The 115,343-nt window shown below is 44.2% G+C and carries 96 protein-coding genes and 1 riboswitch (1 of these 97 running past the window's edge); of the genes, 49 read left to right on the plus strand and 47 right to left on the minus strand.

Features of this window, described 5'->3' with window-relative positions:
• Positions 1–206 precede the first annotated feature (206 nt).
• The 3 genes from ACVBIK_RS05145 to ACVBIK_RS05155 form a co-directional block, all read right to left on the minus strand.
• A complete protein-coding gene (locus ACVBIK_RS05145; RefSeq protein ID WP_447161537.1) occupies positions 207–620 on the minus strand; it encodes a hypothetical protein in 414 nt (137 codons plus the stop codon).
• A gap of 73 nt (positions 621–693) precedes the next feature.
• Positions 694–1,266: a DUF4136 domain-containing protein gene (locus tag ACVBIK_RS05150; RefSeq protein ID WP_447161536.1), complete on the minus strand. Its 573-nt coding sequence runs from the start codon at positions 1,264–1,266 to the stop codon at positions 694–696.
• Positions 1,267–1,472: 206 nt separating this feature from the next.
• Complete coding sequence (locus ACVBIK_RS05155; RefSeq protein WP_447162353.1) at positions 1,473–4,325, minus strand: collagenase; 2,853 nt, start codon at positions 4,323–4,325, stop codon at positions 1,473–1,475.
• 786 nt (positions 4,326–5,111) lie between these two features.
• On the opposite strand from ACVBIK_RS05155, the gene ACVBIK_RS05160 reads away from it, so the two are divergent.
• The 7 genes from ACVBIK_RS05160 to ACVBIK_RS05190 all read left to right on the plus strand — a co-directional run bounded on the left by ACVBIK_RS05160 (position 5,112) and on the right by ACVBIK_RS05190 (position 11,384).
• Positions 5,112–5,705: a LysE family translocator gene (locus ACVBIK_RS05160; protein ID WP_447162351.1), complete on the plus strand. Its 594-nt coding sequence runs from the start codon at positions 5,112–5,114 to the stop codon at positions 5,703–5,705.
• A 20-nt stretch (positions 5,706–5,725) separates the two neighbouring features.
• The gene (locus tag ACVBIK_RS05165) at positions 5,726–6,292 is read left to right on the plus strand and encodes a DUF1415 domain-containing protein (protein WP_447162350.1); all 567 of its coding nucleotides are present in this window, start codon (positions 5,726–5,728) and stop codon (positions 6,290–6,292) included.
• 71 nt (positions 6,293–6,363) lie between these two features.
• Positions 6,364–7,128: a ribonuclease H family protein gene (locus ACVBIK_RS05170; protein WP_447162349.1), complete on the plus strand. Its 765-nt coding sequence runs from the start codon at positions 6,364–6,366 to the stop codon at positions 7,126–7,128.
• 101 nt (positions 7,129–7,229) lie between these two features.
• Positions 7,230–7,649 (plus strand): hypothetical protein, encoded by a 420-nt coding sequence (locus ACVBIK_RS05175; protein ID WP_447162348.1) that lies wholly within the window; start codon positions 7,230–7,232, stop codon positions 7,647–7,649.
• Positions 7,650–7,766: 117 nt separating this feature from the next.
• Positions 7,767–9,128 (plus strand): leucyl aminopeptidase family protein, encoded by a 1,362-nt coding sequence (locus ACVBIK_RS05180; RefSeq protein ID WP_447162347.1) that lies wholly within the window; start codon positions 7,767–7,769, stop codon positions 9,126–9,128.
• Positions 9,129–9,343: 215 nt separating this feature from the next.
• Positions 9,344–10,558, plus strand: a complete 1,215-nt coding sequence (locus tag ACVBIK_RS05185; protein ID WP_447162346.1) for a hypothetical protein — start codon at positions 9,344–9,346, stop codon at positions 10,556–10,558.
• A gap of 394 nt (positions 10,559–10,952) precedes the next feature.
• Positions 10,953–11,384: a DUF2059 domain-containing protein gene (locus tag ACVBIK_RS05190; protein ID WP_447162345.1), complete on the plus strand. Its 432-nt coding sequence runs from the start codon at positions 10,953–10,955 to the stop codon at positions 11,382–11,384.
• 260 nt (positions 11,385–11,644) lie between these two features.
• On the opposite strand, the gene ACVBIK_RS05195 is transcribed toward ACVBIK_RS05190, so the two are convergent.
• Positions 11,645–12,601, minus strand: coding sequence for a universal stress protein (locus tag ACVBIK_RS05195; protein WP_447169229.1), 957 nt, complete (start codon positions 12,599–12,601; stop codon positions 11,645–11,647).
• Positions 12,602–13,710: 1,109 nt separating this feature from the next.
• Positions 13,711–15,303 carry an ABC-F family ATPase gene (locus tag ACVBIK_RS05200; RefSeq protein ID WP_447169230.1) on the minus strand — a complete coding sequence of 531 codons (1,593 nt, stop codon included), beginning with the start codon at positions 15,301–15,303 and terminating at the stop codon, positions 13,711–13,713.
• Between the two features lie 282 nt (positions 15,304–15,585).
• On the opposite strand from ACVBIK_RS05200, the gene ACVBIK_RS05205 reads away from it, so the two are divergent.
• Positions 15,586–16,611, plus strand: coding sequence for a hypothetical protein (locus ACVBIK_RS05205; protein ID WP_447169231.1), 1,026 nt, complete (start codon positions 15,586–15,588; stop codon positions 16,609–16,611).
• Between the two features lie 414 nt (positions 16,612–17,025).
• On the opposite strand, the gene ACVBIK_RS05210 is transcribed toward ACVBIK_RS05205, so the two are convergent.
• Positions 17,026–19,281, minus strand: coding sequence for a heavy metal translocating P-type ATPase (locus ACVBIK_RS05210; protein WP_447169232.1), 2,256 nt, complete (start codon positions 19,279–19,281; stop codon positions 17,026–17,028).
• Between the two features lie 102 nt (positions 19,282–19,383).
• Here ACVBIK_RS05210 and cueR point away from each other — a divergent pair, with 102 nt between their 5' ends.
• Positions 19,384–19,764, plus strand: a complete 381-nt coding sequence (cueR, locus tag ACVBIK_RS05215; protein ID WP_447162341.1) for a Cu(I)-responsive transcriptional regulator — start codon at positions 19,384–19,386, stop codon at positions 19,762–19,764.
• A gap of 48 nt (positions 19,765–19,812) precedes the next feature.
• Here the strand turns inward: cueR and ACVBIK_RS05220 are convergent, their stop codons facing one another.
• The 10 genes from ACVBIK_RS05220 to ACVBIK_RS05265 all read right to left on the minus strand — a co-directional run bounded on the left by ACVBIK_RS05220 (position 19,813) and on the right by ACVBIK_RS05265 (position 30,750).
• Positions 19,813–21,846: a prolyl oligopeptidase family serine peptidase gene (locus ACVBIK_RS05220; RefSeq protein WP_447169233.1), complete on the minus strand. Its 2,034-nt coding sequence runs from the start codon at positions 21,844–21,846 to the stop codon at positions 19,813–19,815.
• A 92-nt stretch (positions 21,847–21,938) separates the two neighbouring features.
• A complete protein-coding gene (locus ACVBIK_RS05225) occupies positions 21,939–22,166 on the minus strand; it encodes a hypothetical protein (RefSeq protein ID WP_447162339.1) in 228 nt (75 codons plus the stop codon).
• 121 nt (positions 22,167–22,287) lie between these two features.
• On the minus strand, positions 22,288–22,401 hold the full coding sequence (locus ACVBIK_RS05230; RefSeq protein WP_447162338.1) for a short-chain dehydrogenase: 114 nt from the start codon (positions 22,399–22,401) through the stop codon (positions 22,288–22,290).
• A gap of 38 nt (positions 22,402–22,439) precedes the next feature.
• A complete protein-coding gene (locus ACVBIK_RS05235) occupies positions 22,440–23,198 on the minus strand; it encodes an SDR family oxidoreductase (RefSeq protein ID WP_447162337.1) in 759 nt (252 codons plus the stop codon).
• 4 nt (positions 23,199–23,202) lie between these two features.
• Positions 23,203–24,144 carry a 3-hydroxyisobutyrate dehydrogenase gene (gene mmsB / locus ACVBIK_RS05240; RefSeq protein ID WP_447163562.1) on the minus strand — a complete coding sequence of 314 codons (942 nt, stop codon included), beginning with the start codon at positions 24,142–24,144 and terminating at the stop codon, positions 23,203–23,205.
• A 146-nt stretch (positions 24,145–24,290) separates the two neighbouring features.
• The gene (locus tag ACVBIK_RS05245; RefSeq protein ID WP_447169234.1) at positions 24,291–25,502 is read right to left on the minus strand and encodes an enoyl-CoA hydratase/isomerase family protein; all 1,212 of its coding nucleotides are present in this window, start codon (positions 25,500–25,502) and stop codon (positions 24,291–24,293) included.
• Positions 25,502–26,305 carry an enoyl-CoA hydratase gene (locus ACVBIK_RS05250; protein WP_447162334.1) on the minus strand — a complete coding sequence of 268 codons (804 nt, stop codon included), beginning with the start codon at positions 26,303–26,305 and terminating at the stop codon, positions 25,502–25,504. Before ACVBIK_RS05250 ends, ACVBIK_RS05245 begins: the two co-directional genes overlap by 1 nt.
• Positions 26,306–26,391: 86 nt before the next feature.
• Positions 26,392–27,549 (minus strand): acyl-CoA dehydrogenase family protein, encoded by a 1,158-nt coding sequence (locus ACVBIK_RS05255; protein ID WP_447162333.1) that lies wholly within the window; start codon positions 27,547–27,549, stop codon positions 26,392–26,394.
• Positions 27,550–27,860: 311 nt separating this feature from the next.
• Positions 27,861–29,360 carry a CoA-acylating methylmalonate-semialdehyde dehydrogenase gene (locus tag ACVBIK_RS05260; RefSeq protein WP_447169235.1) on the minus strand — a complete coding sequence of 500 codons (1,500 nt, stop codon included), beginning with the start codon at positions 29,358–29,360 and terminating at the stop codon, positions 27,861–27,863.
• A 199-nt stretch (positions 29,361–29,559) separates the two neighbouring features.
• Positions 29,560–30,750: an acetyl-CoA C-acyltransferase gene (locus tag ACVBIK_RS05265; RefSeq protein ID WP_447162331.1), complete on the minus strand. Its 1,191-nt coding sequence runs from the start codon at positions 30,748–30,750 to the stop codon at positions 29,560–29,562.
• 412 nt (positions 30,751–31,162) lie between these two features.
• Between ACVBIK_RS05265 and ACVBIK_RS05270 the strand changes: the two genes are divergently transcribed.
• Complete coding sequence (locus ACVBIK_RS05270) at positions 31,163–31,579, plus strand: DUF3568 domain-containing protein (protein ID WP_447162330.1); 417 nt, start codon at positions 31,163–31,165, stop codon at positions 31,577–31,579.
• A 93-nt stretch (positions 31,580–31,672) separates the two neighbouring features.
• On the opposite strand, the gene metA is transcribed toward ACVBIK_RS05270, so the two are convergent.
• A complete protein-coding gene (gene metA / locus ACVBIK_RS05275) occupies positions 31,673–32,611 on the minus strand; it encodes a homoserine O-succinyltransferase MetA (protein ID WP_447163567.1) in 939 nt (312 codons plus the stop codon).
• Between the two features lie 75 nt (positions 32,612–32,686).
• Positions 32,687–33,088, minus strand: a complete 402-nt coding sequence (locus ACVBIK_RS05280; protein ID WP_447162328.1) for a YbaY family lipoprotein — start codon at positions 33,086–33,088, stop codon at positions 32,687–32,689.
• A 217-nt stretch (positions 33,089–33,305) separates the two neighbouring features.
• Here ACVBIK_RS05280 and ACVBIK_RS05285 point away from each other — a divergent pair, with 217 nt between their 5' ends.
• A complete protein-coding gene (locus ACVBIK_RS05285) occupies positions 33,306–34,079 on the plus strand; it encodes an SDR family NAD(P)-dependent oxidoreductase (protein WP_447162327.1) in 774 nt (257 codons plus the stop codon).
• A 174-nt stretch (positions 34,080–34,253) separates the two neighbouring features.
• Here ACVBIK_RS05285 and ompW read toward each other — a convergent pair whose 3' ends face one another.
• Complete coding sequence (gene ompW, locus ACVBIK_RS05290) at positions 34,254–34,904, minus strand: outer membrane protein OmpW (protein ID WP_447162326.1); 651 nt, start codon at positions 34,902–34,904, stop codon at positions 34,254–34,256.
• A gap of 682 nt (positions 34,905–35,586) precedes the next feature.
• Between ompW and ACVBIK_RS05295 the strand changes: the two genes are divergently transcribed.
• Positions 35,587–36,690 carry an efflux RND transporter periplasmic adaptor subunit gene (locus ACVBIK_RS05295; protein WP_447162325.1) on the plus strand — a complete coding sequence of 368 codons (1,104 nt, stop codon included), beginning with the start codon at positions 35,587–35,589 and terminating at the stop codon, positions 36,688–36,690.
• 9 nt (positions 36,691–36,699) lie between these two features.
• Positions 36,700–39,804: an efflux RND transporter permease subunit gene (locus ACVBIK_RS05300; RefSeq protein ID WP_447169236.1), complete on the plus strand. Its 3,105-nt coding sequence runs from the start codon at positions 36,700–36,702 to the stop codon at positions 39,802–39,804.
• Positions 39,805–40,140: 336 nt separating this feature from the next.
• On the opposite strand, the gene ACVBIK_RS05305 is transcribed toward ACVBIK_RS05300, so the two are convergent.
• The gene (locus ACVBIK_RS05305; RefSeq protein ID WP_447169237.1) at positions 40,141–41,085 is read right to left on the minus strand and encodes a LysR family transcriptional regulator; all 945 of its coding nucleotides are present in this window, start codon (positions 41,083–41,085) and stop codon (positions 40,141–40,143) included.
• A 134-nt stretch (positions 41,086–41,219) separates the two neighbouring features.
• Here ACVBIK_RS05305 and ACVBIK_RS05310 point away from each other — a divergent pair, with 134 nt between their 5' ends.
• Positions 41,220–42,032, plus strand: coding sequence for an enoyl-CoA hydratase/isomerase family protein (locus tag ACVBIK_RS05310; protein ID WP_447169238.1), 813 nt, complete (start codon positions 41,220–41,222; stop codon positions 42,030–42,032).
• 133 nt (positions 42,033–42,165) lie between these two features.
• Complete coding sequence (locus tag ACVBIK_RS05315; RefSeq protein WP_447162321.1) at positions 42,166–43,056, plus strand: radical SAM protein; 891 nt, start codon at positions 42,166–42,168, stop codon at positions 43,054–43,056.
• A 115-nt stretch (positions 43,057–43,171) separates the two neighbouring features.
• On the opposite strand, the gene ACVBIK_RS05320 is transcribed toward ACVBIK_RS05315, so the two are convergent.
• The 5 genes from ACVBIK_RS05320 to ACVBIK_RS05340 form a co-directional block, all read right to left on the minus strand.
• A complete protein-coding gene (locus ACVBIK_RS05320; RefSeq protein ID WP_447163571.1) occupies positions 43,172–43,894 on the minus strand; it encodes a hypothetical protein in 723 nt (240 codons plus the stop codon).
• Positions 43,895–44,050: 156 nt separating this feature from the next.
• Entirely contained in the window at positions 44,051–44,680 is a 630-nt protein-coding gene (locus ACVBIK_RS05325) for a nucleotidyltransferase family protein (protein ID WP_447169239.1), read from the minus strand.
• Between the two features lie 137 nt (positions 44,681–44,817).
• Positions 44,818–45,216, minus strand: a complete 399-nt coding sequence (locus ACVBIK_RS05330) for a YbaY family lipoprotein (protein WP_447160520.1) — start codon at positions 45,214–45,216, stop codon at positions 44,818–44,820.
• A gap of 30 nt (positions 45,217–45,246) precedes the next feature.
• Positions 45,247–46,113, minus strand: coding sequence for an acyl-CoA thioesterase II (gene tesB / locus ACVBIK_RS05335; protein WP_447160521.1), 867 nt, complete (start codon positions 46,111–46,113; stop codon positions 45,247–45,249).
• 212 nt (positions 46,114–46,325) lie between these two features.
• The gene (locus ACVBIK_RS05340; protein WP_447169240.1) at positions 46,326–47,261 is read right to left on the minus strand and encodes an SDR family NAD(P)-dependent oxidoreductase; all 936 of its coding nucleotides are present in this window, start codon (positions 47,259–47,261) and stop codon (positions 46,326–46,328) included.
• Between the two features lie 337 nt (positions 47,262–47,598).
• On the opposite strand from ACVBIK_RS05340, the gene ACVBIK_RS05345 reads away from it, so the two are divergent.
• On the plus strand, positions 47,599–48,483 hold the full coding sequence (locus ACVBIK_RS05345) for a 1,4-dihydroxy-2-naphthoate polyprenyltransferase (protein WP_447160523.1): 885 nt from the start codon (positions 47,599–47,601) through the stop codon (positions 48,481–48,483).
• A gap of 80 nt (positions 48,484–48,563) precedes the next feature.
• On the opposite strand, the gene gndA is transcribed toward ACVBIK_RS05345, so the two are convergent.
• Together gndA and ACVBIK_RS05355 are read right to left on the minus strand one after the other, a co-directional pair.
• Entirely contained in the window at positions 48,564–50,111 is a 1,548-nt protein-coding gene (gndA, locus tag ACVBIK_RS05350) for an NADP-dependent phosphogluconate dehydrogenase (RefSeq protein ID WP_447160524.1), read from the minus strand.
• Positions 50,112–50,499: 388 nt separating this feature from the next.
• Positions 50,500–52,404 (minus strand): propionyl-CoA synthetase, encoded by a 1,905-nt coding sequence (locus ACVBIK_RS05355; RefSeq protein ID WP_447160525.1) that lies wholly within the window; start codon positions 52,402–52,404, stop codon positions 50,500–50,502.
• A 362-nt stretch (positions 52,405–52,766) separates the two neighbouring features.
• Here ACVBIK_RS05355 and ACVBIK_RS05360 point away from each other — a divergent pair, with 362 nt between their 5' ends.
• The 10 genes from ACVBIK_RS05360 to ACVBIK_RS05405 all read left to right on the plus strand — a co-directional run bounded on the left by ACVBIK_RS05360 (position 52,767) and on the right by ACVBIK_RS05405 (position 62,246).
• Entirely contained in the window at positions 52,767–53,165 is a 399-nt protein-coding gene (locus ACVBIK_RS05360; protein WP_447160526.1) for a MerR family transcriptional regulator, read from the plus strand.
• Between the two features lie 134 nt (positions 53,166–53,299).
• Positions 53,300–54,469: an isovaleryl-CoA dehydrogenase gene (locus ACVBIK_RS05365; protein WP_447160527.1), complete on the plus strand. Its 1,170-nt coding sequence runs from the start codon at positions 53,300–53,302 to the stop codon at positions 54,467–54,469.
• A gap of 85 nt (positions 54,470–54,554) precedes the next feature.
• Positions 54,555–56,162, plus strand: coding sequence for a carboxyl transferase domain-containing protein (locus ACVBIK_RS05370; protein WP_447160528.1), 1,608 nt, complete (start codon positions 54,555–54,557; stop codon positions 56,160–56,162).
• Between the two features lie 60 nt (positions 56,163–56,222).
• Complete coding sequence (locus ACVBIK_RS05375) at positions 56,223–57,101, plus strand: enoyl-CoA hydratase-related protein (RefSeq protein ID WP_447169241.1); 879 nt, start codon at positions 56,223–56,225, stop codon at positions 57,099–57,101.
• A gap of 1 nt (position 57,102) precedes the next feature.
• Positions 57,103–59,208 (plus strand): ATP-binding protein, encoded by a 2,106-nt coding sequence (locus ACVBIK_RS05380; protein ID WP_447169242.1) that lies wholly within the window; start codon positions 57,103–57,105, stop codon positions 59,206–59,208.
• Positions 59,205–59,363: a 3-methylcrotonyl-CoA carboxylase gene (locus tag ACVBIK_RS05385; protein ID WP_447169243.1), complete on the plus strand. Its 159-nt coding sequence runs from the start codon at positions 59,205–59,207 to the stop codon at positions 59,361–59,363. Before ACVBIK_RS05380 ends, ACVBIK_RS05385 begins: the two co-directional genes overlap by 4 nt.
• The gene (locus ACVBIK_RS05390) at positions 59,364–60,260 is read left to right on the plus strand and encodes a hydroxymethylglutaryl-CoA lyase (RefSeq protein WP_447169244.1); all 897 of its coding nucleotides are present in this window, start codon (positions 59,364–59,366) and stop codon (positions 60,258–60,260) included.
• 98 nt (positions 60,261–60,358) lie between these two features.
• The gene (locus ACVBIK_RS05395) at positions 60,359–61,129 is read left to right on the plus strand and encodes a CoA transferase subunit A (RefSeq protein WP_447160533.1); all 771 of its coding nucleotides are present in this window, start codon (positions 60,359–60,361) and stop codon (positions 61,127–61,129) included.
• 12 nt (positions 61,130–61,141) lie between these two features.
• Positions 61,142–61,798 (plus strand): 3-oxoacid CoA-transferase subunit B, encoded by a 657-nt coding sequence (locus ACVBIK_RS05400; RefSeq protein WP_447160534.1) that lies wholly within the window; start codon positions 61,142–61,144, stop codon positions 61,796–61,798.
• 172 nt (positions 61,799–61,970) lie between these two features.
• On the plus strand, positions 61,971–62,246 hold the full coding sequence (locus tag ACVBIK_RS05405) for a putative quinol monooxygenase (RefSeq protein WP_447160535.1): 276 nt from the start codon (positions 61,971–61,973) through the stop codon (positions 62,244–62,246).
• A gap of 132 nt (positions 62,247–62,378) precedes the next feature.
• On the opposite strand, the gene ACVBIK_RS05410 is transcribed toward ACVBIK_RS05405, so the two are convergent.
• Complete coding sequence (locus ACVBIK_RS05410) at positions 62,379–62,810, minus strand: DUF4156 domain-containing protein (protein WP_447160536.1); 432 nt, start codon at positions 62,808–62,810, stop codon at positions 62,379–62,381.
• A 121-nt stretch (positions 62,811–62,931) separates the two neighbouring features.
• Positions 62,932–63,966 (minus strand): alpha/beta hydrolase, encoded by a 1,035-nt coding sequence (locus ACVBIK_RS05415; RefSeq protein WP_447169273.1) that lies wholly within the window; start codon positions 63,964–63,966, stop codon positions 62,932–62,934.
• 212 nt (positions 63,967–64,178) lie between these two features.
• On the opposite strand from ACVBIK_RS05415, the gene ACVBIK_RS05420 reads away from it, so the two are divergent.
• Positions 64,179–64,676, plus strand: a complete 498-nt coding sequence (locus ACVBIK_RS05420) for a type II secretion system protein (protein WP_447169245.1) — start codon at positions 64,179–64,181, stop codon at positions 64,674–64,676.
• 230 nt (positions 64,677–64,906) lie between these two features.
• Here the strand turns inward: ACVBIK_RS05420 and nrfA are convergent, their stop codons facing one another.
• Positions 64,907–66,292 (minus strand): ammonia-forming cytochrome c nitrite reductase, encoded by a 1,386-nt coding sequence (nrfA, locus tag ACVBIK_RS05425; protein WP_447160538.1) that lies wholly within the window; start codon positions 66,290–66,292, stop codon positions 64,907–64,909.
• A gap of 367 nt (positions 66,293–66,659) precedes the next feature.
• Here nrfA and ACVBIK_RS05430 point away from each other — a divergent pair, with 367 nt between their 5' ends.
• Positions 66,660–67,097, plus strand: coding sequence for a hypothetical protein (locus ACVBIK_RS05430; protein ID WP_447160539.1), 438 nt, complete (start codon positions 66,660–66,662; stop codon positions 67,095–67,097).
• An 89-nt stretch (positions 67,098–67,186) separates the two neighbouring features.
• Here the strand turns inward: ACVBIK_RS05430 and ACVBIK_RS05435 are convergent, their stop codons facing one another.
• Positions 67,187–67,534 (minus strand): RidA family protein, encoded by a 348-nt coding sequence (locus tag ACVBIK_RS05435; protein ID WP_447160540.1) that lies wholly within the window; start codon positions 67,532–67,534, stop codon positions 67,187–67,189.
• Between the two features lie 192 nt (positions 67,535–67,726).
• Here ACVBIK_RS05435 and ACVBIK_RS05440 point away from each other — a divergent pair, with 192 nt between their 5' ends.
• A complete protein-coding gene (locus tag ACVBIK_RS05440) occupies positions 67,727–68,224 on the plus strand; it encodes a hypothetical protein (protein WP_447160541.1) in 498 nt (165 codons plus the stop codon).
• 100 nt (positions 68,225–68,324) lie between these two features.
• On the opposite strand, the gene ACVBIK_RS05445 is transcribed toward ACVBIK_RS05440, so the two are convergent.
• The 5 genes from ACVBIK_RS05445 to ACVBIK_RS05465 all read right to left on the minus strand — a co-directional run bounded on the left by ACVBIK_RS05445 (position 68,325) and on the right by ACVBIK_RS05465 (position 75,381).
• Positions 68,325–69,065, minus strand: coding sequence for a TorD/DmsD family molecular chaperone (locus ACVBIK_RS05445; RefSeq protein WP_447169246.1), 741 nt, complete (start codon positions 69,063–69,065; stop codon positions 68,325–68,327).
• 87 nt (positions 69,066–69,152) lie between these two features.
• A complete protein-coding gene (locus tag ACVBIK_RS05450) occupies positions 69,153–69,818 on the minus strand; it encodes a DMSO/selenate family reductase complex B subunit (protein ID WP_447160543.1) in 666 nt (221 codons plus the stop codon).
• A gap of 14 nt (positions 69,819–69,832) precedes the next feature.
• On the minus strand, positions 69,833–72,361 hold the full coding sequence (locus tag ACVBIK_RS05455) for a DMSO/selenate family reductase complex A subunit (RefSeq protein ID WP_447169247.1): 2,529 nt from the start codon (positions 72,359–72,361) through the stop codon (positions 69,833–69,835).
• 39 nt (positions 72,362–72,400) lie between these two features.
• The gene (locus tag ACVBIK_RS05460) at positions 72,401–74,437 is read right to left on the minus strand and encodes an MtrB/PioB family decaheme-associated outer membrane protein (RefSeq protein WP_447169248.1); all 2,037 of its coding nucleotides are present in this window, start codon (positions 74,435–74,437) and stop codon (positions 72,401–72,403) included.
• Between the two features lie 17 nt (positions 74,438–74,454).
• Positions 74,455–75,381, minus strand: a complete 927-nt coding sequence (locus tag ACVBIK_RS05465) for a DmsE family decaheme c-type cytochrome (protein ID WP_447160546.1) — start codon at positions 75,379–75,381, stop codon at positions 74,455–74,457.
• Between the two features lie 738 nt (positions 75,382–76,119).
• On the opposite strand from ACVBIK_RS05465, the gene ACVBIK_RS05470 reads away from it, so the two are divergent.
• Entirely contained in the window at positions 76,120–76,533 is a 414-nt protein-coding gene (locus tag ACVBIK_RS05470) for a methyltransferase family protein (protein WP_447169274.1), read from the plus strand.
• Between the two features lie 230 nt (positions 76,534–76,763).
• Here ACVBIK_RS05470 and ACVBIK_RS05475 read toward each other — a convergent pair whose 3' ends face one another.
• Positions 76,764–78,188, minus strand: coding sequence for a DUF1176 domain-containing protein (locus tag ACVBIK_RS05475; protein ID WP_447169249.1), 1,425 nt, complete (start codon positions 78,186–78,188; stop codon positions 76,764–76,766).
• Between the two features lie 255 nt (positions 78,189–78,443).
• On the opposite strand from ACVBIK_RS05475, the gene ACVBIK_RS05480 reads away from it, so the two are divergent.
• The 9 genes from ACVBIK_RS05480 to ACVBIK_RS05520 all read left to right on the plus strand — a co-directional run bounded on the left by ACVBIK_RS05480 (position 78,444) and on the right by ACVBIK_RS05520 (position 88,749).
• The gene (locus tag ACVBIK_RS05480; RefSeq protein WP_447169250.1) at positions 78,444–78,839 is read left to right on the plus strand and encodes a ribosomal maturation YjgA family protein; all 396 of its coding nucleotides are present in this window, start codon (positions 78,444–78,446) and stop codon (positions 78,837–78,839) included.
• A gap of 561 nt (positions 78,840–79,400) precedes the next feature.
• Positions 79,401–80,084: a hypothetical protein gene (locus tag ACVBIK_RS05485; RefSeq protein WP_447169251.1), complete on the plus strand. Its 684-nt coding sequence runs from the start codon at positions 79,401–79,403 to the stop codon at positions 80,082–80,084.
• 55 nt (positions 80,085–80,139) lie between these two features.
• The gene (locus ACVBIK_RS05490; RefSeq protein ID WP_447169252.1) at positions 80,140–82,242 is read left to right on the plus strand and encodes a BRCT domain-containing protein; all 2,103 of its coding nucleotides are present in this window, start codon (positions 80,140–80,142) and stop codon (positions 82,240–82,242) included.
• A gap of 114 nt (positions 82,243–82,356) precedes the next feature.
• A complete protein-coding gene (locus ACVBIK_RS05495) occupies positions 82,357–82,680 on the plus strand; it encodes a YceK/YidQ family lipoprotein (RefSeq protein WP_447164943.1) in 324 nt (107 codons plus the stop codon).
• Between the two features lie 45 nt (positions 82,681–82,725).
• Positions 82,726–83,604: a hypothetical protein gene (locus ACVBIK_RS05500; RefSeq protein ID WP_447169253.1), complete on the plus strand. Its 879-nt coding sequence runs from the start codon at positions 82,726–82,728 to the stop codon at positions 83,602–83,604.
• Between the two features lie 30 nt (positions 83,605–83,634).
• Positions 83,635–84,663: a PA3715 family protein gene (locus ACVBIK_RS05505; RefSeq protein ID WP_447169254.1), complete on the plus strand. Its 1,029-nt coding sequence runs from the start codon at positions 83,635–83,637 to the stop codon at positions 84,661–84,663.
• 73 nt (positions 84,664–84,736) lie between these two features.
• On the plus strand, positions 84,737–85,582 hold the full coding sequence (locus ACVBIK_RS05510; protein ID WP_447169255.1) for a PA3715 family protein: 846 nt from the start codon (positions 84,737–84,739) through the stop codon (positions 85,580–85,582).
• A gap of 403 nt (positions 85,583–85,985) precedes the next feature.
• The gene (locus tag ACVBIK_RS05515; protein ID WP_447169256.1) at positions 85,986–87,128 is read left to right on the plus strand and encodes a tetratricopeptide repeat protein; all 1,143 of its coding nucleotides are present in this window, start codon (positions 85,986–85,988) and stop codon (positions 87,126–87,128) included.
• Between the two features lie 463 nt (positions 87,129–87,591).
• The gene (locus tag ACVBIK_RS05520; protein ID WP_447169257.1) at positions 87,592–88,749 is read left to right on the plus strand and encodes a S41 family peptidase; all 1,158 of its coding nucleotides are present in this window, start codon (positions 87,592–87,594) and stop codon (positions 88,747–88,749) included.
• An 859-nt stretch (positions 88,750–89,608) separates the two neighbouring features.
• On the opposite strand, the gene ACVBIK_RS05525 is transcribed toward ACVBIK_RS05520, so the two are convergent.
• The 4 genes from ACVBIK_RS05525 to ACVBIK_RS05540 all read right to left on the minus strand — a co-directional run bounded on the left by ACVBIK_RS05525 (position 89,609) and on the right by ACVBIK_RS05540 (position 93,778).
• Positions 89,609–90,175 carry a LemA family protein gene (locus tag ACVBIK_RS05525; protein ID WP_447169258.1) on the minus strand — a complete coding sequence of 189 codons (567 nt, stop codon included), beginning with the start codon at positions 90,173–90,175 and terminating at the stop codon, positions 89,609–89,611.
• Between the two features lie 147 nt (positions 90,176–90,322).
• On the minus strand, positions 90,323–91,585 hold the full coding sequence (locus ACVBIK_RS05530) for a DUF3137 domain-containing protein (protein ID WP_447169259.1): 1,263 nt from the start codon (positions 91,583–91,585) through the stop codon (positions 90,323–90,325).
• Complete coding sequence (locus ACVBIK_RS05535) at positions 91,572–92,951, minus strand: DUF3137 domain-containing protein (protein ID WP_447169260.1); 1,380 nt, start codon at positions 92,949–92,951, stop codon at positions 91,572–91,574. The genes ACVBIK_RS05530 and ACVBIK_RS05535 overlap by 14 nt, the downstream gene beginning before the upstream one ends.
• 248 nt (positions 92,952–93,199) lie before the next feature.
• Positions 93,200–93,778 (minus strand): thymidine kinase, encoded by a 579-nt coding sequence (locus tag ACVBIK_RS05540; protein WP_447160561.1) that lies wholly within the window; start codon positions 93,776–93,778, stop codon positions 93,200–93,202.
• A gap of 379 nt (positions 93,779–94,157) precedes the next feature.
• Here ACVBIK_RS05540 and ACVBIK_RS05545 point away from each other — a divergent pair, with 379 nt between their 5' ends.
• Positions 94,158–96,290, plus strand: coding sequence for a M3 family metallopeptidase (locus ACVBIK_RS05545; RefSeq protein ID WP_447169261.1), 2,133 nt, complete (start codon positions 94,158–94,160; stop codon positions 96,288–96,290).
• A gap of 144 nt (positions 96,291–96,434) precedes the next feature.
• Here the strand turns inward: ACVBIK_RS05545 and ACVBIK_RS05550 are convergent, their stop codons facing one another.
• The 3 genes from ACVBIK_RS05550 to ACVBIK_RS05560 form a co-directional block, all read right to left on the minus strand.
• The gene (locus ACVBIK_RS05550; RefSeq protein ID WP_447160563.1) at positions 96,435–98,015 is read right to left on the minus strand and encodes a Na+/H+ antiporter NhaC family protein; all 1,581 of its coding nucleotides are present in this window, start codon (positions 98,013–98,015) and stop codon (positions 96,435–96,437) included.
• A gap of 78 nt (positions 98,016–98,093) precedes the next feature.
• Positions 98,094–98,315: riboswitch (Lysine riboswitch) on the minus strand.
• A gap of 196 nt (positions 98,316–98,511) precedes the next feature.
• On the minus strand, positions 98,512–99,435 hold the full coding sequence (locus tag ACVBIK_RS05555; RefSeq protein ID WP_447163604.1) for an electron transfer flavoprotein subunit alpha/FixB family protein: 924 nt from the start codon (positions 99,433–99,435) through the stop codon (positions 98,512–98,514).
• Positions 99,435–100,184 carry an electron transfer flavoprotein subunit beta/FixA family protein gene (locus tag ACVBIK_RS05560; protein ID WP_447160565.1) on the minus strand — a complete coding sequence of 250 codons (750 nt, stop codon included), beginning with the start codon at positions 100,182–100,184 and terminating at the stop codon, positions 99,435–99,437. Before ACVBIK_RS05560 ends, ACVBIK_RS05555 begins: the two co-directional genes overlap by 1 nt.
• A 343-nt stretch (positions 100,185–100,527) precedes the next feature.
• Between ACVBIK_RS05560 and ACVBIK_RS05565 the strand changes: the two genes are divergently transcribed.
• The 8 genes from ACVBIK_RS05565 (at position 100,528) to ACVBIK_RS05600 (ending at position 110,291) form a co-directional block, all read left to right on the plus strand.
• The gene (locus ACVBIK_RS05565) at positions 100,528–100,920 is read left to right on the plus strand and encodes an H-NS histone family protein (protein ID WP_447160566.1); all 393 of its coding nucleotides are present in this window, start codon (positions 100,528–100,530) and stop codon (positions 100,918–100,920) included.
• A 157-nt stretch (positions 100,921–101,077) separates the two neighbouring features.
• Positions 101,078–104,119: an amidohydrolase family protein gene (locus ACVBIK_RS05570; protein WP_447169262.1), complete on the plus strand. Its 3,042-nt coding sequence runs from the start codon at positions 101,078–101,080 to the stop codon at positions 104,117–104,119.
• Between the two features lie 35 nt (positions 104,120–104,154).
• The gene (locus ACVBIK_RS05575; RefSeq protein WP_447163645.1) at positions 104,155–105,519 is read left to right on the plus strand and encodes an amidohydrolase; all 1,365 of its coding nucleotides are present in this window, start codon (positions 104,155–104,157) and stop codon (positions 105,517–105,519) included.
• Between the two features lie 124 nt (positions 105,520–105,643).
• Positions 105,644–106,027, plus strand: a complete 384-nt coding sequence (gene rcsF, locus ACVBIK_RS05580; RefSeq protein ID WP_447160568.1) for an Rcs stress response system protein RcsF — start codon at positions 105,644–105,646, stop codon at positions 106,025–106,027.
• Between the two features lie 30 nt (positions 106,028–106,057).
• Positions 106,058–106,819, plus strand: a complete 762-nt coding sequence (gene tsaA / locus ACVBIK_RS05585) for a tRNA (N6-threonylcarbamoyladenosine(37)-N6)-methyltransferase TrmO (protein WP_447169263.1) — start codon at positions 106,058–106,060, stop codon at positions 106,817–106,819.
• A gap of 8 nt (positions 106,820–106,827) precedes the next feature.
• A complete protein-coding gene (locus ACVBIK_RS05590) occupies positions 106,828–107,463 on the plus strand; it encodes an acyltransferase (protein WP_447169264.1) in 636 nt (211 codons plus the stop codon).
• Positions 107,464–107,676: 213 nt separating this feature from the next.
• Entirely contained in the window at positions 107,677–108,120 is a 444-nt protein-coding gene (locus ACVBIK_RS05595; RefSeq protein ID WP_447160571.1) for a universal stress protein, read from the plus strand.
• A 701-nt stretch (positions 108,121–108,821) separates the two neighbouring features.
• A complete protein-coding gene (locus ACVBIK_RS05600) occupies positions 108,822–110,291 on the plus strand; it encodes an amino acid permease (protein ID WP_447160572.1) in 1,470 nt (489 codons plus the stop codon).
• A 156-nt stretch (positions 110,292–110,447) separates the two neighbouring features.
• Here ACVBIK_RS05600 and ACVBIK_RS05605 read toward each other — a convergent pair whose 3' ends face one another.
• The 3 genes from ACVBIK_RS05605 to ACVBIK_RS05615 all read right to left on the minus strand — a co-directional run bounded on the left by ACVBIK_RS05605 (position 110,448) and on the right by ACVBIK_RS05615 (position 113,421).
• Positions 110,448–112,331, minus strand: coding sequence for a serine hydrolase domain-containing protein (locus tag ACVBIK_RS05605; protein WP_447169265.1), 1,884 nt, complete (start codon positions 112,329–112,331; stop codon positions 110,448–110,450).
• Positions 112,332–112,595: 264 nt separating this feature from the next.
• Positions 112,596–112,886, minus strand: a complete 291-nt coding sequence (locus ACVBIK_RS05610; protein WP_447160574.1) for a hypothetical protein — start codon at positions 112,884–112,886, stop codon at positions 112,596–112,598.
• A gap of 16 nt (positions 112,887–112,902) precedes the next feature.
• On the minus strand, positions 112,903–113,421 hold the full coding sequence (locus tag ACVBIK_RS05615) for a GNAT family N-acetyltransferase (protein WP_447169266.1): 519 nt from the start codon (positions 113,419–113,421) through the stop codon (positions 112,903–112,905).
• A 347-nt stretch (positions 113,422–113,768) separates the two neighbouring features.
• On the opposite strand from ACVBIK_RS05615, the gene ACVBIK_RS05620 reads away from it, so the two are divergent.
• Positions 113,769–115,343 carry the 5' portion of a proline--tRNA ligase gene (locus ACVBIK_RS05620; protein WP_447160576.1) on the plus strand. Its footprint extends 138 nt past the window's final position, so the window shows 1,575 of its 1,713 coding nt (coding positions 1–1,575); it begins with the start codon at positions 113,769–113,771; its stop codon lies off the right edge, out of view.

Consider the following 115,343-nt stretch of genomic DNA (forward strand, 5'->3'; position numbering starts at 1 on the left):
GTTTAAAAACACTCGGATTTTGCCATCTTATAAAGATCGGTCAACCGATCAATAAACTGCTAAATGATCGGCATTACTCTAAGCAGGGCATTTTTATTGCTGAGGTGAAGTTATATTCATTGCGCGTTGATTATCGTCTAAACGGCTAAATCTAAGCCACTAAATCCAAACTGCCGTTCTAAGTGGCTGGATCTAAGTGGCTGGGTTTAAGTGGCATCAGGAAACTGCCCTAAGATTTGCAGCTTACCTTTTTTGCTTACGCCAACCACACCTAGAGTTTGGCTACCGACGCTATCATAAGTAAGCTCAATTGATTTAAGCTCTCCCTTAGGGACACTGATACTCCGGCTCGACAACCCTTTTGTAAGGATCCCGAGGTTATCAACCTCCTTCTTACTGCCATCAGCCATTATCAATACGATTTTATGTAAGTTAACCGTCCCCTGAATGCACTTCATCTTTATGTGACTAACCTGCTTTTCAGTTTTTTTCGGTGTGACGGTATCGGTTTCCGTTTTGTAGCTGACCGTTTTTTCACTGATCTGGCTCCACTGTCCAGCGTAGGCGTTTACGCTACACACAAACCCAAAAATCAAGGCTGGAACAATTAAAAACTTCATCGTAATCTCCCTTTACTCTTACTATTCAAATTGTCAGTCACGGTGCAAAAGCCTGGGCTTACCAAGCAGACTTTTAAACAACCGGCACAGGTTTTAGCATAGTCGAAAGCAACTGTTCAAAACGTTGCTCTCTTTGTTCAGGGGTTTTATCTAGCTCAGTAAAACCTTGTGCGAGCACTCGCCAAACCGGCATTGGATTATTAGGCGTAAATAGCGCTACTAACACTGAGCCTTTTTCATATTTATCATCGACCCCTTGCGTAGATAAACCGGCAACTAAACCTGCCCGTTTTAATATTTCTTTATCACTCATTTCTGACTCTAACGCCAAGCCAAATCCAACCAATACACCTGGAGTTTCATTGGCTCTTGCTAAATGATACCCCTTGGCCTCCATAGACTCCGTAATAGCATGCTGCATATGATTGATAACGACTTGATTATCGATTTCGTCACTAGCATGTACAGCAAACATAGTTGGGTGCCAGGCAAAGGCTGTAGAAGATTTGTTTAATAGAGCAAGGTTCCCTGTCGTCACCATCGTTGTGCGTGTCGCAGCCATTTCAGCTTCGACATTGTCAGAGCTTGTACAGCCAGCTAAAAAAGACAGCCCGAACACTATCAAAAAGATATATTTTTTAATCATAAGTTGAAAATCCCTCTATTTATCTTGCACCAGCGTAACAGGTTAAACATTAACCTAACCTGACTTGCAGTGCACTGTCGACCATTAACGGTTGATTTACGAGCGCCTTTAGACTGATTTTATTCACAAATAAAAAAACCGACTCCTTTGAGTCGGTTTTTACTAAGCAAATGTTTTGCTTCTGAGCGAAAGAAACTTGTCCCGTCTTACTTAATATTAACCACTAAGCTTGCACCGCTGCTTGATGGTGCACCATCAGCGCTGATGTAGTACCAACCTTCTGCTGGAGCACTAATCGTCAAGCTTTCGCCATTACCTTGGTTTTCAGACTTAACTTCATACGAGCTTGGGTTTGCCCATGTTTGGCTATTGCCATAAAGATTAACATCGCCGCTACCGTGGCCACTTGCAACACTCACTTCTTCTGTTCCTGCTGGCACATAGAAGTAGTAGCTAGAGTGACCATCTTCGATACAAATCGCTTCACCAAACTCGACACCGCCATAACCGTATGGAGATTGTGTTGCACAAGCATCAGCAACAGCTACCGGAGTGGTTCCTGTATCGCCGCCTTCTGTAAGGCTAACTTTAAGGCTTACACCATTAAAATCTTGGTACGCTAGTAAGCTGATATATACCCAACCACGGTTAGCTATCACGCTTAGCGACTCTTCGTTACCATCATTTTCTGATCTCGCATCAAAGTCTAATGGCTTAGCCCAAATATCTTGGTTAAAGAACAAATCAACATCACCTTCACCACCCGATGTTGTGATATAAAGCGGCGTATTATCTTCTTCAACATAGGTGTAGAAGTAATTAATATCGCTGCCTTCAACACACTCAACATTTTCTTGAGTTAGCTTGCCATCTCTAATAGTGGCTGCGCCGCAATGCTCAACTGGGTCAACTGGGTCAACTGGCCCATCAGTATCAGCGTTATCACCAATTCCATCACCGTCAGAATCAGCCCACTCAGTAGGATCTGTTGGGAAGACATCAGCGTTATCACCTACGCCGTCACCATCGGTGTCTGACGTTTCAGTTGGATCGTTCGGGAACGCATCTTGACTATCAGGTACGCCATCGCCATCAGAGTCAACTGGCGGAGTAATACCGGTGTCAATTGAATCATCATTACTGGTCACTGATCCCAACCAAGTATTCCATTCACTATTATAATTTTGGCCAATCGTATTATCGATATAAGTTAACCAGCCATCGGCATCACCGCCACGCGCTAGCACCAATAAGGCATCGACATCACTTCTGTGGTTTTCGAATAGGAAACGAACCGCTAAGTAACCCCAGCCGTAAACACGGTCCGAACCACTGTTATAAGTATTCGCCAAAATCTCACTTAGGCTGTAAGCCTGTGAGCGCCCCATATCAACAGCCCCATCGTTACGATTTTGCTTAGAAATATACTCGGCTAAACCTTCAGTCCACCAAACTGACTTACCCGTATCAATATCAAAGTAGTTAAATGCGCCATAAAGGTTAAAACGACCATCTAGATAATGAACATACTCATGCTTGAGGTTCCACACCAAGATCTCATCAGTCCAAGTTGCTTCATGAGCAATAAATCGTGCCTGGTTGCCCTCTTGCGACGGCGTACCTTCTAAGTACATGCCACCATTGTTAGTGTTAATTCCAAAGATGACGCTGGCATACTGCGCATAATCATCATAACTATCGAAAATATTGACCTCAAGACTCTCATTTAAGTCATCAGCAACAGGCTGGTAGCCAGTAGCGAGTACATTATGGAATAGTGTTTCTTCACCGCCCATCAAATCACATGATGCTTGAAGCTCATCATTGGTTAACTGTTGCGCACGAATATAGATAGTGTCACTACAGTTGTAGTTTATAGGTAGAGCCGTTTGCTCAAGCTCCTCTTCCCAACCACAAATACCAAACTGCTCACAGTCACCTGGATTGTAATAATCAAGGTAACCCGCGGCGTCAGCCCACTGTGCAGACATGCGCTCAAATTTACTCATGTAAAGCTGCACACCGTCATTAAGACGTGTTTTTAAGCTTTGAGGTAGATCCCAATAGGCTTGATACTCATAGAAACGACCAAATTCATGAAAGGCGTCCGTTGATTCATATTGGTAATTAGAGTTTATAATGTAATCGGCTGTCGCGATATTCAGCAACGCATCAATCAGCTCACCATGTTCCATGGCTTTACTGTTGTAGTCTTCTTCCCAGCTACCGTAATAAAGCGTAGTTAGGGCACTGGTCATTGCTGCACGGTGGCGATTGCTTGCCAAAAAGTCTGCATTAAACCTTTGTAAGTAATCGGTGATCACTGGCACGCTTTCTAAAACACGATCAGCACTCGCCCATGAAGTGAAAAACTCCATCAAGGTGTCACCAGCAGTCGAGCTTAAATCAAACAATTTTGGGTTTTTCGAATACTCAACTAACGCTCCATAAACTGCATCAGCCGCCTGTGTATCACCGTAGGTTAAATCGTCATTATAAAACTCAATATAAAAGGCGCCGCGTAAAAAATAGAACAGGTTACGCATTTCATTGCCATTGCTGCTGTCATAGGTAGCGGCAATATTTTTTACCTGGTTCGCAACAGAAACTACATTTGCAGTTTGGTAAGCCGCAACCGATACCGCATCATTTCTAGAATAAAGCTCTGAGATACAAGAGATGTCGGCTTGTCGAACAAAATCAAATAATGCTTGACCACTTAAATCGGCAAGCTCACTACTACACATGTTCTCTTCTGCTTCAGCTGCAGGGCCTACAGCCCCCATTGGGCCTTCAACTTTCTTTTGTTTATTTTTATCTATGTTCTGACGCTGGGTCTTTTCAGCATTTTGTTGCTTACCAGGCACATTCGCGCCCTTTTCAAAACGACTTTTTAAGTCATTACCGTGTGCCGCTTTGGTGGTTTCTTTCGCTGTTGGCGCGACTTCCCCAGATGCTAATGCAGCACTAGGAAAGAGTATAGCGGTGCAAGCTAATGCTAAAGCATGTACTTTAAAAGTACCTTTGTTAGCTTGTACTTTAGATGATTCTATTGACATATTTGACTCCAATTATTATCGCGACTTTGTCGTAAAATCACCTAAAGCTTCAAAGTGATCTATTAACCTGTATTCGGTAAGGTCTTGCACGATTGAGATTGTATTATTCTTATATTGTTAATCCTTTGTTAAAAAAGATTGGTTAATTTATAATTTATACAATATCCATAATCAAGTGATAAATATGGGTGAGCATGCATATAGAGCGCTATTTGATGAATGAACATTCAAGAGTCAAAGAAGTGACTCCCCCATTAACAATGACATTGCCTGTAGGTGAGTCTAGAAGGTACGTGGATTGGTATAAAAAACAGCCAACAGCAAAGACTAAACCGTAAGTATTAAGCCAATCGAATAAGCGTAAAAAAGCTAATCTTAAAACGATAAAGTCTTCATTCAATAACAAATTAGAAGCAGCAGACAAAATACACAACAGCGATATTAGACGCTCCTTTGTTATCGAACACTCCCCCTTTCAATCTGAGATAAAGAGCGCTTAACTTCCAATTCATGTTGCAGATATTAGCCATATAAAAATGAGTCAAATAAAAAAAACGCCTAAAGATTAAGCCTAACAATCTGCTTTTAACGACTAAATATGCAAGTATTAAACTTTGATTACACCGATATAATAAAAAAAGATAACTTATAACCCTTTCGTGACAACATCCTGATTACAACTCCGCTAGATAATATTTTCCTCCAGGCTGACTATCACGCTAGAATGCATTTTCCTTTAGTTTGTTCTCTGTTACTCGTTTACGGGGCCCTTTCAGGTTTAATATTATGGAACTCATTTTTACCATTGCACTATTTGCCTTTTCATCGGGGATCACCCCAGGCCCAAACAACATCATGCTAATGTCTTCAGGTGTTAACTTTGGGGTTAAGCGCAGCCTGCCTCACTTATCTGGTATTTGTATTGGCTTTCCGGCAATGGTGTTGGCCATTGGTTTAGGGCTCAGTGCAGTGTTCCAAAACTACCCTGTTTTACATAGCATTATTAAGTATATCGGTATCGCTTATATGCTCTATCTAGCCTGGTTGATTGCTAATAGCAGCGCCAAGATGAATGGCAAAGATACGACCGCCCCACTGTCTTTTATGCAGGCCGCCGCTTTTCAGTGGGTCAACCCTAAGGCATGGATAATGGGAATAGGCGCTGTTGCAACTTTTACCACCATGAGCCAGGCACTTGCACCGCAAGTCGTCACGATCGCGTTAGTCTTCTTTTTTATTGCAGTACCAAGTGCATTTGTCTGGTTAGGTTTTGGTGTCGCATTGAAACGATTATTAAAGAACCAAAGACAGCAAAAAATATTTAATGTCACTATGGCACTCTTGCTTGTGCTATCGATCCTGCCTATGATCGCGCCATAACTCCTTCAAGGCTGCATCTGATGACTCAGATAATCGATAACGAATTACAAGCATACGCAACAGAAACTGAAAACTGGGTAAAGCAAGTGATTATGAAATATAACATTTGCCCATTTGCCCGGCGTGAAGTCGAGCGCGCGAGTATTCGCTATGCCGTCATTGATGAGTCTCGCATGCAAGATGTGCTGCAAGCGCTTATTACAGAGTGTGCTTATCTTGATGAACACACTGATATTGAAACCACACTGTTTATCATCCCACGTGGTTTTGAAGGCTTTTACCTTTATTTGGATTTAGTCGATATTGCCAATGACCTGTTAATCGAACAAGGTTATGAAGGTGAATATCAGCTAGCGAGTTTTCATCCCGATTATTGCTTTGAAGATGAACCGCAAGACTCTGCAGCAAACTATACCAATCGCGCGCCTTATCCGACGTTGCACATTATTCGCGAAGCCAGTATGGAATTAGCGCTAGCGACTTATGATGAGCCAGAAACCATTCCTGAGCGCAACATTGCCTTTGCCGAGCGTAAAGGTACTCAGTTCTTTGTAGACTTATTAGCCCACTGTAAAAAAAGCCAATAAGCATACTCAATGGCAACGCCATGTTGGTTGTAGCCAAATCATTAATTATCAAGATTTAGGACATAAGCTTTATGGCTAAAAAGTATTACGTGGTATGGGCTGGTCGTGAAACCGGCATTTTCACTAGCTGGGATTACACTAAAAAGCTGGTCGATAAATTCCCACAAGCCAAATATAAGTCCTTCCCTAGTGAAGCCGAAGCGAAAGCTGCCTTTGCAACAGCGCCGAGTTATGGCAATGGCGTGAAAAAAACCACATCAGGCGCAGCGAAGACCAAAACGGCCGCTAAAGCGAGTCTTGATATCGACTTAAGTCGCTGCGATGTGTCTATTTTTACCGACGGTGGCTGTGAGCCTAATCCCGGCAAAGCGGGTTCTGGTGTCGCGGTTTATCATAAAGCCCAACTCACAGAGCTGTATTACGGACTTTATAATGCCAACGGTACTAATAATTCGGCTGAATTAAATGCCCTGCATCAGGCGCTATTGATTGCCGAAAAGGCACTAAAGCAGGGGCTAACGGTGCAAATTTTGAGTGACTCTCAGTACTCGATAAACTGTATCACCAACTGGGCTTACGGCTGGAAAACCAAAGGCTGGAAGCGCAAAACGGCGGGTGACATTAAAAACTTAGATATTATTCAGCAGTCCCACGCACTTTTCGATTCATTAAAGGACACGTTGGCGATTCAACATGTGGCCGCTCACGTGGGTATTGAAGGTAATGAACTGGCTGACCGCATGTCGATTTATGCCATTGATAAAAAAGATCCCGCATTCTGCCGTTACCCCGATCCGATAGTCCTCAGTGAAATCCTCAGCTTAAGAGCAGGCTAAGGCTAACGCCACGATTACATTACCGCCCAGTTGACACTTTATTACCGTTTATTCTCCTTTCGAGTTAGGTTTAAAGTGCCGGCTGTGGCACAATCGCCAGCATGAAAATCTACGCCCACATACATAGAGCCCCTATTCGCGTCATCCGTATCGGAAGACGTCGTGTTTGGCTGCGCCTAAAACGCGATATGTTAGTGTTGCAAGACGCGCTTGCTCAAGAAAAACAGGAGACTAAAGATATGTTAGTCACCTATAAGCGCCATACACGTAGACAAGCATCAAAAGAAGAACTGCTAGAAGCCAATAAGCAATTTGGCGATTTATTAAAAGGCCTTGGGCTAGGCGTGTTTGCCGTTTTACCCTTTGCACCTATCACGATCCCAATCGTGGTCAAACTGGGTAAGATTGTCGGCGTAGACGTATTGCCTAGCTCTTTTAATAATATGTCAGAGCGTAAGGCCAGTATCAAACGCGTCGCTAATGAAGCAAGATTACAATCAAGTTCTGAGCAAATTAAATAACTCTGCAATTAAGTTCTGAGCCAGTAAATCCTTTCGCCCCACCTTTCTCCCAAGTGTATAGCCTGATACTCTTAGCCTTAAGTCATTCTCATCATTAATAACAAGAAGAGTCCTTACATGAGCAACCTTATTATCTCTGGTGCTTCAGGCATCCCCTTATCTATTTTTAATAGCGACACATTTGTCGCTTGGCGCCAAGCGCAACCGCAGCGCATCCAAAACTGGCTCAACAGCACTCAATTTAACGGCAAAGGCGTAAGTTTACTTCCCAGCACTGAAGGCGAGCTAGAGCAGGTTATTTTTGTCAGCGATAGCGATGATTCGTACTGGCTATGCGGCGAGCTTGTAAACCAGCTTCCCGCAGGGCAATACCAGCTAAATGCCAATGAGCCACAGATAAAAACCGCCGCATTTAGCTGGGGACTTGGCGCATATCAATTTGATCGTTATAAGAAAAATACAAAAGAGCTACCAGTACTTATCGTACCAACGCAAGCACAAGCTGATGAAGCCAACAAATTTATCCGCTCAGTGTCACTGGTACGCGATCTGGTCAACACTCCAGCTGCTGATATGATGCCACAACACCTTGCCGAAACAATGATAGTGATGGCACAAGAGTTTGGCGCTGAAATCACCCAGATTGTGGGTGATGAACTGCTTGAGCAAAACTACCCAACCATTCATATGGTTGGCCGCGCCAGTGAAAACCTACCGCGCTTAATCGATCTGACCTGGGGTGATGAATCAGCACCTAAATTAACCCTTGTTGGTAAAGGGGTCTGTTTTGACTCTGGTGGGCTGGATCTTAAACCGGGATCAGGTATGCGTCTTATGAAAAAAGACATGGGCGGCGCAGCGCACGTAATTGGTCTCGCGCAGCTGATTATGGCGCATAACTTACCCGTTCGATTGCGTGTATTAGTACCCGCTGTTGAAAACGCGGTATCGGCTAACGCCTTTAGACCAGGAGATGTCATCACCACACGTAAAGGCATCACTGTTGAAATCGACAACACCGACGCCGAAGGCCGCTTAGTCCTGTGTGATGCACTCGCCGAAGCGAATAACGATAAGCCTGAACTGGTGATTGATTTTGCCACGCTGACAGGGGCAATGCGCATTGCATTAGGCACCGAACTCCCAGGCTTTTTCAGTAATGATGACGACGTGGCAGCAGGCTTTACCGCATCTGGCCTTAAAGTGGACGACCCTGTATGGCGCATGCCGCTACATAGACCTTATTTAGAGTTAACCGGTAGTGATATTGCCGACTTGGCTAACTGCGCCAAAACGCCATTTGGCGGTGCAATTACTGCCGCGTTATATCTAGAAGAGTTTGTAGATAAAGGGATTAGTTGGAGCCACTTTGACGTAATGGCATACAACGTACGTAAGTTACCGGGTCGCCCTGTTGGCGGTGAAGCCTTTGGTATTCGCGCGGTATTTGATTACCTGCAAAATCGCTTTAAAGCCTAATTAGCCTTAGCAAACATACCTATTAAAGGCCCGCATGTCGGGCCACATCTAAAACCTTACACCTCATACTCGATCGCATAGAGGATTTCGTTCACGATACGACATTAACAAGGTTAAAAAGTTCCCCTCAAAAATCCTATCAACATCACATTATTAATCAATCAAACTCTGTAGGTGCTGTGATTGCGTATTCAGTCACAATCTAAAGTCAAATTATGGATATGATTCATGCTCCTAGTCCAATGTCGGATTATGAACATGAGAATAAAAAAGTGAAAAAGCTAAAGTTATCTATTTTAATTGGTGCGTTACTTGGCGCACCTACGGTTGTAATGGCAGATGAATTCAAACCTTCTGTTGATTTAGGTGGTGCAGTTAAGGTTAAGTACTTCGTTGATGATGGCAATGAAGCCTCTAAATCAAATGGCGGCACATTCGCATTTGATGCATTAGAACTTGATATCGATAGTCAGATTAGTGAAAACTGGACAGCAAGTGCTAAGTACGTTTTCAAAAACTCTTCAAGCAACCATTTCATTAAATACGCTTATGCTGCGTACAATGGTGTTGAAGATTGGCAGTTCCAGGGCGGTGTTATCAGCAAGCCATTTGGTAATAAGAGCTTCATCTCACACAACTGGTGGGAAAGTATCAACTACTACATGGGCTTTGAAGATGACTACGATTTAGGTGCTAAAGCTATCTATAACACAGGTAACTGGACATCTGAAGTTGCCTTCTTCAAGAACAGTGAATACTCGTCATCAGATACCCGTGGTTACGCTGCTGATGGGTTTACAGGTTCTGTAGGTGACAACACCTATAACAACGAAGAAACCAACACATTCAACATTCGTCAGTCCTACGTTTTAGACTTTGATAAGTTAACTGTACAACTTGGTGCGTCTTTAGAATATGGTCAGTTATATGATGACGGTATGCGCAATAACGTTAATACAGGTAAAGACGGACACGGTACATCGACAGCTTATGCTATCCACTTAGATGCTCAGTACAGCGGTTACCAGCTACAGCTACAGATGGTCGATTATGACTATGACCAATTCGATAACGAAGACAAGAATGGTCTATACGCAATGAAGATGGGTGGCGGCGCTTATGAAGTTGCAGCTAAAGGCCAAATCTTTGCTGCGAACGTTGCCAAGACTATCGGTTATGACTGGGGCACTGTGACGCTTTATAACGATTACAGCCACTTGACACCAAACACTGATGTTAACGCTAGCCTAAATGACTCAGTGATCAATACCACTGGTATGAGCATTGCAGTATCTGACTTCTACATTTTTGTCGATCATATCTACGGTAAGAATGCAGTATGGATTGGCGGTCAACAAGGTCTTGGTATCGAAAATCAAGATGATGATTTCTACTCACTATTTAACGTCAGTGTTAGCTACTACTTCTAATATTGATGGTTAGGCGACGTATTTTATAAGTTGCTATCACGCAAGGCGGACAAGCGTTTTATTACCTTTCAGCCTTGCTTGATCTTTACAGCCATTATTATATTCAAACTACTCCACCGCACTTTGCTTGATTCAGTGCTATGTATGAGTGCTATGTATAAGTGCTGTGCTTAAGTTCTCGCTTTAGAACATGCCGCGCTTCACACAGCCCCTACCCCACAAATTTAGCTTTCACAGCAAAGCGCTCTGCTCTATGCTGTCATCTTACATAAAACAGCAATAAATCTGATAACTTATGGCTGCATTCTAGGGCTTACCTTGGTCAGTTTTAATCAATGTAGCTAACTGAAATAATGACTCAGCTTTACACTCAATTGACAGCAGGATGCTCAATATGAAACTCGCAATACTTCCTCTTCTCGCCTTCATCACCTTTTCTAGTCAGGCTTATGCAGAACCCGCTTCTGCAGAAAGTGTTAAGCAGCTAATGCATAAAACCGGAGCAGGAGAGCTAGGCATACAAGCCATGAACCAGATGCTACCTGCACTAAAAAACTTAGTTCCCGATGCGCCTGAAGCATTTTGGAGCGACTACATGGCAGAGTTTAATCCAGACGATTTGATTAAAATGACGGTGCCGATTTACCAAAAGTATCTTACTGAAGAGGAAGTTCAAGCCCTTAACGCTTTCTATGACACACCAGCAGGAAAGAAACTTATAAAAGTACAACCTCAGATCATGCAAGAGTCGATGATGGCAGGTCAACAATGGGGTCAAGCTGTTGCACAAGATGTGATGACCAAATACCAAATGCTAAAGCAATAGTCACTACTTAGCTCGCTGTAGTCCTTATAGCAGTCTGTATAAGAGAATGTTCTACTTCAGCGTATTTTGGGCAAACAACGTCAAAGAACCTAAATGGTGGAGTGGTTATGCCCTTAGGAAAGCATTCAACGCAGAAGTCAGCTACAAATCACGCCTAAAAAGCTGAGCTATAAAGTTTGCACTAGAACTAGAACTAGCATTACCGGATGCGAAAACATCCGGTAATTGCTTGAACACCCGTAATTGTTAAATATTAACGATTAACTGATAGGAGACTCAAAACCTTCAGGCTTTAATGCCACTAACGAGCACGTAATCGATTGCAAAATATTTTCCGCAGTATTACCGATAACAAAGCCTGGAATACCAGTCCTTGCCAAAGTTCCCATCACTAAGATATCCACATCCTTTTGGTTTACAAACTCGGGAATTTGAACATCAGCAGCACCTTGCAGATGGTGAATGATAATGTCACCGCCAATACCAGATTGCTCAATGAGGCTATCTAATGCTTCACGATGACGCACCTTTGAGGCTTCAAGCTCTGCGTTAAGTTCGTCCTGATCAATTTTAATCCACAGACTGTTTCTCAGGTAACTTTCGAGTTGATACTCCCAACAAGACAAAACATGTAATCGATAATCACATCGGTTAGCAATATCTCGTGCTAACTGCAACATTCTGAGTGAAAGTGCGTTTTCTTCAAGACTTGTACTAATCGGATCTATCGCAACGGCAACTTGTCGTTTATCCAGCGGTTGATGGACTGAACGATTAAGCCAAACAGGGCATGGGCATTTTCGCAATAATGTCATATCGATAGCCTTGAATCCTTCACCAGTTTCAGACAAAGGTTCGGCATCTTTAATCAACAGATCATACTTATGCTTCAGGATATGTTTAATAATGTTTACCGCAGGTTTTTCGCCACTAAATACCTCTAAAGGTAAGGGAGTATCAGGCTCTGCAATGTGATTTAGCAGTCTGCTTTTATCTATTTGTTGATTGACGGTTTGCCGCAGGGCATTTTCATAAGTCTCTTGATATTGATTAATATTGTGATTGGTATTGAGTGAGTTAGATGAGAGTGGCGGGCAAACAATCAAGCCTTTCAACTGTGCATTATTGGCTTGAGATAATCGTAGAGCTTGCCCTATTGAGTCACTGTCACTCGGTAATCCTTGACTAACAAATAATATATTCTTGAAGCTTTTCATCTCTACCTCCGTGATGTAGTGCACGCTGAGGGCTGTCATTAAGTTTTACCAGGAAATTGGCTTCAATAAATTGGGCGTCCGACGCTAAACTTAACATCGGTGTTATCAGCCCAAACATCTCGAATCCTTTATTCCATAGCGACAACAACACAGCTAAACGTAACAGGTTCTTTCAAGTATTGTTCTACGCAGGAAAATTATCCAATATGAAGTGTGAATAGATGCTCGGTAGGAAAACAAGATGAAAACTCATAACATCGCTACGGCAAGACCGAGTTATTGAGCTGCTATTTACAAATAAAGGTCAATTGTATGAATCATACGCTGAGGAGTATGAGGAGAGGATGATACTGCGCATGGCCATTCCTCATTCGTATCGTTAGCAGCTGGTCGATGAAGGCTAATTTAGTAATGGGAACGACAAGAAATTATAGTAATGGCTTGATCAACCTTAATAACCCCTGAATAGTAATTAAAACGATTAAACGATTAAACGGTTATGTATAAAAATAGATCCGTCATTTTGCCTTGGTAATTAGCAAACCGACAAAATCAGTTGGTAGTTAAAGTACGACATAATCGCTTGGTGATCACACACAGCCTCAGTTGTTACAAACTCATTTTTGGACCAAAGCTATCCAGCACGGCGAATATGGCAAAGCCATGTGCTAATAAGCGAGAGTTAGGGTAGCGAACGGGCCGTTAAACACGGATGCTATTGGGACACGGTGATCACAAAGAAGAGCTACAGTCGAGGTCAGTTAAGCTCTTCATCGTTAACTTTATCTTTAGCTATATCTTCGTGTTCTTCGTGAAAGCACAGCGCTCCGTGGTGAGATGAGTGCTTTAAAATAGAGTTATGTCGACGCTACATTGTAAGTGTTAGCGAAACCATTTTGGTAAATGTCTAAATTAGGCATCTAAGTTAGGCATCTAAGTTAGACATCTAAATTAGACATCTAGTCACAGTGACAAAACGTAGGCTAAGCACATGTTTCAGACACAAAAAAGCCCGATTGCTCGGGCTTTTTTATAACGCGATTAACAAGCGCTATCGATAAGGTGCTCAATTGGCCTCTCTATTGAATAAAGAGACAAGGTCTATAAATTTAACCTTCGATACCTTTGCTCGCTAGGAACTCATCATAAGTACCTTTGAAATCATTCACGCCATTTGGTGTAATTTCAATAATACGGTTCGCTAGTGACGATACAAACGCGCGGTCATGGCTGACGAACATTAGTGTACCTTCGTACATTTCTAGTGCGTTGTTCAATGACTCGATTGATTCCATATCCATGTGGTTAGTTGGTTCATCAAGTAGCAAGATGTTTGGCTTTTGCATAATGAGCTTACCAAACAACATACGGCCCTTCTCACCACCAGACAGCACTTTTACAGACTTCTTGATGTCGTCTGAACCAAACAGCATACGGCCTAGGTAGCCACGTACTGACTGGTCGTCATCTTCTGGTTTGCGCCATTGGCTCATCCAGTCAAACAAGGTCATGTCGTTAGCAAAATCTGACTCGTGATCCTGTGCGTAGTAACCAATCGCCGAGTTTTCAGACCATTGGATAGTACCTGAATCTTGTGGGATATCGTGTACAAGAGTACGTAACAGTGTTGTTTTACCCACACCGTTGTCGCCCAAGATCGCAATACGCTCGCCCACTTCTGCAATGATATTAAGATCTTTAAATAGCGGGTGATCGAAGCCTTTCGTTAAGTCTTCAACAATTAGAGCGTTACGGAACAACTTCTTCTCTTGTTCGAAACGAATAAATGGGTTTACACGGCTAGATGCCTTAATTTCATCAAGCTTGATCTTATCGATAAGCTTGGCACGTGATGTAGCTTGCTTTGCTTTAGATGCGTTAGCAGAGAAACGTGCAACGAAGCCTTGAAGCTCAGCGATTTGCGCTTTCTTCTTAGCATTATCAGACATCAAACGCTCGCGAGACTGCTGCGCTGCCATCATGTATTCATCGTAGTTGCCTGGGAATACGCGTATATCACCGTAATCTAAGTCAGCCATGTGAGTACAAACAGAGTTCAAGAAATATCTATCGTGCGAGATGATAATCATGGTGCTGTTACGTTGGTTTAGCATCTCTTGCAACCAGCGAATGGTGTCGATGTCCAAGTTGTTGGTTGGTTCGTCAAGTAGCAGTACATCTGGATCTGAGAACAATGCCTGAGCCAAAAGTACACGTAGCTTAAAGCCTGGTGCGATTTCGCTCATTAGTCCGAAATGCTGTTCAACACCAATACCCACGCCCATAAGTAGTTCGCCAGCACGAGATTCAGCGGTATAACCGTCCATCTCAGCGAACTCCATTTCTAAATCAGCGACTTTAATGCCGTCTTCTTCAGTCATTTCTGGTAGTGAGTAAATACGGTCACGTTCTTGCTTCACTTTCCAAAGCTCTGCGTGGCCCATGATTACGGTATCAACTACGTTGAACTCTTCGTAACCAAATTGGTTCTGGCTTAGCTTACCTAAACGTTCGTTCACGTCTAATGAAACGTTACCACCTGTTGGCTCTAAATCGCCAGCAAGGATCTTCATAAAGGTTGATTTACCACAACCGTTAGCGCCGATCAGACCGTATCTGTTTCCGCCGCCAAACTTAATTGAGATGTTTTCAAACAGCGGCTTAGCGCCGAACTGCATGGTGATGTTAGCTGTTTGTATCAAAGGTTTATTCCCGTAAAAAGCACTTACTTAAAAATATTGCGCATATGATACCACGAATACGCTTGCCAGAAACCAACGCTCTAAGATATCGAGGAAGATAAAAAGTAATATAGTCACATGGGAAGTATCACTATCAGCAACTCTTACACACTTATCTCCCATTGCACACAAGCAACAGACACAGCATGAAAGCACCTGTAGCAACTGGTTGTTTATCACAGAAGTTTAGTTGTTTTTTTGGTATCTTGACTCCCAATGATAAAACTTTAATGAGAGTTCCAAATGAAAGGTTGCGTTGTTTATGACATTTTTTATCCAAAACAAATTAGAGTGAAACCCGGCGAAAGTTTTTTTGTTCTAAATGGAAAAACCTTTTGCATAGGAATCTCATCACACCAAAAAAGCGTGAATACATCATCACTACCTAACACAATTATTAAGGGTGATTCAGCTTATTTTTTTGAAAAGCCAATATCTACATTAAAAAATCAAATTTGTAAGTATAAGTACCTAAAAGATGGCTCTATAGATGTAAGTCTATTAATGACTACTGAAAATGGTGCTACTAACTTTAGCTATAGTAATTCATTGACAACAGTCAGGATTGCATTCGAAGCCGACAGTTTAAATGGAGCCGATACGTTAGCAATAGAAGCCTTAAACCATTTTATTCAAGTCTATAGATACGTAAGCAAAGATACTGAGGTAAAAGAGACTGACTTTATAAGTGGATTAAAGCCTTACATTGTAGGTTCTTATAAAACATATACGCCAAAAGAGATTTTAAAAGACTCCGAAAAAGTCAGAGTTATCGGTATTTTTGATGATGGTTGGCGGCAACAGCCAACTCAGTATATTTCTTTACAAGCACACAATCTTCAAGATGATGAGATAGAGAACTTCGACAGAGAACAAGTCACTGGTGAAATCGCACATTACTTGATAAATGATTGTTTCTATCCATGGATGCAAACGATGAATCGAGCATACGAACTTTCGTTTGTTCAAAAGCATCATAATGCGGCCATTATAGAAGCGTTTTTATCCGTTGAAGTGAGACTTTTCGATTATGTTCGAGATAAAAGTTTGAGAGTCACCTATAACAAAAGAAAGCAAGACGCCCCCACGGTATTTGACGTAATTAAATCTTTAAAAACGCAACTGGGTAACGAACTTCAATCCGAGCTTCATAAATTCCGAATTGCGAGAAATGGAATAGTACATAAAGGAGAGCAGCATACAAATGAGAGTTGTATAACATATCTTAATATTGCAACGAAATTACATGGCCTAATAGACAAAAGTTAATCATAGCTGCATTCAATCTCTAAAGCGCACTTATGCCAAAAATGAGCAAACTATAGAGAGAAACATCCGTTAGCGAGTAGCCAATATTGTGATATTAGCTGTAGTAATCAAAGTGACAATTCCGCTTTTGGTTATATGATTAACGTCATCATAGATAAAACAAAAGCCAGTAATGCCAGATCATGGCAATTCCAAGATCCAACCTACTGGCCGAAGGCCGACGCAAGTGCGCATCGAACCCGTAAAATTAAGCGCGATACTATAGCATTTTAGCCTAATTTATCAACTACCAATACTCTGTTGCAGCGACTTTTAAACGCATCTGCTTATTATCTTTACACATAGAGCAAACCTCAGTCGCGAAAGCCAACAACACATTAATCATTAGTGCTTAGCAACACTTTATCAACGGCATCATTTTAATCTCTGTTTGCGTAAGCGATTAGCGTTAGTTACCACCGTCAGTGACGATAATGCCATCGCAGCTCCAGCAACCACAGGGCTGAGTAAAATCCCGGTGAATGGGAACAGCACACCTGCCGCAATGGGGATCCCTAAGCTGTTATAAATAAACGCGCCAAACAAATTCTGCTTAATATTCGTCATGCTTGCTCGTGCCAGTGCCAAAGTGTCACTAATCACCATGAGTCGTGTTGATAACAACGTAAAGTCAGCACTCTCGATGGCAACTTCTGTACCACTGCCCATTGCAATACCGACATCGGCGCTCATTAGCGCTGGCGCATCATTAATGCCATCACCAACCATAGCAACTACTTCACCTGCTTGCTGTAATTCGAGCACCTTTTGCTGTTTCTGCTCGGGAAGCACCTGAGCAAATACGCTATCAATACCCACTTTGTCAGCAACTGCTTGAGCTGTTAGCGGGTTATCCCCAGTCAATAGCACGACCTTTAACCCCAGCCTTTTCATTGCCGTCACCGCTTGCGCCGCATCGGCTTTTATCGGGTCGCTGATTGAAACTATGGCTACCAGCACACTATCCATTGCTACAAATACGGGGGTTTGCCCCTGACTCGCAAGCTCTGACACCTGTTTTTGATAGCCCGATAAGTCAGCTGGATCTAACCCTGCTTGTTGCATTAGGCTCATATTACCCACGGCATATTGACGTCCAGCAACAACCCCAATAATCCCTTTTCCTTGCACATTGCTAAAGCTGTCTGGCTCATTGAGCGTAATCGATTGCCGCTTTGCCTCGGTAATTATCGCGCTGGCAAGTGGGTGCTCAGAATGTTGCTCTAAGCTGGCCACATGTTCGAGTAAGCTCAATTCATTGACGCTGTTATCCAATAGCAACATCTCTGTCACCTCAGGTGAGCCCTGAGTCACTGTGCCTGTTTTATCTAACACCACTGTTGTGATCTTACTGGCGGTTTGCAACGCTTCACCATTTCTGACTAAGACGCCCATCTGCGCGGCGCGCCCTACCGAGACCATAATCGACATCGGTGTGGCTAAGCCTAATGCACAGGGGCAAGCAATAATCAATACACTGGTTAACACAACTAACGCATGAGATAACGCGGGCTCAGGGCCCACTAGGTACCAGATAACCGAGCTAGCTATCGCAATGACGACAACCACTGGCACAAAGTATGCTGATATTTTATCGGTTAAGCGCCCAATGGGCATCTTAGATACTTGCGCTTGCTGCACTAATTCAATAATTTTTGAGAGCTTAGTATCTTCAGCAACAGCTGTGACCTGATAGATAAGGCTACCGTTACCGTTAACCGTCCCAGCACTAATGGTATCAGCCTGCGCCTTGTGCACAGGGACTGGCTCACCCGTTAACATCGACTCATTAATAAATGTCTCACCGCTTATCACTACACCATCGAGTGCGACTCGGTCTCCCGGACGCAGTCTTAAACGATCACCTATGTTTAGCTGATTAATTTCAACCTCTTCATCACCCGAGTCACTGACTCGTATTGCGGTTGTGGCCTGTAGCCCTAATAAACGCTGCACCGCTTCGCTGGTTTTACCGCGAGCGCGTAGCTCTAATGCGTGACCGAGATTAATTAACCCTAAGATCATGACACTGGCTTCAAAATAAACGTGCCTGGTATCGGTAGGAAACCACTGCGGCGCAGTTACCACCATCATCGAATAGATCCAAGCAGCGCTCGTACCTAAAGCGATAAGCGTATCCATATTCGCGCTTTTAGCCTTAATGGCACGCCACATACCTTGATAAAAATGCCTGCCTGTTAGCGCCATCACCAACAAGGTGATAATACCCACTATGCCCCAAGCTAACTGTTGATTAACGCTGTTGACCATCATCTCGCCGCCGAGTAAGCCCCACAACATTAATGGCACACCAAGCCCTAAACCTACGGCGGCCTGCAACATTCTTAAGCGATACTCTTTACGCTCATCTTCACCTTTTTGCGCAGCGCCGCTTTGGGCGTCGATGACAAGCTCACTGTCATAACCCACACTGCTTACGATTGCTATCGCTTGTTTCGCTGAGATCTCACCTGACACTAATACTAATTTATCGGCTAAATTCACCCTTGCCGATAAGCTATGGTTATTGCCGTCGCTCTGGTCTTGATTAACGTTGTCGAATGCGGACTCAATCTTTGCGACACAACTAGCGCAGTTCATTTTAGGCACGTACAGATTGATATTAGCCATGAGAATATTCCCCGATTTGTTTCTTGATTAAACTAAGCGTAATGTCTCCTATAAGGGGAGAGTCAAACCGAATTTTTATTTTCTTATAGGAGCTGAGTATTAATGAAGATTGGTGAAGTAGCAAAACTCACAGGTTTATCGGTAAAGAGCATCCGTTACTACCATGATATCGGTTTAGTCATGGGTCAAAGGGGAGATAATGGCTACCGAGAATACAGCGACAGTGCCGTTAACGCGCTGCAATTTATCCAGCACTGCCGAGCATTAGGCTTTGCACTGGAAGATTGCAAAGCGTTACTTGAGCTGCAAAATAACACCAGTCGTAATGCGGCTGATGTAAAAGAGCTTGCCTCACATCACTTGCAAGATATTGAGTTACGGATTAGCCAACTCAACATCTTACGAGAGCAACTCTCGCAGCTGATCCATGATTGCCAAGGTGGAGAACAGCCCAACTGCGCCATATTAAAGGGTCTTAGATAAAGCGCAAAAGTGGCTCATTCATTAGGTTTCCCCCTTCAAAGCCGCCCGTTATCTTCGTCGCAGATTGTCGATATTATCAATGGCCAAAGGCGGGATGCTACCCGCTGGGGTAAAACCAAATATCTGCCCATAAAATGATAACTCAGCCTCTAACGCTTGCTTCTTGCTTTGAGGCGAGACTCTATTGGCCGCATCATCATTAAATTCAAGATAAGCAACTGGGATCCCTTTCTTTTCCACTGCTTGGTAAATAATCTGTGACTGCTCTGCAGGAATAAGCGAGTCATTCACCCCCTGAATAAGCAGTAACGGCTCATTGACCCCTTTAAGGTTATACATCGCTGAGCGCTGTTTAACGTTATCCATATTGCCCAGCAAACGAGTTAGGTAACGAGACTCAAACTTATGCGCATGACGTTTAAACTCTTCCATATCGCTGATCCCAGAGTAACTTACGCCAGCACCAAAGGTGCTGTAATACGCCACAGCTGACAACGCAGTAAAGCCACCAGCACGGTTACCTCTAATGGCCAGTTTCCGGCCATCAACTGAGCCACGATTAACTAAAAACCCTGCCGCTCTCACGGCATCATTAACATCAGATTTACCCCAATTGCCATATAGGCTATTACGGTAATCTCGGCCAAAGCCCGTGCTGCCTCGGTAGTTGACATCAAACACCGCAAAGCCACGGCTGGTCCAATATTGGATATCTCGCCTAAATGCACGGCTCGCTTTAGCTGTAGGACCAGGGTGAAGCATCATGACCAATGGCGGTTCATGATCTTTGGGGCCTTGAAAGTTGGGGTTTTTAGGCAGATACAGATAGCCATGGGCGGTCTGATTATCACCGGTTGTAAAGCTCAAGCTCTGTGCTCTTGAAATATAGTTAGGATCCATAACGGTTAGCCTCGGTGTATACACTAGCTCAGCCGCGCGGCCCTGGATCTTGTAAATCCCCTTTTCAGGGGTTTCTTTTTCCCCTACAAATAGCACTTGGTTTTCATGCTGAGTAACGTAGGATATTTCTGCAAAATCAACCGCGATGGGCTCAACAATACCGTTTAAGGTATCGATACGAATGAGCTGAGCCAAGCCTTCGTGGCTAAAGCTGGCAATTAAGCTGTGCTCGTTTTCAAACGCATAACTACTTTGCCCTATTTGCCAGTCAGCAACCGCAAACTCAGCTTGTTTTTCTAGCACGATTTCAGGCTCAAGTTGCGCATCTAAGCGATAGATATTCCACCAGTTATTAAAGTCTGCAACAAAGTAAAGCTGGCCCGTCGGGCTAAACAAAGGTTGAGAGATAGAGCCTTTTTTTGGCATCTCAATTTGCCTTGAATTAACAATAACGCCCTTTGAGTCAAGATCCGCGAGCCACAACTCGGTGTTATCCCATGGCATATTAGGGTGGTTCCATGACACCCAAGCCAGCTGGGTTTGATCCGGTGAAAGAACTGGCTTTGAATAAAAGTCGGCGCCAGAGCTCAAGATCATACCTTCATCGGCATAGGACAAGTTGATCCCCACAAGACTGTTAACCGGCCCATTTTGACCACGGTGGTCTTCACGAACACAAATTAATCGAGAGGCTTTGGGGTTAGAGATGCAACCAGCGTGACGAGTACCATTAGGTGTTAATGCAAATGGCGCTTGATTCGGCGCTATTCGATACAAGATTTGATCTGAAAATTTAGTCGCAAATAGGCTATTACCAATAGCCACAAAAGGCGCGCCGCCATATTCATGCACTCGGCTGCGAATATTGAAATTTGACGACACCACTTTATTGATAGAGCCATCAAGGTCGAGTCGATAAACGCCCTTCTTGCCAGCATTATCGGCATTAGACTGCACAAAATAAATGCCTTGAGACGTGGCACGAACATCACTAATGTCATCGGCTAAATCATAGACATCTTCCGGTGTAACCGGAGACTCCCAACTCCCAAAGTCGGCAAGGGTAATACCCTCAACTTGTCTTGGCACTTCTGCAATATCAGCCTGCTTGGGCGCTTCATTACACCCCATTAGTAGCAGAAAACTGACTAAGGTGAGTATCGCTAATTTAAACGCTATCATTGTGCCTCTTAGCAGCCAATTATTAACACATAGCCAAATGATGAGAGGTAAATTCATGTTTAGAGGTCATTTACAGTCTCATTCGGTGTACGTTACTTTCGAGTCCATTTTTTGGTAAACCAGCGGATCGCAGCCAGTTGCTTGGATTTACTTAATCCAAAATAGATGCACACCCATGGCGAAAGCAGAATATACCAAGGGGTTGCCGCTGTGCTTCTGCCGGTAAATAACAGATAAAAAAAGCCAAAATAGATCACCAGCAGACCGACGCAGCCTACAACAAACATCATTAATTTCGTCGCCCTTTCAAGCTTATCCATTTTGTTCCCATATTGCTTTTATTCTGGCGCTATTATGACCTATAGCTAAACCATTATTCAAACTCTGTTAATGGCGCATAAAAAAACGGGCTAATGCCCGTTTTTATCGATGAATTAAAACTTACAGACGAATACCGCCAGCGATTTCAAATACGCGGCCGTTTACTTGGCCATGTACATAGACATTTTCAATGATAAAACGCACTGTTAAGTCTTGCTCTAAACGCCCGGGCAATTGCCACCATTGATTGGACCTCTGTGCCAGTCACAAACTTATAAGCGAATGCCACCATCGATTTCAAATACGCGGCCGTTAACATAATCATTTTCAATGATAAAGCGTACCGTCGATGCGATCTCTTCTGCTTGACCTAAACGACCTACTGGTACCATCTTCTCTAAACGCTCAAGCGCTTCAGGCTTCATTGCCGCAGTCATTTCAGTTTCAATTACGCCCGGTGCAACCGCTGCGCTACGAATATTGTAGCGAGCCAGCTCTTTGGCCCAACCTACGCTCATTGCCGCAACGCCTGCTTTTGACGCCGCGTAATTTGACTGACCTACGTTACCCGCTTTAGCAAGACTTGAGATATTAATAATCACGCCTTCTTGCTTAGTTTCTATCATGGCTGCTGCCGCTTCACGGCCACATAAAAATGAACCTGTTAGATTGACGTTGATGACAGACTGAAATTGATCGAATGACATACGATCAATCACTTGGCCTTCTTTGGCTTTGAGTAAAAGGCCATCACGCAAAATACCTGCGTTGTTAATGAGCACGTTTACCTGACCAAAGTCTTCCTTAATAAACTGGAAAGTGGCAAATACGTCTTCTTCATCGGTGATATCTACGGCATAACCTTGAACTTCAGTCGTTGCACCTATGTTGGCACAGGCTTTTTCCAACTTTTCTTGGTCAACGTCGATAAGTGCTAGCTTGGCACCTGCAGCCGCTAAATTCTCCGCCATGGCGTAACCTAGTCCACCTGCACCACCAGTAATAACAACAACCTTATCTTTTAAATCCATTGGATCACCCTTTGTTTTTTATCTGCTCAGACTGAGCAAACAGCTCAAAAATACTCGAAAAATCTCGTTTACCATTACCTTGTTTCGCATGGTTTACATAGAGGCTTCGCGCTAATGCGCCCATTGGCGTGCTTGAATTGGATAACAGCGCCGCCTCTTGCGACAGCCCTAAATCTTTCACCATCAAGTCAACCATAAAGCCGCCTTGATAACCGTTAGATGACGGCACCGACTCCATCACATCTGGACACGGATTATATTTATCTAACGTCCAATTGCCGCCACTACTGACTTTCATAATATCGGAAAGTACTTTGGGGTCTAAACCATGGTCCACTCCCATCTGTAATGACTCCGATGTGGCAACCATTAAGACAGAAAGCAGCATATTATTACATATTTTAGCCACTTGCCCAGCACCCGGACCTCCTGCGTGGAAGATATTAGCGCCCATCGCGTTTAATACGCCTTGTGCCTGTTCAAAAGCCTTATCGCTGCCGCCACAAATAAAGGTTAATGTTCCCGCCGCTGCGCCCGCTGTGCCTCCCGATACAGGCGCATCGATAAAGGCTAAGCCTTTGCTTGCAGCATGCTTAGCCACAAAGCGGGCACTGTCTGCATCAATGGTTGAGCAATCGATAAGTAAGGTTCCTGGAGCAACCACATCAATTAAACCTTTTTTGGTATCATCGTTTGCATCCTGGCTTGACTCATTCGTCACATACAGACTACGCACATGCTTACCCGCAGGTAGCATAGTCACAACAATATCCGCGCCAGCCGCAGCGCCGCAGGCACTCGTTGCCATCAGTGCGCCTTGATTGCATAATGCCTGCATTGCCGCTGGTACCAAATCAAATACTTTAACGGTAAAACCCGCTTTTATTAGGTTGACCGCCATTGGCCCGCCCATGTTTCCTAAACCAATAAATGCAACTGTACTCATTATTCACTCCGGTTCACGTTTGTGAGTGTTGGGATCTTAATCCCTGTCGCGGCCAATACCACTCACCGCTCATTTATCTTGCGTGAAAGCGCACTCATGTGCGCTATCGTGCAACGCTTAGCTAATGTTAATCTTTAAGCGAATGGCTAATGTAAATCTTTAAGCGGATGGTTTTCATCATCCCAAGGCGATTGCAGCAGAGCTTGTGCATAGCCTTGTGGGAGCGCCGCAACATCAGCAAAGCGCCACTGCGGATTGCGGTCTTTGTCGATAAGCAAAGCACGCACACCCTCAGCAAAATCCGCCTTAGCACAGCAATTAACGCTTAAGCCAAGCTCAAACTTAAAACACTCTGCTAAGCTCAACTCTTTACCCAGTACTTCAGTCAGCTTTGATTGCAGATGCACAAGACTTAAACTTATTGGGCTACCCGCTAACATGGTTTTTAGCGCTTTTGCTAGCCAGGGCTTTGCCTCTAATACGTTTATCTCTAACACATTTCCCTCTAACGTATTGCCCTCAAGCATGTTCGACTCAAGTTGGCAGACTCTGCTTACTATTTCACCAAGACTTCCCGACATTAACTCATCAATTAATGACTGGTTTTGCTCAAGCACGCTCTTTGCTAGCGGCGTTTTACAGCCAGTACCCATAATATTAAGCACTGCGGTTAATGCTTGATGATTCGCATCATTGTTATCGCCCCAAGGTAAAACCGTTAATTGGTCAAACAGAGCGCTTTTATCATCGCTATTGAGATAGTGATTACCAATGCCTACATAATAAGCGTCTGCGCCGCTCATGTTGTAAGCGGTCATCCCTAAAAACAGGCCGCTTTTACCCGGCATACGGTTTAAGAAGTAACTGCCACCCACATCAGGATATAGACCAATAGTGACTTCTGGCATGGCAATGCGCGAACGCTCAGTGACAATGCGATGACTCGCGCCAATCATTAGCCCCAAACCGCCGCCCATCACAATGCCGTCGCCCCAAACCAATACTGGCTTACCAAAGCTATGCAGCAGATAATCAAGCTCATACTCTTGTTTAAAAAACTCCGTCGCCGCCTCAGTCACTTCGCCCGGTGTTGTTATTGATGCCTGGTAAATAGCGCGCACATCGCCGCCAGCACAAAAGGCTTTTTCACCTGCACCGTCTAGTACAACTGCAGCTATATTCGGGTCACTTTGCCATGTGATGAGCTGCGCAGTTAATGCCTGCACCATGTTTAGGTTCAGTGCATTAAGCGCTTTTTCGATGTTGAGCGTTGCCACACCAACTTGCTTACCCGTATCGGTATTTAAGGTACTAAACAGCACTTGTTCATGACTTGCCTGCATATTGAGCTCGCTCATTAGCCGTTCTTCCAATTCGCTTTACGCTTATTTAAAAAGGCATTTACCCCTTCCCCCTGATCTGCCGTATCAAACAGTTCAACAAATAGGTCGCGCTCTAACGGTAGCGCATCAATTCTTGGCATGCTGCGGCCAGCCTGTATTAATGTTTTACACGCCTTAATACTGCTCGGGCTTTGATTTGCCACTTTATCTGCAAGTGCCATTGCGGCATTAAAGGCATTACCTTGCTCAACCACTTCTTCAACTAAGCCTATCTGCTCAGCTTTGGCGGCAGTAATACGCTCACCACATAAAATCATGCGCTTGGCCCACCCCTCACCCACTAGCGCGGTTAAATTTTGGGTACCACCTGCACAAGGAAGTAAACCGACTGTCGCTTCAGGTAGCGCGAGCTGGGCTTGCTGTTCACAAATACGTAGATCGCAGGCAAGCGCCACTTCTAAACCGCCGCCCATGGCATAACCGTTAATGGCCGCAATTGATACACCTCGAAACGCACTTAAGGTTTCAAAGGCTTCACCAAAGTAACGTGCCATATCGGCTGCATTTTGCTTATCGCCGTCTGCAAACAGCTTTAAGTCTGCGCCTGCCGAGAAGAACTTTTGCCCTTCGCCCGTGATCACCAAAGCATAAACATCTTTGTTTTCGTTAAGCGCTAATACTTTGTATTTTAGCTCTTGTAAGCTCGCTGCCGTCCAGGTATTGGCTGGCGGATTGTTCATGCTGATCACCGCTGTGTGACCGACGATACGCTCGATTAATAAAGACTGTTGCTCTAAATCCTGATGTTCCTGAGACATGGTAACTCCCTATACAAAACTGAAATCAAGTTAGGCGGCTAGCTCGTTTAAACGATGCCGCTAATACTGTGCGCTTATAAGATGGCTTATAGAATGGCGCCTGCGTTTTCATCTAACAAACGGCGCGAAATAATTAAGCGCATGATTTCGTTAGTTCCCTCTAAAATTTGATGCACTCGCACATCTCGCACATAGCGCTCTAATGGGTATTCTCGAATGTAACCATAGCCACCATGAATTTGCAGCGCAGCGTCACACACCTGAAAACCGATATCGGTGGCAAAGCGTTTTGCCATGGCGCAATACGCTGTGGCTTCTGGATCTTGCTCATCTAACTTAAATGCAGCTAAGCGCACAAGTTGGCGCGCAGCTACCAGCTCAGTCGCCATATCGGCGAGCTTAAATTGCAATGCCTGAAACGCCGCTAACGGCTTACCAAACTGCTTACGCTCATTCATATATTGAGTCGCACGTTCAAGTGCGGCTTGGGCGGTACCAATTGAGCAGGTGGCAATATTGATGCGGCCCCCATCAAGTCCCTTCATGGCAAAGGTAAAGCCTTGACCTTCTTCACCGAGTAAATAAGCAACTGGCACCCGTACGTTTTCAAAGGTGATTTCACGGGTTGGCTGGGCGTTCCAGCCCATCTTATCTTCCGCTTTACCGTAAATAACTCCGGCAGCATCGGCTGGAACCGCAATCGCTGAAATGCCTTTAGGGCCCGCCTCTCCGGTGCGGCACATCACCACTAATAGCTCAGTGGCTCCCGCGCCAGAGATAAACACTTTAGAGCCTGAAATGACGTACTCATCGCCCTCACGTACCGCTTTAGTTTGCAATGCAGCAGCATCACTGCCCGCCCCTGGCTCAGTTAAGCAATATGATGCTAGCTTTTCACCTGTAGTGAGTGACTCAGACCACTCTTGACGTAATACTGCTGTACCAAAGCTGGTGACCATCCAAGTGGCCATATTGTGGATGGTTAGCATGGCTGTAGTTGCGGTGCAGCCCATGGATAGTTGCTCAAAAATAATCGATGAATCTAAGCGTGATAGTCCCATTCCGCCTTCAGATTCTGGCGAATACAGTGAGCAAAAGCCTAGCTCGCCCGCTTTTTGAATCACATCTTTGGGAAAGTGATGCTCTTCATCCCATTTGGCGGCAAAGGGAGCAAGCTCCTCTTTAGCAAACTGCTGGGCTAAATCGGCAAATTGGCGTTGGTCTTCATTGAGATTAAAATCCATCGGGGTACTCCTGTTGTCCTGTCGATTGCCCTGCTCTAGGTTCTAGGTTCTAGGTTCTAGGTTCTAGGTTCTAGGTTCTAGGTTCTAGGTCTGCACCATCAAGCAAAGGCTTTGGATCTTTACTAACGGCGCTCCTTTCGAGTCGCTACCGCTGCAGACCTCTATTCGTTATTTGTTGTGATAGCTCTTGTATTAGCTTTTTTACTCGCTACAGCCTGCGCTTATCCGTTAACCGCTGACTCAAAAAAGTAGCCGTTAACGAACATTGCCCCCGCCATAAGTCAAAAGCTCATGGGTGGCAATAACGCGTGTTACTTAAGCTCAATCGTCATGTTTGGCGCCGATGCCACCGCAATATCTGATTCAAACCAACGCGCAGTGATGGTCTTGGTCTCAGTATAGAAACGTACCGCTTGCTTACCGTATGCGTGCTGATCGCCATAGAAACTGCCTTTCCAACCAGTGAACGAGAAAAAAGGCAATGGCACTGGAATGGGGACGTTAATACCCACCTGACCCACTTCAATCTCGTGCTGGTATTTACGTGCAGCTGCGCCACTGGCGGTAAAGATGGAGGTACCATTGCCGTATGGGCTGTCGTTCACTATCGCTATCGCTTCTTCTAAGGTTTGGGCATTCATGCAGCACAGCACTGGGCCAAAGATCTCTTCTTTATAGATGCTCATATCAGTCGTGACTTTATCGAATAGGGTTGGGCCAACCCAGTTACCCGACTCATAACCTTCAACGGTAAAATCGCTACCATCGAGTAAGCAATCGGCGCCCTCCTCAATACCTTGTGCAATCAGGCTCACTACGCGCTGCTTCGCGGCAGGGCTAATTACCGGACCATAAGCGGCATCTTTATCATCCCAAAGACCTGGTTTGACTTTAGCTATCGCCTCTTTTAACTCAGGGATCCACTCTTTTGCTGCGCCAACAAACACAGCAACTGAAAGCGCCATACAACGTTGACCGGCCGCGCCAACAGATGCGCCCACTAAGTTATTAATCACTTGTTGTTTATTGGCATCAGGCATAATCACGCAGTGATTTTTAGCCCCGGCAAAGGCTTGGACACGCTTTAAGTTATCAGTACCGGTTTTGTAAATGTATTGACCCACATTCACCGAACCCACAAATGAGATGGCTTTAATATCTGGGTGAGAAAGTAAAATATCCACAGCCGTTTTATCGCCGTGAACCAGCTGCACTACGCCTTTTGGTGCACCCGCCTCTTCAAATAGCTCGATAAGACGCTGCGGCGTCATTGGATCTTGCTCTGATGGCTTTAAGATAAACGTGTTACCGCAAGCGATGGCTAACGGGAACATCCACAGTGGGATCATCGCTGGGAAGTTAAATGGGGTAATACCCGCGCAAACACCCAGTGGCTGGGTATAGCTGTAAGTGTCGATTGAACGTGCCACGTTTTCAACGGTTTCGCCCATCATCATAGAGGCAATATTGCAGGCATGCTCAGCCACTTCGATGCCACGCCATACATCACCTTTGGCATCATCAAATGTTTTTCCGGTTTCTTGGGCTAAGATAGTGGCAATTTCGTCGTGATGTTGTTTTAAAAGGTGCTGATACTTGAGCATCACACGAGCACGCTCTGAAACAGGCACCTCTTTCCAGCTTTGAAAAGCGGCTTTAGCACTGGCTACCGCACTTAACACTTCGGTATGGTTCGCTGCATTTACCACTGCGATGGTTTCATTATTGGCAGGATTGGTCACGGCTATCTGCTTATCACCTTGGCCTAATACCCATTCGCCGTTGATGTAATGTTTCACTTGAGTTGTCATATCGCTTCCTACTTTGGCAATGTCATTTGCTGACATTTGCAAAATGATGAACCCGCTCGGCCAATTTATTATTCTGGTATTGCGAGTAAACACATCGGTTCACTTGCTATTAGTACCTTGCTTATTAGCATTTTGGCTTTAAACGGGTTCGGTCTTGTTGAATACTGTCGTTTATCTTTTATTTGCTACAACCGAGCCTTTAAAGCTCAATTGCCATCGCTGTTGCCTCGCCGCCACCAATACACAGTGATGCTACTCCGCGTTTTAAGCCTCGCGCTTTAAGGGCATAAATCAAAGTCACCAGTACACGCGCACCCGAGCAACCAATAGGGTGGCCTAGCGCACAAGCGCCGCCATTAACATTGACTTTATTGCCGTCGAGCCCAAGCTCAGAAATGGCTAACATGGTGACCATGGCAAAGGCTTCGTTGATCTCATACAGATCCACGTCCTCTTGAGCCCAGCTCACTTTATCGAGCAGCTTGTTCATCGCGCCAACAGGAGCGGTAGTAAACATTGATGGTTGTTGTGCGTGAGTGGTGTGCCCCTTAATAGTTGCCATCACATCAAGACCTAACTCATTAGCTTGTGCGCGGGTCATCAACATCAATGCGGCTGCGCCATCTGAAATGGAGCTAGAGTTCGCGGCGGTAATAGTGCCGTCTTTGGCAAAAGCTGGGCGCAGTGTTGGGATTTTGTCTGGGCGAGCGTTACCCGGCTGCTCATCGGTATCTACCACGATATCGCCGCGGCGGTTTGCTACGGTTACCGGCGTGATTTCATCGATAAAGGCACCTGAATTAATAGCGCTATTGGCTTTTTCCAGTGAGCTCAGTGCAAAGCTGTCCATCTGTTCACGGGTTAGCTTAAAATCGTCTGCGGTGTTTTGCGCAAATGTGCCCATTGCCCCACCGGTATATGCATCTTCAAGACCGTCAAGGAACATATGATCCAGCACCTTACCATGTCCCATACGCATGCCACCGCGCGCGTTATCTAACAGGTATGGCGCTTGGCTCATGCTTTCCATACCGCCAGCAATAACCACATTTGCGCTGCCAGCTTTAATTAAATCATGGGCTAACATGACGGTTTTCATGCCGGATCCACACACCTTGTTGACTGTCGTTGCGCCAACCGATAGTGGTAGCTCAGCGCCTAAGGTTGCTTGGCGTGCTGGCGCTTGACCTAAACCCGCAGGTAGTACGCAGCCCATCAATACTTCATCAACCAGTCCACCAGCTAGACCGCTTTGTTGCATCAAGCCCTTGATAGCTGTTGCGGCGAGCTTTGGTGATGTAACACTGGATAGTGCACCTTGGAATCCGCCCATTGGGGTACGCTTTGCTGCAACGATAACGATATCTTGATCTAACTTAACTGAACTCATAATTACTCCGGTAATACGCTAGTTAACCTTTAATAGAAGCGGTCCAAAACCGTGCAAAATGTAGGTTGCTGCAAAGTTTCGTGTTGACCGCCGCGAGGTTATTGCCTAGTTAATATAAAGTGCACTTCTGCTCAATATTTAACACTGTGACGTTTACGCGAACGTAAAGCAAGGGTTGTTTGGTCAAACATCTACCAAAGTATAGGACTGAGTTGTCACATAGAATTTACACTAGCGGGGGAATACAGACTCTGCGTTTTGTTACTTGTGATCAGCTTGAGGTGCACTAGCCTTTTATTATTAATACAGCAAATAGTTATACCAATCAGTTACACGTTTCACTGCACATAGCATGTTGATGCTCTATCGATTGCAATGCGAAACATGATGAACAAATAACCAAAGGATGCTTATGAAAAATATATCGATATTGTTAGTGCTATTGACCAATATAATGCTGAGCGGCTGTGTTGCTGTTGGGGCGGTAACCATAGGAGCGGTAACTTATTATAAAAGTTCGAAGCATGAAGTGGCCACTGTGAATATAAAAGCGACACCAGAGCAAATCTATCAAGTCGCACTAAAAACCATTCAAGCTAACCCCTTGCTGGCCATAGCATCGAGCTCTATAAAAAATCACGCTATCGAAATTACCAAGGGAGATTTAAACGCAAGTTTAAAGGTCTCAAGCATAGCGCCTGACTTATCTCAACTTCTGATCACCTCTGATGTGGATCCGCAACCAAGCACACAATTAGTCTTAGATGGCGTTTTTACCGTTTGTCGCTCACTTGATGCACACTGCGTTTTGGTTGCTGATGACAATTAAACTTACACGCTAAGTAAAACCGCCTTATACCAAAATGCCGATATTCAATAAAGAACATCGGCATTTTGCATTAGCGAGTTAACCCCCTAACAATTAAGACTCCCAGGGGGTAATTTCGGTCATATCATCGAGGTTATAAGGGGTAAGCTGATACACATAATAGTTGAGCCAATTACTCACCAACAGACTACCGTGACTGTGCCAGCGTGCGATAGGTTCTTGCTCAGGATCATTATTTTTAAAGTAGTTTTGCGGTAAGTCAGGCATTAACCCCTGAGCGAGATCGCGCTGGTACTCATCTTTTAAGGTCGACTTTTGATACTCAGGATGGCCCATTACAAATAGGTTGCGATTATTCTTACTGAGTACCATATAGGCACCAGCCTCATCAGATTCAGTCAATACCTCAAGTTCTGGATGCGCACGTAGCTTGTTAATGTCCATCTCAGCAAAACGAGAATGTGGTGCAAAGAACTCATCATCAAAACCACGTAGTAAAGGGTAATGCTCTGTAGTGCGGCGATGGTTATAGACACCTGAGCGCTTTGTTTTAAGCAATGATCGGTTTAAGTCAAATAGATGAAACAGTGCAGCATGCGCTGCCCAACATAAGAAAAGAACCGAGGTAACATGCTGCTGCGACCAGTCAATAATCTCACGAATATGATCCCAGTATGACACGTCTTCAAACTCAACCTGCCCAAGTGGCGCACCAGTAATGATTAAACCATCGTAGTTTTTCTGGCGCACATGCTCAAAGTCTCGATAAAAATTATTCATGTGATCGATTGAGGTATGTTTGGACTCTTTATCGTGAATTCTGAGTAGATCCACATCAACTTGTAGCGGAGTATTCCCTAAAAGACGTAACAGCTGCGTTTCGGTCTCGATTTTATTCGGCATTAAATTCAAAATTAACACCTTCATTGGACGAATATCTTGATTCGCTGCCCGAGTTTCAGACATAACGAAGATATTCTCAGATTCCAAGATCTCTGCCGCGGGCAGATCATCGGGGATTTTAACCGGCATAGCGCGCCTCTTTTCTAATTCGAATGACCTATCAGAATGAGACGCGCCGTTTAAATTAACTCGTGGTCAATTAATTTAACGTGCCACCTTCTGCACTAAAACTGACATTGGCTCACTTGAGTCCAAATCAATTCGATAAGCTTGTGTATTGATAAACATCAACTTGTCATCAAGACTAATGCGCGCCCCAATCGTATAGGTATGGCCGTCTTCAAATTGATCTCTATTAATTAAAAACTGAAAAGGTGTTGGTGTGCTGACATCATTACGCTCAAACTCTGCAATTACTACAGCAGGCGCATCCATTAAAGACACATCCTGAACTTGTACAGTGATGACGGCATCTTCAGGGAGTATCATGCGCTCCTTGTACCAAACTTCACCTTGGATCTCCACCACTGCATTAGATGTTGCACAACCGGTCAACATACTTGCAGCTACCACTAAAGGTAATAAAGGCTTAAACCACCGTTCCATATTTATACTCCTCATAATACATTAAGACTTCTAGAAGTCTATATGTCCGTACTTGAAATTATATCAGTTAAATAGAAAAGTCTATTAGCTACCTATCGATAACAGCTGTTAAAGAATAGGTATTCTCACAATCCTTGTCACAGCAACTGACAATTAATCTTGTTCTAATACACTTATCTTTCTATGATAAGTTACCTATTCGAAGTCGAATACCCATATGACACAAGCAACTGCAATAATTGTGGGCGCTAGCTCATTACTCAGCCGTGAAATTGCAAAACAACTTGCAGATGAAGGCGTTGAACTGGCCCTGTTAGCACAAGATCCACAATCTCTTACCGAGTTTAGCCAATCCTTGCCCACTAAGGCGCAGGTTTTTCCATTGAAAATTGATGATCCAGAAGCCGTGATCAGTACCATTAATGCTGTTTGGCATTCTCTAGGCGGCGCTCATCTTGTTCTGGTTAATACAGGGTTAACCCATTACGATCCTGAGCTACCATGGCAACCAGAGCAAGATATCATCACAGTTAATGTGCAAGGCTTTTCAGCCATTTGCAATACTGCCTTTAGGCTATTTCGCGATCAAGGCTATGGTCAACTTGCGGCAATTAACTCGATAGCGGGTCTAAGAGGGGGTCCGAGTGTCGCCTATCACGCATCGAAAGCTTATGCACAAAACTACTTTGAAGGCCTAAGCATGCATGCCCAGCGTTTAAAGCTGCCTATCACGATTACCGATATCCAATTAGGCATGTTAGATAAAGCGGCCATGCAGCAAAATCGTCTGTGGTTGTCGCCACTGCCAGTTGTAGCTAATCAAGTGATTAAAGCGATGAAAGCAGGCAAGCGCAAAGCCTACGTCACCAAACGCTGGCGCCTAGTGGCATGGTTGACTAAAGGTTTACCTGAGTTTGTCTACAATACTCGCCACTGGAAAACCAAAGAGCAGAAAAAAGCTGAGCGCGCAGCTAAGAAAGAATCTAAGTAATACGCTTATGTGACTGCACTGATGTTAATGCACTGATGTTAATGCACTGATGTTAATGCACTTAGGCGATTTTACTTAAGAGCAGTATAAAAAATACAAAGTATAAAAAAGGAGCCTACTGGCTCCTTTTTTATCGGTTGGATTTGTCACTTATGACAATTCTAGACACTAATATTAGAAAGTGTAACCGACGCTAACCATGTAAACCCATGGGTCGATATCTGTTTCGACTTTTTGAGGAGCATCCCCTAAATTAAACTTAACGTCGGTACTGATCTGTGCGTACCAAACAGAGGCATTAATTAGCCAGCTATCATTGATTTGATAGTCTAAACCTACTTGGGCAGCCGCCCCCCAAGAGTTTGACAAGCTCAATTCTGACAAACCTAAATCTTTAGCTTCTTGAGTGAACTCATTGTCATAGAAATTAGTGAAGTTAACACCCGCACCAATATATGGACGTAGTTTAGATTGTGCATCACCGAAGTAATATTGAACAACTAAAGTTGGTGGTAAATGTTTAGTCTCAGCGATCTTACCTAACGAACCCAGTGAAATATCATGACTAAATGGCGTCGCAGCAAGTAACTCAATACCAATGTTATCAGTGATCATATAACCAAAGTTCAAACCAAGCTGTGTATTATCACTCACACTAAATTCTGCGACATCTGCAACAACAGGGCTAGATTCATTTGGCGCAACAACGGCAACACCAGCACGAACGATAATATCACCAGCTTGGTGAGCTGATACAGAAGAGGCGAAACCGGTAGTGAGAAGGGCTGTGGCGATTAAGCTAGAAACGATTTTCTTGTTCATCATACTACTCCATTAATACAACACTTAGCGCTGTTTTTATTATCAATATCCTTACATTTGTGTGCATCCTGCCTGATTAACACCTCTTTAAATTTGATCTAAATCAATACAAGCATCGAATACTCACTTAGAGATACATAAAGGCGATCTTGATCACGCTTGCGAGGCGCTGCCGCATACCATAGCGTTGAATTTTGTGACAAAAGCCAACTAAGCTCACTTAACGAGCTAACGCAATAAAAAGTCAATGCAACAATAAATCAACCTGCCAGCGATAAGTTTCTCAACGCTCGCAAGCAACGGACCCAATCACATTCAGAATCGTTATCGGTAAAACAGATGAGTACACCTAAGATTTATTTTTCCAGAAATTAAATTCACGTGAGCCTGTGCTGATAACTGAGGAATAGATACTAAGCAATAGATGTAAGGCGCTAATGGGGAGCAGAATGTACAAAATATTGACAACCTAGGGCGATCTGCAGCATACCCCAACTTCCCCTAATAGATGCCGTGCCAATAACTTTCTATGCAAAGCAAGACCTTAGGGTAGTAACACCATTAGTGTCAGACCTACTTAAATCAGACTTATATTCTTGCTGGTCTTATTAATTAATCCTATGTTTAGTGGAGTCGCTATATTTACTGTTAAGAAAAAACACCTTACAACAATTGGAGATAGGATATGAACAAATGGGTAATAGGGGCTGTAACCGTTGCCATACTCGCCTTTGGCAGCGTCATCGGCTTTAATCTTTTTGTTAATAAAAAAATCGAAACAAAACTCGCCAATCTGCCCGAACCCGTTTATCCCGTGACCATTGAAAAACTAACTCCAACGACTTGGTCACAAAACATTAAAGCAATTGGTTTTATTGAACCCAACCAAGGGGTCAATATCTCTAATGAAGTGGCAGGGCTTGTTACTGCAATTAATTTTGAAAATGGTGATAAAGCCAAGGCCAATACAACCCTGGTCAACATCAATTCGTCAGTGCAAGCTGCACAGCTAAAGGAGCAAGAGGTTCAACTCCCCTCAGTAAGGGACGATTACAACAGGCAACTAAAACTCTACCGAGATAAGTCGATATCAGAACAAAGTTTACAGACAGCTCAAGCTAAATATGAAGCACTGCAAGCTAACATAGAAAGCCTTCAAGCAAATATTGAGCTTCGTCAAATTAAAGCCCCCTTTGATGGCGTACTGGGAATTAGAAATATCAACCTCGGACAATTCCTTTCTGCAGGCACCAACATTGTTCGTCTAGAAGACTTATCAGTCATGCGCGTTCGCTTCAGTGTTCCTCAATCTCAAATAGGTAAACTGAGTGTCGGTCAGCCTATTACGTTAACCGTTGACTCCTATCCAGAGCGGATATTTTCAGGAAAAATTAACGCTATCGAACCTGTTATTAATGATAAAACCGGCTTAGTGATGATTCAGGCTGAACTGCCAAATGATGATCAAACATTACGAGGCGGTATGTTCGCGGAAGTCAATGTTGGCTTAAGTGACCTCGAGCAGCAATTTGTATTACCACAGACAGCCATAGTGTTTGCTTTATATGGTAACTCAGTTTTTGTAATAGAAAAGCAAGGTGATGACACGCGGGTTAAGCAGGTAACGGTTGAAATATTACAAAGAGACGGTAACTACGCATTAGTTAAAGGCGCCTTGAAGTTTGATCAAGACGTTGTGACAACCGGTATTCTCAATCTGGGTAATAATACTAAAGTCAGCGTAACACCGAACCCAATTTCGCTTCCAGATAAAATGCCGAAGCTGTAGGAGCGACATATGAATTTCACCGACACTTTTATTCATCGCCCCGTCATGGCTGCTTCTCTGAGCATTCTACTCTTTATTCTTGGCCTCAATGCGATAAAAGATCTGCAGGTCAGACAATATCCAGAGATGACCAACACGGTCATTACAGTAACGACGCCATATCCTGGCGCCGATGCCGAATTAATTGAGGGCTTTATCACTCAGCCTTTAGAGCAAGCCTTATCCCAAGTGGATAATCTTGACTTTATGACCTCATCAAGCCAACTTGGCACTTCGACTATCACCCTAAATATGAGGCTTAATACAAACCCTGAAGAGGCATTGGCAAATGTATTGTCTCAAATCAACTCGGTAACGAACCAACTGCCGAAAGAGGCCTATAATCCTTCAGTCACCTCCTCTACCGGGGCGACAACCTCTATCATGTATATCTCTTTTTTCAGTAAAGAACTCGACTCCAGTCAAATCGTCGATTACCTTGAAAGAGTTGTAAACCCTCAACTATCAACCGTTAATGGTGTCTCTAATATTCAGATGATGGGGGGCACACCATTCGCACTCCGCATATGGCCTAACCCGATAAAACTGGGTCAATATAACCTTACCACCGCCGATTTAATCAGTGTTTTACAACAAAATAACTATCAATCAGCAGTCGGTCAGTTTAATAGTAGTTTCACTATTTTAAATGGCACAATTGATAGTCAGGTCGACACCGTTGACGGGCTCAAAAAATTAGTCATTAAAAGTGATAATGGCCAAATTGTTCAGCTACAAGATGTGGCAGACATCAGCCTTGGAAAAAGCAGTGACAGCACTCGTGCGCTCGCTAACGGTCGAGAAGCCGTGATTATTGGTATTAATGCGACTCCGACAGCCAATCCACTTGATGTTGCCGCAGGAATACGAACCCAGTTTACTTTGATTGAAAAAAATCTCCCGACTACCATTCAATCGACGCTAATCTATGACTCTACGCTGGCTATTACAGATTCGATTGATGAAGTTGTAAAAACCATCGCTGAAGCCGCTGTAATTGTTATTATCGTGATCTTGCTTTTTCTTGGCTCCTTCCGTGCGGTCATCATTCCGATTATCACTATTCCACTGTCTTTAATTGGCGTGATGGCTGTAATGCAAGTATTTGGCTTTTCTATTAACCTCATGACATTACTCGCCATGGTATTAGCGATAGGCTTAGTGGTTGATGATGCTATTGTGGTGGTGGAAAATGTAGATCGGCATATCAAAATGGGGGCAAAACCTTTAGAGGCGGCGTTGGTTGCGACTCGAGAAATCGCTGTGCCCGTTATATCCATGACCATCACTTTAGCAGCCGTCTATGCGCCGATTGCATTGATGGGTGGCGTCACGGGTTCATTATTTAAAGAGTTCGCTCTCACACTCGCAGGTGCTGTGGTCATTTCTGGCTTTGTTGCTCTGACTCTATCGCCAATGATGTGCTCAAAGATGCTCAAACCACACACCCAACCAGGAAAGTTTGAAGAAACCGTTGAACGAGTGCTCGGTGGCTTAACCAAGCGCTATCACAAGACGCTGATTGCGGTGCTTGATCATAAGGGGGCAATCGTCTTCTTTGCAATCATAGTGCTTATATCCTTACCTATAATATTTAACTTCATACCTTCTCAGCTTGCTCCAGATGAGGATCAAGGCGTTGTGGTCGTGATAGGAACCACCCCATCAACCTCTAATAATGACTATATCCAGGCTAATATGGAGCTAATTACTCAAATTATCTCCAAGCAGCCACAAGTAGAGGCATCATTAGCATTAGTTGGCGTTCCTACAACGAGTCAAGGGCTAGCCATCGCGCCGCTTGTCCCTTGGAGTGATAGAAAATTAAGCCAAAAAGAGATCTCCGCAAACGTTAATAAAGAAGCCAAAAAAATCCCTGGGATTACCGCTACAGCATACCAAATGCCCTCTCTTCCTGGCGCCTCAGGAGGATTGCCTATTCAATTCGTTATCACTAGCCCTGCCAGCTTTGAAACCCTATACAGCATTGGTAATAAGCTATTAGAGAAAGCCAAAAAGAGTCCACTTCTTGTCTATACGGATTTGAATCTAAAATATGATTCGGGCTTGGTAGAACTCAAAATTGATCGCGAGGCTGCTGGTGCCTACGGCGTGACCATGCAGGAGATAGGCTCAACACTCGGTACCATGATGGGTGGTGGCTATATTAACAGGGTGAATATTGATGGTCGCTCCTATGAGGTCATTCCCCAAGTGGAGCGTGTCTATAGGGCTAATCCTAAGTTAATTGACCAGTTTTATGTCACCGCACAAAATGGTTCTGCCATCCCGCTATCAAGCCTTGTCAGTTATAGCGTCAATGGCAACGCAAAATCGTTACCTCATTTCAATCAAATGAACTCAATCTCAATTGAGGCGGTACCTGCACCGAATGTCGCAATGGGCGATGCCATTGCCTATTTCGACCAATTGGCAAAAACAGATTTACCTCCGGGCTTTACGTACACCTTTATGGGGGAAGCACGCCAATTCGTCGAAGAAGGTAGCTCTTTGTATGTCACTTTCGCCCTTGCTCTTGCCATCATCTTTTTGGTTTTAGCCAGTCAATTTGAAAGTGTACGCGACCCATTAGTGATCATGTTCACTGTGCCACTTGCTATTAGTGGTGCGTTAATCGCCCTTGGGTGGACACATATATCGGGTGAAACCTCACTCAATATCTATTCACAAGTTGGATTAATTACCTTAGTTGGACTAATAACCAAACATGGCATTTTGATGTGTGAGGTGGCCAAAGAGGAGCAAATATTTAAAGGCGCATCAAAACATGATGCCATCATTGAAGCAGCCACAGTGAGACTTCGCCCGATCCTTATGACTACCTCTGCCATGATTGCAGGGTTAATTCCATTATTGTTTGCTAGCGGAGCGGGCGCTGCTTCGCGTTACAATATTGGTTTAGTGATCGTTGCTGGACTTGCAGTAGGGACACTGTTCACACTGTTTGTTCTGCCCGTTATGTACACGTACATCGCGAGTAATCATAAACTCCATGAGGGACTTGATGAGCAGCAAAGCAATATAAGCGATGACGCTCAGCTGACACCGCATTAACACCAAGACAATTACCAAATTAACGCCCAAATAACGCAACAATAACCCAGAGCCCTTTACCATTGTGAGTAACGATAGCAATGGTAAAGGGTTTGGCGGCATACTAAAAACGCCCCTCCCCCAAAAATATAAAACACAAAAAGCCAATACAGCAAATCAATACAAAACCAATACAAAGACTTAAGTAACAAAAGCCAAGCCAGATTTTCAATCGCGACTTCGGCTTCTACAATCAAATAGCACGACAACTTGATGAGTCACTCAGTGCGTAAAACTCATCCAAAGACAGCAAACTTGCTACAGCAGAGCTAAAGATGGGGGGGGTTATCAGCTTGCTCAATGCCCATACATTTTATCGAAATTGGGGATTTTCTGTTCCCATATTGGCACCTCTTCTCCAATGATAGCTTTGAGCGTGTTAATAAATAATTTAGTTTTAATTGGGGCGTCTCGGTGCGGATACACGGCATAAAACGTACCGAGATCATTTAAATGTAGCTCAGTCATAATAGGAACAAGCTTCTGCTCTAGAATTTCGTTCTCAATCATCTGCGCAGTAACAACTGCCAGCATATTGCCCGCGACAGCCGTTTTGGTGATCATTTCAACATCGTTAACTTTATAAACCACATTCAATTGCAGCTGCTTAGTTTCGTTGTTGGCATCAAGATAGGAGAACTTATCAATCAGCAGCCCAGGCGCTGCGTAAACTGCAGCGGGTAAAGCTTCTAGTTGTTCAAGCGTCTTTATTTCGCCGTGTTTTTTGATGAACTCAGGAGCCGCCACAATCAATAATCGGTTTCGTGCAATCTTTCTGGTAATAAGGTTTGAGTCTTTTGGTTTGCCGATACGAAAGCCAATATCAAACCCCTCTGCAACCATATCGATGAGTCTATCTTCTAAACGCAGTTCAATATCAACATCTGGATATTGTTGCTGAAAAACCAACACTGCTTGCTGTACATGTTGTCGACCAAACAGAGTCGAACTCGTGATCCGTAATACGCCTTTGGGTTCAGAATGATAATACTGTGCCAATCGATGGGAGTCATTTAACAGCATGCGCAATGATTTTGCTTGGGCCACCATCTCATGACCCACTGCGGTTAAAGAGAGCGATCGTGTGGTGCGATTTAGCAAATGTACGCCAAGTTCATGCTCTAGCCGGCTGATTTGTTTCGAGATAACAGATCTATCGACATTTCTTTGTTCTGCCACCTTACTAAATGAGCCCAGTTCAGCGACTTCAAGCAGTAGTAATAATCGACTTGGAAAATCCATACAGCCTCTTTGTTGCATTTTTGGCACCAATAAGGTGCCAGTTTACGCATTTTTCTTAGCTTATAACAACCTTATAGTAGCTACACTTTAACGGCTTAAACAAACTGAGCCACTAAATCCATGAGGAAGACATTATGAGCAAGTTAGCAATTAGCCACAGCGAAGGCATAGCAACGGTTAGCATCAATAATCCACCATCGAATGTAATCACCAGTGATTTGATCAATGAAGTTAACGCCTTTGTTTTATCGTTAAAATATGATCGTGATACCAAAATAGTGGTGTTTAAGTCACTCCATCCACTGTTCTTTTTAGCTCACTTGGACTTGCATGTGATCAACGGTACGCCCGCAGGGCAAGCTGCATCGATTGAGTTTAATCACATGATCACCAACATTAAAGCCATGAAGCAGCTTTCAGTTGCTGTGGTGGATGGCGTCGCTCGTGGCGGTGGAGACGAATTTGTGATGGCCTGTGATTTGGCTTATGCGACAGAAAATGCTGTATTTGCTCAACCTGAAATCCATGTGAATATCCCAACGGGTGGCCAAGGCGCGGTGCAGTATGCTCGCAGAATGGGTAAAAACAAAGCACTGCAGGCCTTATTACTAGGTAATGACTTCACCGCTCAACAAGCTGAAGCGTTAAATATCATTACTCAGTACGTTCCCAAGGCCGAAATAGATGGCTTCTTAGCCCAGCTGCTTGGTGTTATTAGCCAATTAGAAATTCGTAATATTGTGATGTACAAAGAGATCATCGCGGCATCGATAATAGATGAAGATGCTGGCGCCGAGCTAGAGCTACGCTATTTTCTAGAGCGCGCAAAAGAGAATAAAACACAAGCCATCATAGATGCATTTATCAAACATGGTGGACAAACAGACCGCGAAGCAAAAGATATTCAAGGGATCTTTGTCGATACGGCTGCAGAGCTTGCCAAGTAGTTCAGCGGCTAGAAGCTCATCTGTATGGGCAGCGATAAACAAACCTATGGCTGCCATATTATCTAAATTTTGAATTGCTAAAAAACGTTATTAAATAATTGGATGACCGTAAACCGGTTAAGTAAAGGTAAAAGTGAGATACGAAGGTAATATTTATCGTCCACCATTAGAGGCGGACGCTTACATACTGCAATGCACGATTGGCTGTTCCTACAATAAATGCACCTATTGCTCTATGTACAAAGACGTGCGCTACCGAGCAAGGTCTATCGATGAACTGATAGAAGATATTCAGATGGCAAAACGTGCTTTTGGCGCCAATATTAACAAGATAGAAAAAGTATTCCTAAGTGATGGTGATGCAATTTCACTGCCCACCAACATGCTATTAGACATACTGGCAGAGCTGTACGCTGCATTTCCAAACTTAAGCCATGTCAGTACTTATGCTGGCCCACAAAGTACACTGAGTAAGACTCAAGAAGAGTTAACACAATTAAGGCAAGCTGGACTCACTATGACCTATTTAGGAGTTGAATCCGGTTCAGATGAAGTACTCAGTACGATTCGTAAGGGCGTTAGCGCTGAAGAGATGCTTGTCGCAGGCCGTAATATTGTTGCTTCAGGCATCAAACTTGTCGCAATGGTAATGATTGGTATCGGAGGCCGTGGTGACATATCGCAGACTCACATAAAGGAAACTGCGAAATTAATCAATCAGATGAAACCTTATCTGCTGGGCACATTAACCACTGTTGCCATTGAGGGCACTGCTTTATGTAGGCAAGTTGCCAAAGGTGAGTTCAATTTGCTCGATCCTTATGAAGTACTAGAAGAGATGAAGATGTTGCTGGAACATATTGAGTTACCAGACCTAAATATTGATGGTACTCATGCATCTAATTTATTACCAATAAAAGGCATATTTAAAGATGACAAACTTGACATGCTAGCATCTATAAATAAGTACTTAATCAACAAAGATGAAAGTTTAATTGGTAAAGCTTACGTTGGCCGATTTTAACGTCAGAGATTTTAAAGACAGAGATTTTAAAGTCAAAGTAATACCTATTCGACATAAAAAAGGGCTTTATAATCAGCCCTTTTTTGTTATTAATTCAATCACTCATTAATCTCTATCAACTCGCATATTTGTGAGAAATGGGATCGGTAATCACAATGGTGTCACCTCGTAGCATGTAGTTGCCTCCATGCAAGTCCATTACCCCATGGTCATCAATAAAGCTTAGCACCTCAAACAAGGTTTTCAGTAGCTCTTCATATTCGTCAATGATGTTATCTTCAATCACCACAGGCTTGCGCTCTGCGGAATTCATATAGAAATGCGAACGTGGCTCTTGGATCTGCTCAACAAACTCATCGACGCTTTGGACCTCATCGGTAAAAGGCTTCTGTGGATCGGCAAATGGCAATGTCATTGTGCGCAAGGTGCCCCAAAGCTTGCCAAAGTCATCATCGTGAAAATGGCTGGGACGGGTAGGCTCTGTACCATCATCGGTGATGTCTTCTAGTCGCTCAAGCACATAAAAGCGCACTACGCGGCCACTGCTTAATTCAACGGTATCTTCACGATGGATGGTGGGAACATGGGGATTATCTTGATTTTCTGGGCGCATACACCAGCGAGCAAACAGGTAGTAGCCATCAATCTTACTGTTGCACAGTTTGACGACTTTGTCTGGCTCTCCAGGCACTTCGTACACCTCGGCGTAGATACCGGAGGCAATTAAATCAAGGTCAGTAAACCGCTCAAGATATATCGATATATCATCAACCCGATGGATCTCCTCTGCGGTCGCTAACGCTTTAATCTCTTTAATCGCATCAAGGTAAGGTTCCATCGGTTAAGCCACCATTTACAGCAAGAAAAATTTAGAACAACGGCAATGACTAACACGCAAACACCAGCAAGCGATACCAACATCGCCCCTAGCTATGCCCTAATGTGTCAGACAATATATCAACAAAACAAATATTGAATGCTCATAAGTTCACCACTAACCATTATCTCGCAGCTTTGGGTAGGTTTGCAACCACCGCTTATTTTTCACTCGTTGTTCAAACAAAGCACGCTTTGCTTTAGGGTTGTGTTGCAACGACAGATCAAACAGGTACTCAGGTTCAAACGGGCTATGTAAACTTATTTCTGCTTGCCCTAATGAATATGTTGATGCTGTTGATTTTGCTGCGGATATTGATGTTGATACTAATAATGATAACGGATTTGATGTTAATTGGCAGCTCACCCCAACAGCCGTTTGCTTTTCAGGCCAATAGCTCATGGCATCAAGGCTTGATGTATATCCTTTATGCTGGTTACGCAGGTGCATTCTCGCTTGGTTTTTAACTGACCATGGGTACATAGGCGCGATTCGGCTTAGCTCAGCTTCAATTGCAGTATCCTTATCAACGGATAAGTCACTGGGATCAAAATAAATCAGGTCGATATCATTGAGCGGGCTGTGTAAGCTATGTAATTTGTCCCACACCAAATTTCGGACAAAACCTGCCGCTAGCATCCAATCGTTTAGCTTAAGCTGCTCGGCAATTAGCAAAGCATTGAGCCGGTATTCATCTTCAAGTAACCAGAGCTTTATTTGCGTTTCAACGTCTATTTTAATGGTCAAAAGTTTTTCTCAACAAAGGCTTAATAACTGTCATTTCAGTGCTTCCCCCTCATTTGGGTCAATTGGTATTATTAACCGCATCAGCCTATTTTAGGCAATAAAAAAGGAGCCTTAGCTCCTTTTTCTGTGAGGTTGATTTATGGGGCTGGCACCGCTTTCATCAACACCTCGGTGGTGTACTTATTATTGTTAATCACAGGGTAACGATCGTAAGTTTGGAAAATTACCTTCCCCTGATATTGGATCATCGCAACTACGCCATAATGAATACTGTCGTCGATGGTATCTGCTGGCAGTAAAAACTTAAATGGTACAGGTGCTCTGACAATATCAAAGCTCTTTTGCGCCACAATAACACCAGGTGTATCTAGGTCTATAATCGCAATCGTAATCGAACTACCTTGCGGTAAGGCTAACTTTTCAAGATAACCTGCAGCGCCATTGACGACCACTGGCGGCTTTTCTTGAACGGTCACGCACGCGGTTAATACCAACATACACAGCAGTACGAGACTCTTCTTCATTAATGACATCATGTTACTCATCCTATGTTACTCAAATTATGCTTAGGCTTTCTTTGTCATACGGATAAGGCCTTCTTGTGTGGCTGACGCCACCAACTCACCTTGCTGATTAAAAAATTGGCCTCTTACAAAGCCTCTACCACCACTGGCATTAGGGCTGTCAATGCTATAGAGCAACCACTGACTTAAATCAAATGGGCGGTGGAACCACATAGCGTGATCTATGGTCGCCATGCGCATACCAGGCGTCAAAAATGAGACCCCATGTGGCTGGGCTGCGGTCACTAAGAAATTAAAGTCTGATGCATAAGCGAGCAGATAATCGTGGACACAGAAATTATCAGGTACGGTGCCGTTTGCACGGATCCACACATGACGAATAGGTTCAGATGCTTTAGGCGCAATCGGGTCACTTGGGTTAACTAAGCGCATCTCAATCGGAGTGTCCGCCATAAACTTTTCAAGCACTCTCGAGGGCACTTTATCGCGCAGCGTCATCGCTAATTCTTGTTGGTTAAGCAAGCCTTCAGGGCCTGCAACATCTGGCATTATCGCTTGATGTTCATAGCCCTCTTCATGAGTTTGAAACGAACATGTCATGTAAAAGATTGGCCGACCTTTTTGAATAGCTTTGACTCTGCGTGCGCTAAAACTGCCACCATCACGCATGATTTCGACATCATAAACGATGGGGAGCTTTTCATCACCGGCACGCAAAAAATAAGAATGTAAAGAATGCACCTTACGATCTGAACACACAGTCTGTTTCGCGGCGCTTAAGGCTTGTCCCATAACTTGCCCACCAAAGACATGTCCAAAACCTAAATCTTGGCTTTGTCCACGAAACAACCCTTCTTCAATCTTCTCTAAAGAAAGTAATGCTAATAGATCATCTAATACTTGGCTCATTTCAACCTAAACACTCAGCTAATTATGGCCATAAGCTTAACTCAAGATCCCCTAACCTAGCCAGCTTTATGCAGTCGCTCAGCTAAACGTCGGCTAATTGGCAACCAGATGAATAACACAAGATGCATACGTAAAATACCGCATCATTCATGCCATTAACCAAAGAGGGTTCAAGTCTTAGTATGCTCATACGATAGCTTGAGCTTTTTAGATTACTTTAATTGAATATGACGCTGATTAGCCGCAGCCTTTGCCCAAGCAAGCACTTGGGCTTCTCCACTTCGATGGGCTGCTACCGGTTGTGCCATATAAATATCAGACCAGCGCTCAGTGATCACCTCAGGGGTGCATTCTTCGGCATTAAAACGGCTCGGAGAAAACTCAACCAGTGCTGCATGGCTAATGCCGCCCGCAGCAGCCAACAAGTGCTGACCAGATGGACACTTAGAGCTACACAAGTACAACATGGTTGCTGTAACTGTAGTTTTTGAAAATAGGGGCTTTACTGTGGGCGCTAGGTGAGCCGCTGTCATTGATGTGACCGCATGGGGAATAATACTATTGACTGCGATACCGTGCTCTGCGCCCTCTAGGTGAAGGCTATTAACCAAACCCATCACCGCCATTTTGCTCGCGCTGAAACTGGTTTCATACATATCACCATATACAGCACTGGCACTACTCATGACCACACGGCCATAACTTTGGCGCTTCATCAGAGGCCAAACGGCTTTAGTCATGTAGAAGGTACCGTTAAGATCGACATCGAGCTGGTGCTTCCAGTTAGACTGACTCATCTGCTCAAAAGCACAAGGTTGATGTATACCGGCATTATTAATTAAAATATCGACTCGACCCCAGCTTTGCACCACATCATTAAGCATTGTGTCTATGTCGTCGGTACGAGTCACATCCAATATAAACGATTTAAACTCTCCACCTAGGGCTGTAATGGCTTCGCCACAGATTTTAAGCCCCGAATCAGGCTCCAAGTTTAACATCTCGCTGGAGCTAACATCCCTTGTTTGACTCGTTTCGTTATCAACCAAAACGACTCGTGCTCCTCGCTCAGCTAGGGCTATCGCATAGGCTCTTCCTAAGCCTGATGCCGCGCCTGTCACTATCGCGACTTGTCCCTCAAAACGCATAGTTTTCGACCTCTAAACAAATTTGTTCATTACAAATGTAGTCGTTGACTGCTAAGACAGCAGTATCATCTCTACAGCGAGGATTAAAGCGATAATTCTTGAGTTCACTCTAGGGATATAATATTGCATACACTCCTGCCTAACAGATGTGCGCTAGTTCAAAATTATTCAATCCTCCAAACTGAAAAAGGATAATGCTGAGCAATTTGTTAAGCTGACCACTTTTAGGCTCATAAAATCCACTTTTTACAACTTGTTAAATTTGCTATGCTATGCCAACTTTTTTTACCTTTATGTCAACTTTCTTTGACGTAAACCTCTGTAAGTAAATATAACCATGAATCCTTGGATACTTGCCATCCGCCCTCGCACCTTGCCTGCGGCGATTGGACCACTGCTGGTTGGTAACGTACTCGCATTGCAACTTGAGCAATTCAGCTTTTTCATTGCTGTTATTTCAATGCTCTGTGCTCTGCTATTACAAATTGCTGTCAACTTGGCTAATGACTATTTTGACTTTAAAAGTGGCGTCGATACTGAAGAACGTGTGGGCCCAGTTCGTGTCACCCAAAGTGGCATGTTAAGCCCAAAGGCTGTGCGCAATGCGATGACCTTATGTTTGGTACTGGCGTTACTTGTTGGCTCTGTGCTTATCTACCATGGCGGTCTACCGATTGCTTTCTTAGCGGCAGCTGCGATACTTGGCGCCCTTGGCTATAGCGGCGGCCCCTACCCACTGGCTTCCCATGGTTTAGGTGAAGTTGCCGCATTTGTATTTTTCGGCCTTGTTGCAGTTGTCGGCAGTTACTTTCTGCAAGCCGGTGAAACGGCAACCAGCGCATGGCTACTTGGCAGTGCCATCGGCTTTCTAAATGCAGCGATTATGCTAGTGAATAATACTCGCGATATGGAAACTGATCTCAAAGCAGGTAAAAAGACCCTCGCGGTTCGTATGGGTCTAGAACAATCTCGCATCTTCTACCAAAGCTTCTTGTATCTGCCATTTGCGATCATTATTGCAGGCTTCTTTATGGGAGCGCTGCCAGGTTTACCCGTACTGTTAGCTGGACTGGCATTTATTATGGCAAGAACCTTAACGCGTGACTTTAATGACGTCACTGGCGCTGCGTTAAATCCATTACTTGGGCGCACTGCTAAGCTCACTATGATTTTCAGCGCATTATTCAGTCTCGGTCTTCTGGCCGATATTTGGATGGCTTAGCTTAAAGCGTTATCGCCACAGCTAGAAACTAAAAAGCCTATCGATTGATAGGCTTTTTAGTTTCAGCGACACAGAAGCGGTTACACCTTATGCAAGCTGCGATCGCCGCTCCAGTTTAAGTGGTATTTCTCACCCGCTGGCTTGTCTGTTCGTTCAAAAGTGTGAGCACCAAAATAATCTCGCTGCCCTTGCAGTAAACTCGCCGGTAAAGTTTCACTACGGTAGCTGTCGTAATAAGCAAGCGCCGAGCTGATACATGGCGCAGGAATACCACTCATCACTGCCGTCGATACAGCCAAGCGCCAATCATTTTGTTTTTCTGACAGCGCGGTTGCAAACGTCTCGGCCATTAACAGGTTCTCAAGCTCACTATCATGCTGATAGGCCTGAGTGATCGACTGCAAGAAGGTGGCACGGATAATACAGCCCGCTCGCCAAATTTTTGCAATTTCAGCAAAATCTAACTGCCAAGCTTGCTCTTTAGCCTGCATCGCCATCAACTGAAAACCTTGGGCGTAACAAGACACTTTTGCACAATAGAGCGCATTTTCAAGCTGGTCGATAAATGTCTGCTTTTCACCGCGGTTAATCGTGGCTAAAAGCACTTCGCTTGGCCCTGATAATACTTGGCTAAGTTGCTGCCTTTGCGCTTTTTGAGTACTGACTGCACGGGCATAAACCGCTTCAGCAATAGTGGGAGCTGGGCAGCCAATTTGTAAACTGCTGACCGCAGTCCAAAGACCCGTGCCTTTTTGGCCAGCCTTATCTAAAATCAAATCAACCAGTGGCGCGCCGGTTAATGGGTCTGCTTGTTTGAGCACATCGGCGCTGATCTGCATTAAGTAGCTATTTAAACTGCCTTGATCCCAGCGCTCAAACACATCCGCTACTTCACTTGGGCTTAATCCTAAACCTTGATTCAGTAATTGATATGCTTCGCAAATGAGCTGCATATCAGCATATTCAATGCCGTTATGCACCATTTTGACGTAATGACCAGAACCCGCAGGCCCAATATAAGTAGTACAAGGTTCGCCTTCTTTGACCGGGTTGCCCGGCTCAAAGCGTTCGATAGGTAAACCTGTTTTAGCATCGACTTTGGCGGCGATGGCTTGCCAAATTGGCTCTATTCTCTTCCAGGCAGTTAAACTGCCGCTTGGCATCAATGATGGACCAAAACGTGCACCGACTTCACCGCCAGAAACCGCGCAGCTAAAAAATTGAAAATCATTAGCGTAACGCTGCTCGCGCTCAACCGTATCGGTCCAAAGGCTATTGCCCGTATCGATAACGATATCATCGGCCTCAATACCAGCTTCAATTAATGACTGGCACACACCATCGACCGGAGCACCCGCAGGAACAGACAAAACGAGTACACGCGGCTTATCTAATTTAGATAACATTTCAGAAAGATTGTTACAGGCTTCGATACGGGGTTCAGTTATCTGCTTGAGGTATTGTTTACGTTCGAGTTCTTCTTGCTTAACAGTGTCTTGCACCTTGATATTATCAAGGTCAAATACTGCGACGCGATATTGATTATCCGCTATATTGAGCGCAAGGTTCTTACCCATTACCCCTAAGCCAATCACACCGATATCATAGAGCTGATTTTGGTTATTCATGTCGATTAATTCCGTAGGTCACAGAGGATTACCCATCTATTATTTTGTATAAGCAACAATCGCACCCATTGCTTATTGAGATGACAGGTTTAATTTTGTTGGCGATTATACAGACTTTGGTAACTTAATTACCAGATAAAGCCAAATGCGTTAACATTTATACATTAATCGTGAACAATGAATTTAGTTCAAAAACGAAAAAAACTGAAACCTAAGTTTCAGCTTTTTTCTGCATTTGCAGGTTAATGCCTATCAGTATAAGACCCATCAGCAAGCATCATTCCCCTGACGGCATAAATGCCGACCTACACAAGATCCAGCGATAGCGGCTCAATAGCTTTGTCTTCGCTTTCCTCGCTGCTAGGACTTGCTTTTCCTAGAACCTTCTTTATACATGCGCATCGGCATAGCCCATACGTGTCAGGGTGTTACGAACGATATCTAAGGTTGCAGGATCTTCTATGGTCGCCGGTACATTGTAACTTTGATTATCGGCAATATTACGCATGGTGCCACGCAAAATTTTACCGCTACGGGTTTTAGGCAGTTTTTGCACCGCACTCACTAGCCTAAACGAGGCCACAGGCCCTATCTCTTGACGCACTAAACTCATGAGCTGGTGATTTAAGTCATCATCATTAAGCGTTACACCTTTTTTAAGTACCACTAGTCCTAACGGCACTTGGCCTTTTAAGGGATCTTTAACCCCTATCACCGCCGCTTCAGCAACAGCATCATGCTGGCACAGAACCTCTTCAAAGCGCCCCGTTGACAGTCGATGCCCAGCCACATTAATAATGTCGTCGATGCGGCTCATTATATATAAGTAGCCCTCTTTATCTTTATAGCCCGCATCTCCCGTTAAGTAATAACCGGGGTACATTGACAGATAACTGTCTTTATAACGCTGCTCGTTTTGCCACAAGGTCGTTAACGTTCCCGGTGGCAGCGGCAGTTTAATCACCACATTACCGGATTCATTCGCCTCGACCTCATCGCCCATCACATCAACCACATCAATTTGATAACCGGGCACCGCTAATGCAGGAGAGCCCGCCTTGACCTCGACAGGCGCATATCCCATCAAGTTTGCCGCTACAGGCCAGCCAGTTTCCGTTTGCCACCAATGGTCAATCACAGGCTTTTTAAGCTTGTCTTCAGTCCAGTGCAAGGTATCTGGGTCGCAGCGCTCGCCCGCTAAGAACACATTTCTCAAGCAACTTAAGTCTATGCCCTGTAAATAGTCACCATTGGGGTCATCACGTTTAATCGCCCTAATCGCTGTCGGAGCTGTAAAGAAGCTTTTCACCTTGTATTTAGCAATCGTTCGCCAAAATGCACCAGGGTCCGGCGTACCAATGGGTTTACCTTCATACAAGATACTTGTCGCCCCGACTAATAATGGACCATAGACAATATAGGAGTGACCAACAACCCAGCCGACATCCGATGCGGCCCAAAAAGCATCACCTGCATTAATGTCATAGATGTGCTTCATCGACCAAGCAAGTGCCACCGCATGGCCGCCGTTGTCGCGTACCACGCCTTTTGGTTGGCCTGTGGTGCCTGATGTATACAAAATATAAAGCGGGTCGGTAGCGTCTAAGGGTTGGCAATCGATATTAGGCGCTGCAGCCACCGCTGCCTGCCAATCAATATCTCGATCAGGTTTCAACTCGGCTTCAAGCTGACCTCGGTTTAATATCAAGCAATGGTCGACTTTATGGCTGGCTTGATCTAACGCTGCATCGAGTAGCGGTTTATATGGGATAACCCCTGATGGCTCAATACCGCAAGATGCTGAAAGAATTAGTTTTGGTTTAGCATCATTAATACGGGTCGCAAGTTCATTAGCCGCAAAGCCACCAAACACTACTGAATGAATTGCGCCAATACGTGCGCAGGCTAGCATAGCAAATGCCGTTTCTGGCACCATTGGCATATAAATCACCACTCGGTCGCCCTTTTTCACACCAATAGAGTCCATGTAACCTGCGAGTCGACTCACTTGCGCCTGTAACTCTCTATAAGAGATCCCATATTCAGTGTCAGTTACAGGGCTCACATATTGCAGCGCAATTTGTGAACCTCGACCCGCTGCAACATGTCTATCTACTGCGTTATAACAAGTGTTGAGTTTGCCGCCTTTAAACCAGTGGTAAAATGGCGCCTCACTGTCATCTAGTACGCTATCCCAAGGGGAAAACCAATCGATTTGGCTGGCAGCTTCTGCCCAAAATATCTCTGGTTGGTTAATTGATTTAGCATGTAATTGCTTATTCTTATCTTTCACAATACTGACTCCAGTTTGCTAGATCTCGGTAACATATTGCATCGCTAGCGAGCGTTTTTCGTCCATTTATTACTTAACCGCATTATGCTCTGACGATTACAAAATCCCCATTAGACCTTAGAATGAGTAGGTGAAATACGCAAAAACACTGCTAACAAAAACCACGAGAATGACACAACTCACTGTTTAAAAGGAATAAATATACAACTCCACGCGTAAAGCTATAAGCCCTATAGCGGTAAATTTAACCTAGTGGCAACCCCGATTGACATTAAAACAAGGGTATCTAACAGGTGTAAACTTTACCTTTACGTAAACTTCATATATCGTGCAATTAATGTAAACAATTATGGTGTTATTTGATGGTAGAGAAGCAGCTCCCACAAACGACATACTCAATCAGTGATCTCTCTAAAGAGTTTGATATCACGACTCGTAGTATTCGTTTTTATGAAGACCAAGGTCTTTTAAAACCAAAGCGCCGTGGTCAAACACGGATCTACAGCCTTAAAGATAGAGTGAGATTGAAGCTTATCTTACGCGGTAAACGGTTAGGCTTTTCATTGGCTGAAACCAGACGTTTATTTGAACTGTACGATGCCGACAAGAATAGCAGTAGTCAGCTACATACCATGCTAGAGCTCGTTGAAGATAAAAAGGTTTCACTTCAACAACAGATGGACGACATCAAAGTCGTACTGATGGAGCTTAATTCGGCTGAACAACAATGCCGCGATGCACTCGAACACAACGCCCAGTAATGGGCTTTTATTTTGCAATGACATTATCTGCAATTGCCATTAATAGAGTAACCCAATAATTATATTAAAATTTCCAAGTATCACGGCATAGATCAGTGAACTTGACTAAACAACATTTGACAGGACACAAGCACATGACTCAACTCTACTCATCTCTAAATTTTGGCCTCGGTGAAGAAGTCGATATGCTGCGCGACGCAGTGCAAAGCTTCGCAGCCAACGAAATCGCACCAATCGCCGCCAAAACAGATCTCGATAACGCTTTTCCTAATGAGCTTTGGCCTGTACTTGGCGATATGGGGCTGCTCGGCGTGACGGTATCTGAAGAGTATGGGGGAGCTGAAATGGGCTACTTGGCCCACGTGGTCGCTATGGAGGAGATCTCGCGCGCTTCAGCATCTATTGGTCTTAGCTACGGCGCGCACTCCAACCTATGTGTTAACCAAATTAACCGCAACGGTAATAGCGAACAAAAAGCCAAGTACTTACCCAAGCTCATCACAGGTGAACACATTGGCGCCCTTGCGATGAGTGAGCCCAATGCGGGATCTGATGTTGTATCAATGAAACTACACGCCCGCAAAGAGGGTGACAGATACATACTCAACGGCAACAAAATGTGGATCACCAACGGTCCTGATGCTCATACCTATGTTATCTATGCCAAAACCGATCTCGATAAAGGTGCCCACGGCATTACGGCATTTATTGTTGAGCGCGGCTCTAAAGGCTTTAGCACGGCGCAGAAGCTAGACAAACTCGGTATGCGCGGCTCAAACACCTGTGAATTGGTATTTGAAGATTGTGAAGTACCAGAAGAGAACATTCTTGGTGGCCTCAACAACGGCGTTAAAGTCTTGATGAGCGGACTTGATTACGAACGCGTGGTGCTGTCTGGTGGCCCGCTTGGGATCATGACAGCCTGTATGGATATCGTCGTGCCTTATATTCACGAGCGTGAGCAATTTGGTAAATCGATTGGTCAATTCCAGCTAGTACAGGGCAAGCTTGCCGATATGTACACCGGCATGAACGCTGCCAAATCTTATATCTACAACGTCGCGAAATCTTGTGATCGCGGCGAAACCACCCGTAAAGATGCAGCAGGTGCAATCCTTTATTCTGCAGAACTTGCCACCAAGATGGCCCTAGATGCCATTCAGCTTCTTGGCGGTAACGGTTATGTCAATGAATACGCCACTGGTCGCTTATTGCGTGATGCCAAGCTGTATGAAATCGGTGCGGGTACCTCTGAAATTCGCCGTATGCTAATTGGCCGTGAGCTATTTAACGAATCAAAGTAATGCTTATGCTCGATATCACGGGTTTATAGCAAAGCATAAGGGCGGTTAGCCGCCTCACTCTTCCAGCTTCAAAAGGATTGAAATTGTGACGCAACTTAGCAGTCGTATTAATACACGTAGCGATGAGTTTAAAGCTAAATTTGATGACATGGCTACAGTGGTTCAAGACTTAAAACTAAAACTACATCAGATTGAGCAAGGCGGCGGAGAAGTCGCCCGTAGCCGTCACCTTTCTCGTGGCAAACTGCTTCCGCGTCAGCGGGTAGAAAAACTGCTGGATCCGGGCTCTCCTTTTCTAGAAATTTCTCAATTTGCCGCCTTTGAGCTTTATGAAGATGTAGTGCCTGCAGCGGGTGTCATCGCAGGTATTGGCCGCGTAAGTGGCGTTGAATGCATGATTATCGCCAACGATGCCACAGTAAAGGGTGGCACCTATTACCCCGTTACCGTTAAAAAGCATCTACGCGCCCAAGATATTGCCAGTCGTTGCCACCTACCTTGTATTTATCTCGTGGACTCTGGCGGCGCGAACCTGCCCCGCCAAGATGAAGTCTTTCCAGATAGAGACCATTTCGGGCGAATTTTCTATAACCAAGCGCAGATGTCAGCCAAAGGCATTCCGCAAATCGCAGTGGTAATGGGGCTTTGCACCGCAGGCGGTGCATATGTGCCCGCCATGGCCGATGAGTCAATCATCGTTAAAGAACAAGGCACCATTTTCTTGGCAGGTCCTCCGCTAGTTAAAGCCGCAACCGGTGAAGAAGTCACAGCAGAGGAGCTAGGCGGCGCTGAAGTGCACACCAAAATTTCGGGCGTGGCGGATCATATGGCGCAAAACGATGAACACGCGCTAGAGCTTGCCCGTAAAGCGGTGACTCGCCTTAATCATCAAAAACAAATTACTGCTCAGCTTAGCCCAGTAAAACCACCTAAATTTGATATCAATGAGCTTTACGGCATCGTAGGCACTGATCTTAAAAAGCCGTTCGATGTAAAAGAGGTGATTGCTCGCCTTGTCGATGACTCAGACTTTGATGAGTTTAAAGCCAATTACGGCAATACCTTAGTGTGTGGCTTTGCCCGCATTCATGGCTATCCGGTAGGGATTGTGGCCAATAACGGCATCTTATTCTCGGAGTCTGCGCAAAAAGGCGCGCACTTTATTGAACTGTGTTGCCAACGCAAAATTCCACTCTTGTTCCTGCAAAATATCACCGGTTTTATGGTGGGTAAAAAATACGAACATGAAGGCATAGCAAAACACGGCGCAAAAATGGTGACTGCGGTGTCTTGCGCTAACGTACCTAAATTTACCGTCATTATTGGCGGTAGCTACGGCGCGGGTAATTACGGCATGTGTGGCCGTGCATTTGAGCCCACTATGATGTGGATGTGGCCCAATGCCCGCATATCCGTAATGGGTGGAGAACAAGCCGCGGGCGTATTAGCAACGGTTAAACGTGACGGGCTGGCACGTAAGGGCCTTGAGTGGTCTGATGATGAAGAACAAGCATTCCGTAAACCCATTGTTGAGCAATACGATAAAGAAGGTCATCCTTATCATGCCAGCGCCCGCTTATGGGACGATGGGATTATCGATCCGGTTCAAACCCGTGATGTAGTTGGTTTAGCGCTTTCAGCCGCGCTAAATGCTCCAATTGAAGACACTAAGTTTGGTGTATTTCGCATGTAATGGCAGTTTGCCATTTAAGCCAAAAACCATCGACTCAGACAATAAAATGGACCAACAATAATGAATACATCAGTCACCACAGACACCGAACAACTGACCGAGCAATTAGCATATGTAAACTGCTCAGTCGATGGAGGCGTGGCGCAAATGGTGCTCGACCGCAGCGATAAGCATAACGCCTTTGATGAAGTGATGATTAAGGAAATGATCACAGTACTTGAACACTTCGCCGTCAATCCAAAGTGCCAAGTATTAGTGCTTAAAGCCAACGGTAAAAACTTCAGCGCTGGCGCCGACCTTAACTGGATGCGCAAGCAAGCCAAGATGGATTTTGAGCAGAACTTAGCTGACGCCAACGAGCTGGCAAAACTGATGTCAGTACTCGATAAATTTCCTAAACCCACGATTGCACTCGTACAAGGGGCAGCCTTTGGCGGTGCACTCGGGCTTATTTGCTGCAGCGATATCGCCATTGCCAATGAGCGTGCTAGCTTTTGCTTGAGTGAAGTCAAACTGGGTTTAATTCCTGCAGTGATTAGCCCTTATGTCACTCGCGCGATGGGCCAACGCGCTGCGCGCCGTTACATGCTCACCGCTGAGCGGTTCAATGCGCAAAAAGCACTTGAGCTACAGATCATCCATGAGATTAATGACGAACTCGATGCGGCCGCCCCCCCCATCATTGAATCACTACTGAGTAACAGTCCACAGGGTATGGCCTGGGCTAAGGCGCTACTTTCCACCCTAGAAAATGGCGTTATCGATCAAACAACGTTAGATCGCACTAGCGAGCGGATCGCCCGTATTCGTGTTTCAGATGAAGGGCAAGAAGGCCTTAATGCCTTCTTTGAAAAACGCCCCCCTCAATGGCCAACAATCGCAGACTTTAACGTTGCTACTAAAAAAAATAATAACGCCAGCGGGCAAGGAGCCAAATAATATGTTTACTAAACTGCTAATTGCCAATCGCGGCGAAATTGCTTGCCGCATCATCAGCACCGCAAAAGCTATGGGCGTGCGCACAGTAGCCTTATATTCAGATGCAGATATCAATGCACGCCATGTTGCCATGGCTGATGAAGCCTTTTACTTAGGCGGCAGTGCCCCGGCAGACTCATATCTAAAAGGCGATCTTATTATCGACATCGCCAAAATATCTGGCGCTCAAGCGATTCACCCAGGTTATGGTTTTTTATCAGAAAATGCCGAGTTCGCACTAAAATGCGAGAAAGCTAATATCGCCTTTGTCGGCCCAAGTGCAGCAGCCATTGACTCTATGGGCAGCAAAAGTGCCGCTAAAGATATTATGGGCGCCGCCAATGTACCGCTGGTCCCTGGTTATCACGGCGATGCGCAAGAGGATGACTTGCTGGTTTCTGAGGCCAATAAAATGGGCTTTCCTTTACTGATAAAAGCGGCCTTTGGCGGCGGTGGTAAAGGTATGCGCATTGTTGAAAGTAGCAGTGAGGTACTTGCAGCGATTAACTCAGCCAGACGTGAAGCCATTAGCTCTTTTGGTAACGATAAACTCTTGATGGAACGCTACCTGCGTCAGCCGCGCCATGTTGAAGTGCAAGTCTTTGCCGACAGCCATGGTAACTGTATCTACCTGTCTGATCGTGACTGCTCAATTCAACGTCGTCATCAAAAAGTCGTCGAAGAAGCCCCCGCTCCAGGTTTAAGTGATGCGCTCAGAATCAACATGGGCGAAGCGGCGGTTGCCGCAGCCAAAGCGATTGATTATGAAGGCGCCGGCACCGTCGAGTTTTTACTTGATACCGACGACAGCTTTTACTTTATGGAGATGAATACTCGCCTTCAAGTAGAGCATCCAGTCACAGAGTTAGTCACAGGCCAAGACTTAGTTAAATGGCAATTAATGGTTGCCAGTGGCAGTGAGTTGCCACTTAAACAAGATGAAGTGCGAATTGAAGGCCATGCCTTTGAGGTGCGCATTTACGCCGAAGATCCGCACAATGACTTTCTACCCGCTAGCGGAAAACTCAATTTTTTACGCGAACCTAAGCAAAGCCAATTTGTGCGTATCGACTCCGGCGTGCGTGAAAACGATGTGATCAGTAACTTTTACGACCCGATGATCTCCAAGCTAATCACTTGGGATGAATCACGCCCTCGCGCGCTGCAACGTTTAGTACACGCCTTAGATGACTATCAAATCAGTGGCCTTAAACACAATATTGAATTTTTAGCCAATATTGCCAAGCACACGGCATTTAAGGATGCCAACTTTAGCACCGACTTTATCGAGCGCTATGGCGATTCACTGTTAACACCAGCAGCGGACTCTAATAACAGCAATGTAGCATTAAGTTTAGCGGCGCTTTATCAGTTATGTGCCCGTAAACAGCAAGCACAATTAGCAGCTAACGCTAGCCATGATCCCTACTCACCTTGGCATCAAAATAATGGCTTTAGGTTAAATAGTGCCAGTCAGCATCAAGTGGCGTTGTTAGATGATAACCATGAGATTAACCACCTTGATTTAATCGAGACCCAAATCGCAGGTCAGTCGCAATATCAGCTACAGCTTGATGACTGCCTAATCACCCTTACTGGCGCATTAGTCGCTGAGACGCTGCATGCTGAGATCAGCCTGCAAAAACTCGATAATGAAAACACAGAGCAAACGTTTAGTAAGAGTCGTTGCGATAAAGCTAACGGACATAAAATCAGCCTTCCAGTGAGCCAAGTAGGCGATGACTTTACCCTGTTTATCGACTCAAAAAGCTATCACTACCGCGCACTGCTATCAGAAGTCATCGAAGAACAAGATAATCTTGAAGATAAACTAAAAGCGCCAATGAACGGCACCATTGTGACTCAACTTGTCGCTGTGGGTGATAGCGTCAAAGCCGGCCAAGGCATCATGGTGATGGAAGCCATGAAGATGGAATACACAATAGAAAGCCCATTTGACGGCATCGTCAGTGCGTTTTTCTTCGAAGCAGGTGAACTGGTCAGCGATGGCATGTTACTCGCCGAAGTTGAAGCAGAAGTAAACCCTGAAAAGGAAGAGGCCGGATGAAGATGACTAATGTAATAAACGCCATTGAATCCCCGTTTGACGGCATTGTCAGCGCATTTTTCTTTGAGGCTGGTGAACTGGTTAGCGACGGTATGTTACTCGCTGAGGTTGAAGCTACCGAAGTTGAATCAGCTAAAACTGAGGAAAGTGCATAAATGGCTTCCTACCCACATCAAGTCAGTATCTTTGAAGTCGGCGCCCGCGATGGGCTGCAAAATGAAAAGCCGGTCACCACTCAAGAAAAAATAGTACTTATTGAAGATTTAGCCGCTGCGGGTATTAAACGTATCGAAGCGGCTAGCTTTGTATCACCTAAATGGGTGCCGCAGATGGCAGACTCTGGTGATGTGCTTAAGGGCATAGCACGAAAGACAGGCGTTACCTACAGCGCTCTGACACCCAATTTAAAAGGCTTGGAACTTGCGCTTGACGCTGACGCCGATGAAGTTGCCATTTTTGGCTCAGCTTCAGAAAGCTTTAGCCAAAAGAACATCAACTGTTCAATTGCTGAGTCTATCGAGCGCTTCAGGCCAGTTATGGAGCTGGCTAAAGCGAGAAACGTGCCTGTTCGCGGTTACGTATCTTGCACCTTAGGCTGCCCATATGAAGGTGATATTGCGGTTAGCGAAGTCGCACGTGTGTCTGAATTACTTTACAAAATGGGCTGCTATGAGATTTCTCTTGGCGACACCATTGGTGTTGGCACACCGCTTAATGCCCGTAGAATGGTTGCAGCGGTGGCGAAAGCCGTACCTGTAGACAAACTGGCATTACATTTCCATGATACCTACGGCCAAGCGCTAGCCAACATTCTGGCCTGCTTAGAAACCGGCGTCAGTGTGATTGATTCATCGGTCGCGGGCCTTGGCGGATGCCCTTACGCTAAGGGTGCTTCAGGTAACTTAGCCACTGAAGACTTAGTATATATGCTGCATGGGCTTGGCATAGAAACCGGAATAGACCTAACTAAACTGGTTGATGCTGGTAACAAGATAAGCCTCGCCCTTGGCCGCCAGTCTGGATCGAAAGTGGCTAGAGCGATTAGCGAATAAAAAGAAGGTTCTAGGTTCTAGGTTCTAGGTTCTAGGTTCTAGGTTCTAGGTTCTAGGTTCTAGGTTCTAGCATCGGACAGAATAAGGAGATAACAGTAATGGCAGGACTAAATAGAGAGCTAAATCAACAGCCAAATAAAGGGCTAAATAAAGTCGTCAGCAGTTACGAAGAAGCGCTCGCTGGCCTAAGCAATGATATGACCGTCATGGTCGGTGGTTTCGGTTTATGCGGCATACCTGAAGGCTTAATCGCACAAATGGTGAAAATGGGTGTCACTGGACTTACCGCGATCTCAAATAATGCTGGCGTAGACGACTTTGGTTTAGGCCTACTATTAAAAAGCCGTCAAATCGATACCATGATCGCCTCATATGTGGGTGAAAACGCCACCTTCGAGCAGCAGATGTTATCCGGCGAGCTTAACGTTATCTTGACGCCACAAGGCACCTTGGCTGAAAAAATTCGCGCAGGCGGGGCTGGTATTCCAGCATTCTTTACCGCCACAGGCTACGGTACGCCCGTGGCAGAAGGTAAAGAAACCCGTGAAATAGATGGTCGTCACTATGTATTAGAGCCTGCACTAAAAGCGGATTTCGCGCTTGTTCGCGCTTGGAAAGCCGACACCATGGGTAACTTAGTTTTCCGCAAAACCGCCGCCAACTTTAACCCTATGATGGCAACCGCTGGCAAGATAACAGTGGTAGAAGCTGAGCATATTGTTGAGCCTGGTGAACTTGACCCTGACCATATCCATACCCCGGGTATTTACGTCAACCGCGTTATTCAAGGTAAGTTTGAAAAACGCATTGAGCAACGCACGGTCAAACCTGACTCGGGTTCAAAAACTGAATCAGACACCAAAGCATAAGGAGGCAACACCATGGCATTATCAAGAGAACAACTGGCGCAACGTGTTGCTAAAGAGCTGCAAGATGGCTTTTACGTCAACTTAGGTATTGGGATCCCCACCTTAGTGGCCAACTATATTCCTGAGGGCATAGACGTGATGCTGCAATCAGAAAATGGTTTATTAGGTATGGGAGAGTTCCCTACCGAAGAAACCATTGATGCTGACCTTATCAACGCTGGTAAGCAAACGGTTACCGCTGTGGATGGCGCGTCATTCTTTTCATCAAGCGAAAGCTTTGCCATGATCCGCGGAGGCCATGTGGATCTCACTGTACTGGGCGCATTTGAAGTGGACGAGCAAGGCTCTATCGCCTCTTGGATGATCCCAGGAAAACTGATTAAAGGCATGGGCGGCGCGATGGATTTGGTCGCTGGCGCTGACAATATTATCGTCACCATGATGCACGCCGATAAAAAAGGTAACTCTAAGCTACTGACTAAATGCGAGCTACCACTTACCGGCTATGGCTGCATCAAGCGGGTATTAACCGATTTAGCTTTTTTAGAAATCAAAGACGGCGCCTTTCATCTGCTAGAGCGTGCACCGGGCGTATCGGTAGAGGAAATAGTTTCTAAAACAGCAGGTAAGCTTGTGGTTCCAGAGCATGTACCAGAGATGATTTTTTAACGGCTCATTTTCTAAAAAAATGTGCTTTAAGGGCTTTTAGTCAAAAATAAGTTCGTTAAAACGGCAGCTATAACACCCATCATCAAAAAACGCAGCTCACTATAAGCTGCGTTTTTTGATGTAATGTTCAATTTAACAGTAATGGGTAAACGACAATAGATAGGGACTTGTCATGTCAAAGGTGATCTTAAAAGGGTTTATTTTAGTTCCACAGCCCGAGCTTGCAGCAATTAAAAATGAGCTCGTTAATCATAAGCGGTTGACCCTAAAGGAGGAAGGCTGCCTTCTATTTGAAGTGACACAAAGCAGGGACAACCGCTGCCGATTTGATGTCCATGAAGAGTTTGTCGATAAGTGCTCATTCGAGCATCATCAAGCAAGAGTCAGGTCATCATATTGGGGTAAGCTTACGGTCAATGTAGAGCGTCATTACCAAATTTTTGAGTAAGCTATTATTAAGTAAGCTATTGTTAAAACCCCACCCTCACAGTGCCACTACGATCGTGGAAATGTTGAACAGCACGATAAATGGCTGAGAGATGAACTTGCAACGTTTACAAGTTCATATAAAGATACGTGCTTATTTGGCTTTGCCCTTCTCCGTAATAGGTTGATCAGCTTGCTTATCAGTTTGTGTATCTGTGATTGGTAACTGACTCAGGGCATTTGTCTCAGCCAGCTTTGACTCACACTGATAGGCATTAGCCATCATGGTTACAGAGCCCATAAAGCCTAACGGTTCGTAGAGATAAATAGTGTCAGCACCAAGCTTGGCAGCCTTAATACGCATTTCATTGAGTGTGCCCCACACCATATCTTTATCGGCATGTAGCCAATAATCATAAAAATGACCTTGAGAACCAATTACAGTGCCTTTATGAGCGCAGCCAAGTAACGCATCAGTGTCATCCCACAATACTTTTACAGTGTTAGATTCATCCGTTGGAAAGGTAATACAAGCGGTAAGGCTTGAGCACATCAGTGCGATGGCGGCCAGTTTTACAAGTTTCATGGTTTACAGTCAAAATTAAAAGGGAGGCGATAATATAGACTTTACTTCCTTAAGGGAATCCCCCTTCGATGACATTTTTATACAAGGTGATCTTGCTAACAAGAGCGCTTTACTCTCCGGCTTAGCGCAAGTTATCTAACCACTGCTTGATAACGGGTCTAACGGCAGGGTTAACAACGACGCCCATATGAGTCACATCATTTAGCAAGATGACTTCAGCGCGAGTGTACTTTGAGAACTCCGGCTCAAACTGCTCGGCAAAAAATGCTTCATCCGCCGTGCCAACCACGACTAATAATGGCTGCGTTATCGAACTGAGCTCTTTCTTATAGTTACCCGGTGCATAAGCGGTATTAAGGCGATGGGTGTATGACAAGGTTTCAGTTCCGTTACGGACCTCTTGTGGCATATTGAAATCAATCGCTGTTAAGTAATCCAATCCATGAATGCCGACATTATTTAACATGCTTAGCCCAGCAATTCGTAAGGTATAAGGGAGTGCCCAACCACCAGAGTTAGGCCGCATACTTGGCGCGTTATACTTAAGATAAGGAGACAGTAAAATATAGCCATCGGCTTGCTTACCATAGCGACTTCCACCAAAGCGAATCGCGAGCCCACCTCCGGATGAATGTCCTGCCACAATGAGTGTACAGTCAGGATTATCCCTCTTAATGACCTCAATCAGATCGGCTAAGTCATCTTCAAATTGACCAATGTAATCAACATCTCCCCGCCTTCTTGGGGCTTGCCCATGGCCTCGAAGATCTGGCGTGTATACCTGGGCAATGCCTTCACCACTTATAAAGTTAGCTAAGGGAAACAGATACTGACTATGCCAGCCAGAACCATGCAAAAGAATAATGATCTTGTCAGATTGAGCTCGGTAATGACGATACGGTAATCGCTCACCATCTCTTGCTTGATAGGTTTTTAGCTTTGGCGGTTCAGCCTTGGTGGTAGCCGACTTATCAAAGGATAATTGCTCGAAAGCGGGCTCATCGGAAGCTAACCCATCAAACGCTAGCTCATCGAAAGACAGGGTGCTTTTAGGCACGGCTTGCTTGATCCACTTGCCCAAAATAATGCAGAGTAAGGCGATGGCAAAATACATCACAACGGAAATGAATATGAAGTTTACAATATTTAACAACACCGCCTCCATCTATCCTCCAAGCTTCTCAGCTAATTCATCGAAATAACAATAAAACCAACTATTAGAATGTAGTACACAAAGGTAATTTTCTCCCATGGACGCTAATCTCAAAAACCAAGTTCACTTTTACGTCATATACTTAATCAAATATGGGTTTGAAACATTAAGAGCGCCTAAAAATCGAGTTTAGCACTTACAAAAGTGAGACATAGATGAAGCACAGTACCGTTAACGGATTTACCCTCATTGAATTAGTTGTCGTAATCATCATTCTTGGCATACTCAGTGTCATTGCCCTTCCAAAATTTATCTCTTTTGAAGATGAATCTCGTGATACGGTGATGCAACAAGCTCTGGCCTCAGTTAAAAGCGCCATCAGTCTTGTTCGAGCCAAAGGCAGCGTAGCTTCAGCCAAGGACTGCAAATCTAGCAATAGCCAAGTGCGATCTTTTAAGTCAGTAGAAATCAATAATGTGCAAATCTGCGTCGACCCAAAACAAGGGTATCCCTATTTCGATCTATTTCGCTACGGAACAAATTCAGACCAAATCAATGCCATATTGGATTTAGATAATAACTTTGATCAGGTTTGGTGGTCGGGAGGGTTTTACTTATACCCTAAAGGGATCACTGACGATCAATCTATCAATTGCTATATTTTTTACGACTTTGAAACTAAGACAACTGAAATGGTAAACACTGATTGCTAGATATTCGAAGAAGACAATGGCCTCTCCACTCCCCTCTAAAGCTCACGTTGATTGTGTATAAGGCTTGCACAACCAAAGAGTCATACACACGCTGCAGATAAACCTGTTGAAGCGATAAGTATGCCACTGTGACTTATATTAATATGGTTAATCACAACACAAAAAAATCCGGGAAGTTGGCTCCCGGATTTTTGAGACTGTAACTCATTTTGTGTAACGGCAGTTAAAGACTATTCACCGCCATTGGTTGCCTTGTATTCGGCTTCCCACTTAGGCACGACTTTCTCGATAAAGATGGCTTTGTCAGCATTCATCTTATCCATATCCATACCCAAGAAAGCCTGCGCTTTCGCTTCGGTCGAAATATCTGGAATAACAACAGCGGTCTTAACACCTTGAGCGGCTAATACTTTTGCAAGCTTACCGCGGGCTTCAGAGGTTTTAACTAATGAGGTCTCTAAGATTCGAAGACCCTCTTCAGGCGCATGAGCGGCAATACCATGAGAGGCAATAGCAAAATCCCAGCGCCACTGAGCATGACGGATATCGGTTAACGCCGCGGCCATTTGCTGCTCTGTCGCTCCCGCTTTCCAGGCTGCTTCAGCCTCAAAATGCGCTTTTACTAACTCCCCTTCAGCCTTAAGCTTAAGGGTATTAACCTTGTCTTTATTGGCCTGTACTAGCCCTTGTAATTGATCTTTGGTTTGTTCGTGACAATTTGCACAGGTAAATTCAAATTTATCAAACGGATTACCAACATTATGGTCGGTGTATTCCTTACCCTCTGCATCGGTTATCCGTGGCATATGACAATCAGTACAAGAGACGCCCATCTCACCATGAATTCCTTTTGCAGTAGTCTCATAGCCTGGATGTTGAGCTTTTAACATGGGTGCTTTAGATAGTTGATGGGTCCAGTCTTTAAATTTCAGCTTGTCATAGTAAGCTTCCATCTCTTCAACAGAGGTACCATCATCCCAAGGAAATTTTACCCAATTTGGTTGTTCGGCTGTTTTTTCAAAGTAGTACTCCACATGGCACTGGCCGCAGACCATATTTTGTTTTTCGCTCTTCTCTGCCTTGTCAAATGGTGTGCCTATTGCAGCGAATGCGCGTTCGGCAAAGGGTCGTGCGATTCTCAACTTAGAAGTTCCCGGCTTATGACAGTCGGCGCAACCTAATACATTAACAATTTCAGGGCCACCTTTAGCCCATTTACCCTTAAAGTACTCAGCCTCCCCCTCACCTTCAATCAATCGGGGGACATCAGGGCTTTTACAGCTCCAGCATGCCATCGGCATAGGGCCTTCATCCGCTTTCATCGGAGCTCCGGTTCTTAATGTGCTCCTGATATCTGTAATCACATACTGGTGCCCTCTAGGTGCGTTGTAATCCTTGGAGAAACCATAACCCGCCCAAAGGATAACCAAGTTAGGATCGGCAGCTAATGCATTGGTAACCTCTTTACTCTCAGCCGTTTTTTGCCAGCTTTGATATTGCTTAGGAAAGCGCTTCTCGTACTGGGCATTATCTGCAGGATTCGTTTTTGCCACCACAGCGCTGCTTAACATTCCAATGCAAACTCCTGCGATCAAGGAAACTTTGTATGCTTTCATAGGGTATCCATCCATTATGTAAGGCTATTTAGATATATAAAATGTAGTCGCTGGAACCACGTTGTCAAAAGCTACAGCAAATTAATTTCCTTTTTATTATCAACGAAGATGTTGAAAGAAGTGCGATGAACGACACTCTTAAAAATAGCGTGAATTACCACTGTTATTTTGTATTTAAATTAGCAATGTCTGTTTAGCAAAAAGTGAAGCTCAAGTTAGGCTTTATTAAAGCTGAAATTAAACCTGCTCTTTCAATGTCTTTATATAGAATTAACACAGAGTCGTTACTGAGAGTGAAGTGAGTAAAGCGGGTTAAAGTTGAGCTAAAGTTGAGTTAAGTCGATTAAATCTGCTTAAGGAGCTAGCGTTGAAAATTGATATTTCTGGCAAACAAACCATCTCCATTTTTCAGCTGACAGCGGTTTTTAGCATGTTATTTGCTTTGGTTGGGTTTAGTTATAACGTCTGGCGCATGGAGATCACTGAGTACAATAGTAATGTGCGTTCAGCCAGTTTTGAACTGCTGCTACAGCTTTCAGAGTTGGAATCTATCGTGTATGCGGCTCATTACGATAAAGATATAACTTTAGGTAATCCGCGAAAAGGCTGGGTAAAAGTCAATTTGATTGCCGATTTAAGCATGATAACGGAGCCAGAGCTCAGTGTTGCAGCCGAGGAGCTCAAATTCAGTTGGCAAGCAAATTGGCAGCAGTTAGCCGATGATGAAGCGAGTGCCCAAGCGGTAATAACCCAAATAGACGATACGCGCGCGCGAGTACGACAACTGCTCAAACAGTTAGAATAACGGCTAGAAATAGCAACTAACCGCTTGTCTTCACAGGTTAGCCGAACAAGTTGTATCGAAAACACCCATGTAAGGCTAACGCCTGTTAACTACTTAACTGCCGCAACAAAGGCAATTTCAAGCAAGTAACTTGGATCGGCCAGTTCTACTTTTAAACATGCGCGACTCGGGGCGCAGCCTTCTGGTAACCATGCTTGCCATGCTTGATTAAAGACAGCGACATTAGCAAAATCTGTCACATAAATCGTCACTGATAACAGACGAGACTTGTCACTGCCAATACTGGCTAATGTTGCTTCAGCTTGAGCAAAGACCTGCTGAGTTTGACTCAACATATCGCCTTCGACATCGGCTGCTATCTCAACAAAATGTGCCATGTTATTGAACACGGTAGCATCAGACCAATTTGCACATGGGTTAACTCGTTGAATATCCATTTTGAACCTATAAAAACTTCAGCGTAATAGTCGGCAGATTTTAGCAGAAATAAGCCTCAAACCTAGTAAATTTACCTCCTTAAGCCGATTCTGCTGCACCAAGCACATCTGGCTATTAAGCAAAATGCTAAACTAACCACTTAGCTTGATTTCGCCTCGACTTTGAGGCTGTTGATACGAGATTTTGATTAAATGACGTTAAGACGCTCTTTGGGTCAACAATGGAGCAAATCCATTCTTGCCCACCGCTTAGCACTCACACTGCAAAAATCAGATAAAGTTGTGCAGCTATTTGGCGGCGCCACCTCTCTTAGCACTGTGACCAACACTATTTCAGCATTGGTTTTTATCGAAGGCGAACCAGTATGGTTGCCTCCAATGGAGAGCAATGAACAAAGCCCACTCGCTAATGAGCTTGCTCTGCACTGTTTGTTTACAGCCAGCCGCTTGTTATTTGTCAAAGAGATTGAGCAAAGTGAATTAAGCCAATCGGAACATTTAGTGTTAACTATCGGCTACCAATGGAGTCAGTCATTATTTAACAGTGAACCTGCTAGCCAAGATCTCGATGCACCACTGAATGATGACGCTAAGCAGCTTTGCCAGCTACTACAGACGATTAATTCTCAGCTGGAAAAAGTGCGTAATGAAAAGCGTCAGTCGAGTCGCAATATGGGCGGTTACCGCTAAGGCTTTATGCCCAGTCGCGCCCACAATAAAGCGTTATAAAGAAAAAGCCCGTAAATCAAATTTACGGGCTTTTATTATTTAAAGTGTCACACTCAATGCATTAACGAAATAGTCGCTTATCCAGTGCTAATACTTGAAAATCTTGTTGTAGTTGCAGCAAGAAGTCCGTGGTTAACAATGCAAGCCCGCGATAGAAATCGGTTTTCGCATGAGTATTCGCAAGCTCACAGCAACGAAACGCCCAAGGCAATAAGTGCTGTTGTAATAGCACCTGAGTAAAACGAATTAGTGCTTGGTTATCGGCTTCAACCTGTAAACGGCCAAAGGTTTGATCAAGTACAGCGAAGAACAAACCAATGTGATCAATTGGCTGCTTAACATCTAATTGCAGCTCAACACCATTAACACGATAAAAATCCATCAGCTCAACCGTGGTTCTATCGTTAATCAATTGCTCTTCACTCAGGTAAACTGAGCCTTGCGGCACAGCTGTCGGCTCGCCTGGTCCGAAGAATAACTGACCATAATCAAGTTGTAAGGTAATTAATGCCTTGTCTAATTCAGCCGCTTCAGCATCAGTTGACCAAGCTTGTAAAAAACCATCGACCAGTTCACGACCTGCGCGATTCTCTGTTCGATGACTAAACTCAGGCCAGCTGCCAGCCACATCGCACTCTTTTAGGCCATTGATAAAATCGGCTTCTGGGTAGCGAATAAGGCTGTGATGCAATATTCGCGCTAAACCTTGATACTCAACAAAATCAATGTTGCTTAAACATGATTGAGTAAGCGGTGATTGAGTTAGCGCTGATGGTGTTAACGGCTGCGTTTTTGAAGACATAATTTACCTTACAAGTTAAGCGGGCCTTGCAGCCCGCTCTGCTTGTGATCATTAAATACTAATGCGTGATAGCTTAAATAACTGAAATTATACTTCAGTTGGGTTAAGGATATCGCCGCTTTGTCCGCCATTCACGTTAGCCTTAATAATCAGGTTTGGTGAAGTAATAGACTCTGGTGGTAATGGAGCAATGTGGCCATCGCCGTTACCATACTTAGCGCGTAAGTTATCCATAGTGTCAAAGTCTAGTGCACGTAGCGGGCAAGACTCAACACATACAGGCTTACGGCCTTCAGCGATACGCTCGAAACAGCCATCACACTTGGTCATGACTTTACGTTCACGGTCGATTTGTGGCGCATCATATGGACATGCACGAGCACAGCTCTCACAACCGATACATAAGTCTTGTGCAACGTGTACTAGACCATCTTCGCGGCGTTTATGCATCGCGCCTGTTGGGCACGCTTTAACACACACTGGCTCAGAACAGTGGTTACAACCAATCGACATGTAGTAAGCAAATACACTTTGCTCGAAACAGCCATTTTGGCCTTCAGTCCATTGTCCACCGCCGTATTCGTACACACGACGCCAAGTCACACCATTTAGTGCAGGAACGCCATTTTGTTCAGGGTTGGTATTGTTACGGATCTCGTTACCTTGACGGTCTTTACAAGATACATGGCACGCTTTACAGCCAGTACACTTAGTGCTGTCGACGTAAAAACCGTATTGAGTTGCTTCAGTCATAATTAACTACTCTCTTAAATCTTTTTAATGGCAACACGAATAGTGTGCTGTGGGTTACCTTTAGCGACAGGGCTAGGCTGGTAGCGAGTTAACGAGTTAATTGCGCCGCCTTCGTCAACGATATGACCTTTGCCATTGCTTGCAGTCTTGTTACCAGGCTTGTACCAAGCACCTTGTCCTAGGGCAAATACACCTGGAGCAACACGTGGTGTGATACGTACAGTCACTTCAATTGAACCACGCTCGTTGTACATCTCAATCTTGTCGCCAGAGCTTAAACCGTGCTTAGCGCCATCCATTGGGTTAACCCAAACAGCGTCTTCTACCGCTTCACGTAACCAAGGCACGTTATGGTAGCTAGAATGTGTACGGCCCTTAGTGTGGTAACCCGCTAGCTGAATTGGGTAATCTTCTTTAGTGCCTTCATCTTCATAACCGTCCCACGTTACTGTGTACTGTGGAATAGCAGTGATGGTGTCGCCCTTAACGTTTGTCGGGTTTTGCTCACTGTTCTCTTGATCCCAATTAGCTGCGCGCCATGCAAGTTCGGCAGAGTAGATTTCAATCTTGCCACTTGGCGTTGAAAGCGCTTTGCCGTCTTTAATAAAGTCTTGCAGTGCAACGTGGTTGTCGTTCATGTTCTTACGGAAGAAGCCAATTTTTTGTGCTTCTTTGTAAGTTGCTGGGAACGCAGGAGAAACACCGATGTTGGTGCTGCTTGCTTTAGTCGTTTGATAAAGCTCTTCTAACCACTCATCTTCGTTTTTGCCGGCTCTAAAGCCTGCGCCAACGCCCATTTTGTCTGCGATCATCGCTGCTGCTTCGTACATAGACTTACAATCCCACATTGTCTCAACAGAAGAAGACATTGCAGTTAGGTAACCTAATGAGCCAGAAGCGTATGAATCGTTAACTAAGTCGTTTGATTCTAACCAGCTTGTATCAGGTAGGATGATGTCAGCGAACTTAGCGCCCGGTGTCATCCAGCAATCACAAGACACGATAAATAGATCTTCTGCATTACGGAAGATATCAGCGGTATTGTTGATTTCAGCGTGCTGGTTTAATAACGAGCTATCTGATGCAGACAGGATGAACTTAATGTTCGCGCCGAGTGGCGTATCTAAACCGTCAGTACCACGGATACCATGGCTACGAGCTGTCATGGTCTCGCCGTTGTTAATCGCTTCAGACCAAGTGAAGAAAGAGATGCTTTCTTTAACTTCATTAGTGCCCGTTGGAATACCTGCACGAGACATACTGCTCATGTATGGTAGTTCACCGTTTGATGCACCACGTGTACCTAGCTTACCGGTTAGCACAGATAGCATGTATAGAGAACGCATGCTTTGCTCGCCGTTTGCTTGGCGGTTAACGCCTGCGCCCACAACAATGTAAGGTGCTTTAGCTGTCATTAGCTTGCCAGCGATGTAGCGGATTTTCTCTGCAGAAATACCACAGATTTTTTCAGCCCATTCAGGTGTTTTAGGCTCTGAGTAAATACCTTTACCTAAAATATAGTCTTGGTAGTTCTCACCTGAATTCATCACCTTAGCGTATTCTTGCTTAGTGGCGTCGCCACTTTGCGCAAAAATTTGCTTTTGCTCTTCAATTGACTGCTTGTTGAAACCAACAGAGTGCTCAAGTACAAACGGGAGAGATTGACCCGCAAAGTTTGCGTGGCTGATCATCTCATGAGCAACGGCTTCAGCGAATGCAGCGTCAGTACCTGGACGAATAGGCAACCAGCTTGACTCTTTACCTAGCATAGAGTCAGTGTAACGAGGATCGATCATCACCACTTCTAGGCCGTTGTTCTTTTGTAGTGCTTGTAGGTAATCGTAACCTTCACCAGAGCCTGATTGACGGATTTCGCTTGGGTTGTAAGCAACGCCTAGGAAAAAGTCACTGTCTTCAATAGTGATGGTTGAAGAACCGCTTGTACTACCGGTACCAAAGGTGTGCTTCGCCGCTTCCATCTGCTGCGCCCAAGAGTAGTTACCGTAAGCATTTAGGCAGCCACCGTTGAGGTTAAATAGACGGTTAAAACAGGCATTTGATGCAAAACCATAGTAAGCACCAGAACCGTAGCTACGAAATACTGACTTAGCGCCGTTTTCTTGTGCGTAAACTGCTGACAGTTTTTCAGCGATAATGCTAGTTGCTTCGTCCCAGCTAATAGGTACGAATTCAGCCTTACCACGCTCGCCAACACGCTTCATCGGTGTTTTTAGGCGGTCAACAGCGTAGTTTCTTTGACGTAATGAACGGCCACGAGCACAAGCACGAACTTGATGAAGACCATATTTATCTTCAACTTCGTGGTCAGTTTCAACGCGCGTCACGATACCGTCTTTAGTAAAGACCTTAATTGGACAGTTAGAACCACAGTTAACTAGGCATGATGACCAGTTAACCACTTCATCTGTCACAGGTGGTTGTGGCGGGATCACGTTGGCATCATCAGAGCTAGAATTACAGCCGGTAACTGTTGCAGCGCAGCCCAGCGCAGCACTCATTTTTAAGAAACTTCTACGTTCCATAATCTTGTTTTCCTCAAACTTATTAATGACTGACTCGACTTATTTCAGCTTGTAGCTGAAGGTCAACATCAGTTGATGGGCGTTGTAATTGTGGTTCAGGTCACCCAAGGTCACTAAACCAGGAGTTGGACCTGGAATGCTATAGGGAGTGACCGCAGCACTGTCGGTATCAAAATAGCGTTCAAACTGGTAAGCCAGCTTGACTGCCATCTGCTCTGAAATCAGGTATTGACCATATAAGTTCACACTGTGGTTATATGAGTAATAACTGCCATAGCTATTGATGTTAGTGCTATCTGTGTTGTAGCCATTAACACCGGTATTGCTCGATGAATTAGCAAATAGGTAGTCTGTACCTAAAATTAATCTGCCATCCATTAATCCGGTATAAGTGGCACCTAGTCCTAAGTTAATGAATTCATCATTTATCTCAGTGTGCCAAATTGATGCTTGGTCGCCGCTTTGATCTGAGTCAATCCACTGCTGTCCTGCAAATGCATACACAGATAGAGGTTGAGAGATCTGCGCATGAACGTTCATGTCATAACCGTAATCTTTAGCCTGAGTCAGGCCGATTACTGTTGCGTCATAGTCATCGTTGGCGTAGTAAGTGCTAACATCAAAAGTTAACCACTCAAGCGGCGCATAGCTTGCTCTGGCATTAACTTCGCTGCGCTTGCGATCGGCAAGGTTGTACTTGCGCATTAACGATTCAGTCTCGTCACTCGTTAACTCGTTCGCTTGGTAGTCACTACCGCCGCGTTGGCCATAGCTCACACCAAAATCAAGCGTAAGCTTGTCAATAGCGCGAATATTCAACTTGCTCCAAAACTCGTTATCACGGGTTTCTTCACGTTCGCCATAGCTACGTTCAACCTGCTTGTAGTCATAACCGGCTTGTAATCGATAACCACTGGCAATACGGTAACTCGCATTGGTTTTGAAGGTTTGACGCTCAATATCCATTGGCACGTTTTGTTTAAACGCACCAGACATTGAATTGAACTCGTACTGAGCAAAGTCAAACACTGATGAACCGTTATCACGCTTGCTGTAGTCGTAACTCGCGCCTAGACGTAAACGACTATTGATGCGCGTACTTGCCGCTAAATTACTACTCAAAGTATCGACTTGACCGTCCCAGTTTTGGATTGGGTTGCCACTCATCTGTATTAAGTCTTGGTCTTGGATCATACGACCGGTTACCACACGACCAGTGAACACGCTAGACGCTAAACGGTACTGACCTGAAAGTGATACCTGATGTGCTTGGTTGTCTGGTGTGGCGCTGTAGACGTCATAGGCATACGGTAGACTTAAGTCACCCATATGATTGTTATAACGTGAGCCGCTGTAGCTCAGCTCTGACAACCAGTTAGCGCCATCAAGTACAACACCAGCACTGAAGTTATCTGTCGTTTCATCGACAGCTTCAGCAAAGTTTGTTGGACGTGGACTCGTTAGGCTAGCACTGCGATGACCAGTTTTATCTTCACGTTCGAAGCGTGCGTAACTGTTTAGACCTAGCCCCATGACTTCTGAGAAGTCATATTCGAAACCAATGCCGCTACGCTGTCTTTGTAACTCTAAATCCAAAACACGGGTCTGCTCACTCGGAGTCAGCATGCCGTCATTTTGCCAAAGATTAGTAGCCGCGTTGCTCGCTTGGTTAGTAGTAATGGTCTGAAAATCCACATCTAGCTTGTAATGACCGCTATTAGCAGCCTCCATGCTAACAAAGCCGTTATCCATGCCAAGTTGATGAGCTTGAACCTTGGCCTTATAACCACCTTGCTGATAGGCAAGATCGCCGTTTACACCAGCGATAGCACCATCAGTGCCGGTACCAAACTGATTCAAAACATGGTTATCATCAGCATCGATAACACCGACGCTAACACCCACGCTACCAGTGTAACCTTGTGGTTCAACACAGCGTTTGCACTGATAGCTATTGGTTTTGATGTTTGCCGTATTCGCATTTTGAATGCCAAAGTCAGCAGCCATTGCACCACTACATGTGCCTAACAACGCCAGAGTGATCAGGTTTAATGAAAAAGGGTTAATTGAACGCATAATAGTCACTCCTAGACTTAACGGGCAAAGTTGCTGCCAGCAGGATGGTTAGAACCATGGATCTTGCTGTGGCAATTAAGACAACTCTTACCAGCACTGAATGCATCTAGACCCGCCTGACTTGTCATACGGCTCGCATGGCCATCATCGGCGTGACATTGCTGACACAGCTGAGGAGTACGAGACTTAAGTAAGTTGTCATTCACACTGCCGTGCGGTGAGTGACAGCTTGAGCAGTCTTCCATTACAGGCGCGTGCTCCCACAAGAATGGACCACGCTTATCGGCATGACATTCTGCACATGTTTCATTTAAGCTTGGTTTTATCAGGGCGCTTTCTGTCATCGAACCATGAGGGTTGTGACAATCAGTACAGGTCATCTGATCCCACTTCATTGGGTGAGATGAGCGCTTGTTCATATCAGCTTTAGCGCGGGTATGGCATGAGGTACAAGTGTCATTTACCGTTAGGCGGTCAAGTGCAGGATCTTTAGCAGCATGAATATCATGACAGTCACTACAAGCCACTTCTTCTAGGTTGTGAGTACTGTTATGCCATGACATCAACTTAGGGTCGTTATGACACCCTTCACACACACTATTTTGACTTGCTGCTGATAGTTTGCTGTCTGGGCTGAAACTAATCATTGGCTCTTTACCGCCACGATTATGCTTACCAAGTGGGCCGTGACAGGCTTCACACTGGATACCGGCCATAGGCGATTTGCTATTGCTCATGTCACCATGAACGCCATCAAAAATCTCCATGACCTTAGTGTTCTTTTTGTGACACATCAGGCAAGAATCCGCCCCTTTGGGAGAATATTTACCTTCGCTGAATTTCTCTGCTAACTTTTGTTCCAATTGTGCTGAATCAAGCTTATCCCAAGGAGTCGCTTTGGCAGGAACAAGGCTGATAAAAAGAGTGAGTAAACTTGTAGCCATTAATTTGGCCACAAAATTCACTGACTTTATGGTTTTTCTGCTAGACATTAACTTACAGGCCGGTTGTATATCGAAGGGGGTATTTTATTAGTTACAGATATCTGAATTCAAGATTGTGCATATCTACTAATTACTTGAGGCGTAAGGCTTACTTTCTTAAAAATCGTCTACTAGCTCACAGTATAAAAACGCAATCAAAATACATCTTCAAAAACCAATTAACCAACAAATAGATACTATTCAATTAGATACGAATGAAATGAGAATGGTTATCATCACTGACCGTTATTTATTTTGATAAGCATTGTTAACACCCCTGTTTAGGTTAGTGTAATTTTTAGAGCTAGATCACGAAGAGTTTTGTCACGATCCAGTATTCGAGCAGGAATACCCCATAATAAGTACCCGAGTCGTGCAAAAAAACAACAAACCCTCACATAAAAACAGCCTTACTCAGCAGTATTTCATCGGTTTAACACTCAAAAAACCAAAGGTAACAAACTAAACACCTACTCATTATCGGATATAAGGCATTTTAAACTGATGCCGAATGTAACTACGCGACACGTCATTAGCGTTATCAAGACCTATTTATTGATGAGCGTTATTAGCCTATTATTTTGTTAACGTTCAGATTGACTCACAGGACAAGCTTTGCACTTTTTAAACAATCAGTTAAAAAATAAGTTGGAAAACAAGATCCCACCGCCAATCGTCACACTCGTTTTTGCATTCATTATGTGGGCTATTGCACATGTAGGCGTTAGTAACCCATCAACTGATCCTGCGCTGTTCAACATTAAGCTTATTGCCACCAGCTCCTTGTTACTGCTAGGCCTGTTATCGGCAATTGCAGGCGTGATTAGTTTTAAACGCGCCAAAACGACGGTTAATCCCTTAAAACCGGGAACTGCATCAGCATTAGTGACATCTGGTATGTACCGCCTAAGCCGCAATCCCATGTACCTTGGAATGGTATTCGCGCTGTGCGCCTGGGCTTGTTACTTAGAATCGATTTGGAGTGTGGTGGGTATTATTGGCTATATACTTTATATGCAGCGCTTTCAAATTCGCCCAGAAGAGAGAGCGCTTAAGAGTCTCTTTGGGCAAGTATTTATCGACTATAAAAGCAGAGTCAGACCCTGGTTGTAGTCGCTATAGAGCACTCTATGTAGAGGCTCGATGTAAACACGACGTTCATCGGTGTTCGCTGGCTCGAAAGTTAAAGCTTGTTTAAGCTGCAACGTCACTTTAAGCCAGAAGAATACTAATACATGAGCGAATACATGAGCCAATACCAGTACGAGTTATTCGGGCGCAAACGGCGGCTTTTATTGTAACGTTAGCCCGCTGGAATACCATTATGGATTTGCTGACAATGACTAAATCAGCGACGCTTTCAATAACTGAAGCTGTTTCAGTCGCTTCTCGGTGAGATCAAGCTTGCAGCCAACCATCAGTGGTAAACCCATTGAACCATCGGCTTGAGTCAGTCTAGTCACTTTACACACATCGTTACGATAGGTTAGCCAAGAGTGCTGCGCCTGACTTAATGCTGCCTTTAAGTCATTATCCTTCATTACATATTGAAGACTGCTAATTTCTTCGATGAGTTCAGTGAGCTGCAGTTCTACACTCGCCAGCATTCGCTGTGTGCATCTAACCATCCGTTCAGTGCTATAAGCATGCTTTGATTGACAATCTATTCCAGCAGCTGGGTCATCGCCCACAATAACAGTGCTCACAGTTGTCGGTAGATACCAAGCGCCACCAGGGGCAATCTCACGACAAGGCCCTGTAGAGTAGGAGTCAGCTAAAATAAAGTCACGACCATTCCACATATAGCGCCTTGCCGAAACGCAGTCGCCGACACCGCGCCCCAACATAAATTCGTTAATCGTGCCGTCAGCGTAATTTATCGCACTATCGGTAATCAACAGAGGTTCGATTTTAGGGTTGTCATCTACAAGCCACACACCTTCACCATAGTTATAGGCTGCAAACCAACAAGGCGTTGTTACCACGAGTTGAGTTTTTGTCAGCCTTGCCACATCAAGCTTTAAGTATCCATTTGCTGAAGGGGCAATATCACATGCTTCAACAGCACGCTTCATCCTTGCTATAAACTCAGGGGTCTTGGCTAAAGCGCGATCGTTATCCGTTGTCAGTGGCCTTTGGTCGCCAGCGGGTATAGAGATAACTGGCGCTTGTTTAGGCTCTACAATATTGCTGGTGCGCTGACCTTTTTTGACTATGGCGTAAGGGGTATCGACTAGACCTTGGAAATCATCCATTTTAAGCAACACAGCAGTAGAGCCACTGGTTGATAAATGCCACTCTTTGCCACTGCTGCTAGTAAATGTTATTGAGACGCTACCCTTCATGGTGAGTGCGTTAAGTAATTGGCTAGTTTGCTCTTTTGTAAGTTCTCGCTCGCCGCTAAAACCGACTCCCATCACTTCATAGGCAGGTATTTCTGCCCCTAACTGGCTCTGGTAAACATCGTTAATGTTCAGTGTAATTGTTACATCATGGACTTGAGTCGCATCGATAGCAGTTAAGCTTTCAGCAAATTTTACTTTAGCTTTGATCTGAGTATTCGCGCCCGCTTCTCTTTCGAATATGACCGAAACCGGGGCATTGCCAGTATCTTGATTGTGATAGCCAACCGCACGACAAGTATGGGTATTGTCACAGACGACTTGCCAGTCACCATGCCCAAAACTTAAGCCGTCAACCGCCGATGCCGATGCCGATGCCGACATTAACAATGATAAAATTCCGACAATTTGTATATAACGCTGCATTATAAAAATGATCCCAAAATAACGACTAAATAAAATGGTCTACGATGCAAAATGCATATTTCGCGACAATAAACCTGCTGGAATTGATTTACGCGATTGTTTATCATGCCGTACTCAAACTATACAGCGCCCTGCCTCAATATATGAGTCTCAATATATAAGCACCAAATACAAGTAAAAACCAGAGTTCAAACTTCATATCTACCTGTTTTAACAGGACATAGTCACACAACCAACAACAAGGCATAAGACAACATGCTCACATTTAAGCCGCAATACTTTGTCTACAGCAATCTATTATTACTGCTATTAATCTTTATAGCCTTGTTTATTAACGATGGATTCATTCGTCCTTTTATCGGTGATCTGCTGGTTGTTATATGGATGTTTTTGTTACTCGCTTCATTTATTAATCTGTCGCCAATTAAACTATCGGTAAGTGTTTTAATATTGGCTTATAGCATTGAAATAGCACAATACTTTAAACTAGTTAACCTACTTGGTCTCCAAAATAACTCATTTGCTCGAACCGTTATCGGCTCAACATTCGATTGGCTCGACTTTTTGGCCTACAGCTTAGGTTGGCTAGCTATTGTTACTGGACTCGCAATAAAAAATCACATCATACCCATCAAGTCTGAATATCAATAATAGTAACGCCTGAGAATGCGACATAAACAGACTTTGTGAGTCACATCACAAACATCTGACAACTTTAGCGGTTTCCACTCTATAGAGTTGCAATCATAAACGTTCTATCGATAAGCTGCTGTATTTATTATTTAAAACATACAAAGTAGCAATGTTTCATCTGTACAGTCTATTGACGCCGCCATTACTAGGTCAAATAACAACATGCCAAACGCTATCTCCACATTGATGCAAACTCAGCTCGGTAAGTATTTGTTTGTTATGGCTATCCCATTGCTGCAATTTATAGGTCCCAACTTTCTTATTGGTGCCGTTCGAGTCGACCATGAAGGCGTAGGAACGGGCCTATTATTTATCTTTAAATGTCTACTGTGGGTCTTTGGGTTGGTTATTTCCAGCCTGATTTTTTCCAAAATTTATTATAAAACTATCCGCTACGGTCTTGGGGCAAACTTACCTTTAGCAATCTATTTGGTTTACCAATTAAGCCAAATTTACCCCTACCTTTTATCCTAAAACTGCACTCAGCACATACCGCTATAACGAATGCCAAGGAACTGCATGAGTAATATATTCGCGCCAAAAACCACCAGAACGCAAAAAGTGCTGGGGTATTTTTTTATGCTGTTATTAGCCTTGATGATGGTTGCGGTGTTTAGCGATACCTTAGTTAATGATGTGCTGTACGAGCAACTCAGCTTATTTGCTGCAGCGCTATCGCTGCTTTTGTTAATAGCCATGTTTTGGGGATTAAAGCAAAAAAACTCATGGCTAAGAGTTAATCTTGATAATCAGCCTCGCTGCCCGATAAAAGTTATCTTATCTGTCATTATCGGCATTCCCATTTTATTACACTTTGCACTCGCTAAAGGCTTGCCTGTAGTGCTACATAGTTTTATTGCCGATAAAGCCGTTGTTATTGCCACAATTGATGATAAACGTTTTGGCTATTACAGCCGTACCTGCGATGGGGGATTATACCTTGCTGGTTATCGTTTTTGGGGCAACGATTATATTTGTGGCATTAACAAACAAGATTGGGATAGTTACCAAGCTGGCGACAAGCTCGCGCTATACGGCGATAACTCGCTATTTGGGTTTACCTACCAAAAATACACTCTGCTCACAGATGAGTTATTACAACAGATAATCGCAGAATCAGCCGCCTTAAGAGCACAAACCATAACGGGTAATAAAGGCATGAACCTTGAACAAGCGCGCAAGTTTATTTCTCAAGGTCAATAAAAATAATCAGCCCAACATGAGTGGTTGGGCTAACTCTAAACATAAGAGCAATAAGATGAGCTTCAACAGCACCTTGTACCTTAAAGATAACGACCTGCCGCTGGACAGCATTATTAAGCCAAAGGTAACCAAACTCCACTATCAACTGACTCGTAACCATCCCGAGTGGTCTGCATTGGCACGTGCGTTTCCTAATCTAATTGACTTGGAGCTTTCTCATTCAGGCAATGTTCCCTGCCGAGTACCTGATGCTGCGTTATTTAGCTGCTTTGATAAACTGGAGTGCCTGCGTGGTTTGGGTCTGCACCTATTTCCTAAGAGCGGACACTTAGAAAAAGCTGCAACATTAAGCCACTTAATCCTAGTCAACTCAGAGGGTGAAACACTCCCACCTTGGTTAAAAACGATAAAAAACATCAGTGGATTAACGCTCGTTAGACCCAGCACGGCGTCCCTTGACGATCTTAATGAATTGCCTTTTCTGTCTACAGTCAAGCTAGAACTGCATCATTACGACCACCCCTATGACTTGCCTATTCCAAGCTTCGCGTGTTTGCTTAAGGCTCCCGCCCTAAGCAAACTTGAGGTCGAACTTAGCCCACAAGCTCAAGATGCGGCCTATCTGGCCCCTCTAGCCTGCTTGGTCGATTTACCTCAGCACATAGATCTAAAACTTAATGTTTATAATCGTATCGCACGCAGTGATGAGCTGAACAAGCTACTGGGAATTTTGCAAAATGCAGAGCTGACTGGCGAACAACGACGTCGCTACTGGCTGCTATTGTTGGCAGCCCCTAAACCCAAAAACCTACAATCTGAAAAACTGGATGCTCGCTTCCATCTGACCTTTATGGAAGCCAAGTTCAATCCAGTTAAGGTGCAGGCACAAGCTTGGCTACGTACCCGCGCACAAACCGATGCACAGCGCCGACCTTTAGGCTCTGATAGCGTGTTGTTTATCTGTGGAAAAAGCGGTTTTAAGGCGACAGAACTCAAAGAAAAATCCACCGAACTGGGCTTTATGCTCAGTAAAAAGCTCGATAGCAAGGTGACCCATATTCTATTAGGCAGTAACCCTAAGCAGACCGCCGCCATCGATGTTGAGCAACACTTGATTATCGACGATACGGTGCTCAGCCAATGGTTCAGCACCGATGCACCTAAGTTTTTGCAACAGACAAGCGCCGCGCCGATGCTGGGCAATGTGCTGAATTTGCTACATTCACCGGACGAAACCAGTCATCTAGTCGCGGTCACTATGCTAGAGCAAGGTGGCATTACATCTGAGATGCAGTTGCCGCTATTTTTAATTCTTAAAACCACCGATAACAAAGCATTACGCAAGCAAATTCAGACGTTACTTGCAGGTCTCGGCGACAATCTGTTCCAACTGGCAGTGCAAGATAAGGTATCGTTTGACGGTAAGATGCGCGGATTGGATAAGCATGGCGATCCACAAGGTGAAAGCCCGATCTATAAAAAACTCAAAGGCCTAACCAAGCGCTGGGGCAAAACCTTGTGTGACGAATTTTCATTACGGTATTTCAACCGCTTCGGCGAAGGATTATTGTGGCTGTTGAGTCAAAAAGAAGAGTTAGCTCTCCGTCAACAAGCCATTGAAGCTCTGGTTGAGGCAGAGCGGCTGAACTGGCATAAAGGCTGCGGCTTTGAACGTATGTTGACACAAGGCGATGACGAGCATCGAGTTAACTGTCATCTCAAACCACACATCTATCTATGTCGTGATGTGCTTCATAATGTCACAGTGCCATTGCCAACAAAACTGCCAAGTAAAACACGCATTACAGAGCTGGATCTGCATAACTGCTTACTCGGGGAGTTACCTGCCAATATCATGCACTATGAAGATGTCACTGTGCTCAACTTACACTTCAATCATTTAAGTTCGCTGCCAGCAACATTAGCCACTCTGAGTAAAATAGAAGACTTGGATCTCTCCTATAACCATTTCGATGAATTTCCGGCAGTGCTGTTTAAGCTAACCAAGCTGAAACTACTCGATCTGCGCCACGCTCGCCAACCCGCTGGACGTATATTTAGCTACCACTATGACACAAGCCAAGGTTATCAGCCTATTCGCGCACCACAAGCTTTTCGCGAGGCCTTTCCTGAGTGTGAAATTTTAGAAGATGCATAACCGCAACGAATAGCAACTTAGATTACAACAGTAAACCGATATGGTGGTCCTTAAATGAGATCACCATACTGGCATTTTTAATTCGAGAATAATGAAGTATTTTATGGTTATTGTATGAAAGTAATGTTTGTAACTTTATTGGCGATATTTATCAGCGGTTGCTCAACGGTTGTTTCTAAGATTCCATCTAATAGCGCCATGGGGATACCATACTCCGGCACTAAATATGCGTTGGTTAATACGTTCAATTGTAATTTACTTGTGTTAAAAGAGTCTCCGCCATTACTCATACTTTCAATCCCTCTGTCTGTGGTAGACCTAGGCAGCTCAGTGGTGGCCGATACGGTATTATTACCGATAGATTTATTACCTCTCGATAATAATGAAAATTATAAACAGAAAAATAGTGTGTGTACCTTCCATCTTGATTGGCGTTAACGACCGTTACCCTTAATAACCAAGCCTAACTAATAAGAATAAATTATGATCCTAAAAAGACTCACGCCAACCCCGTTGCGAACGATAACATTAACTATTGCTGCGGGTGTACTGTCTGGTTGTAGCCTTATGCCAAACAGCAGTAGCAATGACATCGAGACCCTGATGCTCGACTTAGGCAGCTGTCAGTTCGATGACAATGATCGCAAAGCCATGTATCAAGCGGCAAGTGCAGGTAACCGACTGCCCTTCCCGCTTCTGCTTTGTGAAGGCAAACGCAGTGAGTCTTTTAAGCAGCGCTGGTTGCAAAGTCGTCGCAGCGTTGATTACAAGGTCCTTGGTAGTTATTTTGAGGGCAGCTCTGGTGCTAATGATGCTGGTTTCGGCGCCGCGCTTATCGAGATCACCATGCCTGACTGGGGCGCCGTATGTATCGATTTGGGTTATGACGATACAGCCTGTGATCATTTAGTTTATGGTATTAATGCGCCGCATATCGATAAAGTGTCCGAGCAGAAATCCCTGCAGCTACAGCTTTATCAAAATAAAATGGCGTTGGTAACAAGCATTCCACTTATCAAAGACACCATATTAATGCCGCTCAAACATAATGCAGCTGGTCAGTTAATCGCTAATTGGGTAGAAGATGCTGGCGCACAAAGAGCCAATAAAGCGCTAGCCGATAAACTTGGCGAAGTGGTTAGCAATAACGGTAGGCCATTACCTATCAGCAGTTATAACCTGCAATATGATTTGCTACAGCAGCAAGATTTACCCGCCGAGTATCAAGGCGTGTTCTATTACGCGACGCCGCAATATATCGATTACAGTCCACGCCCTTTACCTGAGTACTCAATTCCACTTAGAAATGGCGTACAGGTACGCGGCTATAAAACCACTATTTATCGCGCCTACCCATATTAATAAGATGGTTAACACAACTAAAGAGTACTTATGAAGCAAACCCCGAAACAACTGTTAATTGTTGCAGCATTTCTGCCGATGATGACCTTTAGTGCCAGTAGCTATGCTCAGGCCAGTCTTGAGCAAGAAAACGGTGAGCAAGAAAACTTTGAACCTGAAAAGAATCAACAGCAAGATTGCAGCTTAAATCAGTTAAGCAGCGTACTCGATTTTGATGCCGCCCTAGTAACCAGAAAGTACGGGCTAAGTTTAGCGATAGACAATACAGTCTGCAGGGTGTTGCCCCATAACAAAGAGCAAGCATTACTGTCTTACTTTCAATACTATCAATCAGATGAAGATGGCTATTTTAGTAATCTGTGGCGAGTACTATTGGTCAATCGCTACAGTAACAAAGTCGAAGCCAGCTATACGGGTGTGATCCAAGAAAGTAGCACTATAAAAAGTCACTCTGACAGTAATAGTATTGATAGCCGCCAATACGCTCTGAGCGACAATACTCAAGCATTTGGGCTGATCCTCGATCTTGCTAACTACGACACCTCACCACAGGAACAAGCGTACCGCGCATTTAAAACTAGTCGCTTTCTCACCCTGTTTGTACAAGAGGGCGACAAGCTGCGCCCGGTGCTCAAACATCTACCGTTAGATTACGAAATAGAAGCTGCTGATACAGGCGGTAGTAATGGCGGAGTTTACCTGCATTATGGCGTACAAGGCACTGTTGAGCTGTTACCAACCACCAGCCATGGCTACCATGATTTGAAGTTAGTGACTCAGGGGCAGCAGTACCGCACTGACGGTGAATATGACCAAACCGAAGTCATCAGTTTTAGCACTGAGCTTAACTATAATGGCAGCCGCTATCCGGTGATCACCGAGCAGTTACCCGCCCCCGAGTTTTGGCAAATAAACCAAAACCAAGTAAACCAAAACCAAGTAAACCAACTTGGGGTGAACTTTTTAGGCGAGAGCAACGATGAGAGCGAGAGCAGCCATGAAAGTGCTTCGCAAACCAATCCAAACAGCAGTCAAGCGGAGAGCCAAAATGCTAACTAATAAGCCTTCTTTCACCCCATTCGGCTACAGATTATCCGCTCTATTTAGCACAGCAGTTTTGAGTTGCGCGCTTTTGACTTGCACGCTAGCGTTCTCGCCAGCAAGCTACGCCAAGCAAGCGTGCAGCACTGATGCCCTTGAAGCGATGGAAAATGACAGTGGTTATTTTCAAGGGCTCACAGCAGCAGTGTGTAAGCAGCTACCTCATCAAGAGCAATTTACCATGGGCGCGTATTTACAATGGACTGACGGTAGCTTTGTTGGCGAAAGGCGTTATACGCTGCGCACCGTGATTATGGACACGCAGACTCATGAGATTATCGCCCGTCATACAGCAAGTTTAAGCGAGCGCCCAGGATTAACGATTGTTGCCAATCCCCAAACAGACAATGCTACAGAGAATGCTAATGGTACGCATAGTGCCGACAAGAAAGAGCAAAGCACGCCTGCACTGTGGATTGATACCGCCAACTATAAACTTAACAATGACACACGCGCATTAGGCGTGCGAATGATGGCGCAGCAGCGTCCAGAGGGTTCTGCGCAATATGAGGCCGACTACCTCAGTTTATTTGTTCACCAAGGGCATTTTTTAATTCCATTGGTCAACAACCTGCCTTTATATTATTGGAAAATGTGGCAAGGCGATCCTAAGGCCGAAGATATGACTAATTTCATCATTGAGTCAGGCAAAGGCGCACTGCATATTGAGCCTAAGCAAAACAAAGGCTTTGCCGATTTAAAGCTAATTGTAAAGACCAAGCTATCAGGCGCTTTACCTCAGGCCACAGATACAACACAGAGCCGCACCATTATGACCCGATTACGATTTGATGGTGAGCGCTACTACATTATCGACTCGGAGTTTGGCGACGCGCGAGATTGGCAAAGCACAGAGCAATGGTGGAAGCGTTGGTAGACCTCAGCGCGAGGCCTTGTCGCTTTTTTAACTAAAGCAATCAAGCTGCGCTTGATAAACGTCGTGGCGCTTCGCCCCTTTCTGTTGTTAAGAGTCGAGCCAAGTATATATTAAGAGAATATATATTAAGCCACCCATTATAAATCAACAAGATAATGCTGGTTTTCACGTTTTGATTTCAAGAGGTGATAAATTAGCGGATCACACTTTTATGGGGCGCTAAAAGCGACAAAAAGTACGAATAAGTAGAGCATCTTAAGTGTGTGTCATGGTTTAAGCTCCTAAGGCACTGAAGTTCAATTGAACACACTAACGATAAGCTGCATGTTCAACGTATAAAAGACGACTGAAAATCGTCAAATAAGCCAATTTTGTCAGAGACCTGTGTTGTAAGAGAGTGGATATGAGAGTTTCAATTTTATTAATAGTTTTCTTGTTGGGCGGGTGTGTAAGTTCTGATAGGAGTACTGAGAGGAGTTCAGACTCTGCCATTGAGTGGCATCGAAAAGCGGCAGAGCAAGGCGTTGCAGAGGCACAATACACACTCGGGACTATGTATGATTATGGGATTGGCATATTGAAGAACAGACAAGCTGCTATTAAATGGTATCGCAAAGCGGCTGAGCAAGGCGTTGCAGACGCGCAATATACACTCGGGACCATATATGATTATGGGATTGGCATATTGAAGAACAGACAAGAAGCCATTAAATGGTATCGCAAAGCCGCAGAACAAGGCGTTGCAGACGCGCAATATACACTCGGGACCATATATGATTATGGGATTGATGTACCGCAGAACAGACAAGAAGCACTGGATTGGTATTACCTGGCCGCAGAGCAAAATCATGTCGATGCACTTTATGCTATCGGCATGATCTTTCATTCAACAAAGGAAGATTATCCGGAAGCAATCTATTGGATTAGAAAAGCCGCAGATAAGGGCCTTGATGAAGCACAGTATGATTTGGCTAGAATGCTTTCTTTCGGGATCGGAATTGAGGAAAACAAACAGCAAGCGTTTATTTGGTATCTGAAAGCCGCAGAGCAAGGCCATGTTGCAGCCCAATTTTATGTTGGTTCTGCCTATGATTTTGCGCAAGGAGTTGCAGAAAACAAAGCAAACGCTTTTGTTTGGTATCAGAAGGCGGCCAATGAGGGGTATGCAAAAGCCCAGTTTTACTTAGGCTCAATGTACGAGCTCGGGGAAGGTACGACAGTTAACAATGCGACAGCCATAAGGTGGTATTTGAAAGCGGCAGAACAAGGGCTACCCGATGCGCAGCATAGCCTTGGGGTGATGTTTGAACTGGGCGATGGAGTGGTCAAAAACATGCCTGAAGCAATAACATGGTACACGGCCGCAGCCAAGCAAGGAAATGCTGAATCACAGTATGTATTGGGCACCATATATGAATCGGATAAGAGTGAACCACTGAATCTACATATTGCAGACATGTGGTATCAAAGTGCAGCGGCGCAGGGACATCAGAAAGCGCTAGAAGCGTTAAAGCAAAATCGTACGGAACCTCGCACAGTGCATTGATGCGCATTGATGTCTGATGTTTCGATTTGACTAACAAGCCACCCATTATAAATCCAAACTCATTTCTGGACAGAAATGGTTTGGAGTTAAAAATCTAAACTGATCGTTGGCATTAGGGAAAGTATGTCAAATAGATGGTATCTACTTGACCACTGTTACATGACGCTAAATGGTTTTTTGGGCATTTTTTTCTTAGCGAACATATTAAAATTCAAATCGAAGAGAGTGATAATTGGGCGTAGATGCGGCTCCATAGTGACTGTGTTTACGGCGACTCGCAGAAGTATTGAAGCTGCATAGTTAATTTGGTCACCCAACTAGAGGTTTTATCATGAACCTCGAAAATTTGAAGTGTTTCTTGAATTATATACTAACATTTTGATTATTCAGCGCTTCACAGTCCAGCCGCTTTACTCTAACCTATTTGCAGATAATCATTAACAATAAGCATAAAGGAATATCTGTGAAATTATCTTCAATAAAACTGTTAGGGATATTAACGGCCCTATTTAGCTTTGCAGCTCATAGTACTCCTGCGAGTAAAGAGTGCATTCAAGACTTGAACTATCTACCGGGTTTCCTACTTAGCAACGATACTGGTGCCAAAGATCATCTAAAGCAAAAGGGTCAGAAGCATTTCGATAACGCTTTACACCAAGCAATTACCGAAGCCAAATTGATTAAAGAGATAGATAAATGCCAAAAAATAGCTCAGCGATATTTAAAATCATGGCGACCAGGACACTTATCTATCAATGCTTCTGAAAAAATGAAGAAACAACTTCAAAAGTTTCCGCAAGCAGTGAAAACAACCGAAAATACTGAAATAATGCCTAGTCGGCTTCCACAAATAGAATTTTTATCCGATAAAAGTGTTCTTGTTACTCTACCTAGTTTTGCTCCGGCAAACAGATTACCTTTAATCCAGCTACTCAAAGATAATCACCAACAACTTGCAGCAACGCCCAACTGGATTATTGATGTACGCAATAACGGGGGCGGTTCTGATTCAAGTTACACTCCTTTACTACCTTGGCTGATAGGGACCCAGAGAGTTGAAGTTGGTATAGAGTGGTTAGTCACACCGGAAAATATCGCAGCACAACAACAGATATGTCAGCGTTACGATCCTGATAATAAAGAATGTTTCGAGTGGGCTAACAGCATCGTTAAGGTTATGCAAACTGGCGTCAATGGTCAGTTGATCCACAAAGGTGAAAAGATCACATTTGAATCTGAAGAGAACTTAGAACTAAAAAGACCAAGTCGAGTTGCTATTTTAATTGCTCGCTCTTGTGGAAGTACCTGCGAACAATTTTTATTAACAACAAGACAAAGCTTCAACGTTAAGCTGTTAGGTAGAAGAACCTATGGCTCTTTAGACTACTCCAACTTAAGGCCTCATCTTCTGCCATCCGGCAACTTTGAACTATTCTACGCTACTTCAAAGAGCTTGCGCTTACCTCATCTTCCTGTAGATGTAGCAGGTGTGATTCCAGACATATACCTACCTTCGATAGAAGGTGAAAGTGGCGATAGACTGGAGATAATAAGAGTAAGAAATTGGCTAGAAGGTGGAAGTCTAGCTTTAGAGGATGTACACAAAATAGGAACGTTGTAATAGATATTGTCATTTATAAGAAGTGAGGGTCAAGTAATATTGGCCACTTTTGTTCTAAGTTAATCCGCTACAACTCAATGTTTATCATTAGATATTATTATGTAATTAACAATAGTACGTAACAAGCTTTGGGGCATTTCCAAGCTAGCAATCAAACCTGCACGGCCCAAATGAAGGCACCAATTATCCGGTGTAGATGCGGCCGTGACCGTCCATGACATGGACGTCATGGCCGAGCTTCCAAGGATGGACTTGTTGCGTGTCACGGCAGTGTCTGCACATGCGCCCGCTGCAGGCGATTGATAACTCTAAAGCGACAATTGAGAACTCGCTTCCCCGTAGCAACTACCCAAAAAATGTAATCAGCCTTCATTTGAAGGTAAACATGTTTTGGGGCATTTCCAATGCTAGCAATCAAACCTGCACGGCCCAAATGAAGGCACCAATTATCCGGTGTAGATGCGGCTGAAGCCGTCGAAAACAAGGTGAAAGATAACGAAGTTATCAAGCTCTTGAACGAGAGGTATGGATACCGAACTGGCCTTTTAACAAGGATGTTTTTTGTTTTCGTTGAGCTCACAGGGCCAATTCTGTTCCATACAGAATTTGGCATTTCCTCCATCCTTGGAGGTCAGACGTACTTGAGGCGAGCTTCAGCAGTGTCTGCACATAAGGTCGTTCCTTCACATCCATGTGATCACGACATTCGGACGTCCTGTCCAGCACCCGCCGCAGGCGATTGATAACTACGAAGCTACAAGTTCAAACACTCTACTTGGTAACACCAACCCAAAAATAAATGTAATCAGCCTTCATTCGAAGGCAGACCAACCTAAGGGCTAAAACCCAGCCCAACGGGTTAAAGGTTAGGTTGATACTCAAACCCTGCTTGTGCTTCGCTATCACTAAAGCTAGCGATTTTTTGCTTACGCAACATGGAGCTGTTGATTAATGAGCCTGGGAACATCTCAATGGCGTTATTAAAGTCTTCTACGTTGGCATTGAAAATGCGAATTGCTGCGCCAATCTGCTCTTGTTGCTCACTTATTTCAGCCATCAGCTTCATGTACACATCAGAGGCTTTTAGCTCTGGATAAGCCTCTACCGTCACTTTAAGGCTTTGCATCAACTCATTAGTGCGCTGCTCCGCTGCGGCTAGCTTTGCGGTATCTACGCCGGCACTCATATCTGCAATCGCACTACGCAGCTGTGTCACCTGAGTTAACACCTCAGATTCATGCAGTTTATACTGCTCAACTAACTGCTCTACCATAGGAATGATTTTATTCTTCTGGCGCTCTTGAGTCAGTACCGACGCCCATGCGCGGTCTACCGCATTATGTTTACCAATAATGCCGTTATACACCATGATGATGGCAACAATGACCACAGCTACAATCACTAACCCGATAACTGAGATATCCATTTAGGTTTTCCTTTTCTATATTTTGATTAACTTGCTGATTCTTTATTTTAATTAGCTTTCAAAGCTTGCTTTTAAAAAATGAGATTTCAAATGCGTTTCCTGACTCACTTCTCTTTAGCCTTCAGTCTTTTATCATTTCAAAATGAACTACGCGCTGGCCTTAAAGTTATTGTCGCTAAAGCGCATCATTTCGTGGACTAATTCGAGCATTTGGTTCATTTGTTTTAACTCGGTATGGCCTGCTAATTCTTCGGCAAAGGCTTTGGGATTATCTAAACCGTTGACTCGTTTAACCGCTAATAGGTCATCACTCACCGCTAAACACAGTCTTCCTTGTTGGCCGAATTCTAATACTGGTTTTTTTAACTGTTTAGCAAATACAGTGAGCTTTTCCTCAACCGCAGGCGACAGCAATCGTGCTGCGCTCATCAGCTCTTTAGCATGGACTCGATATTGGTGATTAAACGCATTAGAAGCACTTTTATAGCGTTCTCCTCGGCCTTTAATGCCAAAGTCGTTGCTAATACTCATATCCTGCGCAAAAGGAAAATCTAATAACACACCATGCCGATAATAGCTGTCTCTCACCGTGCGAGTAGTACTTTTACCATTAGCGTCAGTGGTGGTTTCAGTGCGTTTTATAATGTAGTGAAAACGATAAAGCTGATAATCGAATTGATGAATCTCACCTTGATAAGTGCTCTTGTATAAGCTTTGAATTTCTCGCAAATCATTACCGCGTTTAAACTCTTTAAAGCTGCCTTGCAACTCTTTAGCCAGCTTTTTGCCCTCAAACGGGACGGCTTGTAAGTTATTATTAAACAGCGCATCTTTTAAAAAAATGGTATCCGACAGTTTATTGCGCCACTTCATGCGGCCTCTAAGCCACAGCAGCATAATTACACCAACGACGCCATTATGTGTAGCAAAACCTGAGCTTGGATACCAGAACCCTAAAAACGAGGCTAAGGTTTCGAAATACATATCCCAATACCAATGCGGCCATTGTGGGATGAGATTCAGCGCCGCGCCCACAGCAGCCATCAATAGCATCCGTCCCCATTGTGGGCCGGGCATAGGTAAGCACTTACCCTTGTCTTCAAAATAGCGGGTTAATGTTGCTAAGCCCAACATTGGATACCAGATCACACTGTAGCTCAATGCGCCTCTAAGAATGTGCATCACAAAATCAGGAACCACTAACCCCAACTCAAAAGCTATCGGCAATAAGGCGAAAAACAATGAAACTGCGCAGAAAAAACGATACCAGTTATCTTGGTAATCTAACGGGCCTTGGTGATGCTCGACTCCATGCACTAATGCAATCAAGTCCTCTTGGCTTTTTGCTGTTTCAACATCGGTGCGGATCGCAGCAATATTGCGAGTCACTTGAGCGTTATAAGCCAGCATGAACGTTGAACTCCGTATCTTTTACTGCTGTTGCATGTGCAGCTTGTGTGGCGTTTGCATTGCTATTGCTAGCAACACTAATATCACTTACAAAACTGGTATCACTTACAAAATTGTTATCAGACAGACGCATGAGTTCATGGATCGCTTCGAGTAGCTTTTGCACCCGCTTTAGCTCGGTATGGCCGGCAATCTCCTTATAAAACTCATCGGGCTTTGCCAGTGAATGTTTTCGCTTTTCGATAATCAGCTTACTGGTAGAGGCTATACACAAACGGCCATCAGTTGATATCTCCACCATAGGCGAGATGAAATTACGATTTAAGTCCAACAGCTTTTCTATCATTGCAGGGGTTAAAAAGCGTGCCGCAGTGGGTTTCTCACAGGCCTGTACTCGATAAATATCATTAAATGCATTCGATTCCGTTTGATACTTGTCCTGATACACTGAGCCTTTAAGTTTTACCTCATCCTCAGCATCCATGCATAAGCCTTTAGCAAAGGGAAAGTCGAGTAACATACCGTAGCGGTCGCGATCTTCATGCACGGTTTTGGTTTTATAGCCACCATTGCCATCTGAGCTGGTTTGTGTGCGTTTAACGGTGTACTGAAAGTGATAAAGCTTATAGTTAAAGCTGTGCTGCTCGCCTTGATATTGCCCGGCAAACATCTGCTGAATGTCACGGGTGCCACTGCCGCGACGAAACTCTGCAAACTGCTTTTCAAGTGCGTCTAGTTTGTCTTCAGGTGCTGGCTTAGTTTGTGTTAAGCCATTATTAAATAACGCATCACACAGGAATATTTTATCTGAAAGGTGTTTACGCCAATTGGCGCGATAATCTAACCATACCCAAGTGAGTGAACTGGCGATTACCAGTATAAACCACAGCGAAAACTGATGGTCATCAATTTCCCCCACGCTAATCACATAGCCAAAACCATAGATCACAGCCCAATAGATTTTCGGCCATTCAGGTACATATATTGTCACCAGAGCCATTGCTGCCACCAGCAGTGTAAAGTTAACTACCATAGGTACAGGCAGCCATCCGCGCTCGTGGCAAAAACTGACTAATAATGTACTCAGCGCTACTGGGAGCCAATAGCAAGAGTCATCAATCACTAACTTGGCTACGGGCTCAACTTGTTCATACCAAAGGCGCATAAATATCAAGACGATACACAAGACGCTAGCGCTAACCAGTAACCACTTAACAGAGTGCGTTATCTTATCGCGGTAATCCAACGGTCCAGGATGCTGTTTAACTTGAGTGATGACCTCGAGCAGATCATCTTGAGAGATAGCGGCATCAACATCACTGCGTAACTTGGCAATGTGCTTGGCAACTATTTGGTTATGCTGCATTAAAATCCTTGTACAACCACAGACTTGGCAATAAAAAAGAGACGCATTATGCAGAATAAAAGCTAAAATTACAGCGGCTTAAATCACTATTTACAAAGTAGATACAGAATGAGTATTTTATAAAATATAAAACGCGTTACGGCGAGGTCCAGGGGTTGGTAAGGACTAACCTTGTGTAGGTTTTACTCATAAAAAAAGCCAACACTTTAACAGCGTCAGCCTTTGTTATTGTCTAAAAGCAGGACGAGTTAGTCCCAGAGAAACTCTCTAAAGTGCTTACGACAAACAGACTCATAACTCTCATTACCACCAATAGCAACCTGCTCACCTTCACGCATGGGTTTGCCATTGCCATCTAGGCGCACCACCATATTGGCTTTACGGCCGCAGTGACAAATGGTTTTAAGTTCTACAAGCTTGTCTGCCCAGGCGAGTAAATACTGACTGCCGCTAAACAACTCGCCTTGGAAATCTGTTTTAAGGCCATAACACAGCACGGGAATATCGAGTATGTCGACCACGTAGGTTAATTGCTTAACCTGCTCTTTGCTTAAGAATTGTGACTCATCAATCAAGATGCAGTGTAAAGTCTGCGCTTCATGACTAGTGCGTATCATGTCACTCAGGTTGTCATTACTACCAAAAACCTGAGCGTCCGTTTCAATACCAATTCGCGATGCAACTTTACCGACACCATATCGATCGTCAATTGACGCTGTCATCACTAAGGTATGCATTCCGCGTTCACGGTAATTATAAGAAGACTGCAATAACGAAGTTGATTTACCCGCATTCATCGCTGAGTAATAGAAATAGAGCTGCGCCAAACTAAGATCCTTAAAGGTGAATTCGCCGCTAGTTTATCACTATTTTCGATAAAAAATCATCTTAACAATATTGATTCAGTGAGTCGTGTCGCGAATAAAATAAGCCTTAACGCTCCCCGATAAAGCGCTCTACTTTTAAGCAACTTTAGCGGCTAATACTTACATTTCGCTTTAAACAGCTTGTTTTCACTACTTATTACATTTAAACGATGTAAAAAGTCGCTACAGGCAACGAATCACTCACTGCTCCAATATGTGACAAACACAACAAAACTCACACAAAATCCTGCACTGAAGCACAAAATCACTCAAATTAAGACACGTTTAATACGCAAATATTAGATTAGAAGCACAATTATAATAAAGGAAGTACAAATCTATGCATAAGACACTCATTGCAGCGGCTATTACCGCAACCTTAGCCTTGAGCGCTTGCTCGACCACATCAACTCAAAATAGCTCTGCGCCGATGGTGCAAACTCAAAATCCATTCTTACAAGCAAGTCAGCTTCAGTATGAAACCCCTGACTTTAGCAAGATCAATGATGAGCACTTTCAGCCAGCATTAGAACTTGGGATCAAAGACCATTATCAAGAAGTGTTAGCCATTGCTAACAACTCTGACGCTGCGACGTTTGAAAATACCATCATAGCGCTTGAAAAAAGTGGTGAGCTACTGACCCGTACATCAAAGGTGTTCTACAACTTAGCCGGTACAGACAGCAACCCAACACTACGTAAAGTGCAGGGTGAAATGGCGCCCAAGATGGCCGCTCACTCAGATAACATCAATTTGAATCCAGCATTATTCGCTCGCATCGAAACACTTTATAACCAGCGCGAAAGCTTAGGATTATCAGCCGAAGAAAATCGTTTAGTTGAGGTTTACTATAAGCGCTTTGTGCGCGCAGGCGCCAAGCTAACAGAAACCCAAAAACAGCAGATCAGAGTGCTGAACGAAGAGCAATCAACGCTAACCAATGAGTTTGCTCAACGTTTAATGCGTCTAACCAAAGAAATTGCAGTGGTTGTTGACTCAAAAGAGCAACTTGCAGGTTTATCTGATAGCGCCGTTAAAGCGGCTGCTAGCGATGCAGAAGCGAGCGGACATGCTGGAAAATATCAGTTAAATATCACCAATACCACGCGCCAGCCAGTACTGACTCAATTACAAGATAGAGAGCTACGCCAGCAAGTTTGGCAAGCATCTGCTAACCGTGGCCTTGAAGGGGAAAATGAAACGGCTTCATTAGTTGCCCGTCTCGCTCAACTTCGTGCCGAGCGCGCTGCGCTGTTAGGCTTTAATAGCTGGGCTGAATATCGCCTAGCACCACAGATGGCTAAAACGCCGGAAGCGGTTTACAAGATGTTCGGCTCTATGGTGCCTGCAGTGGTAAACAATACCGAAAAAGAAGCGGCAGACATCCAAGCGATGATCAATAAGACTGGCGGTAATTTTGAGTTGGCACCATGGGATTGGGCTTACTACGCAGAATTAGTACGCAAAGAAAAGTACGATTTAGATGAAAGTGCCATTCGCCCGTACTTTGAGTTTGACAGAGTACTAGAAGATGGCGTGTTCTTTACCTTAAAAGCGCTTTATGGCGTGAGCTTAACTCCGCGTCCCGATCTTCCTGTTTATCATGAGGATGTGAAAGCCTACGAAATGTTTGATGAAGATGGCACAAGTATCGCAATCTTCTACACCGACTACTTCTCTCGTGAAGGTAAGCGCGGCGGAGCATGGATGAGCTCATTTGTTACCCAGTCAGAGCTACTTAACCAAAAGCCTGTTGTGGTTAACGTGATGAATATTAAAAAAGCGCCTAAAGGCGAGCCAACTTTTGTTAGCTACGATGAAGTCACCACCATGTTCCATGAAATGGGACACGGTACTCACGGCATGTTCTCTAAAGTGGTTTATCCAACGCTCTCAGGAACTGCTGTATCACGAGACTTTGTTGAGTTTCCATCGACATTCGAAGAGGATTGGGCCGCGCATCCAAAGGTGCTTGCAAACTATGCTAAGCATTATGAAACGGGTGAGCCGATCCCACAGGAGTTACTCAACAAGCTACTTAAATCTCGCAGCTTTAATCAAGGCTTCGATACCTTAGAGTACATGTCAGCAGCGCTGGTTGATTTAGAGTGGCACTCACTTAACGCGAACGCACCACTACAAGATGTGGCCAGCTTTGAAGCGGCAGCGCTTAAGAAGCACGGCGTAGATTTACCTGCTGTGCCGCCACGCTATAAGTCGACTTACTTTGCTCACGCCTTCCCGGGCGGATACTCTGCAAGTTATTACGCTTACATGTGGAGTGAGATTTTAGCTGCTGATGCGTTTGCCTACGTGCAAACACAAGGTGGCTTAAATCGTGAAATTGGCATGAAGTTTAGAAAGACTATCCGCGAAGTCGGTAATACCGTTGCGCCTATGGATGCCTACAAAGCCTTTAGAGGTCAAGAACCGACGACTGATGCATTGCTAGAGCGACGTGGCTTAAACTAAGCGCTATTGCGCTACAGAGGTCATACGCTGCCAGCTAAATTGGTTAGCCTAAAAACAAAAAATCCGCTCTAACTAGAGCGGATTTTTTATGGTTCTAATTTATCGAGGTGCAGCTTGCGCATATCTCAATAAGGGCTATTACCTTTATTGCTTACATTGAGAATCAGGTGAACATGCCTTGATCCGTAGCACAATAATACTGATCACAAACAATACGCTACAAGCGATTAAGCCCGCAGTAACCGATTCAGTAAAGCCGAGCACTAAGTAACCCACAATGCTGATCCCCGCAACAATTAATGCGTAAGGCAATTGCGTCATAACATGGTCAATATGGTGGCAGTTCGCTCCGGTTGACGACAAAATAGTGGTATCAGAGATAGGTGAACAATGGTCACCAAATACCGCACCCGCAAGCACTGAAGATAGCATTGGCAACATCATGCCAGTGTGACTTCCCATCGCCATATCGGCTGCAATTGGCAGCATAATACCAAAGGTACCCCAGCTGGTGCCGGTTGAAAATGCAGTCAAACCTGCAAGAATAAAGAGCACTGCAGGAAGCATCGCAAATGGAATGTTACCCGTTGCCAAGCTCGCCATGTACTTACCGGTTTCAATCTGTCCAATCACACCCGCAATGGTCCAAGCAAACAGTAAGATATAGATTGCAGGCAGCATTGACTTAGCGCCTTCAAACAGGCCTTTAGCAATCATAGACTTAGCCACGCCTTGATAGATGACTAATGCAAGCGTTACAACTAAGCCAAGCAAAGCACCAAAGAATAGCGATGAACCTACATCGGTATTTTCAAATGCACCAATTAGACTAAATTCTATGCCTTTAGCCGCTAATGCATCCCCACCACTGCTTACCATGAAGTAGAAAGTGGCAAAAACTAACACTGTGATTGGCAGGAATAAGCCAATAATCTTACCCGTATCCGCTTCTGGTAAACCAGAGTTAGCCCCAGGCGGTAACCCTTTAGACTCGTCGTATAAGTGGCCTTTTTGTGCGTTCAGCTCTTGCTGACGCATTGGGCCAATATCTAATCCCATTAACGCAACACAAAGCAGCAGTAACAATGCAAAGATCGCGTAGAAGTTCATCGGGATCATCTGTACGAATATGCTCAAATGCCCTGTATCGGCAAATCCATGTGCGGTTAGAATGCCGCCAATCAAGGCGATGATATAAGCCCCCCAACTTGATACAGGTGAAATAACGCAAATAGGCGCGGCTGTAGAATCAAGTAAGTAGGCTAACTTAGTACGTGAAATGTAATACCTGTCGGTGAGTGGTCGTGCGACACTACCAACAACTAAACTGTTGAAGTAATCGTCAATGAAAACCACACAACCTAAAAACATGGTGAGTAGCTTAGCATCGCGCTTATTACGAATATGAGTACGAGCCCAATCAGCAAAGGCTCTTGCTGAACCACTTACCGTGATCAACGCAGTGATCATACCCAGTACCACTAAGAAACCTAAAATATATAGGTTCCAACTATTTAAAGCACCATCGTCCCATACGAGAGACAGCACTTTAGTACTTAAATATTGACCCGTTTGCATTACAGAAAAATCGGTAAGCAGTAATGCTCCCAACAAAATCCCAAAACCCAAAGAGAGCAAAACACGACGCGTGAGCATCGCCAGTACGATGGCCACTACCGGAGGTAGCAGCGATAAAGCCGAATCGGCATAGCTTATAATTGTCATTTTTAATTTCTTCGCTAAATACGAATGGAGGCCGACTGAACTGGTGGGATATAGCAGTAGATATCTGATTACACCTGTCCTATCAGTAGCGCTCCATAGCCATATTAATGGTTCGTCATTAATATAAAAATTCTTATCTTCCAGATAAGAAATACTATGGCAGTGCTGTACCTATTTGGTTACAGCCCCAGCAACTAGCCCCGATATGCTATGTCACTTCGGCACTAAATCCTTTCTCGATAGATCAGCGGTATCACCCTACTTATCGATACTAATATTTAATGCACCTCTACTTCTCAGGACGCAATTTAAGGCTAGCTCAAAAAGCGTGACGGACATAAAAACATAAGCGGCTTTAGAGATGCTACTCTAAAGCCGCTTATCGTGACACAGATCACTAACAATACCCAGTACAACTCACAGCTATTAACAGTTTGCCAAACTATTAGACACAATTGACCTTGCTGTAGCAGTAATAGGTTATACCAAGTTCCATTTACAGCAGTGCGATTAATTTTGGCACAGCTTCAAAAAGATCGGCTTCAAGACCATAATCTGCCACTTGGAAAATCGGAGCTTCTGGATCTTTGTTGATAGCAACAATCACCTTTGAATCCTTCATGCCAGCCAAGTGCTGAATCGCGCCTGAAATACCCACAGCAATGTATAAATCTGGCGCAACAATTTTACCGGTTTGGCCTACTTGTAAGTCGTTTGGTACGTAGCCTGCATCAACTGCCGCACGAGATGCGCCAAGCGCGCCACCTAACTTATCAGCCAGTTGCTCTAAAATAGCGAAGTTTTCACTATTTCCTAGCGCGCGGCCACCCGACACCACTACCGATGCACTGCCAAGCTCTGGACGCTCAGATTCCGTTAGGCTTTGAGTCACAAACTCTACCTGCGAAGCAAACTCTGGTGATAGTGTCACCAATCCAGCACTGCCGTCAGCAGCAACCGCGTCAAACGCGCTTGAGCGAACCGTCATGACTTTCTTGTCATCTAAACTTTGTACCGTCGCAAGGGCGTTACCCGCATAAACTGGACGAACAAAGGTGTCAGAACTCACCACTTCTATCACTTCAGAAAGCTGAGATACATCGAGTAACGCAGCAACGCGCGGTAACACATCTTTACCAAAGCTTGAAGCTGCAGCGAGTACATGTTCATAATCAGATGCGATGCTTATCATCAAGTCTGACACATTGTCCGCGAGGTGATTGGCGTATGACCCTGAGTCTGCAACCAAGACATTTCGCACACCAGCTAACTTTTGTGCTTCGCTTGCCACAGCACCACAGTTATGGCCAACGACTAATACGTCGATGTCGCCACCAATTGCCTGAGCACAGGCAACGACTTTAGCGGTATCCAGCTTTAGACTGGCGTTATCGTGTTCTGCTAATACTAAAATTGCCATTAGATCACCTTCGCTTCATTCTTTAACTTTTCAACCAACTCCTCGACAGACGCAACCATGACTCCACCACTGCGCTGGGCAGGTGGTGTGACTTTAACAATTGTCTGATGAGATTTAAGCGTGACGTCAAGATCTGCCGGCGTCAGAGTTTCAAGCGGTTTGCGCTTGGCTTTCATAATATTGGGTAACTTGGCATAACGCGGCTCATTCAGACGAAGGTCAGCGGTAACCACTGCTGGCAATGAAACGTTAACGGTCTGTAGACCACCATCAATTTCACGCGTCACAACGAGCTTATCGCCATCAAGTTTCACTTCTGAGGCAAACGTTGCTTGCGGCATTTTAGCGATAGCGGCAAGCATCTGACCTGTTTGGTTGTTATCACCGTCAATCGATTGCTTACCAAGAATAACCAGCTGTGCTTGCTCTTTTTGCTGCACGGCATGAATAAGCTTAGCGATTGATAACGGAACCAGGTCTTCATCGGTTTCAATATGGATTGCACGATCGGCGCCCAATGCAAGTGCGGTTCTTAACTGCTCTTGCGATGCTTTAGGACCAACACTTAATACGACAATTTCAGAGGCGCTTCCGGCTTCCTTTAAACGAACGGCTTCTTCAACGGCAATCTCACAAAAAGGGTTAATGGCCATTTTTAGGTTTGCGGTATCAACACCAGTATTGTCAGCGTTAACCCTGACTTTTACATTGGCATCGACGACACGTTTAACTGGCACCAATACTTTCATAGGGCTTCCTTCTTACGTCTCTTTTAATGATCGGAATTAAGTAACCTAGCAGCAATATATGCCCAGCAAAGATTACTGAAATTAGGCTCACTTTACGTGCTGTTAACGTTAACGTCAACCGAGTTTCAAACACCTGTTCACTCTAGTTGACACTAGATAACATTTGCTTGTATTAATCAGCATAAAAACATTTATTAACTCGCAATATTAGTCTCATTATTCATATTAACCATATTCGATATAAATAATTCAAAAATAATATTTGCTCCGAAGCTAAATAGTTTCTATTATTTAACTCAATAATCTAATTCCCCATTTCATTCTTAATTGGACCCGAATAATTATGAGCGATTTTCTTGAAATATTGACCCATGGTCGTCGTTTTAAAGCAGCAGTTAAAGAATTATCACTGAATGATTTAAAAGAGCTATCAGTAAAGTTAGAAAAAATTATTGAAGAGAAAGCTTCTCAACAAGCTGAAGAGCAAGAAGCAATGGCTGAGCGTAATGCCAAAATCGAAGAGATCCGTAAGCAAATGGAAGCTATCGGATTATCTGTTGATGATATTGGTGGAGCAGCAGTGAAAGCCGCTCCTAAGAAGCGTGCTCCTCGCCCAGCTAAATATCAAATTGAAGTTGATGGCGAGATGGTTCAATGGACTGGCCAAGGTCGCATGCCTACCGTATTTAAGAATCAACTTGAAAACGGCCGTACTATGGAAGACTTCTTGATCTAATTTCAAGTCTACCGACTAAAGCCCTGCTATGTGCAGGGCTTTTTTGTTTTTACGTTAATAATATTACATTGGTCGTTACAATTGCTGCTTAGTCATTGTTAATAAGTTAGGATACTCTCACCTATTTCCTGTTTATCTAACAATAATAAGTAGAATAATGCGTAAACATATCATCACAACCCCAATCGCTTTACTTAGCTTGTTATGCAGTCACGCTGCGTTTGCTAATGAGCAACTCACTGATAACACCCCAAGACTTACAGCATTAACTCATGCAGAACTGATGCTTGCCCCTGGTAAATCGTTAAAGAATGCCACCTTATTGATTGAAAATAACAAAATTAAGGCTGTTATCAAAAACAACGATATTCCTGAAGATGCTTTTGTTATTGATTTAACGGGACATACAATATATTCAGGCTTTATCGATCCCTTTACTGAATATGCCATTGAGTATGAAAGAGAAGCCCAAGATAAATCGGGGCCTGTATATGAAATAAAGCGAATTGGCGGCAATGCGAGTAATGGCGCAATACATGCCCAAATGCAATGGTTTAATTATGTCTACCCAGATAAAGACCAAGCAAAAAAATGGATTGATAACGGCTTCACCAGTGTTCAGTCTAGTTATTTAGATGGGATCTTTAGAGGACAAGGCGTGACAATATCATTAGCTGATAAAAAAGCTAACGATGTTATTTATAATGCACAGACAAGTCAGTTTATGGCCTTTAACAAAGGTTCATCTGTTCAAGATTACCCACAATCCTTAATGGGTAGTCTGGCATTAATAAGACAAACCTTCTCTGACGCTAAATGGTATAACGAAAATAAGAATAAAACCGCCTCTAGTAACGAGGTAGAATTTAATATTGCCTTAGAACGCTTAGGTGACCCAAAAAAACAACACTTTATCTTTGAGACTAAAAACCTCAATAACCAATTACGTGCAGCTCGATTATTAAACGAACATAACTTTAGCGGAAGCTTAATTGGTAACGGCAGTGAATATGCAAGGCTTTCTGAATTAAAGTCCTACCCCTTTAGTCTCGTTTTACCCTTAAATTACCCAGCAGCTCCAAAAATAACCGACGGTGACAGTGAGCGAGAGGTAAGTCTTGCCTCTTTAAGACACTGGGAACGTGCCCCGAGTAATCTCGCTATGGTGGCAAATGCAGAAATCCCCTTTGCATTAACTCAATATGGAATAGAATCCGATAAATTTTGGCCAAGGCTTAAACTCGCACTGACGAGAGGTTTATCTGAAGAAGCTGCACTGGCAGCGCTGACCACTGACGCCGCTGAAATTTCGGGAATTGATCACTTAGCCGGTAAGCTAGAGCCTGGCTTTATGGCTGATTTGGTGATCACCGATGGTAATATTTTTGATGACGGTAAAATTGTCAGTATTTGGTTACAAGGTGAAGAGCAGCAAGTCATCAATCGAGACCGAGCACTACTCGATCATGCCTATCAAATACAGATAGACGAATTAACCTTTGACCTTAATATCAGTCAATTCCCATCGCTAAGTGGTACTCTCTCAAGTGGCGAAAACGATATAAACCTTGCCAATCTGGACTATCAGTTAGGTCGCCTAAGCTTTAGCGCTGATCTTTCCAAGGCCGGCATAGAAGGTGTGAGTCGCTTTACGCTATGGTTAGATAACCAAGGATTAAGAGGCCGGTTACTCGATGGCAATAATCAAGCTATCCCCTTTGGCGGAATAAAGCTTGAGCCCATGGCCACCACAGACAATAGTGACAATGGTAATAAAAACAACGTAAAGCTTATATCCAAACAAACCTCCCCCAATCTGGCGTATGGCTTAAATGAGCAACCCGCACTTGATAAAGTGCATATTAAGAATGCCACCATCTGGACATCTGATGAGAGTGGCGTGTTAGTCAATAATGATTTGATTATTTCTCGGGGAAAAATTGAAGAGATAGGTCAAAATCTTAAAACACCTTCTGGCTACACCACTATTGATGCCACAGGGAAACACCTTACTGCTGGTATTATCGATGAGCATTCTCATATTGCCCTTAATGGCGGCACGAATGAAGGTACCGATGCGATAACCTCTGAGGTACGTATTGGCGATGTGATCAATCCAGACGATATTGCTATTTACCGAGGCCTTGCTGGCGGTGTTACCACAGTGCAGCTCCTACACGGCAGCGCTAACCCCATTGGCGGCCAAGCACAGATCATTCAGCTTAAGTGGGGTGATAATGCCCAGCAGCTTAAATTTGAAGGTGCACCAGCAAGTATTAAATTTGCCTTAGGTGAAAACGTAAAACAGAGTAATTGGGGTGATGCTTTCACCCGCCGATTCCCTCAAAGCCGTATCGGGGTAAAATCGCTGTTTAGTGAAGCCTTCAATGAAGCCCTTGCCTACCGCAAAGCACAAACGGATTATAACAAGATGCGTTCAAGCGAGCGTAGACGTACCGTTGCACCGCAATATAACTACCGCTTAGAGGCCATTGCTGAAGTACTTGAGCAAACTCGTAATATCCATATTCATTCTTATGTGCAATCTGAAATATTAATGTTCCTGCGTCTTGCTGAAGCGTATAACTTTAAGGTCAGCACCTTTACCCATATTCTTGAAGGTTACAAAGTTGCCGAAGAGATGGCTAAACATGGTGCTCATGCTTCTACCTTCTCTGATTGGTGGGCGTACAAATTTGAAGTCTATGATGCTATTCCACAAAATACCTGCTTAATGCAAGACAAAGGCGTACTCACCAGCATCAACTCCGATGACTATGAGATGCAGCGCAGACTCAACCAAGAAGCGGCAAAGTCGATGATGTATTGCGGTATGTCAGCAGAAGATGCCTGGAAGATGATCACCATCAACCCAGCTATTCAGCTTGGTATCGACGCGCAGGTCGGTTCATTGGTTGAAGATAAACAAGCCGATGTTGTGCTATGGGATAACCCGCCACTATCAGTCTATGCCAAGGTGGATTCGACCTGGATTAACGGCCGCCGCTATTTTGATCGTGAACAAGACAAAGTAGCGCAAATTGACGTCGTAACAGAACGCGCGGCGTTAATTCAAAAAGTCCTGCGCAGCGATGATGTCCATAAACAAGGTGAAAACCCCATTGATTTAACAGAGCCAGAATGGCACTGCGATACCCACTTCAACGCATGGCAACAGTCAGCGACAGGAGCACTGTAATGAAGTTAAATACCTCTTTTAAACATAGCGTTTTTATGCAGGCCGCAGCCCTGCTAAGCCTGCCTTTTTGTTTTATGGCAAACGCCCATGACATGCTACCGGCAAAGGCACAAAGCCAGACCATACTGTTTACTAACGCAACGGTGCACACTGTCACTCATGGCGTAATGCAAGACAGCGACGTGCTGATTGCTGATGGTAAAGTCATTGCCGTCGGGCAAGATTTAGATGCGGCCAAAACGAACGTTGCAGAGCCCGCTGGCAATGCCTCATCCAATGCACCATTAAATTCAACATTAGACGCAGGAGCAAGCCCAGATCACTCACTGCTGCTTGTTGGCGCCGAAATTATCGATGCCAGCGGTAAGCATCTGTATCCAGGACTCATCGCCCTAGATACCACCATGGGATTAATTGAAGTTGAAATGATGCGTCCCAGTAATGATGCCTATGAAGTGGGTTATATCAATCCGCAATTAGAAGCGATTAGCGCATTTAATCCGGATTCTGAGATTATCCCCACGGTGCGCGTTAACGGCATTACTCACGCCCAAGTCGTGCCACAAGGCGACGGTTTAGCTGGTCAGTCGGCATTGGTGTCAATGGACAGCTGGACCATTGAGGATGCCTTAGTTGAATCAAATAAGCAGTTTCACCTTTACTGGCCACATGTTCGCTGGTTATCAAAAGAGGCGGATAAGCGTAAAGAACAGTTAGCGGATCTCAAGCGTAGACTCGATACCGTCTACAGTGCTTTTGCCGATGGCAAGCGCTATCAACTCGCTGATAAAGCCGACAAGGTCAATACGATTGACCTTAGGTGGCAGGCGCTTGCTCCTTTATACGAAGGTAATGCACAACTATTTATTCATGCGCAGTCACAAAAGCAGATTGAAGAGGCGATAGCTTTAGCTAAGCTTTATGACTTTAACATCGTCATAGTCGGTGGATACGATGCCTGGCGAGTGGCTGACGCCTTAGCGGAAGTGAATGCTAAGGTGGTTTACAATCAAACCCTAGCACTGCCTAAACGCAATGATGAACCTATTGATCTCGCCTTTAAGATCCCCGCATTGTTAAAACAAGCACAAGTCCCCTTTGCGCTCGCTTTTTCATCTGACTGGAATAGTAGAAACTTACCTTTTGCAGCCGGACAGGCCGCAGCATATGGTTTAACCAAAGAGGATGCGCTTAAAAGTATCACTTTAGATGCTGCAAAAGTATTAGATATTAATGACATGGGGGCTATCGCACCTGGATTTAAAGCCAATCTAATCTTAGCAACGGGTGATATATTGGATCCTATGCATGCAGGTATTGAATCTGTTTATATTGATGGCCGAAAAATTGATCTTAATAATCGTCATCAACAGCTTTATCAAAAGTATCTAAAGCGCTAGAATTTCAAACTTATAGCGCAACGAAAGCTTAATCGTGAAAAAGTGCTCTTTATGAGCACTTTTTTATTAATGGCTTGAGTGAGCAACGGCATTTTAACCTCAATAATAAGACAGGCCCGCCACCATGAAATATTTATTACCCTCTGCTTTTATCCTTTTGCTGAGCGGCTGTGCCGGTGAATATACCTTTAACAGCAATTTGGACAGCGATGCAATTAATGACTACTTTAAAGCATCGGACGTGACGGTTTATGAAGGTACACTGCAACCTGTAGGCCCTTTTGAGATTAAAGGTATGGTCGAAGGTGAAACCTGCCAAATATCAAACAATGATGCACCAGCCTCAATCGTTGAAGCTCGTACGCTGGCTCGCCGAGCAGCTGCAGACAAGCAAGCTAACGGGCTAGTGATAAAAAAATGTTTGTTGATTAAAGAAGCAAGCCAGAACTGTGTTAGCCGCGCGATTTGCGTTGGCCAAGCAATTGTCACCAAAAGTGACACTCAATAATTTTATTTACTCATTTTAGAAGTAACCTTAATGTCTTTTACCAGCCAGATCCAAGCAGTGGCTTTTTGCCGCACTCCCTATAAACAAAAATTTGGCATACCTAGGCAGCCAGGTTTAGTGAGTGCCGCCCGCGGTTTTGTTGAATTAGCTCCACCTTTTAATCAAATTGATGCAGTGAGAGGATTGGAACAATACTCTCATTTATGGCTGCTATTTTGTTTTCATGAAAACCTCGCTGCCGGCTGGAAAACAACGGTGCGCCCTCCAAGACTCGGTGGTAATGAAAAGCTTGGCGTATTTGCCACGCGCTCTACCTTCAGACCTAACGGTATTGGCCAGTCAGTGGTTAAGCTCCATGCTGTGCATACTCATAACGGCAAAGTTAGCCTTGAGATCTCGGGCATGGACTTGCTTGATGGCACGCCGATTATTGATATTAAGCCCTATATTCCCTTTTCTGACTCAATCGACAATGCTCAAGGGGGAATTGCCCAGGAAGCGCCAGTTTTAGCCAAGGTGAACTTTACCGAGCAAGCACTAAAACAACTTGAGCTATATCAGCAAAATCCAGCTTACCCGCACCTTGCAGAATTGATTGAAGGTGTACTGGCACAAGATCCCCGCCCTGCCTATAAAAAATCTAAAGCCGATCCTAAGCTGTATCAAGTCGCGCTATATGACTTAGATATCTTATGGGTGATAACCGATACCGGGATTGAAGTCACTGAACTTAGAGCCTCTACGGTGGGCAAAACCCAGCCACCGGCAACTCAGTCAGCTCATCAAAGCTAGATAGCCATATGAATCCGCCACCAGCAGCACAACATAAGCCTGATTATCAAACTCAGCATAAAAAGCGCCTGTCTTATATGCCATGGCTTTATTTCTCATTAAAAGAGAAGCACCTAGAATGGGCAAAACCTTGGCAAGATGATGTACAAGCCCACTTTTGTGCAGTTGAAACCGTCTCTATTGGCGAGCGCTGTTTCATCGCGCCAGAAGCGAACCTGTTTGCCGAGCCTGGTCGCAATATCACTATCGGTGAGCAATGTATGATTGCTGCCGACAGCTTCTTACATGGCCCCATTAGCCTCGGCAATGAGGTCGCGATTAATCACGGCTGCTCACTGGATGGTGGCCGCCATGGTATTACTATTGGTCATCAAACCCGGATCGCCAATAACGTGACTATTTACGCCTTTAATCACGGCATGGCGCCCGATACGCCTATCTATCAACAGCCATCTAACTCTAAAGGCGTGGTGATAGGTGAAGATGTCTGGATTGGCGCTCAAGCGGGTATTGTCGATGGCGTCACGATTGGCAATCATGCTGTCATTGGTATGGGCGCTATTGTCACTAAAGATGTGGCTGATTATGCAATTGTGGCAGGAAATCCAGCACGAGTGATTGGTGATAGGCGAGATAAGCGCTAGCCGTTTCAGTGCAACTACAACATAAAAACTAGCCTACAGGGCTTTGACTTCCTGCTGAGCAATCACTTATTTAATGTGGTTGGAATTAAGATCATCCCTTGAAAATGATTCCCCTAATCACGAAACATATTTTGGCCTTGGTATAAAGCACATTTGAGCTGTGATATTTAACCACCTATATTTATTGAGTAACCATGTAAATAGGAGGATGCGATGCGCACTCGAGATATTTTGTGCCCGATAGACTTTTCAGAAACGGCTAATCACGCACTAGGATATGCCGTCGAAATGGCAAACTTATATAGGGTAAATATTCAGTTATTAAATGTAATAGGCCTACCTTATATCGCACCAGATTTCGGCATTGTGATAAACAGCCCCGCAGAGCAACTCATAGACCCTGAACCCTATGCCAATGATAAGATGAAACAGATAGTGGCTGAAGTACGTGAAATGCTCCCAAAAGGCTTGAGGGTAAATAGCAAAATCCGCACGGGGGATGTAGTTAAGCAAATTTTAGCGGAAGCTGAAGCACAAAGAGTCGGAATGATTGTCATCGCCAGCCACGGCTATACGGGGTTATCTCACCTATTAAACTCCAACGTCGCTGAAACTATTGCAAATCAGGCTAAATGTCCTGTTCTGGTCGTAAAATAGTAGCACTCGATATTAACCGCTAGGTTATTGGCTACATCTCTGCAGTTCTGTTATGCCAATCAGTATAAGAAGTTGATCGACTCAGAGCGTTTTTTGACACTCTAATTCAAGGCGAATAGATGAGATAGTGGTTGTTCCCTTCAGAACCTATTCAGCGCAGAAGTAGGCAGCCAAAAACACTCTTTCAGTATCGGTTTACACTTTTTTACAACCACAAATTCTCCAGAGCTACATTGAGAAAACACGCACATAAACGAGCCGTAATACACGGCGTGGCGACGCTAACCCAGCCGTCATTGGTATAAAAGCAGTCACCTCTAAAACCGTTTGCAATTATGTAATTATGGAGGATTATCCAGCTAAAACCCTGGGGATATGCAAAGTAAAACCTAATGCTTGCGCACCGCGCTGGCTGCGTTGTTCCGCGTTACGCGCGCTCTTTTAAACTAATTTTGTCATTTTCTTGAATAAATTCAATTTAAAACGGTGGTATTGCAATATTTGTTCTATCTTCAATAGTAATAATGTAAGCCCTTGACCAATTGAGAGTTATAACTATGTCACCCCATACTCAAAATCCAGCTAACTGCAATTGCATAAAATTTAACCTTCAAAGATATCCAATATCTCAAATCTAAGTTTTTCGCACTTTACTTTTTAAATAAATATATAAGATGTGTACTAACCTGGGAGTCCATTTAATGAAACAACAAAATGCGCCAACAAGTACAGCTAGGCATATGAGCCTATTTGGATTTTTTGCTCTAACCGCCACCATGGTTATGACCGTATATGAATACCCGACCTTTGCTTCATCGGGCATATCACTGGTTTTCTATTTGGTTGTCGCGGGTGTCTTTTGGTTTTTACCTGTCGCTTTATGCGCTGCAGAAATGGCAACTGTCGAAGGTTGGGACAAAGGGGGGGTATTCACTTGGTCTGGACATGCATTAGGAGAACGATGGGGCTTTGCTAATATCTTTTTCCAATGGTTCCAAATCACCGTTGGTTTTGTCACCATGATTTATTTCATTTTAGGCGCGCTGTCCTATGTATTTGACTGGGCTGCACTCAATGATAATAGTACGATAAAGTTTATCGGAGTAATGGTTATTTTTTGGGGACTCACTTTATCTCAATTAGGCGGAACCAAGTACACAGCAATGATCTCCAAAGTCGGTTTCTTGCTCGGTATTCTCATTCCAGCCTGTATCCTATTTAGTCTCTCGATTGCATTTTTTGTCACTGGTGGTATCAGTGATATGCCGATCACCACTGAAGCCTTATTACCAGACTTCACCCAACTCAATACCTTGGTTGTATTTGTGTCATTTATCCTTGCCTATGCGGGTATTGAGGCATCGGCGACCCACGCCAACGAAATGAAAAACGTAAAAAGAGATTACCCTATCGCTATTATCATGCTGGTGATATTAGCCATTGTGCTAAATGCCATCGGTGGCGTTGCGATTGGTGCTGTCGTACCTGAGAAAGAACTTGGGCTGTCAATTGGAGTAATCCAAGGATTCGAAGGGTTATTTCACTATTTCACTCATGATATGGATTGGGCAATTCGAGTGATTGCGGTGTTAATTGCACTTGGCGTAGTCGCTGAAGTATCGGCCTGGGTAGTTGGCCCATCATGGGGTATGTTAGAAGCAGGGAAAAAAGGCTTACTCCCCGCTAAACTCTCTGCCACAAATGCTGAAGGTGTGCCAGTTAACTTTTTACTTCTACAAGGTGCGATTGTTTCAATATGGGCGGCGGTACTGACATTTGGTGGGGGTGGCGCTAACGTTTCCTTCTTTACCGCAATATCGCTAACGGTAGTGATATACGTTGTCGGCTATATTATCTTCTTCCTCGCCTATATGAAGGTCGTGCTAAGTTATTCAAACCTGCCTCGCGCATTTGAAATTCCTGGAGGAAAAGGCGTTAAGATGTTCGTCGCTATCAGTGGATTAGTTATATCCATTGTTGCTCTTGCAATCTCATTTATTCCACCGGCACAAGTTGGCGGAGGAGCTGCTGCAACTGAGTATATGACGATTCTGGTTGTGAGCTTTGCTATTACCCTTGTTTTGCCATTTTGGATATACCACGTAATGCGTAAAAATAATCCATTGCCACCAGGCGTGAAAATGCTTGATGACAACGAAACTTCAAGCTAATAGCAATGGTTGAGGATAGAGAACAGAGATCTCTATCCTCTATAGAACCCATATAACCATATAACCCATATAACCCATATAACCTCGTTATCTTAAAAAGCCACTAACTTTTAGTGGCTTTCTTTTATCGATATACCGTTAAAGTTAAACCAGAACCTAAGCCCAGGTTTGTAATCCTATTATGCCAAACCAAGCTAAATAACTGACCACCAACAAGTGTGTAAAAGAGGCAATGGTGCAATACCAGTAGTTCACCTTATTCATCTCACTCGCCTTCGCTTTTATGGCCACATAACAACCTAAAAACGTAAAGATTAACAAGGCTATACTTGATAGCATTAAGCCTATGGACACATAGGTTATGTTACCCAATAACCTGAAAGGGTCGACACCACCAAGTTGGAACATAAACACAAAACATAAGACCGACAATGTTGCGAGTAAAGGCCATACTCGGATCATTAATGTATTACCTTTAATGTCAGCGCCCATAATGATACGCACTCCCCACACCAATAAATACAGCAGGCCTGTCACGTTGATAATCAACCAGAGGGCTAATATTGTAAACTGGCCAAAGACTATCACGGCACTGACGGAGCGATATACCGATGAGTCAGAATGAAAAACCGGCCCTACCAATGGATCTTCAACAAATGATAGGTTCATTTCACCGGTTTCGGCTGACTGAAACAATGTCTCAGAAACTGGAAAATATTCCTTAGGTACACCACCTAATAAATTTGTTCGAATGAGTTTTCCCCCCTTAAATGTAAATTGGTAGATATTCAATACCCGCTCAAGAAACTCGGTCATCGCCATGCGTGAATTAATTGGATAATAATATCCTTGCAACGCTTTCATTGAGTCAGTCACAGCTTGTGTGGCTGTGATACTTTTTTCTGTAAGCTCTTTAGTTTCAAATTCACGGATGAGATCAGTAATTTTCTTTACCGACTGCGCGTCATCAGAGTTAATCATCACAACATGACCCACGCCCGCTTCGGGTAAATATTCAAGCTTGGTTATTCCGCCGTTAACCCCACCGTCATGACCTTGGTAGATCCATTGTTTGTAAGGGGTTGAGTAATTGCTAAGTCCGTAACCCGCCGTTTGACCAGCTTGTGCCGCAGGTGTTGACTTAACTTGCTCCATGCGCGCAAATGAAGCTTCAGAAATCAATGGCTGCTCAACAGTACGTCCTCTATTCACCAGAAAAGACAGAAACTTTGCCATATCATTAGCTGACGCATTTATTGAGCCCGATGGCCGCATAATAATGTGCCAATATGCCTCTTCTTTCCCCTTAGAATAAAGTGTCGCACCTTTGGCTTTAACATCATCAGACTGGAAATAGCTCATGGTCTCCATCCCCATAGGAATGAAAAAGTTTTCGGCAACGTAATCTTCAAATACTTGCCCAGTGACCTTTTCGACGATATACGCGGCAACAGGAGGTCCGGCATTGCAGTAAGCCATTCTACTACCAGGCTTCCAACGTGAAACGCGGGAATGAGGATGATAATCTAGACCTTGTTTGAGCGTTGCTGGCGAAGGGTCGTTATGGGCATACTCAACGATATGAATATCATCCCAGCCGGTGGTGTGCTCCAAGAGGTGAACAATACGAATTGGGTCTGACGCTTCCCACTGATTGGTATAGGCTATTTCTGGTGCAAGATCGGCAAGTTTATCGTCAAGAGATAACTTACCCTGCTCTACAAGTTTCAATATTGATAAAGAAACAAACATTTTAGAGGTCGAGCCAATCCGGAACAGGGTTTGACTATCGGCAGGTTGGTTATTGGCGATATTAGCCAAGCCTATTGCCTCAATCCAAACCGGCCCCTCTTGGTTAACCATCGCAATAGCAACGGCAGGCAGTTCCTCTGTTTCAACAATGTCGACAATCGCGGCTTTGAGTGCTTCTAAAGTCGTTGGTGATGAGTGCTTAGCCTCATCCGTCGATGCTAACGGTTGCTCCGCAAAAAGCCAACTTGACCACAATAGGCCAAATAACACACATAAAAATCGCTTCATTTTCAATCCTTTAAATGAGCCAATTTAGCTAATATGACAACATCCTTGATATGAACCTATCGACCAAAAGACCTACATCAGCTTTATTCTTTTAAGTTAAAATATTAATTTAAAAACATATAGATAGTTACACATAACAAAACACTAATCTACCCAAGGACTTCATGCGAGATTGAGGAGAGAATAAATAATAGAGAAGGTAAACAGCTAACTGGCCACAGGGCTAAAGGCTGAGCATTGCCAAAGAGCATAATACGAAAGCAATCAGTTGAAAAAAACGAGCAACGCAATAAATGCCGTGCACACCCCCAACGTACTCAATACTCGGATCACCGAGGTTGGATATTGAGTTTGAATGTCAGGGTAAATATAAAAAAGATACGATATAGAAGGAATACCGATATAAAAACTGCCCAACCTTGAATTTGGCGGTAACGTTAATGTGGTCAATGCCAGTGCATAAACAAGAAAGAACAGTGTAAACAACCACTCTGCACGTGCGTACTGCTTGTACTTAACAAGCACTATCAGTAGCGGTAAAAATATCAATTCCATTATTTTACAGTCGCTCTCAAAGTCGAGGTTGAGATAATAGGTATCGGAAGAAAACAACGGGTCCATTTACACAAGGTTGCTCAACAAACCCCAGTCTAAGCAATATCTTTGCAGAAGCCTTATTGCTCTGGCTGACACCTGCAATCAAGTAATCCCAACTTTGACCTTGAATTGAAATATCAATAAAGCCTTGGAGCAATTCGGTCGCCAACCCTTGTCCCCAATACGGCTCACCTAGCAGGTAACCAATATGGGCGTCACGTTTACTTCCTATAAACGCAAACATAAAACCAATAATAACATTCGCTTCTGTATGTTTGACGACAAAAAGACGACTCTCCACTACCATACGTTTAAACCATTTTCTGGCGTCAGAAAGTGAATCGATGTGCTGAAAATGTGGCGGCAAGTTTTCAACGACGGCAGGTGTTAACAGCTCAGTGACTCGAACCAGCAATGGCGATAATTCAGCTGGCGCTATCTCAGAAAATAATTCCGAAACCTCCAATCTTGATGTTTGATAATGTAACGCCATATTGGCTCACCTTGTTATAAACAATTTTTCTGTGTCATAAGCTAACATCAATCTGAACTTGTACGCATCAAGATGTAGGCATAATCCTACAATAAAACACGAGTTTGCTCATGGATAACAGGATTAGGTTTTTTCCTATAACTCAACTGCTAACTAAACTGCTAACTAAAAGTATTCACTCAACTTGTCACTCATCATCGTCAAAGCAAAGGAGTATAACCTGCATCGCTTAGCGCAAAAACCTATGCTCAAAGTAAATAAATCACTCGAATCGCAAAATCCATAGGTGACAGAAGCACTACAAGTGATAAAATAGCGCCCATTCAACTCAAATTTGGACACCGGTAATGCGCGTAAGCAAGTACCTGCTATCAACTCAAAAAGAAACGCCTGCTAATGCAGAAGTGGTTAGTCATCAGTTAATGTTACGTGCGGGTATGATCCGTCGTAACGCATCTGGCTTATACAGCTGGTTGCCGACAGGTTTACGTGTACTACGTAAAATCGAAGCGATTGTTCGTGAAGAAATGAACAAAGCGGGCTCAGTTGAGATCCTTATGCCTATGGTTCAACCTGCCGATCTTTGGGTTGAAACGGGTCGTTTTGAAAAGTTTGGTCCTGAACTACTTCGTTTCCAAGACCGCCACAACCGTGACTTCGTACTGGGTCCAACTCACGAAGAAGTGATCACAGACATCGTGCGTAAAGAGGTTAACTCATACAAGCAGTTACCACTTAACCTATACCAAATTCAAACCAAGTTCCGTGACGAAGTTCGTCCACGTTTTGGTGTAATGCGTTCACGTGAATTCTTGATGAAAGATGCTTACTCTTTCCATATCGATCAAGAAACGATGGATGAAACCTACGAGGCGATGTTCCAAGCCTATAGCAACATTCTGACTCGTTTAGGCCTAGCCTTCCGTCCAGTAATGGCTGACACAGGTTCTATCGGTGGCAGCATGTCACACGAGTTCCACGTATTAGCTAACAGCGGTGAAGACTTAATCGCCTACTCAACAGAAAGCGATTACGCTGCTAACATTGAAAAATGTGAAGCGCCACTGCCGACTGACACGCGTCAAGCAGCTACTAGCGAGATGACATTAGTTGACACGCCAAACGCAAAAACCATTGCAGAGCTTGTTGAGCAACACGGCATTGCGATTGAGAAAACAGTTAAGACATTAATCGTTAAGGGTGCAACTGAAGAAGCGCCATTAGTGGCTATCGTTATTCGTGGCGACCACGAGCTAAACGAAGTTAAAGCAGAAAAACTTGATGCGGTATTAGCGCCATTTGAGTTTGCAGATGAAGCCGCTATCCGTGATGCTGTTGGCGCAGGTACTGGTTCTATCGGTCCTGTTGGCCTAAATATGCCAGTATTTGTTGATCACAGTGTTAGCATCATGAGCGACTTTGGCGCGGGTGCAAACCAAGATGGCAAGCACTACTTCGGTATCAACTGGGAGCGTGATTTACCAGAAGTTGCCGCATTCGACTTACGTAACATCATCGAAGGCGAGCCTAGCCCATGTGGTAAAGGTACTATTGCACTACTTCGCGGTATCGAAGTCGGTCATATCTTCCAGTTAGGTACTAACTACTCTGAAGCGATGAATGCTAACGTACTTGACCAAAATGGTAAGTCACAGACTCTACTTATGGGTTGTTACGGTGTGGGCGTAAGTCGTATGGTTGCTGCTGCAATTGAGCAAAACAACGATGACCGCGGTATTATCTGGCCTGAAGCGATTGCACCGTTCACTGTTGGCATCTTGCCAATGAACATGCACAAGTCGCATCGCGTTAAAGATATCGCCGAGCAACTATATCAAGACCTAAACGATGCTGGCATGGAAGTCATGTTCGACGACCGTAAAGAGCGTCCTGGCGTAATGTTTGCTGATATGGAGCTTATC

The organism is Shewanella sp. 125m-1 (assembly GCF_052977065.1).

What these genes read in the sequence shown, in the direction of transcription:
- ACVBIK_RS05460 (WP_447169248.1), bottom strand. Translation starts at nt 74,437, where the DNA reads ATGCGTTCAATTAACCCTTTTTCATTAAACCTGATCACTCTGGCGTTG.
- ACVBIK_RS05205 (WP_447169231.1), top strand. Translation starts at nt 15,586, where the DNA reads ATGAAAGGTTGCGTTGTTTATGACATTTTTTATCCAAAACAAATTAGA.
- ACVBIK_RS05365 (WP_447160527.1), top strand. Translation starts at nt 53,300, where the DNA reads ATGACTCAACTCTACTCATCTCTAAATTTTGGCCTCGGTGAAGAAGTC.
- ACVBIK_RS05455 (WP_447169247.1), bottom strand. Translation starts at nt 72,361, where the DNA reads ATGGAACGTAGAAGTTTCTTAAAAATGAGTGCTGCGCTGGGCTGCGCT.
- ACVBIK_RS05380 (WP_447169242.1), top strand. Translation starts at nt 57,103, where the DNA reads ATGTTTACTAAACTGCTAATTGCCAATCGCGGCGAAATTGCTTGCCGC.
- ACVBIK_RS05530 (WP_447169259.1), bottom strand. Translation starts at nt 91,585, where the DNA reads ATGCTGGCTTATAACGCTCAAGTGACTCGCAATATTGCTGCGATCCGC.
- ACVBIK_RS05615 (WP_447169266.1), bottom strand. Translation starts at nt 113,421, where the DNA reads ATGGCGTTACATTATCAAACATCAAGATTGGAGGTTTCGGAATTATTT.
- gndA (WP_447160524.1), bottom strand. Translation starts at nt 50,111, where the DNA reads ATGAATAACCAAAATCAGCTCTATGATATCGGTGTGATTGGCTTAGGG.
- ACVBIK_RS05405 (WP_447160535.1), top strand. Translation starts at nt 61,971, where the DNA reads ATGTCAAAGGTGATCTTAAAAGGGTTTATTTTAGTTCCACAGCCCGAG.
- ACVBIK_RS05485 (WP_447169251.1), top strand. Translation starts at nt 79,401, where the DNA reads ATGAGTAATATATTCGCGCCAAAAACCACCAGAACGCAAAAAGTGCTG.
- ACVBIK_RS05250 (WP_447162334.1), bottom strand. Translation starts at nt 26,305, where the DNA reads ATGTCTCAGGAACATCAGGATTTAGAGCAACAGTCTTTATTAATCGAG.
- ACVBIK_RS05170 (WP_447162349.1), top strand. Translation starts at nt 6,364, where the DNA reads ATGGCTAAAAAGTATTACGTGGTATGGGCTGGTCGTGAAACCGGCATT.
- tsaA (WP_447169263.1), top strand. Translation starts at nt 106,058, where the DNA reads ATGTCTTTTACCAGCCAGATCCAAGCAGTGGCTTTTTGCCGCACTCCC.
- ACVBIK_RS05310 (WP_447169238.1), top strand. Translation starts at nt 41,220, where the DNA reads ATGAGCAAGTTAGCAATTAGCCACAGCGAAGGCATAGCAACGGTTAGC.
- ACVBIK_RS05165 (WP_447162350.1), top strand. Translation starts at nt 5,726, where the DNA reads ATGACTCAGATAATCGATAACGAATTACAAGCATACGCAACAGAAACT.
- ACVBIK_RS05385 (WP_447169243.1), top strand. Translation starts at nt 59,205, where the DNA reads ATGAAGATGACTAATGTAATAAACGCCATTGAATCCCCGTTTGACGGC.
- ACVBIK_RS05535 (WP_447169260.1), bottom strand. Translation starts at nt 92,951, where the DNA reads ATGCAGCATAACCAAATAGTTGCCAAGCACATTGCCAAGTTACGCAGT.
- ACVBIK_RS05610 (WP_447160574.1), bottom strand. Translation starts at nt 112,886, where the DNA reads ATGGAATTGATATTTTTACCGCTACTGATAGTGCTTGTTAAGTACAAG.
- ACVBIK_RS05145 (WP_447161537.1), bottom strand. Translation starts at nt 620, where the DNA reads ATGAAGTTTTTAATTGTTCCAGCCTTGATTTTTGGGTTTGTGTGTAGC.
- ompW (WP_447162326.1), bottom strand. Translation starts at nt 34,904, where the DNA reads ATGATGAACAAGAAAATCGTTTCTAGCTTAATCGCCACAGCCCTTCTC.
- ACVBIK_RS05340 (WP_447169240.1), bottom strand. Translation starts at nt 47,261, where the DNA reads ATGCGTTTTGAGGGACAAGTCGCGATAGTGACAGGCGCGGCATCAGGC.
- ACVBIK_RS05515 (WP_447169256.1), top strand. Translation starts at nt 85,986, where the DNA reads ATGAGAGTTTCAATTTTATTAATAGTTTTCTTGTTGGGCGGGTGTGTA.
- ACVBIK_RS05280 (WP_447162328.1), bottom strand. Translation starts at nt 33,088, where the DNA reads ATGGAACGGTGGTTTAAGCCTTTATTACCTTTAGTGGTAGCTGCAAGT.
- ACVBIK_RS05555 (WP_447163604.1), bottom strand. Translation starts at nt 99,435, where the DNA reads ATGGCAATTTTAGTATTAGCAGAACACGATAACGCCAGTCTAAAGCTG.
- ACVBIK_RS05450 (WP_447160543.1), bottom strand. Translation starts at nt 69,818, where the DNA reads ATGACTGAAGCAACTCAATACGGTTTTTACGTCGACAGCACTAAGTGT.
- ACVBIK_RS05235 (WP_447162337.1), bottom strand. Translation starts at nt 23,198, where the DNA reads ATGGATTTAAAAGATAAGGTTGTTGTTATTACTGGTGGTGCAGGTGGA.
- ACVBIK_RS05560 (WP_447160565.1), bottom strand. Translation starts at nt 100,184, where the DNA reads ATGAAAGTATTGGTGCCAGTTAAACGTGTCGTCGATGCCAATGTAAAA.
- ACVBIK_RS05295 (WP_447162325.1), top strand. Translation starts at nt 35,587, where the DNA reads ATGAACAAATGGGTAATAGGGGCTGTAACCGTTGCCATACTCGCCTTT.
- ACVBIK_RS05255 (WP_447162333.1), bottom strand. Translation starts at nt 27,549, where the DNA reads ATGGATTTTAATCTCAATGAAGACCAACGCCAATTTGCCGATTTAGCC.
- ACVBIK_RS05390 (WP_447169244.1), top strand. Translation starts at nt 59,364, where the DNA reads ATGGCTTCCTACCCACATCAAGTCAGTATCTTTGAAGTCGGCGCCCGC.
- ACVBIK_RS05550 (WP_447160563.1), bottom strand. Translation starts at nt 98,015, where the DNA reads ATGACAATTATAAGCTATGCCGATTCGGCTTTATCGCTGCTACCTCCG.
- ACVBIK_RS05410 (WP_447160536.1), bottom strand. Translation starts at nt 62,810, where the DNA reads ATGAAACTTGTAAAACTGGCCGCCATCGCACTGATGTGCTCAAGCCTT.
- ACVBIK_RS05210 (WP_447169232.1), bottom strand. Translation starts at nt 19,281, where the DNA reads ATGGCTAATATCAATCTGTACGTGCCTAAAATGAACTGCGCTAGTTGT.
- ACVBIK_RS05300 (WP_447169236.1), top strand. Translation starts at nt 36,700, where the DNA reads ATGAATTTCACCGACACTTTTATTCATCGCCCCGTCATGGCTGCTTCT.
- ACVBIK_RS05220 (WP_447169233.1), bottom strand. Translation starts at nt 21,846, where the DNA reads ATGATAGCGTTTAAATTAGCGATACTCACCTTAGTCAGTTTTCTGCTA.
- ACVBIK_RS05600 (WP_447160572.1), top strand. Translation starts at nt 108,822, where the DNA reads ATGAAACAACAAAATGCGCCAACAAGTACAGCTAGGCATATGAGCCTA.
- ACVBIK_RS05495 (WP_447164943.1), top strand. Translation starts at nt 82,357, where the DNA reads ATGAAAGTAATGTTTGTAACTTTATTGGCGATATTTATCAGCGGTTGC.
- ACVBIK_RS05195 (WP_447169229.1), bottom strand. Translation starts at nt 12,601, where the DNA reads ATGAAAAGCTTCAAGAATATATTATTTGTTAGTCAAGGATTACCGAGT.
- ACVBIK_RS05160 (WP_447162351.1), top strand. Translation starts at nt 5,112, where the DNA reads ATGGAACTCATTTTTACCATTGCACTATTTGCCTTTTCATCGGGGATC.
- ACVBIK_RS05525 (WP_447169258.1), bottom strand. Translation starts at nt 90,175, where the DNA reads ATGGATATCTCAGTTATCGGGTTAGTGATTGTAGCTGTGGTCATTGTT.
- ACVBIK_RS05320 (WP_447163571.1), bottom strand. Translation starts at nt 43,894, where the DNA reads ATGGAACCTTACCTTGATGCGATTAAAGAGATTAAAGCGTTAGCGACC.
- ACVBIK_RS05330 (WP_447160520.1), bottom strand. Translation starts at nt 45,216, where the DNA reads ATGATGTCATTAATGAAGAAGAGTCTCGTACTGCTGTGTATGTTGGTA.
- ACVBIK_RS05595 (WP_447160571.1), top strand. Translation starts at nt 107,677, where the DNA reads ATGCGCACTCGAGATATTTTGTGCCCGATAGACTTTTCAGAAACGGCT.
- ACVBIK_RS05465 (WP_447160546.1), bottom strand. Translation starts at nt 75,381, where the DNA reads ATGGCTACAAGTTTACTCACTCTTTTTATCAGCCTTGTTCCTGCCAAA.
- ACVBIK_RS05265 (WP_447162331.1), bottom strand. Translation starts at nt 30,750, where the DNA reads ATGAGTTCAGTTAAGTTAGATCAAGATATCGTTATCGTTGCAGCAAAG.
- ACVBIK_RS05375 (WP_447169241.1), top strand. Translation starts at nt 56,223, where the DNA reads ATGAATACATCAGTCACCACAGACACCGAACAACTGACCGAGCAATTA.
- ACVBIK_RS05570 (WP_447169262.1), top strand. Translation starts at nt 101,078, where the DNA reads ATGCGTAAACATATCATCACAACCCCAATCGCTTTACTTAGCTTGTTA.
- tesB (WP_447160521.1), bottom strand. Translation starts at nt 46,113, where the DNA reads ATGAGCCAAGTATTAGATGATCTATTAGCATTACTTTCTTTAGAGAAG.
- ACVBIK_RS05440 (WP_447160541.1), top strand. Translation starts at nt 67,727, where the DNA reads ATGACGTTAAGACGCTCTTTGGGTCAACAATGGAGCAAATCCATTCTT.
- ACVBIK_RS05475 (WP_447169249.1), bottom strand. Translation starts at nt 78,188, where the DNA reads ATGCAGCGTTATATACAAATTGTCGGAATTTTATCATTGTTAATGTCG.
- ACVBIK_RS05505 (WP_447169254.1), top strand. Translation starts at nt 83,635, where the DNA reads ATGAAGCAAACCCCGAAACAACTGTTAATTGTTGCAGCATTTCTGCCG.
- ACVBIK_RS05285 (WP_447162327.1), top strand. Translation starts at nt 33,306, where the DNA reads ATGACACAAGCAACTGCAATAATTGTGGGCGCTAGCTCATTACTCAGC.
- ACVBIK_RS05490 (WP_447169252.1), top strand. Translation starts at nt 80,140, where the DNA reads ATGAGCTTCAACAGCACCTTGTACCTTAAAGATAACGACCTGCCGCTG.
- ACVBIK_RS05260 (WP_447169235.1), bottom strand. Translation starts at nt 29,360, where the DNA reads ATGACAACTCAAGTGAAACATTACATCAACGGCGAATGGGTATTAGGC.
- ACVBIK_RS05180 (WP_447162347.1), top strand. Translation starts at nt 7,767, where the DNA reads ATGAGCAACCTTATTATCTCTGGTGCTTCAGGCATCCCCTTATCTATT.
- ACVBIK_RS05395 (WP_447160533.1), top strand. Translation starts at nt 60,359, where the DNA reads ATGGCAGGACTAAATAGAGAGCTAAATCAACAGCCAAATAAAGGGCTA.
- ACVBIK_RS05245 (WP_447169234.1), bottom strand. Translation starts at nt 25,502, where the DNA reads ATGAGCGAGCTCAATATGCAGGCAAGTCATGAACAAGTGCTGTTTAGT.
- ACVBIK_RS05565 (WP_447160566.1), top strand. Translation starts at nt 100,528, where the DNA reads ATGAGCGATTTTCTTGAAATATTGACCCATGGTCGTCGTTTTAAAGCA.
- ACVBIK_RS05360 (WP_447160526.1), top strand. Translation starts at nt 52,767, where the DNA reads ATGGTAGAGAAGCAGCTCCCACAAACGACATACTCAATCAGTGATCTC.
- ACVBIK_RS05190 (WP_447162345.1), top strand. Translation starts at nt 10,953, where the DNA reads ATGAAACTCGCAATACTTCCTCTTCTCGCCTTCATCACCTTTTCTAGT.
- ACVBIK_RS05400 (WP_447160534.1), top strand. Translation starts at nt 61,142, where the DNA reads ATGGCATTATCAAGAGAACAACTGGCGCAACGTGTTGCTAAAGAGCTG.
- ACVBIK_RS05225 (WP_447162339.1), bottom strand. Translation starts at nt 22,166, where the DNA reads ATGGATAAGCTTGAAAGGGCGACGAAATTAATGATGTTTGTTGTAGGC.
- ACVBIK_RS05420 (WP_447169245.1), top strand. Translation starts at nt 64,179, where the DNA reads ATGAAGCACAGTACCGTTAACGGATTTACCCTCATTGAATTAGTTGTC.
- ACVBIK_RS05575 (WP_447163645.1), top strand. Translation starts at nt 104,155, where the DNA reads ATGCAGGCCGCAGCCCTGCTAAGCCTGCCTTTTTGTTTTATGGCAAAC.
- ACVBIK_RS05605 (WP_447169265.1), bottom strand. Translation starts at nt 112,331, where the DNA reads ATGAAGCGATTTTTATGTGTGTTATTTGGCCTATTGTGGTCAAGTTGG.
- ACVBIK_RS05480 (WP_447169250.1), top strand. Translation starts at nt 78,444, where the DNA reads ATGCTCACATTTAAGCCGCAATACTTTGTCTACAGCAATCTATTATTA.
- rcsF (WP_447160568.1), top strand. Translation starts at nt 105,644, where the DNA reads ATGAAATATTTATTACCCTCTGCTTTTATCCTTTTGCTGAGCGGCTGT.
- ACVBIK_RS05150 (WP_447161536.1), bottom strand. Translation starts at nt 1,266, where the DNA reads ATGATTAAAAAATATATCTTTTTGATAGTGTTCGGGCTGTCTTTTTTA.
- ACVBIK_RS05270 (WP_447162330.1), top strand. Translation starts at nt 31,163, where the DNA reads ATGAAAAATATATCGATATTGTTAGTGCTATTGACCAATATAATGCTG.
- ACVBIK_RS05435 (WP_447160540.1), bottom strand. Translation starts at nt 67,534, where the DNA reads ATGGATATTCAACGAGTTAACCCATGTGCAAATTGGTCTGATGCTACC.
- ACVBIK_RS05185 (WP_447162346.1), top strand. Translation starts at nt 9,344, where the DNA reads ATGGATATGATTCATGCTCCTAGTCCAATGTCGGATTATGAACATGAG.
- mmsB (WP_447163562.1), bottom strand. Translation starts at nt 24,144, where the DNA reads ATGAGTACAGTTGCATTTATTGGTTTAGGAAACATGGGCGGGCCAATG.
- ACVBIK_RS05445 (WP_447169246.1), bottom strand. Translation starts at nt 69,065, where the DNA reads ATGTCTTCAAAAACGCAGCCGTTAACACCATCAGCGCTAACTCAATCA.
- ACVBIK_RS05175 (WP_447162348.1), top strand. Translation starts at nt 7,230, where the DNA reads ATGAAAATCTACGCCCACATACATAGAGCCCCTATTCGCGTCATCCGT.
- ACVBIK_RS05345 (WP_447160523.1), top strand. Translation starts at nt 47,599, where the DNA reads ATGAATCCTTGGATACTTGCCATCCGCCCTCGCACCTTGCCTGCGGCG.
- ACVBIK_RS05155 (WP_447162353.1), bottom strand. Translation starts at nt 4,325, where the DNA reads ATGTCAATAGAATCATCTAAAGTACAAGCTAACAAAGGTACTTTTAAA.
- cueR (WP_447162341.1), top strand. Translation starts at nt 19,384, where the DNA reads ATGAAGATTGGTGAAGTAGCAAAACTCACAGGTTTATCGGTAAAGAGC.
- ACVBIK_RS05470 (WP_447169274.1), top strand. Translation starts at nt 76,120, where the DNA reads ATGTGGGCTATTGCACATGTAGGCGTTAGTAACCCATCAACTGATCCT.
- ACVBIK_RS05545 (WP_447169261.1), top strand. Translation starts at nt 94,158, where the DNA reads ATGCATAAGACACTCATTGCAGCGGCTATTACCGCAACCTTAGCCTTG.
- ACVBIK_RS05305 (WP_447169237.1), bottom strand. Translation starts at nt 41,085, where the DNA reads ATGGATTTTCCAAGTCGATTATTACTACTGCTTGAAGTCGCTGAACTG.
- ACVBIK_RS05500 (WP_447169253.1), top strand. Translation starts at nt 82,726, where the DNA reads ATGATCCTAAAAAGACTCACGCCAACCCCGTTGCGAACGATAACATTA.
- metA (WP_447163567.1), bottom strand. Translation starts at nt 32,611, where the DNA reads ATGCCGGTTAAAATCCCCGATGATCTGCCCGCGGCAGAGATCTTGGAA.
- ACVBIK_RS05590 (WP_447169264.1), top strand. Translation starts at nt 106,828, where the DNA reads ATGAATCCGCCACCAGCAGCACAACATAAGCCTGATTATCAAACTCAG.
- nrfA (WP_447160538.1), bottom strand. Translation starts at nt 66,292, where the DNA reads ATGAAAGCATACAAAGTTTCCTTGATCGCAGGAGTTTGCATTGGAATG.